Here is a 108888-nt window from a genome sequence, read left to right on the forward strand (position 1 = left end):
GTCGCCTTGGATTGGGTGGGCATGTCGGTCCTTGGTGGACCGCACTGCCCCGGTAGGTGTGCACGCCGTTTATAGGCGGATGTCTAAGTCTTGATCAAGGGGGGTTGCGTTCCGATTCGGCCCGATAATGCGGCCGGCCGTCGCAACAACCGCAAGCCGCTAGGCACATCGAGAACATGCACCACCAAAAGGCCTACGAAGCCACGACAGCAATCAGAAACGAGCTTCCTATAGCGGTGAGACAGGCGGTGCGCACTCTCTTGGAGAAGAAGCATCTTTATCAGTCTCAAGCTGTCGACATAGCGGGCGTAGTCAAGCGGCATACGGTTCCCTCGGGCCCCCACGAACTAGTTCTCGCGGACGCTATCCGTGATGTGGACACGTGGCCATGGGTCGTCAATGACGACAATCCACTGACGGTGATGGCGTCAGCAGTTAAAGCCAGCAATGACTCCCAGAAGAGCGTCCTGTGGGTGGCGCCGGACATTAAGACTTACTGTCCGCAGTGCGACAGAGTGGAACCTTTCAACTCCGTTTCAGCGACCAATTTCCTGAACAGGGCGGATGCCTACGCAGGCGGGATTCGCGGGGTACAAGTTTTCGTCCTGTCTTACCTTTGCCAATCGTGCAAATCCATCCCCCAGGTGTTCCTGATTCGCAAAAATGGCACCAAGCTGACCCTGTGTGGACGAGCGCCTATGGAGCACGTTGATACGCCCAAGACAATTCCGGACTCAGTTGCGAAGTACTACTCTGGCGCGATGATCGCCTTTCAGTCAGGGCAGACCCTTGCGGCACTGTTTCTTCTCAGAACACTTTGCGAGCAATGGGCTTTGCTGCACGCCCAGCCCGGCGACTTTGCCGACGCTGCCATTGAAGCGTACATGGCGACACTGCCACTTAACTTCAAAGGCAGCTTTCCTTCGATCAAGGCCCTGTATTCGGACCTCAGCGAAGCGTTGCACGCAGCACGTGCGGACGATCAATTGTTCGCCGCGAGCGCAGAAGTCATCCGAGACCACTTTGAAGCGCGCAAGCTATTTAAGCTCGCTCTTCCCGTCACGGTCGTCGAGCCCAGCAAAATATGATGTAAGCAGCAGCAGCCATGGCCGCGGTCACACGCCAGTCCACCGTCGCCACCATCAGGATGCCAAGCACCACGCTCGCTGCTGCCATCAGTTCGTCCCTTCCTGAAGCTGCCGTTTCACTTCCTGCCGGATGGCCTTGGGGGCTGCTTGAGCAACCCGCGAGGCGCGGTCCTGGCGCATAGCCATCACACGGCGGCGGACGCCGGCCATATCGATGGTCATCGGTGAGTGGGGGTTTTTGCGGTTCCACTCGCGCACTGCATCGCGCACCGCTTTCTGCTGCTCGGCGTCCTTCTCGTACACGGCTTTTGCCATGTCCGCGGCTAAGTCCTGCTTGGCAAGCCGATTCTGCGCCACCATGGCCTGCGTCGTAAAGCTGCGCTCTGCCTCGCGCGCGACGTCGGCCGGCTGGAAGCCGATCGCCTTCACCAGCCCGTCGATCGGCGATGCATCCATCACCTTGCGGCCCTTGGTGTCCTTGTATTCGCCGGTGAGCATGACCTCGATGCCCTTGCGCAGGTTTTCGGCTGCCTTCGGCGCCATCATCGTGCCGCCCTGCACCACGTCGCCGTCCAGCACCTTGCCGGCGCCCTCGTAGCCGCGCTGCACCAGATCCGCGGCCGGGCCCAGGAGCTCGGCAACGTCCCGGGCGTGGTCCGCCTTCTTCACCAGCAGGCCGGTGCCGGGCAGCATGTTGTCCATGCCGAGCCGGCCAGCCACGTCGATGGGCACGCCCGGGAAGCCGGAGATTCCGCGCTCCGCGAAGTTGGCACCGCCCTCGCCCAGCGTGTTGATGAGGAACTGGCGCCGCGCCTGCTTCGTCGAGAAGGCGTAGCCCAGGCGCTGCATGATTCCGTCGATCACGTCCTCGGCGTCCGACATGAAGGGGATGCCACCGGCCCCGGACAACAGGAACAGCATCGCCAGAGCGAAGAGCGCGGCTTTCTTGCCCTCGGGCCCGCCCTGGGTCGCCATCCGGTGCAGGAGCTCGGCGTAGCTGATGCTGTACTGCTTGAACGTGAAGATCACAGAGCCGACGGCGCCCCGCGCCCATTGAGGCTTGTTGCCCTTGTTGTAGACGAACTGGGTATCGGCGATCGCCTTCTCGGCGAACTTCACCGGGTTCGCGATGCCCTGCTCCACCGCCGTGCGGTAGGCCGCGATGAAGGTCACGCGACGGTTGAACTGCTCGGCCAGGCTGAAGGGCTTGCCCCACGCCACCATGATCTTCGCGCCGGCGTTTTGCGCGGCCGCCCAGGTGTTGCCCAGCTTCGTGCCGTCGCCAGTCTTCAGCGCGGCCTTGCCGCGGGCCTGGGCGATGAGCTGGTGCACTTCCTGCGGCGCCACGATGCCCTCGGCCTCGGCGTGCTTCAGCGCGGCATCGAGCTTTGCGTCCCCGGTGGTCGACTTCATCACGTCGGCCACGGCCTGCTTCATGCGAGCTGCCGACTTGGCGATGCCGCCGTACTGGCTCAGGTAGGGCATGGTCACAGCGAAGGGCTGCGTCATGTTCACCATCGCCGAAGCGATCGAACCGCCGATGTATTGCGCGAACAGCAGGCCGCGGATCTGCTGCGCCTCTTCCTGCGGGTTGCGCACGTAGTCGGCCATCTTGATCGCCATGTCCTTGAGCTCGCCGTCCTCCTTCGGGATGTCCTGGGTGGCGCGGGCGATATCGCCGGCGTGCAGGTTCTGCGCGGTCAGTCGGGCATTCGAGTAGACGAAGCCGGCCAGGACGCGGCCCGGGTCTTCGCTGTAGCCGGCGATGCCCTTGCGCTGAATCAGGCGCTTCATGGCGCTGCGATTGCTCTTGGCCAGCTTGAGGTACTGCTGGAACATCTGGTTCTTCGCCTCGTCGCCGTCGGCCTCGAGGCCCACCATTTCGCCAAACAGCTCGAGCGTCTCGGGCGTGATGCCGTTGAAGAGCTTGTAGGCCTGTTGGCTGACCGTGCCTTGGGTGATGGTGGCGCCGGGGAACTGCTCGCGCAGGCGCCGCGCGGCCGCGCCGCGATCCAGGCGCGACTCGTAGAGCCCGAAGTGCACGCGCTCGCCGTCGGCGTCCACCACGTCGACCGTGTAGGAGCCGTAGCGCGAGAGCGGTGCGTAGCCATGCTCGATCAAGCTCTTGATCTTGTCGCCCTTCTCGATCATGGTGTTGGCGCTGTCGATCAGCACGGCAGCGCGCGACGGGTCGTCCTCGGCCATCTGCAACAGGTGATCGCGCAGCAGCACCGCAGCGTCATCGGCCGTCGCCGCGTCGAGCACCATCTGGCGCAGCGCCTCGGTGTCCTTGCCGCCGAAGCGCAGCATTTCGGCCTTGCCCAGGTTGTTCAGGCTCTTGTCAACGGCAGCCCGGAATTCGCGGTAGAGGTCGATCTGGTCGGGGTTCAGGCCGAAGGTCGTCTTGAGCTCCGCGTCCGTGAACACCACGCCTGCCTTCAGAAATTCGGCCTCGAAGCGGTTGCGCACGGCGCCCTCGTACACGTCGAGTTTGGAGGCCTGCCAGCGCTGGAGCTGCTCGGGCGTCACAAGGCGCTTGCGCAGCAGCATCTGAGCCTTGGCCTCGGTTGGCAGCGCGGCGTAGCGCGCCTCGAGCTCTTCCATCTTGATGAGCCGGCCGTCTTGGTCGCGGGCATAGGTCAGCGTGCCCTCGAAAACCGGCGCGGCCAGCGCCTTGGTGTCGGCCAGGGACATCGCCCCCTTCTTCAGATCCGCGAACGTCTCGAGCTTCGGCAGGATGTTGGGCGCGAGGTCAGCCGCTTCGGTTGCGTAGAGGCTCACGTCCTGCAGGAAGGTTTGCACCGCGTCGTAAACGCGCTTGAAGGCCGGCCGGCGCTGCGCGAGGTCGTGCATGGTGCCGACGGTCTTGTGCCACCAGCCCACTACGCCCTGCGACTTGAACAGGTCGCCCACCACATCGGAGGCCTTCGCACGCCACTCGCGCACGTCGTTCAGGCCCTCCACCGGCGCATCCGGAGTGCGCACCACGCGGCCCTGCACGCGCTCGAAAGCGCGTTGGCCGGGCTTGTCCGGCTGCACGACGCCCGCGGTGCGCAGCGTCATGCCCGATTCGCCCAGCGCATCCTCAACGATGCCGCCCTTGACGGCTGCCCGGACCGGCGCAGAGCCCATGTCCTCGTCGGAGCCGACGAGGAAGACGCGCGTGGCGCCAGAGTTGCGCAGCGTGCGCCGCACCAGCCCGGCGAGATACGGCGCGTTGCGCGTCAGGATCGAACTGGGCGCCTCGGTGACCACGCGCACGTTGTTCGATGCGTCCGTGCCGATCAGCGTGATCCATCCGGGCTTCTGAGCGCTCTTGCCGATCACCGCAAGGTCGGCCAGGGCGGCAATGGTCTTGCCAAGCAGAGGGTTCGGCTTGGAGGCCTGGAGCACCTTGTCGGGCCCGAAGTCCTTGGTGTGCACCGACGGCTGCGCGAGGCCCGTGCGAGACGACAGTTCAATGGTCGCGTACTTGCCGCTGTTGATGATGACGTGGGCGCGCAGGCCTCCAACCTCATTGCCCAGGGCATCGGTCAGCTTCAGGTCGTCGCGGCTCGGCGTCGGGTCGCCGTTCGGGTGGTTGTGCAGCAGGTAGTAGCCATCGGCGCCGGTGCGCTGCATCTCTTGATAGAACCACTCGTAGTACTGCTCGGTGTTCATGCCGGGCGGCATCATCGGCGCGTAGCCAGGCATGCGCGCGCTGACGCCAGTCGAATGCACGATGGCATCGCCCTTCATGAAGAAGACGCGGAACGTCTCGTACTTGGGGTTGCGGTAGACCTGAGCGAGCTCGGCGAGCTCTTCGGCGCTGCCGGCCGTGCGGCCTACGAGCGCGGTGGCACCAGCTTCTTCCAGCTGGGCGGTAATTCCGAGGCCGGTGACACTGGCCCGGCGTTGTACGGCTGCTGAATCCCCCCGCACGCCCGCAGTTCCGGCTCCGGCTTGGCTGCCGGCGTCGGCTTGGGAGGCTGCTTGGTCAGGGTTTCCATCGCCGGCATCGTACTCGGCCTGATTGGAGCGAGCAACCACCTCCGCAGAGGCCTTGTCGCCCTTTCCGGCGAGGCGCTGCAGCACGTCCTTGTGCTTGAGACGGGCCTGCTCGAGCTTGCCCTGGTCGGGCCATGCGCCAGTTTCTTCGGTCGCGTCGAGGTCGGCTTTCTCCTTCTGCGCACGGGCAAGCTGGCTCTTCAGGAAGTCCTGCTCGCCCGGGATGCTGTGCAGCATCGCGTCGACCAGCGCAACGACTCGTTCCGGCGCCTTGCCGGTGTCCTGCACGTAGAAGTCGCGGCTGGCCACCACCTTGCCGTCCTGGCGCAGCACCACGTCCATCATGACGGTGCCGGCCTTGTCCAACGAGCCTTCCACGGTCACGTCGTAGCCGCCAATGGTGCCCACGGGCTTCTCGACTTGATCCGCGATGGAGTCAATGACCGCCTGCTTGATGGCGCTGCCCACGCGCGTCCGGCGGCGGTAGTCCTGGCCACCGACGTGCCACACGATTGGGTCCACGTCGCCGCGCAGATCCGAAAAGGCTTCGGCCATTGCGGCGCGCGCGGTGTAGCGCTCGCCGTTGATTTCGACGTCAATCGGCGCAGCGCGCTCGGTTTCCTTGCCGTCCTTGACGGTCTTGACCGTGGTTTCGTCGATGGCGCGCAGGTAGGCCTGGGCCTCGCGCCAGTCGGTGTATTCCTTGCCGTCGATGGTCGCCTTGAAGCCGGAGAGCCGGGCCTGTGCGTCGGCCGTGTAGGCATTCACCTTGGCGGCGCCGGCCTCGCCCGCCTTGATCTTGGGCGGCAGATCCGCCAGGCGCTCGGCGTTGCGCCGGCGGCGCGACTCGAGCTCGTTCTTGTTGGCGTCGAAGGAGCGCTTGCGCTGCTCGAGCTTCTTGACGTCGGCGCGCAGTTGAATCTCGTGCAGCAGGTCGATATTGCCGGTGGCGGCCGCCTGCATCTCGCCGGCCGAAAGCTCGAGGTCTTCAAAGGCGTTGTCGATTTCGCGGCCCACCTTGCGAGTGCGAAGCTGGTTGATCATCTTCAGCTTCGTCTCTTGGACCTGCCACATGCGCATGTCCAGCGTGTCCTTGGTCACATAGGCCAGGATCTCGACCTCGAATTCGGCCACCTCGTTCATCAGCGCATTGCCCTGGCGAATGATGCGGCCCTCGCGCTGCTCCACGTCCGACGGGCGCCACGGCACGTCCAGATGGTGCAGCGCCACGAGGCGCTCCTGCACGTTGGTGCCGGCGCCCATCTTTGGCGTCGAGCCCACCACCACGCGAATCTCGCCGGCGTTGACCTTGCGGAACAGACTGGCCTTCTGGTCGTCGGTGTTGTAGTCGTGGATGAAGGCGATTTCCGCGGCCGGGATTCCCTTCTCGATGAGCGCGGCGCGCAGGTCGTCGTAGACGCTGAAACCGCGCTCCGCGGCCTTCACCGCGTCGAGCCAGTCCGGGCCCCGTGCGTCGAGCTCTTCCTGAGCTGCTTCGGCGTCTTCCACGATGGCGAGCGCGGCCTCGTTGCCGAGCACCGCGGATGCCTGGATGTCTTCGCTGGCGGCAGCCACGCGCTCCTGCAGCGCCTGATATTCCTTGAGCTCGGCCTTGGCGTGCTTCACTGGCGTGCCCAGGTCGGAGAACACCAGTTGCGTGCCCATGACCGCGGCGTACTGCTGGTAGCGCGCCAGGATCTCATCGGAGGCGCGGTCCACGCGCCCGCCCTTCTCGCGGTCGATCACCTTCGGATCCACCAGCCGGATGTCCATGGCAGCCTTGCGGCCGTCGCCCATGATGACCAGCACGTTGTCGTCGCCCTTCTTCGGCGGGCCCTTGCGTGCCTCAACGATCTTCGCTCGCTGGGCGAGTTCTTCCATGTAGGCCACTTGCGCCGGCGTCTTGTCGAGCGACACCGGCGCGCGGCGGTCGCCCTTGAGCTTCGGCAGTGGGAACTCGGCTCCGTCGTTCTCTTCGCGATAGGCGGTCTTGATGTCCTCCATCGTCACCGTGTCGCACACCTGATCGAACATCTTCAGGAGCTCGGGGGTGTTCACGAAGTTGGACATGCGGCTCGAGGCCTTGAAGCCGTCGCCGCTGGGCTTCTGCATCCAGACCTGCTCGACGCTCGCGAAGGTGTTGGCCCAGGCATCGAACGACTCGAAGCCCAGCTCCTTCATGGCGGTTGGCATCAGGTACCGCATCATGTGGTACATCTCGGCCAGCGAGTTGGACACCGGCGTGCCGGTGGCGGCGACGAAGCCCTGGTCCCGGCCGTTCTTCGCGAAGATCTGGTTGATCTTCACGTACATGTCATAGGCGCGCTGGCTGCCGGTCGAGTCGCCCAGGCCCTGCACGTTCTGCATCTTCGTGCTGAACATCAGGTTCTTGAACATGTGGAACTCGTCGACGGCGAGCTGGTCCACGCCGAGCTGCTCGAAGTCCAGCAGGTCGTCCATGGGCTTGTCGCGCAGCGCCTTGATGCGGTTTTCCAGCTTCTCCTTCAGCGCCTCGAGCTGCTTCACCGTGCGCTTCTTCTGCGGCTTGTCGCCATCGCCGTCCTCCACCGCCTTGATGGTCGCCACGATGTTCGCGACCTCTGCCTGGTTGAAGGCAGCCTCGAATTCCGGCGCGGGCTTGATGAAGCCGAAAGACGAGTGCGCGATCACCACAGCGTCCCAGTCGCCGGTGGCAATCTTCGCCAGGAATTTGCGGCGGTTGGCCCGCTCGAAGTCCTTCTTAGTCGCAGTCAGGATGTTGGCGCCCGGGTAGAGGCGATAGAAGTCCGCGGCCCACTGCTTCACCAGATGGTTCGGCACCGCCACCATCGGCTTGTTGGCGAGGCCCGTGCGCTTGAGCTCCATCGTGCCGGCCACCACCGTGAAGGTTTTGCCGGCGCCCACTACGTGGTCGAACAGGGTGGTGCGGTCCTGCACCATGCGCGCGATCGCGTTGCGCTGGTGGCGGCGGAACTTGATGACCTCATCGGGCACCTTGCCCGGGAACTCCATCATCGAGCCGTCGTAGACGCGCGTGACGTAGTTGTTGTTGGTGTCGTTGTACGCGCGCACCAGCTTCTCGGAGCGGTCGGCATCGGCGAAGAGCCAGTCCCCGAAGGCCTCGCGGATTTCCTGCGCCTTGGTGTTGGCCTGCTCGGTCGCCTCGGCGTCGGTATGGGTCTTGCCCTCGCTGTCCCGATACGTGACCTTCACCGCACGGTTGTTCAGCAGCGCGGTCAGGAGCTCCCCGCCATTCATCTTCGGCGTGCCCCAGGTCGTGCGCCACGCCACGTCGTTCGCCGGCGTGATGTCGACCTGATAGCTGCTGTTGAGCTTCATGTAGCGCACGCGCGCCTTGGTGCCGTCGCCGAAGAGCTTGACCGCGAAGTCCTCGTAGGCCTGCTCGGGCACCCAGGGCGAGCCCACGCGCGCCACGATCTGGCTGGCGCCCACATCCTCGGGCTGCACTTCCTCCAGGGCGCGGGCGTTGGCCGACAGGCCGGCAGCGCGGGCCTGCGCCAGCTTCGCGCGCACGTTGCCCGAGAGGTAGGCGTCCCGCAGCACGAACTCGTCCGTTGCCGGATCGCGGAACAGGAGCGGCTTGTCGCCGGTCGAGAGCTCGCGCAGCACGTCATCCGGGTCGCGCTTCAGGATCTTGCCGATGTAGGCCGCGTCCAGCTTGCCGCGCTCGGCCATCGAAACGGCCAGGGCGTCGGCGGCGGAATCCACGCGGCGCACCTGGGTGCGCGCTGCGACCACGCGCCGCTCGAAGATCGGCGCCTTCTTCGCGGTCGACTTCGTGGGCTTGATGCCCTGGCGCTTCGCCGCGGCCGGGCCGATGCCGGGCGTGTAGTTGTGCTCGAGCGAGGCCAGCAAGGGGAAGTCCGGGTCATCGTCGAAGACGCGCAGCGTGCTCGGGTCGTTGATGAGCCCGTGCTCCTTGCGGTAGGCGTCGTACTGCTGGTTGAGCGTGCTGCGGAGCTGCCCCATGCCCTTGTCGTCGTCGGCCATCTCCGCGGCGATCAGGCCGCGCAGCGTCGAGCGCATGCCGGCCAGCGCCTTGATGCGCGCGAATCCGGCCTCGCCCAAGGTGGTTTTCTCGGTCCACTGGGTCGCCGGCGTGACTTCGGTACCGCGCGCCTCGCCGCCCAGGTCGGGCAGCCGCTGCATGAGCTTGTCGCCATCGAGGAAGAAGCCGCCCTCCTGCACGGTCGGGTTCTTCAGCGCGACGATCGCGGCCTTGGTCTTGTCGGCCGTGCCGGTGTCGGCGATCGACTGATAGACGCCCTCGGGCAGCTTGCCGACGGCTTCCTTCAGCATCGCGAGCGTGTCCTGGCCAGCGCGCGCGACGAGCGCCGGCTGGTCGGGCCCGTACATGGTGCCGAAGGCGCCGAAGTCGCCGAGCATCATGTGCGGGTTGTCGATGAAGTACTGGTTGAGCGCTACCTGCTTGCCCTGGCGGTCAGAGTAGCTGCCGGTGTTCAGCCAGCGCTTGGCGTCCTGCTTCGCGGCCTTGCCGCCGATGTCGGCATCCGATCGCTTCTGCAGGAAGATGATGTCCGTGGTGACCTCGGTGTTCGCGTTCTTCGCGAAGGCGCTGTTCGGCAGCCGGATCGCGCCGAGGAACACCGTGCGGTCGCTGATGTACTTCCGGGCACTGTCGGTCTTGGCGTCGAGGAAAGAATTGGTGACCACCTGGGCCATCACGCCGCCCTCGCGCAGCATGTCGACCGCCTTGGCGAAGAAGTAGTTGTGCAGGCTCAGGCCGGACAGGTGCTTGCGGCCGCTGCGGTCGGTCTGCGTGTCGCTGGCGAAGGGAGGGTTGCCCACCGCGGCGTCGAAGTAGGCGTCATTGCCCTTGAACTCGGTGAAGTCCGCGCGCTGCACGATCTGGCGCGGGTACAGATGCTTGGCGATGGCGCTCGAGAACGGCTCGCGCTCGATGGCGGTGAAGCGGCCGGCGCTGCGCATGTCGGCAGGCATGAGGCCGATGAAGTTGCCCACACCGGCGCCGGCCTCGAGCGTCTTGCCGCCCGTGAAGCCGAAGCGGCGCAGCGCCGCGTAGATCCCGTCCACGATGATCGGGCGGCTGGTGTAGTGCGCGTAGCGCGTCGAGCGGCGCGCGTCGGCCAGATCCTGCTCGGACAGAAGGCCCGTGAGCTCCGCGTGCTCCTTGGCCCAGTCGGCATTCTTCGGGTCGAAGGCCTGCGGCAGCCCGCCCCAGCCGACGTATTGCGCCAGGACGCGCTGCTCGGCCGGCGTAGCCAAGCGCGCGCTCGCCTCGAGCTCGTTCAGCAGCCGGATGGCCGCGACGTTGTTCTTGAACTTGGTCTTCTGGCCACCTTCACCCAGGCCGAGGTCATCCTCGATGGTGAAGTCTTCGGCCTTGATCTGCGGCGCCGCGATCGGGGGCGCGTTGGGGGCCTCGTTGGGCCCGCCCTCGGGGATCAGTCCCGACTGTTGGGGTCGAAATCCGTCAGGCCGCGCATTAGGTCGCGGTGGGCGCGATACCCTTGGCTTTTTGGCATCTTGGGCTCCTGGCCCGGTTCCTCGGGCGGGAACAGGTACGTCTCCCGCACTTGCTCCCACGCTTCCTGCCACGTCGCGCCCTGAGTCGTCAGGACGCGAATCCCCGCTGCCGTCGCGTCCGCGGCTTCCGTCAGCGCCTGCTCGAGCTTGCCCGCCTTCTCCAGCGTGGCGTACATCTTCGGCAGATGCTCCTTCCAGTGCGCCCTCGCTTGGGCTATCCAGTTCGCGTGCTGCATTTCCATCTTTCGGTGCTCCAGTATCTGCGGCCGGGGCCGCGGGTGCAATGCTGTCCAAATCTGCAGCTTCGACCGCTGCAGCTGTGTCCAGGCCTTCGATGGCCGTGGCGCGCGGGTCGAACTTCAGCGCCATGTAGAGCTGCTTGAGGTACGGGCGGATGCCCTCGCCCATGTCCTCGAGCATGGCCTTGGCGTAGGCCGCGAACGAGCGCGCGCCCTTCTCGATGTGGTAGCCGGCCAGGGTGATGCCGTCCTGCAGGAGCTCGGGGTCGATGCCCGAGCTCACGCGGCCCAGCTTCGCCTTCATGCGGGCGCGCGCGGCGGCCGCCGCATCCTCGGTGAAGATCTTGTTGGCGCCGACGGCCGGCGCGGGCGCGGGAGCCTTCGCCTCCTTGCGCGGCTTGGCGCCGAAGTCCTTCAGCACGCGGATGGTTTCGGCCTCGAGGTTCGCCGGCTCGTACTTGCCCGACTGCTTCTCGTCGCCCACCACGAACCAGCGCCCATTGCCGTCGAAGGCGATGTTCTTTTCCTTCGATGCGATGTAGTAGCGGCCGTCTGCATAGTCGCGCCCGAAGTTGACGAAGCCGTCGACCTCGCCGATCGCGGTGGCATCAACCTCCATCCCGTCGAAAGCCTGCTTAACGCGGGTGACAACCTGATTGGACGGAAATCCGTAGCCGCTCCGGCCCGGGGTGCGCAGATCCTTGGCAGGGTCAGCGCGCGGCGCCGGCGCGGACTCGGGGGCGGCTTCGCGCGCCGGTGCTGGTGCGCTGGGCTTATCCGCCTTGCCCTTCGGTGCCGCGGCGGTGGTCACCGCGGCCGGAGTTGCGGGCGCCGGAGCGTCCGCCTGTGCATTCTTCAGCGGGGGCAGCTTCTCGATGTGGGCCTCGCGGATGAAGTAGCCCTTGGCCTTCACGTTCCACGTGGACGGATCGACGGCCTCTGCCTGCTCCTTCGTCAGGTCGGCGCGCCACACGCCGCGCAGCACGCGGCCGCGCCCGGTGGTGTGCTCAACGACTTCGCCGCGATCGGCTGGCGCTACTGCCGGCGCGGCAGCCGCATCACCGGCTGGTCGAAGTGCTGCAGCACCGCCGCCTGGCGCAGCATCTGCTCCACTACCTTCTTCTGGTGCGGCTTCAGCAGCAGCACGCGCGGGCTCGGCTGCGGGTTGGGGTTCGACTTTCGCACTGGTGACCTCCGGTTGGACGGCCGACTTGCGCACAACGAAGCCGCTTTTGACGGGCACGACTTCATGGCCGGGGCCGGCCTTCTTCGCTGCGTTGCTGGCCGGCAGTTTGATGGTGAAGGGCAGGCCCTTCGAGTTGGTGATGTCGCCGTCGATCACGCCGGCGTCGGCGCGCTCCTTGGCGAGGCGGCGCTCGTCGCGCAGCTTCTCGCCCTGGGCGAACTCGGGATCGTTCTTCGTCGCGAGGCGGAAGCCGCCCTCGGTGGGCACCGGCAGGCCGGTGATGCTGGATCCGCTCGACTTCTGCGCCTTGCGGTAGGCGTCGGCCTCTTCGTAGGTGGCGAAGCTCTGCGGGCCCTGCGGCTCGGCCGCTACGGCTGCAGCGGGAGCGGCGTCGATGCCGGCAGGTTCAGCAGCTTGGTCAGGGACGACGGGCGCCCCTTCTGCCAGCACGCTATCCGCCATGCCGCCAGCCATGCCGGGTTCTGCAGCCGCGGCAGCAGCGTCCGGTAGCTGCGCTCCACTCTGACCGGGAAGCTGTTCGCCGACTTCATCAGCCGGCGCTTGATCGCTCGCACTTTCACTGGGGACTCCTTCGGGGTTGATCGATGCCGCGGCCTTCGCGAGTGCGCCGACGGGCTTGGGCTCCACGTCGATGACTTCGCCGTTCGCAGTCTGTGCAGCTCGAGACAGCGGGCCCTTCTCCACGATGCCGCCAGCGCGCGCGGCGCGATCGGCCAGCACGTCATTGCGCTGCTCGGTGGTGGTGGCGGCGCCGTCCGGGCCGACGTTGATGGTCGGCGCCGGCAGCGCCAGCGGATCGTTCGCGGCAGGTACGGCGGTGTCGCTCGGGTCGTTGGCGGCAGGCTGCTGCGCCGGCGCCACCACCTTCGGGCTGTGCAGCGCGTTCGCGCCGCCGCCCATTGCGGCGCCCGTGAGCATGCCGAGTACTGCGGCTTGGTCCACGCCCTCTTCCAGCGGCTTGCCGAGCGCGGCGTTCTGGAGCACTTGCTCCTGAATGGACTGCGGCAGCTCTTCGAGCACGCCCTCGGCCACCGCGCCCTCAAGCACGCGGCGCACAATACCCTTGGCCTTCGCGGTGCTCTGCACGGCACCCACCAGCATGGTGTCGACGTCGGCGATGCCCAGCGACTTCGCGACCTTGTTGCCCAGCAGCCCGAAGGCGCCGGTGCCGACACCGGAGGCGATCGCCGCAGCAGACTGCCCCTTGGACAGCAGGCCGTCGTCGGTTTCCTGGCGGATCTGTTCGGCCTGGCTGCCAGCGCCCATGATGCCTTCGCCGGCAGCCGCGGCGATGGCGCCGCCCACCTTCGGAGCGCCGGCCATGATGGCGCGGCCCACACCGGCGCCACCGATCATGCTCGGAGCCGATTCGACGGCTGCGTGACCGATGACGGAAGGGTTCTCCAGGGCCGCGACGAACTTGCCGCCGAAGCCCGGCGCATCGCTCACGTTCTTGAAGGCCTGCTTCTGCTGGTCCGAATAGAGGTCGTCCAGCATGGCCTTGGCCTCTTTCGGCCGGTAGCCCACCGCCTCCATGCCCTTGCCCGCGTAGCCGCCAGTCGCGAGGTCGGCCACGCCCACCAGCGCCTCGCCTGCGCCGATCACGCCCTTGGTGGCGCTGATGCCCACGTCGCCGGCCACGCGCGCCCACGAGCGCGGCTCTACCGGCGCCTCGGGGGTTTTCGCCCCGATGGCCTTCGCGATGTCCTCCGGAGCCATGTCCGGGTAGTGGACCTCGTGCAGCACGCGCACGATTTGCTGGTCATCGAGGTTCGCCCAGTCGGGCTCTTTCGCGCGGATCTCGTTGATGTTCATGAGGGGTGGTGCTGGATTGATCGGTGGGGTCAGGACGTGCGGCTCGCCGCGGCGAGCTCCTTGGACTTGCGCTGTTCCTTCAGCTTTTCTTGCTGCAGGAAGGCCTGTTGCGCGGCGTTGAAGCGCTGCTCGCCCTCCTTCTGCGCGGCGCCGTCGGAGCGCTGCTTCCACGCGGCCACGTCCGGAGAAAGCTCGGTGCGCGTGCCGCGGTTGAGCTCCGCGACCTGCTTCTTGTAGACCTGGGCCATGGGGTCTTGCGCAGCGAGCGCGGCGGAGGTCCGCGAGGCGTAGCCGCGGTTCTCGCTGGTCTTGTTCGTGCCCTTCTCGGCGGTGGGACCACCGTTGAAGCCGGCCATAGCCTTGTCCCACGAGCCGGTGCGGTCGTAGCTTTCCTTCAGGTGGTACGCCGCGGCGAGCGCCTGCTCTTCGGGGTCTTTGCTGTAGGCGTCGACGCCGTACTTCTTCAGAAACAGGTCGCGCGTAGCCGGCATGAACTGGTACACGCCCTTCGCGCCCTTGGGCGAAACCTGATCGCCGTTGCTGCGCTCGCCCACCGTGCGGATGATCCGCATGACTTCGGTGGGCACGCCCGTCTTCTTCGAGGCCTCCACTTCGGCGCCGTCCCACACTGGATCTTTGTAGCTGTTGGGGGTGTTGCCGCGGCCTGCGCCGCCGCCCTGGCCACCGTTCGCGCCGGCGTTGGTGCCCTGAGGCCGCTTCAGGCCGAACGGGTCCGGGGTGCCTGCATCGCGCTCGATGAACGGCGTGAGCGTCTTGGTGATGCGCGCATTGACGATGGCTTGCCGCTCGAGCAGCGCCTTGGCGTTCGGGTTGTTCACGTCCCACGTGCCATCGGCCTGCGCCTTGATGACCGCCGTGTTGATCGTGTCCGCCTCCTTGCGCAGGCCTTCGACCTGCATCTTCACGGCTGCCGGGATCTTGGCGTTGCGCTCGGCGTCCTTCAGCGCGAGCTCGGCCGTGCGGATCTGCGTTTCGGCGAGCCGGCCCTGGCGATCCTCGGAGCGGTCAGCGCGCGCGGACGTGGTGGTGAAGTGCCGTTCGCTCTGGTCGTAGCTGCGATCGCTGTTCTTCTGCGCGCGCTCGCGCTGGTCCTGCTGGTCGTAGTGCGCCAGGCGCGCCGACGGGTCAATCGTGCGGTCCAGCATCCACGCTGCCTGCACCAGCCCGCGCTCGTCGTTGCTGAATTGCGGCAGGCCGGGGATCGGCGCCGCCTTGCCGTCCTTGTCGAGCGCGGCGTACGTGACGCTCTTGCCGTCCTCGCTGACGATCGGCTGCACCTTCAGGCCGGCCATCGGGCCCGCCTCGGAGTTGGTCGCGAGCTCCGCAAGGCCTGCGTGCCCCTTGCGCATCGCCGCTCCCAGGTCGCGCTTCCAGCGCTGGTCGGCCAACTGCATCTTCTGCAGTTCGCCCTGGCGGTCGCCGCTTTCGATCGCCATCGCCTTCTCAACCTGCCCGGCGCCGCGGTAGGCCTGCGCAACACGCTGGGTCTGCGCCTCGGGCGAGTTCTGCCGGGCGAGCTCGGCCTCTGCCTCCGCTCGGTTCGTGAAGTCCTTGCCTCCCACGCGCAGCGCCAGCGGAGGCGGCGCGGCAGCGGGGACGGTGGCCGTGGCGCCCTGCATGATGCGTGTGGATGCGTCGTCCTGCGCTGCCTGCTGCTGGTCGACCGCGTTGGAGGCCTTCGCAGCCATGGACTGCTCGAGGCGCGCACCCTCCCGGCTGGTCGCCTGCACCGCGGCCTGCGCGCGATCGGACTCGCCTTCTGCCGCCGAGCCCATCGCGCCGGAGAACGCCGAAGCGCCACCCGCAGCCGCGTCGCCGGCCGTCGCCGGCTGCTTCAGCGCCTTCTCGCCGGCCTGCCCGACATCACGGTTGTCCATGTAGTCGGGCTTGAGCACGCCGCCCGCGCCTTCCTCGAGCGCGACCGGGCGCGAGGCGTTCTTCAGCGACGACTTGAGGTCATCCTCTTCGGCCCATGCCTTGCGCTGGCGCGAGCGGCTTTCGTTGCGCCACTTCTTGTTCTCTTCGTCCTCTTCCTGATCGCGCACGATACGCTTGCCGCGGAGATAACCATCGACACCCGCTGCAAGAGCGTTACCCCATCCACCAGCCATATCAGGCCTCCGTTTCGGTGTTCAGCCAGGACATCGAGCGATCGATTTCGCGTCGGATGTCGGCCATGCGTTGAATGAAAACCTTGTGCTCGTTCGGGTGGCGATCGCGCATGTAGGCGGCCCGGCCCTCGTCCCACCAAGCGGTGCAGCCCATGCACTCCGGCGCGCGGCGCGCGCCCGCGGCGTAGAACGGAGCCACCGGCAAGCCCATCTCGGCGATGAACGTGTCCACGTTGTCGGCGCGCCAGTCCTGAAGCGGGTAGAGAACCTCGAAGCCGTCCAGCACGTCCCCGCTGCGCGTCGGCGCCGTGGCGTATTCGTCGTCGCGTTGGCCCCGAATCAGCAGCGTCATGCCGTCAAGCTGCATGCGCTCGTGCAGCGGGTTCATGAGGTTGGCGGCGCAGCAGTCGTAGCGGCCCTGGAGCCGCAGCGGCGCGCCCGACACCATCTGGCCCAGTGCGGTGTTGTCCACGGGCAGGAGGTCGGTGGGGTAGCCCGCCTCCTGGCGGTTGCCCTGCACGTCGGTGACGATGCGCACCAGCTCCACGCCCGCCTCGGCCAGCGCCTGCTCCAGCTGGGCCACGACAGCGCGCGTCTCGGGGAACTGGTCACCGGTGTCGACGTGGTAGACGCGGATCTGCGGCCAGAACTCGCGCAGCGCGTAGAGCGCCGCGGTGCTGTCGCGTCCGCCGCTGAACTGGAAAGCGGCTCGGCCCTTGTGGCGGTGCAGGGTGCGTTGATGGCCGGCGAACGACTCGAAGCGCCAGATGGTCGGAACGAGGCCGGCCATGAGCTCGTCCGCCAGCGCGTCGTCCTGCATCAGCGCGCGCATGCGGTCGACCTTGACCTCCGGCGCGATGGCGAAGTCCAGGTGAAAGCCGGCCTCGGTTGCCCAGGCCTCGAGTTGCTCCGGCGTGTGCGCGTGCGCACCGAGGATCTGCTCGAATCGCGAGTTGTCGCCGTCCAGGCGCGCCATGTCGTTGACGAAGAGCTTGCCGCCCGGCTTGAGCACCCGGAATGCCTCGCGCAGCACGCGCGGCCAGTCGCCGGACTGGCAGATGGCGTAGCTGAAGATCACCACATCGGCCACGCCGTCGAGCACGGGGAGCTCGTGGAAGTCGGCGTGCAGGCGGTCGAAGTCCTCCGGGCAGTGCTCGAGCTGCACCGTGCTGGTGTTCACCAGCAGGAATTGCAGATCCGGCCGAGCCTCGTGCATCAGCCGCGCCATCTCGCCCACCCCGCAGCCCGCATCCAGCACCATCGCGCCCTCGGGCGGGTCGAGCGCCTCGAGCAGCACGGCCACGTGCTCGGCCTCGTTGTCGCCGAACAGGGCTCCATTGAAGACTCGCACGCAGCTTTCCAGCACGCGCGCGGTGGTTTCGTCCACGAGGGACTGGTCAATGAGGTTCATCAGATGACGACTGCGATGGTTGCGACGGCGCCGACACCGGCCGCGGTGGTCGCGTTCTTGGAAGCGGCTGCCGCGCCCTGCTGGCCTGCGACTGCGCCGAACGAGTTGGCCGAGCCGGCGAGGCCCTGCTGGGCGCCCGCATAGCCGGCGTTCATGTTGGCGTTGCCGGCTTGACCGGCTGCCAAGATGCTTTGCTGCGCGGCCATGGCGCCGGCGCCTGCTTGCTGCGCGAGCGCTGCCGTGGTGCCTTGCGAGCTCGCGATGTTGCGGCCCAGGTTCGCGGCGTCCATGCGGCGCGCGTAGCCGATCTGCTCCACGGCCTTCGACGCGGTGTTCGCGGCGCCGGCCTTTATCTTCGCGGCGCCCAGGTCCATCGAACCCTGCATCGCGATGGTCTTGCCGCTGGCCGGGTTGACGCCAGCGCGCTCCATCTCGCGCATGGTCGCGCCACGCTGCGCGGCGATGCTGCGCTCGACGTCGGAACTCGCGGTGGCCGCCGCCGCTGCGCGCTTCTCAGGCGTGTCGTAGGCCTTTGCGTCAGCGACAAGCTCCTGCTCGAGCGGCCGGTAGGTGTTGCGGTAGTCGTCGTTGGCCTGCCGCGTCAGCTCCGTCTGCTGGCGCATCTGCTCGATCTGCGCGTTCGACACTTCGGAGCCGATGCGCTGCGCCTCCGCACGGTCGGGCGCCTCATTGGAATAGACCTGCTTGGCCCAGTCCAACTGCTCGCGCGAGAGCCGGGCTTGCTCCATCGCGGTGTAGATCTGCGCCTGTTGCGAGGCGCCGCCGCCCCCGCCACCGCCCATAGGCGTCAGGCGCATGCCGGCAGAGTGCCGCTGCTCAAACGAGAGAATCATGGGTAGACCCCTTGTGCCGCGTGGGCACGTCGGCGAACGAATCGCCGGCGTGGGTCTTCGTAACCCTGGTGGAAACCGGCACGTAGCCGAGGTAGCGCGCCATGCGGTCTGCCCCGTTTTCAAGCCGGAAGTGGAAGGTTGCCGAGCGCACGCCCAGCGCGAAGATGCAGCGCTCGCCGTACTGCACCAGCCGCAGGCCCAGCAGCCCGCTGCGATGGTTCGGATCCACGTACAGCAGGTCGTCGGTCACGCTGTAGACCCCGCTGTCGAGGTCGCGACCGACGAAAAGCCACAGGCTGCCGACGATGGCGCCGGTTTGGCGGTAGCGCGCGGTGTAGATGACGTGCAGGCCGAGCCGCTGCAGCTCGGTCAGGCGGTCCCAGTCGGTAAGGTCGTTCCGCTGGCCGGGTCGCGTCTCCGCGAGGTAGCGCGCTCGCTGGCCCTCGAGCTCTTCGCGGGCGCTGTTCAGGCGCTCGCACTGGAAGGTGTAGTCGCCGAACTCGCCGCGAGCCCACAGCAAGGGTGAGAGCGGGCTCGCCGGCGATGCCTCGCGCGCAATCGCGGTCGCAAGCTCCACAGTGAGCTGTTCGCCCACGTGCTTTGCCAGGACCAGCGAAAGAAGGTTCATCCGAGGATTTGGCCCAACGGAAAACCGGAAATAAAGGGGGGTCGATCTGGCGCTTACGCGCCCCATACGATGGCCTCGAGGGCTGCGCCGGTCGAGGCCTCAATGCGATCGCGCAGCCGTCGGCTGATCGAGTGCGCGAAGTTGGCGTGAGTCAGAACCCGCATTGCGACCCGGCGAAACTCGTCCTTTGTCAGGCTCACAGCGCTGTTGTCGAGGCGCGTCCACTGGATGGTCCAGTCATCGGGCATATCGTCGAGCACCGCGTAGGTCGCGGTGATATTCAGCGCGGCCGCGGCGTCTGCGTCGAACTGGCCCAGGCCTGGCAGCGTCACGCCGGCAGCGATGAAGGCCTCCCGCGCAGCCTTTATTTCCCTCCACTTGTCGGCTCGGTGCATCTCCGTCGTGCGCTGGCTGACCCACTGGTGCGTGGGCCAGTCGAACGTGTGATAGGGCGTCGGCTGCGCACCGATGGGCACGAATGCAGAGCTCGAAGCGTTCCACCAGTGCGCCGGCGGCGCGAGCTGCTCGATCACGTCGCCGGGAATGAGCTGCACATCGGTGGTGGTGCCGCTGTTGAGCACCTCGCCGTGGTCGCCGATGACGCTGTAGGGGAAGGTTTGCATGGTGTCAGCGCTTGAAGATGAAGGCCATCAGGTTCACGGTGGTGTTGAAGGCATATACCGTGTAGGCGCAATTGGCCTGGAGGTGATGCGTGCCGGGGCCGAGAACGAGCTGCGCGAAGAGGTTGGAGCCGCCTGTGTACTGATAGCCGAAGGTGATTTGCTGCACGTTCTGAAAGTCGGCGACGGCGGAAGCGGTCAGGGTCAGGGTCCGCGTTGCGGCGTTGATGTCGCCCACTTGGCCCACCGCCACGACGTTGCTTGCGCTGTAGGAGGCGAACAGCGCAATGTTCCACACCTCGCCGGCCGGGATGCCGAAGATGATGTTGGCTTGGTTGTTGCCTGCGTTCTGAAGCGCGAACGTGACGGCGCCCTGCTGGATGTTGCCCGTGCTGATGACGTTGGGCTGCACGATGCTCATGACGCCGTTCACGACATTGAAGCCTGGCGCATAGACGTTGCCGGCCGAGTCGACCTGAAAGTAGCGCCCGGTGTTCGCATTGCCCAGCAGCAGCCCTGGCGGGCCGAGGTAGAAGCCGCCGCCGCCATCGGTCGGCCATGCGTAGCCCGCGAAGCTGCCGCCTCGCAGTGATCCCGCGTAGCAGTCGCCCAGGATGGCATTCAGAGCCGCGAGACTCGGCGTGGTGATGCCCTGGGGCGTCACGCGCGTGCCGATGCCACTAGGGCTGTAGTCGCTGAAAGCGGTCTGAGAGGCCCGCGCCGCGCCGACGAAGGGCGCCACGATCATTCCGTATGAGTCCGCCGAAGAGAGCGTCGTCTCTTTGACGATGCGCAGGCGCCCGGACGCGGCGTTGAGGGGCGCGGTGCCGAAGTGGCCGATGCGCTTGAAGACGTCGAGGCGCTGCCCGCCGACGGCTTCCTGATTGTTCGTGACGCGACCCGCAGCGTCGGCCGTGCGGCTGATGACGTTGTTGCTGGCGTCTCGCCACTCGAAGTCGGTGTAGATCTGGCAGCGGTGCGCGCCTGAGTAGACGCTCGCCTCGTAGCGTCGGCCGGGGAAGACGGCAAACGGAGCCTGGATCAGCATGTAGCCGTTCAGGGTTGCGCCGCCGCTGTTGAAGCCGATGCCTTCCATACTGGGAGGCACCCACGTGGGCAGGTTCGCGGTCAGTCGATAGATGCGCTGCACGCTCTCGTTCGAACCATATTCCCAGCCCGCGGGGACCGAGATAGTGCCGCCCGACTGGTCCACCATGGTCGAATTTGCCAGCAGGTTCGCGCCGGCGCCGACGTTGAGCTGCTGCGCGCTGACCGAGCCGCCCGGCAGATCCAGCGTGCCGTCGGCGCCGAGCCGGAATCCATTGCCGTTACCGTCGTAGTTGGACGACTGCACCGCCGTGGCGGTGACCAATATGCCGCCCACCGATCCGTTGCCGATGAAGGCCTGCCCGCGGAAGATGGCGTTGTTGAACTCGACGTTGCCCAGGCCATTGATGCGCCAGCCGCTCACGGCCGCGACGTAGCCGGTCGACTGCACGTATTGCCCGACGGCGATGGAGCCGGCAATGAGCTTGTCCGCGCTCACGTTGGCAATCTTCAGGTTGTCGATCGCGCCGTTCGCCACCTTCAGGTTGGTGATGGTCCCGTTCTGAATCCAGCCGTCGGAGAAGTAGACGCCCGCGGGCACCACCACACCGCCCACGGTGATCGGCGCCGAGACGACGCTGAAGAGCGGCGTGCCGTCGGGCGCGGCATCGTTGGTCACGTAGAACATGCCGGCGCGCACCGCAAACTTGGTGTATTGCGCGGCCGAATTCGTCGCAGCCTGGGTCAGCGCGTTGATGAGCGTCCGCACGTCCTGGCCCGTGGTGGCCACCAGCCCGTTTGTGCCTCCCTGAGCCGCATCTGACTCGACGCCATCCTTCGTCTGCCACTTGATCCATAGGTGGTAGGTGGTCGCCGGGTCCGTCGGGTAGGCGTGCACCGTGCCGGCGAAGCTGGTCAGCAGCACCGCGTCGGAGAAGACGGGTACGGCCGGGCCGGTGCGCTTCACACCGTAGACATTGGTCACGCTATGGCCGTGGCCCTGCGTGTAGGTCTGCGGCGCGCACTCGATGAAGATGCTGCTGAGTGCGGCGCTGACCGCAAAACCGCTGGGCGTCGGAGGCGGCGTCAGGTCCGGCTCGTAGGTGACGCCGGGAATGATGACGGTGCCGCCGCTGCCGGGGCTCGTGATGATGGTGTTGATCCCCCCGATGGGGTTGCGGCTCTGCCCCATCAGGTAGGTTTTGCTGACATCGATCAGGCCGGCAGCCGCCAGATCCCGGACGGTCACGCCGCGGTCGAGCTTGTCCCCCTGCAGGCCCATGTAGGTCTGCACCGCCTCGCGGATGCTGGCGACGATATTGGCCGACGTGCCGGTCGGCAGGCTCTTGCGGGTGTCGGGCTTCATGCGTCGGCGAGCTCCCCGTAGCTTGTGGCGACGACAACCGACTGGACCGCGTTCACGCTCGACACCTCGAGTTGCCAGTCCGTGGCCAGGACATCGCCCGGCAGCCGGAAGGCTTTGCGGTTCTGGACGGTCTTCGTGTAGCGCAGCGTGGTCGCGGCGGGCGCGGTGAACACGCCAGGGCGCGCGGCCATGCGCGCCACCACAACCGCCGGGTCGAGGTTCTGCGCCTCCCAGTGCAGGGTCACCGGGAAAGCGTCGGCCAGCACGCGCGCGCCGGCGAAGCTCGCATCGCGCGTGCGCCACACCTTCGAGCGGAAGGTGGCGGTCAGGAGCTCGCCCGCGTCCCACTTCTTCACGCTGGTGCCGTCGACCACGTAGAGCGCGTCTTGCAGCTCATCGAAGAAGAGCGCGTCGTAGCCCTGCTCAAGCCAGTAGATGCCGCTCGGTTGCACGGGGTCGATCACGAAGCCCTTGCGCACGCCGCCATGCGTGTAGAAGCCGATATAGAAGCCCTCGTAGCTCCCGCCCACCAGCGTCTCGGGGTTGATCGCCTGCCAGTCGTCGCGGGTCATGATGCCCGCGGTGATGATCTTGGGCCCGCCGCCGCCGAAGTAGGCGAGCCCGTCCTCGCAGGCCCAAACGACACCGTGGCCCAGGCTCGCGACTGATCGCGGCGCGATGCAGGCCTCCGCGAACTCGAGCGGTTCCTCGGTGAGGGCATCGGGCGAAGATCCGGACACCAACACCGGGCGCGCGGTGGTCAGCACGAGCAGCGATTGCCCGAAGCGGCCCAGCGCCACGGCCTGGGCGTCGGGAGGCATCGTTTCGTAGGGGACGGGCCACGCATAGGGCTTGTAGGCCACGCAGTAGCGCACCGAGCCCTTCACGATGCCTGCGGCCATGCCGTTCCACATCGGCGTCAGATAGGTCATGTCCGGGTCGGGCGGCAGCCAGCCGTCGGTCGCCATCACTTCGCCCAGCGCGCGGCCGTCGTCGGTCGTCGTGTCAAGCGTGCTCACGATTTCCCGCAGGAAGAAGAACTCGGTGTCGCCGGCCTGGCCGGTCTGCGTCCGATAGATCCGGATGCGGTTGATGCCGTAGGGCCCGGCCGGTGGCGGGCCCAGGTCATCGATGGTCCAGGTGGCATCGGTCTTGCCGCTCACGGGCAGCGAAGGCGGCGCCGGCGCGCTCTCTTCGCCCTTGTCGGTCACATAGGTGTACGTGTAGTAGCGAATCTCGGTGTCTTCGGCCACGCCGGCGGTCAGTGCCACGAGCGTGGGAGGCGCCACGGGCACGGGCACGCCGAGCGCGCGCCACGCATTCGGATAAGGCGTGCCGGCGAGCGCGATGGTGTTGTCGGTCTGCTTCGGGAAGCCGTCGCCCGTGTAGAAGGTGCGCTCCGTGGTGTCCTCGGTGATGAAGCCGCGCATGGCGTGCACAACACCAGTCCACGAAAGCCAGTAGTTCGCATCGCTCGCCACGTCGCGGCCCATGCGGTAGATGGTCTGCCGATCTGCGGGGATAGTCGCTACGCTCGCCGGCGCACGCCACGGGCGCAGGTCACCGCGGCCGGGCTTCTGGTTCAGGGACTGCACGCCCAAGGTGTCGGGCAGCAGCTTCGGATGCACCGCCTGGTTGGCGCCGGTGAAGCCTGCGAGGGTGAGCTGCATCGCTCAGTCCTCCTTGATCTTGAGGATGAATTCGTCCTCGAGCTGGCGCCCGCCCTCGGTGGTCGCGAAAACCGTCACCTTGTAGTCGTGCTTGTCGGTGCCGCCCGCGAGCCACACCTTCGAGCTCAGATCCGTGGAGGTCACAGCGCCCTTGATGAGCGCGGTGTTCGTCGGGTCGGTGATGCACGCGACTGATGCGCTGGCAGCAATGACGCGATCACCCACGGGCATGTCGTCCGAGTAGTTCACGTCGTAGTCCCAGGTTTCGCCGGGTTGCTTGCGCTGCTTGCCGAGAATTGCCATGTGCTCTCTCCTTAGCCGGTGCGGCGCATCACGCGCGAGGCTGCCGGCCGATTCATCGTTCGATTGGTGGCCGGGCGCCGCATGATTCGCAGCAGCGCGGCCGGCGTGAGTGCGCCGCCAGATCCGGGCTGATCGATCCCTTGGCCATCGGCTCCGAAGATCAGCTCGAGCACAGCCGTGGCGACACCGGACAGAACCAGCGTGCCGAGGGCTTCGGTGTCGGCGGCCGCCTCCATGTCGAAGGCAGCCGATACGATGGCGCTGGACGTGGCATCGAGGTCCGCGCCGGCGTCGATAGCACCCACGGCCGACGCCACCGCGCCGCCGTCGAAGAGTGCTTCAGCGGCCGCTTGGACAGTGAAATCCGCCTCTGAGCTCGCGATGGCGTTTGACTCGAAGGAGGCTTGAAGGTCGGCAGCCGCAGCCCACACCGCGGAGCGGATGGTGTTGCCCACGAACGCGGTCGACGCGCCACCGCTGACCGCGGCCACAGCGCTAGCGACGGCCGTGGCGATGAAATCGCCGGTGAGCTGGCCCGACGACGCGGTGAGGTCGCTGCCCAAGATCTTGGCGCCGTCTCCGGTCAGCGTGCCGTCGGCGCTGATGGCGCCCACACTGCCCAGTATCTTGGCGCTCTCCATCGCCTCGCTGACGGCAGCGGTAATGGTCGCGTCCGCTTCAACGATGTTGCCGCCTGCCGACGATTTGATGACGATGATGAGCAGCCCGGTCTGCATGCCGGGGTTGGGCCGCTCGAAGGAGACGGTGACTGGCGTATCGGCCGACGTGTTGCGCGCAGCAACAGCCAGCGGCCACCAGCTTCCGGTGTTCGGCTCCTGGTCCACGATCGTGAACGGGGAGCCGACCGTCGCCGCAGTGGTGCCGCTCGCGTTGTGCGTGAATGCCCCGATCACGAGGTTATCGGTCTGCGCCAAGTTGGCGCCGCTGGTCGTCAGCGCGTAGGGCGTGGCGTCGTCGGGGCCCTGGTTGTAGGCGCCGGTATCGTGTGCGCCGGTGGTCAGCGCGCCCGAAATCTCCATCAGCACCATCACTGGGTAGCTGTTGCCCGACATTGTGGCCGACGCGGTGTGACCGGCGCCGCCAGTGCCGTTGACGCAGATCCACCCGCGCAGCAAGTTGCCCGCGTTGCTGTTGCCGCTGCCGCAAGCCGTGTAGGTGTTGCCCTTGTTGTCCGTGGGCGTGGACATCAACCCCGTGTCGCTCGAAATGATGAGGAACGTGCGACCACTCGCAACGGTATTCATCGCTGCGGTGGTTACGGTGGTTCCGCCGCTGGTCCGCCCAACGCTGGATTGCGCGACCGAAGCGACCATGCCCCAGGCCTTACGAGGTCAGGACCGTGATGACGCTGGTCGACTTCACGCGCGGCGTCACGCCGTTGGCAACCACGATGTTGGGCGTGAGCGTGCCGCGCAGCAGGATCTTGGTCGCACCGCTCGAGGCGATGCCGACCGACACGTGCGTGACGGTGCCGCCTGCGCCGGCGGTCATCTCGCCGAAGTCGATGTTGGCGGCCGGGCTCGCGGTGTTGTTGGTCACCGACCAGCCCACGGCCGTGCGCACGATTGCCACGCGCGCATAGCCCGTGTAGGCAATTTCGTTAGTGCTCTGCGTGCCAGCGGCGCCGGGGTCAGCGGTGTGCAGCGCGAGGTACAGCGAAGTCAGCGGCGAAGTGACCGCGTTGTCCGCGATGTTGGCGATGGCAACCGCCTGAAGGACGAGCTTCAGAAGGTCGTTCGCGAAGGTGGCATTGAAGGACATGGGCTCTCCCTTGGGTGGTGGTCAGAAAAGGTTTGCTCGAGCGCGCGGGCGGATGGCCGCGCTGCCGCGCCACAGATCCGTCTTGATGCGGGCCATGCGGTTCTCGAAGTCGCCGCGCTTGGCCGGGTCGCTGGTGAGCTCTGCCACCGCGCCGAGCGCGATGGTCTTCACGTAGCGCGCGAAGATCACGTCATCGATCCCGGTGGCGGTTTCGCCTGGCTTGATGGCGCAGCGGATGACCAGCGGCAGACCGGCGCCCACGCCCTCCGAGAAGGCGATGGCGCGGCCGTCAGGCGTGTAGACGTAGCGGCCGCACGGGGTCGCTTCACCCGGTCGCCACGCGGGGTAATCCTGGCCGTTGAACTTGGCGCTCTCGATGCGCACGAGCTCGACGCCCTGGTCCAGCTCGAGGTCGTAGGTCAGCACGCCCTCCTGCGTGATGGTGGGGTCCAGTTCCACGATCCAGGCGCGCGTCTCGTGGCAGAACTCCTGCGCGGCGCGCAGTACTGCGTGCTCGGCGATCGGCTCGGGCGTGCCTGGCGCGGAGAGGCGCACGTCACGAAGGAAGTTGCTCCAGGGCTTCATTTGCGTGCGGGCCGCGTGGCCTTGTCGGATTCGGACTTGCCGGTGAGCGCGTGCATGAACGTGGCGATGGCGTTTGCTGCGCGTTCGGCGTCCGGTGCCACGTCGCCGTCCTTCGCCCATGCGCGGTAGCACACGAAGTCGATCAGCGCGCTCTCGAAGAGCTCGGCGCTGACCAGATCCACGTCGGAATCGAGCGTTGCGCAGTCGGTGGGCAAGAGGGACTGCAGCAGGCGCACCTTCATGCCGGCCGATGCGGGCGGGTAGACCTCGAAGGCCTTGGGCGCGTTGGCGTCGAAGGTGTAGTGCTTGATCGCGGTGCCGGCACGCGCGCTGTACCAGTCCGGATCGAACTCGTTGAGCTGGTCACGGGGCACGAGCGTGATGGTGCGGCCGCCGACGTTGCGAATGACGTCGAGCACGCGCAGGCCGGTGGCGCCGAGGGTCTGCTCCACGCCCGCGACCAGCGTGTGGTCGACGGTCGAGGATTTCGCATCGGGCCGGACGGCCACGATCTGAAGCTGGCCTCCGTTCAGCCAGCCCAGCAACTCGGCGTCCGTCCACCGCACCTTGTCGGGGTCGTTCAGCAGGACTCGAGCCTGGGTGATGACGCGGGAGGCCTTCATCGCATCAGGCCGCGGCGGTGAGGGCCTTCGCGACCAGCAGGCGCAGCTCGCCCACCTTCACGCTGTTGCCCTTGGGGAGCTCGATGCCGTTGGCTTCGGCGAACTCGCGCACCTTCGGGCCGCTCATGGCGCCCAGGTCCAGCGTGTCGCCCTTGTCGTTGGTGATGACCAGCGGGTTGGCTTCGGGCTGCGGCGCCGGTGCCGGCGCGGGGGCAGGAGCCGGCGCAGTAGCGGCCGCGGTTTCGGCCTTGGCCTTCGCTTCCTCGGCTGCCAGGATGAGCTTGGTGACCTCGCCCTCGATGAGGGCCTCGCGGTCGTCCTCGTCGTTGAGGTTCCACTCTTCGCGGTTCATGCCGCTGCGGGCGAAGGCGAGCTCCACCACCTGGGCCTGCGTGAACTCGGTACCCAGCACGTCGAAGGTCGGCGGCAGCGTGTCCGAGCCGATCAGAACCTTGTCGAATTCCTTGTCGGCGTCGTCGTCATCGTCGTTGCCGCCACCAGGCGGAACAGCGGGCGCGGCAGCCGCCACGGGCGCGGCGACGGGCGATGCAGGAGCGGGTGCAGGTACGCCCTCGCCGGTGTACTTGGTGTAGGCCTCGCCGATGCCGAGCAGGCGCTCGACGGCGCGCTCATCGGTGACTTCTGCGACCACATGGCCGGCAGAGTTAGGGACGAAGTGGAGGTCAGCGCCGAAGAGGTTGACGACGGCCTTGTCGTTGCGGCGGTAGGCGTGGATTTGCATCTTGCAGTCCTGGGTTGGGGGTTGAGGTCAAGAAAAAGGGGGCCACACCGCTGCGGCCCCCTTGCACACGAACCGGGGCGGTGCGGGTTATCCGCGCACGTGCAGGACGGCGGTCACCGTCTTGCCGGCGCCGGCATAGGTCGCAAAGCCCGTGGTCACCTTCAGAGCGAGGCGACGGGTCGTGGTCTTGTCCGCGGCTTGGTGCGCGCCGGTGGCGGCGCGGGACACCGAACCGTTGGCAGTGCGGCCGAACGTCAGGCCGGCCTCGTAGACCACGCCCAGGTCGGTGCCGCCCGCGTTCTCGCTACCGAGCGAGAAAGCAGCCGTGGGTGCGCCGTTGCTGTCGATCTGCGGCGAGAAGATGTCGTAGTCGACGAGCTCCACACCGGGCGGCAGGTCGAGCAGCTCGAGCAGATCGCCGACGACGGGTGCAGCGGCCGGGAGGACGAGGGTCACCGGGATCTGCATCACGGTGGCGTCGACGGGTTGCGGAACCGACTTCTTGCCGGTCATCACTTCGGAAAGGACTTTTGCCATTTCGGGCTCCTGAGATTGGGTGGTGTGTGGCGATCGCGCCGATGCGACACCCCCGCTTGCGCGGGGGCGTCAGGTCATCAGGCGTTGGGATCGACGATGGCGGTGTCCATGGCGATGACACCGAAGTCGCGGACGGTCACGCCGTCCTTGGACTTGTAGGTAGCCTTCTTCACACCCATGATCGAGTGCGTGCCGATGGCGACGGAGTTGCCGTGGTCCTTGGTTTCCTCGGTCCAGCGATAACGGGTGCCCGTCTCGTTGTCACCGAACGCCACCATGGCAGCCTGGGAGCCCAGGAACAGCGCGCGGGCTGCGGCGATGTTGGTGCCTGCGCCGTAGTCGCTGAAGCGGATCACGTTGCGGTGCTTGTGCAGCACGACGTCGTTGTACATACCCAAGGCACCCGAGAAGATCGGGTTCTTGTTGCCTTCGGCAGCCGCTGCGGCCTTCTGGATGTCCAGCCAGCCACCGGTACCAGCGTCCTGGCGCATCGCGTCCGCTTGGAACGTGTGCATCAGCGAGATGTAGTGGTCACCACCCTCGATGGACACAGGGATCATCGAGAGCTCGTCGGAGCCGTCGCCACCCATCGTTTCGGCCTTGGCCACGGCCTTGTCGATCAGGCGCAGCTTGAAGGTGTCACCGATAACCAGCGAGGCCTTCGACGTGGCCGCGCCACCGTACATCTGGTGCTGGGCGTCCGGCGCGGTCAGCGGGTTGACGTTGAAGATGGGGTTGCCGGCGCTCCACACCATGCCGCCGCCCGAGCCACGCGAGCCCGAGAGGTAGATGAAGTAGAGCTCGTCCTGCAGCCGCTTCCACCAGTCGGTGGACACGCGCTTCGCATCCTGGCGCAGGTTGCGCAGGGTGCGCTTCTTGGTCATGCGCGAACCGAGGTCGGCACCACCGCGAACTTGGTCGATGCGCAGGCGGTCGGTGAAGTACTTCAGCGCCTGCTCTTTGCCGTCGAGGGTTTCGTCACCCACCAACGGCTCCATGTTCATGGGCATGAGCAGGTCGACCGTGACCTCATCACCCGCGCCGGACTCGAGGTCGTCAATGCGCTGGATGGGGAGGCGGGCGTCCTTGCCTTCGCCGATAAATTTCTTGGACCAGTAGGACGCTTTGTTGATGGCAACAGCCATCAACGAGGCCCACTTTTTGACTGCTTGAGGGTCGTTGACCCCGATCAAGGTACGCACTTGACACGCTCCTTGCCGACTCTGCGGCGTAGGTAGCGCGTCTTGCGCATAAACCTGGGACAACCCCCAGTGGCTGGGCCTGCTCCCGACTCAATGCGTCTGCGGGCCCGACATCGAGAAGCCTATAACAGACTCTTCGAAAAGCAACACCCCTCGAACTTACAAACTACCAGCCACGCGCTTCTTTGATAGCTGCTTGCACTCTTGAAAGCGCTGCGGCAGCACGCTCCATGGTCTCGATAGTCTGCTGGCGCAACTTCGCACTGCTGCCCTCGAGACCGAGCTCAAGCCTGGCCAGGTAAAGGAATTCTTCTGCCATCGCGAACAGCTTGTGGGTTTCTGGCACGTGGTAGGCGATGAATGCATCCTGTAGCTCCGAAAGCTTCCGCCTTTTCTGATCCAGCGCTGAACTTGCTTGGTGCACTGCACGGTCAATTCGCGCCTGGTCCTCCGGGGCGGCTGTTGCTCTATCGACCTTGCCGGTATGGAGAACTCTTTCTGCATTCTCCACATCCGTTTTGGCTGCCCCGATCGCCAACATGCGCTCCAACAACGCAAAGAACAGCTCGTTGACCTCAGAGTGCAGTTCGCGAGCCTGATAGGCAGTGTCAACTTCGCTCAGCAGCCATGTCTTCTGCACATCGCCTGCGAGGTCATGAAGCGGCTTCATACCTGCCACACCGTCGGGCACACCCTTCCGCGGCATCTCAGCAAACATTGCCTGGGTCTTGATGTAGTTCTCCACCAAGCTGGCGTACACGTCCTTTCGCGCCGCCATCAGGCGCGCGCGCTGGGCTTCGTCGCTGGCGTGCTGGCGATCGATCTTTGCCTGCTCGGCGGCGTTTTCCCGCTCGATCTTTGCTTGCGCCCTGCTGTTCTCTCGTTCGTCGTTTGCGAGCTCGCGAGAATGATCGCGCTCACCCTTCACTATCTTGGCTGCCTGCCTGAGTTCAATGAAGCGGATGAGGGACGTGACCAGCACCGTGACCGCAACACCCCCGAAAGCCACCGTGGCAGCGAGGAACGTGGGATTGTCGAGCAGTGGCTGCTCAACTTTTGGTTCCGGGGTGAGCTGGATTGTCAGCGCTGTGGTCTGCGGCATCGTGGCCGTGGCCGACGATTGCGCTGCCACCGCTGATGGCGGCGACGATGGGACGGAAGCAGGTTGAGCGGGCGCCGAAGCACCCTGCGCCGGACTGGCGACTTGAGCGATCGCCACGGGCTACACGCAGCGGAATTGAATCTCTGCGGATGCGTAGGTGCCGATGCCGGCGCCTTGCGACGTCGAGCTGACCGGATCCACCTTCTTGCCCTGCTTGCCGCAGAACTCGGCGGCTTCGCGGAAGAGGTCGGCTTTGACCTCGCCGCCGTTGTAAGTGAGCATGCCGCCGAGCTTCGAGCTCATGTACACGCCGTTGCCGATGGGCTGTACGCCGGTGGTGCCGCAGCCGGTGAGCACGGCCGCTGCGAGCGCGACCATTGCGATTGCTTTCATGGGACTCTCCTGTGATGTTGTGTGCGCGCCCTCCTGGCGCCCGCGGATTATGGCGGCCACCGTTGAGGCCATGCACTCACTTCGAGAGCCCTCTGTTGTCTACGCACGAGGCGTCGTTGATGAGTGACATACACTCCCGCCGATGGACAGGAACACCCTCATCGCAGAGCTGGCTAAGGCCGGCGCTTGGCCAGCAGTGGCCTTATTGGCACTCCTGCTTTTCAGAAGGAAGCTTCGAGATCTCGTTGATCAGATGTCAGAGTTCGAAGTATTCGGAGCAAAGGCTAAGTTCAACCGAAAGGTTGAACTGGCCGCGGACGAGACCATGCAGCTAGCGGTGGAAGAGAAAATCCCACTTGCGCCAGAACATGAAGCTCCAGCCGCCGAAGAAAGGGTGCGAGAGCAACAGATCGTCAACGAGCTGCTGATGGTAGGAAGTCCCGCAGCGGCATTCGGGATTGCAAGAAGCCATCTCGAGCGGACGTTGATCAACAGTTTCACCAAGGCCACAGGTCAGGCGCCGGGTCTACTCGTACCCATAGATGACGTGATCGCCAGGCTTGAAGTTGACCGCTACATCACTGCGCGCATGCGCCGAAACATCAGAAATCTGCTGGAACTCGGTGGCAAGGCGATGCATGAATCGTTCAAGCCGTCTGTTGAAAGCGCCCGGGAGTACGTCACCGCTGTTCAGGCGATGACGACACTGATCGAGAACCGGGCACTGCTGAAGTGAACGAGATCGCGACCCCTTAACGCCCTGCTTATCAGACCCAATCTTGCGTAGGCGGTGGTGCTATGCCTTCGGCGATTGCCGCCGTTGAGTCATTAGCTGCAGTTCGCGGCTTGTCGACCACCACGTCCTGCGCCAGCGTGAGGCGCAGGCGTGCGGTCTTCGGCGAGTTGCCGTCCAGGCCGAGCACAATGCGCCCGTTGTCGAAGGACAGGCGCTCGCCGATGCGCAGGTTGCGGATGAGGGTCGACGTGCGGCTCATGCGTCGAGGTACCGCTCTTGTTGCTGCGGCGTCATCTTCGCGAGCTCGCGCTCGAGGTCCGCGGGGTTGTCGATGCCCTCGAGGTGCGCGAACTCGCTGGTGATGCGCGCGTCGGAGGCAACAGGCACGCCGGCCAGGGTCGGCGGGATCTTCGAGCGATCGGCGGGCGGACGCGGGCCCGCTGCCGTCGTGGTGGTCGACTTCGGCGCGACGGGTGCCGGCGCAGGCGCTGCAGCGGCCTTGCCGTGGCGGCGCAACATCAGGGCCTTGGCCTCGTCCAGCGCGCGCTTGCTGGCCGCGAGGTTCCCGGGCACGTCGGACAGGCCATCCTCTTCTGCCTCCTGGGCGAACAGGCGCACGGCGCGGTCGAACTCGCTCTTGAGCTTCTCGTCGCCCTTGCAGTCGAGGCCTGCTGCCTTGAGCTCCTTCTGCGTGTCGCGCAGATCCGCGTTGTAGTCGCGCATCATGCCGGCGCGCTCGATGCTCACGGCGGCTTGGTCGGACGCTTCGGCACGCAGCAGGGCGTCGAGCTTGTCCTGCACCCGGTCTTCGACCGCCTGATACTCGGCCTGGGTCGTCTCGCCATCGAGCAGCTTCTGCATGGCCTCTGCCTTCTCGGCGCGCAGGGCCTTGCGCTGGTCGTCGATGTCAGCCGGCGTCGAGCGATGCGGGGGTGCATCGGGCTCGGCCTCTTCCTCGGCAGCAGCAGCGCCCTCGGCGCCAGCGCCCTCGCCTTCCTTCGGCGCGGCCGGTGCGGCAGCGGGCGCCGGAGCAGCGGCAGCAGCCGCGGCGGCCGCCTCTTCATCCGGATCTTCCTCGCCGTCGCCCGGCACTTCCTTCGCGGCCTTGGCGGGCGGTGCGTCGTCGCGCGGCGCAGGCTGGCCGAGCTCGCGCGCAATGTCGCCGTCGGTGTCGTCGGCCTCGGCAGCCAGCAGGGTTTCACGTTCAACGGCGCTCAGGCCGCGGAGGTCATCTTCAGAAATTGCCATCTTGGGCTCCTATGGTGATTGGGGAACGGGGCACCGCGACCTATGCGCGGGCTCCCTTGCGTTCGGCCTTGCGGCGCTCGACATCGGCGTTCCACTGCGCGATGTCGGCGTTGTTCGGCTTGTGGCGCTGCACCGGATCGATGCGACGCCGGGTCGTGTGCGAGCCACGGGTGAAGCCAGCCGAGGGCTGCATGCTCGAGGTAGCAACGGCAGCAATCGCAGCCATGGCCAGGATGGCGGACATGCGGCTCGACTTCATCCCTTGTCCTCGGCTTTCATTGCGAACTCGAGGCCCACCAGCGCAAGCGCGATGGGGCCGGCCGGCTCGTACTTCGCGACTACCGCGCGGAGCTCCGCAGCGGCAGCGCCGACAGCTTGCTGGGCCTCTGCGGGCATCTGCCCGACCGCGCCCAGCAGCATCAAGTGATTCGCCATCACCGCGGTCACTGCCGGTCTTCGTACTGGCTTGCGGCGATGTCCACGCGCGCTTGGTCGGAGATGGCCTGCTCGTGCAGGCGCTGCTTCAGGAGGTAGCCCTCCAGATCCCAAATCTTCGCCTTGGCGTTGGCGTATGCCAGCCGCTGACCGATGGCCGGGTCGAAGTTCGCCGGGCTGGCGCACGCGCTCTGCCCGGTGACGGTGAAGCCGTTCTTCAGCACCAGCACGCAGAACGTCAGCAGCCCGAGCGGGCCGCGCGGCTCGGGGGTCGACACCGATTCGCTGTTGAGAACCTCGCGACCGTAGACGCCCTCATCGGCCGTGAAGTAGTGCGTGGAGGCGATCACGGCATCCAGGCCTGGGACAGTCACGCGCGGCGCGACGGCCTTGCCTGCGAGCTCCTGCTCTGTCACGGGCTGCGGGGCATGCACGAGGTCGTAGGTGACGGCGAAGATGTCGGGCTTGCACGGGTACATCTCGCCCTTCACGCCCGTGATGATGAAGTCGCCAGGGCAGACGATGTGCCCGCCCTCCAGCGTGTCGATCCAGCCGTGCTCGTGCATGCGAACGCCACAGTGCTTGCAAGCGCTCTCGCCGTCGACATCAGGGTGGCGGAAGTAGCGCACCACCGAGCCCTCCCAGCCGTTGGCCTTGCGATCGGCGCCGGTGAAGGTGCGCAGTTCGCCTCCTTCGAGCCCTTGCTCGTCCTTGGCATAGTCCTCGGGGTGGTCGCCGTTCTTGAACCACTGTGCCGCCTCGATGACGACGGGCTTTTTGCGATACGCGCTCATTGCACCACCACCCAGTCTTCAGCCAGGCAGTCGTTGATGCTCGGCACCCAGGTGCTGACCGAGCCCTCCACCGTCTTGAGCGCGAGGTAGGCGTTGTAGGGGACCATCGCGCCCTCGCCGAAGTGCTCCTTGGCGGCGCCGGTCTGCGCTGGATAGGACGCGGGCGGCACGAGGTACACGAACATGCCCTTGCCGTTCCAGCCCACGCGAGCGACCTTGACGCCCTCCTTCAGCAGAGAGAGCGCAACACCGAACTTCAGCAGCGCCTTCGGCTTGTCGAGAGCCTTGGCCGTCGCGGCTTGGTCGAGCGCGTCCATGTGCTCGACCCACTCGGCGCGGCCCTGCGGCGGGTTGCGCGCGACCTCGATGGCGCCGGGCTTCAGCAGCTCGGCGAGCGCGGTGGCCACCAGCGCCTTGATGTCGTCCGGCTTCGCGGCTTGGCCCTTCTGGAAGGGCATCCACTCGCAGTAGGCGCCGTTGGGGCGATCGCAGTCGCCTTGCCAGAGCTCCACGCTGGTGAACGCATGGTGATTGCCGGCGTGGTCCGTCACGTCGAGGTTGACGCAGCGGTCGCCCCACACGTACACGATGCCCGCGTCCATCGGCGCAGCCGGGTTGTGGCACACGAAACCCGACAACGCGGTGCGAGGGTCGGGGGTGAACCAGACTCGCCGGCCGATGGTGGGAATGATGACCTTGTTTTCGCTCATGGCGTCTTGCCTTTCAGGGGGAATCACTGCGGGGGAAGCGCGGCCGGGTCAATGGCTGCGGGTGGGGGCGCGTTGTCGGCACCGGTCAGCGTCTCCATGCCGCCCTGCGCGCCTTCGGGCGGGCTGGGGGCAAGGGACTCGGGGGGTGCGCCTTCGGTCGGCGCGGGGAGCTGCGGCTGCGGCGGGGTGATGGCCTGCGCCATGGACTCGGAAGCAGGGATGCCGCCCGGGTTCTTGTCCTCGAGGCCTGCGCTCTTCGAGATTTCGTCGGCTGCCGGGACCACGCCGGGCACCTGGGCCACGATCTGAGCGGCCTGCAGCGCGCTGTACATGGACTCGACGCGCTTGAGCACGCTCTCCACGTCCATCTTCGCCATCTGCGAGCGCACGAGGTCGATGTCCGCCTGGATCTTGCCCAGCGTGGCCTTGGCCGTATCGGTGGCGAGCTGCTCCTGCTCCTGCTGCTTGGCGATCGTGGCCTCTTCGACGGCCTTCTCTTCGGGCGTCGGCGGCTTGCTCGGGTCGCGCTGGCCATTGAGCTTGCGAATGCGCGCCACCCACTCGTCTTTGTCCTTCAGATCCGCCGTTTCGACGATCAGGTCCAGCACGTTGAGCACCACCTGGGGCGCGAACTGGGCGATCTTTCCGAGCAGGTCAAACATCTGCTCGAGCGCAGCCTGCGCCATGGATGCGCGGTAGTCCTGCGTGTCGATGTGGAAGTCCGCCTCGCGCGCGGTCACGTCGTCGAGGATCTGGCCCGTGCCTGGGTCGAAGCGGTTGATGGTCAGCCACTCGATGGGCTTGCGCGTGCCCACGATCCGGATGGCCTTCTCTTCGGTGTAGAACTGCTCGATGTGCGAGAGGCGCAGCCGGCCGGCCTGGCGCTTTGCGAGCAGGTAGTTGTCGAAGAGCTCGCCGGTGGTGAGGCTGCCCTGGTCCTGCTTCAGGCCGATGGCCTTGCCGGACTGCGCATTGGTGTCCTGGCCCAGGTTCTCGTTGGTCACGCCGCCCACGTTGCGCAGGAGCAGGCTGTCCTGCGCCGCCAGCTCGAGATTGCCCTGGTAGTCGCCCACCGGCTTCTCGAATTTCAGATCCTTGCCGACGTTCTTCACGATGATGCCGTCGGGGCGCGCCGCCTCCACGCGCACGTCCTCGATGTCGTCCACCGCGCCGTGGTCCATGACGATGCGGTTGGAGCTCAGGGCATACAGCGCCTTCGAGCGGCGCTTGTTCAGGTCGTCCTGAATGTCGCGCATGCCGCGCATCGGCCCGTAGGCGAGGCCATCGCGCGCGCGGCGGTAGGCATACACGGGCACCAGCAGGAAGCGGCCATGGCGGAAGGGGCTCGCCATGTCGATCATGGGCGCCGCCTTCGTGGCGATCATCACGCGCATGCGCATCTTGACCGCTTCGTAGATCTGCGTGCCGGCCTGCAGCGCCTCGGCGTGCACCGGGTCGTCCGGGTTCACCACCTTGCCCTGCAGCTTCGACTGGGCGAACACCTTCACGCGCTGGGGCACCTTGTACCAGCACTCCAGCAGCTCGACGCTGCGCCGGCGCGCGTAGTCGAAGTAGCCGTTGCGCGCCATGTAGGCCGCGCGATCGCCAAAGCCGTTCAGGTTCTCCCCTGCCCACTCCGTCTCGCTGGCGCCGGTGAGCTTTCGGCCCAAGTACCAGATGTCGTCGCCTTCCTGGTCCTCGTCCATGCGCCCGGCCATGGCGCGGAGGTGCGCCTCGTGCTTCGGCAGCAGCGCGATCGCATAGTCGAGGTCAATGACGCGGCGCCGGAACAGGTAGCGCGCATCCACGTTCATGTCGATGTTGCGGCTGTGGCTGTCGCGGTAGACGTTGCGCCAGTCCTCCATGCCCGAATAGATGATTTCCTGCTCGGGGTCCGGGTTGATGCCCTCTTCCATCCACGACAGGCCAGCAGTGGAGGCCTGCTTGAAGCACTTCGAGTGGTGCCACTGGGTGAGGTTGGCGTCGTCGGTGAACTTGATGAGCTTGGTCTTCAGCTCGGCACCCTGCTCGTCGTCCTGCTCGCGCGGCAGCACCTTGTAGTCCTTGCGCATGCGCTTCTCGGTGCCGCTGATCCAGTCGATGGTCTGCCGGCTCTCGTTGAACACGAGCGGCGCCTGACCGCGGTCCATGAGCGCGCGCGCGTCCTCCGGGCGCCACTGCAGATGGTCGTAGTAGTCCTCATCGATCTGCATCTGGATGCGCTCTTCGGCCTGGCGCTCCGCCTCGTACTCCAGCAGGTCCATGAGCACGTGGTGGCGGTGCTGCGTGCCGGCGTCGGGCGTGCCGTCCTGCGGGCTCGCGGCTTTGATCGACTGGGTGAGGCTGTCGCCCTCGCCACGGGCTTGGCCTTCGGCCGGGGGAGCGGAGACGGTGCTGGAAAGATCGTCAAACATCAGATGACCTCGCTGTGCAGCGTCTTGCCGTTGTTGCGCGCCGTGACCTCGATACCGAGGCGGTGGCGCTTGATTTCGAGCGCGGGGGGCTGCTCGAGCGGCATGAAGATCAGGTCAGGCATGGCCTCGATAACCAGATCCATCATTCGGTGCTGCGCGGCCTTGTCGTTCTTGTCGAAGCCGAGCGTCTCGCAGGCATCACAGACGCCGCGGAAGAAGTGGAAGGTGGGCTTTCCCTCGCGCGCGCCGTACAGGTAGGCGTAGCGCTGCGGGATCACGTGCGCGCCCACCTCGAGGCGCCGGAAGGCGTGGTGCAGCACCATGCAGGGGATGGGCCCGTCCTCGGGGAAGTTGGGGTCATGGGCCTGCAGGTCGAGCCATTGCAGGCTGCACACCATGTCGCCCTTCTTGAACTCGCGCCACGCGCGCGCACCGCTCAGGTCGACATAGGGCGTGCCGCTGGGGCCAAGTAGGGATACGTCGCTCATCCGGTGGGCTCCTTAGTGGTGGTCGACAGGCAGTGCCCATCCAGGGAAGAGGCGGTTGTGGGTCAGCTTCCACGCGAGCTCATCGCTGCGGCGCTGCTCCTGCTCGCTGGCCTCGAGCAGCCGTTGCTCTGCGTCCTGCGGAAGGGGCGGCATGGGCAGGCGCAGCACGACAGGCCGGTCGAAGGCCGACGGGGGCACGGCTGGGGTGCCGCGTAGGTGTTGCTCGAAGTAGGTCACGGTCATTTCATCGGCTTCCTGGTCACGCCGTCCTCCATGAGCCCGAGCGCGTGGCATCACGCTGGCGCGGCTTCACGCGGGCGAGCTGCACGCCGGTCTTCACGAGGTAGCGGGTTGCGTCCATCAAGTGGTCGCGCTCTTTGACGATCCGGCCCTTGTCGTCGCGGCGGTAGATCCGGTATTCGTCGATCCAATTGCGGCAGCTCTGGAACACCTTCAGGCGCCCGGTCGACATGCGCTCCCACACGTCGTAGAGGCCTGACTCCACGCCGTTGTCGGCCATGGCGATGTTCAAGCCCAGGTCGGTGTACGACTGGAAGAGCTGCTCGCCGTCCTTCTGCTGCCGGCCACGGCTGGCGGGGTCGATCGCGCCATGAATCCAGTCGCCGCGGGCCTTGATGCCGGCCACGTGCACACTGGGCTCGGCGTGGGCGCGGTAGTGCTCGCTGTAGAGGTACAGCACGTCCGCTTCGCGGTTGAGCGCACCCCAAATGGCTGCCGTGCGGTTCCAGCCCACGTCGAAGCCATAGGCTCGAGGCCAGTAGTCCGGCAGCGCCATGTCCGGAATCACGATGTCGGACTCGGGCACCGGGTAGATGGCGCCAGATCCGAGCGCGGGAATGCCCTTCGTGCGCGCGTCCCGCTGGTGGGGCATGAGCTTCGACAGCAGCTTGGCCTTCGCTACCTCCGAAAGGTGGGGCACGTCGTCCCACCCGCACTGGATCACGTCGCGGCTGATGGCCGGCTTGTCGGGGTCGTTGCTGGTCAGAGCCTGAACGAGCGTCGTGAGCCCGTTCAGCGGCGTGAAGGTCAGCATGGAGATGCCGCCCGTGGTCAACAGGCGGACCTGCCCCTCTTCGTACACGTCCTCGGGGCACTCTTCGTCCGGCCAAAAGACGTCGAGCTCGAAGCCCTGGAAGATCTTGCGGCCCTGCACGTAGCTGCGCAGCCAGAGCTCGCTGTTCTCGCCGCTGACGTGCTTGACGGTGATCTTCTCGACGGCGCCAGGCACGCCCATGCGCTTCGTCCAGCCGACGATGCAATCCCCGGGGATCAGGCCGGTGCCGTACAGCGTCTCGTCGGTCGTGCCGCCGAGCATCTTGTCCTGAATGATGTCCCGCGTGGTGTCGTGCGTGTCGCCGCTGGCCAGGGCGCGGATGGCCCGGTTGAAGCGGCGGCCGCGCCACCAGTGCGGATACTTGCCCGTCAGGTGGTAGGAGAGCTCGGTGCCGGCCGCGACGGTCTTCCCGACGCGGTTGCCCGCCATGAACACCCGTTCGTCGTTGATCGCGCCCGACAGGAAGAACTCGAGGTGTCGCGGATAGAGCTCGCGGCGAAGCGGGCCCGTGTCCGGGAAGATCGATTCAATCAGGCGCGTCTTGCGCCGGCGCTCGAGCTCATCGATCAGGCCGGTGAGCTGCAGGCGCTGGTCGGGCGTCAGCGTCGTGAGGTCGAATACGCCGCGCTGCGGCGTCGGTGCGGCCAGGCTAAGCATCGTCGCTCGGCCCCTGCTGCTGCGGCGTGACGCTGCCCACGTGCACACCGAACGCGGCCAGACGCTCGATGAGCTGCTCGTCGCTCATGGTCTTGTGATTGACCGTGCCGCCCAGCTCGATCTTGTCCCCGTAGGTGCGCGGCTTGAGCTTCGAGGCGGTCCATTTCCGGGCATCCACGCGCAGCTTGTTGCGGGCCACGGCGGTCGCATCGAGCACGAGCTCTATGCGGTTCCCCTTCATCACCGCGACCACTTCCGCCTCATCCGCGATCGCCACGATTTCGTCAGCAATCACGTCCGCCCGAGCCTCGCGTGCGTGCGCGTACATCTCAGAACGGGGCGGGTCGCCGTTCACGAACCCCAAAAGCGTCGTGTAGTTGATCCCCCTCTCGTCGCAGAAAGCGGCCATGTGCCCGCCCTTGACGATGAAGGTGATGAAGTCGTCGTAGCTGGCCGGCATGTCAGCCTTGAACTGCGCCCACGGCGACAGCGGCTCGGGCTGCGGAATGACCATCAGAGCCCGCCCTGGTTCCGGCTTTCCTGGAACTTCGGGGGTCTGCTGCGGCTCCGCAGAGGCTGCTGGCTGTGGGGACGCCACTCGCCACTTCGTGGCTGGTGGCGTGGCTGGTGCCGGTGCTGGTGCCTTGGCTTTGCGGCTCTTCTTGGCGGGGGTGACAGGCTTCTTGGGGGATGGCTTGCCCTTCGGCTGGGGCAGTGCCTTTTTCTCGGTTTGAGCGGGGGACGGTTTCTTCTGTGGCAAAGAAAGCCCACCGGGGATTAGCCGGTGGGTGAAGGTGATGCCCGGTCGGCCGGCACATCACAGGAGACAACTCGCAAAACGCAGGCTGATTGCAGCAATCGGCGATGCGGGTTGCAAGGGGGGTCGGGGTACAGTGCGCGCCACCTACCAGATGCAAGGAAGACGACGATGCTCCCGCCCGTGCTCCACTACAAACGATGCCGCGAGAAGTTGCACGCGGCGCTTTACCGCCTCGCCGTTGGGGAAGGAGACGTTCGCGATCGCCTGCGCGGCGCGCACCGGTATCTGCGCATGCTGTCCGAAGACGAGGTGCCGCCCAGCATTCGCGAAGAGTGGTCGGGGATACTTCTCGCCCTGACTAGGCGCGGTCCAATGTTCGGCCCCAATGGGGATGTGTGGAAGCCAGCGCTGGACAACACCCTGGACAGGATCAGGAACAGCACGGGACGGCGGATCGCCGAGCGGATCTACGCGATGGTGGGTGACTTCAACGAGGCGGTGAACGACAGACGCCCCCGAAGGGGCGTCTGGTCAGGCCGCATTCCAGGCAACAGTCGGCAGCATGCCAATGCCGGGGCGGGCAAATAAGAAGCCTTGGAACAGCCTCACGCCGAGCCCGCGAAGCACCTGGACCTCTTCCGGAGTTTCCACGCCTTCTGCGATCACCTTGATCCGAAGCTCGTCGCATATCGCAACGACCCCCTTCACGATGGTGAACCGCACGGCGCTGAGATGGATGTCTCGAACAAAGCTCCTATCAAGCTTGACGATGTCCGGTTGAAGAGCAGCCAGCAGTTCAAAGCTTGCATAAGCAGCACCGAAGTCATCGATGGCAGAGGCGAACCCGAAGTTTTGGAAAGCTCGGAAAGTCGCGGCCAGCGCGGGCAGATCGGCGACGGGTTCGCCTTCAGTGAGCTCAAGTATCAGGCGATCGATGGGAAAGCGGACCCGCTCGGCCGTGCGAATGGCGGTATGAAAACACTCCGTGGGCCCCGCAACGTCGTTGGGAGCAACGTTGAGGCTCAGCCTGGATTGCATGCCGAGCATCGACGCCATTTCGATTGCCTTCACGCGGCATGCCTCGTGGAAGGCAAACCGATGACGCGCCTCTACACTGCCGAGCACCTGGAGCGCTCCTTCGCCGTGAACACCTCGCACGAGCGCCTCATGCGCGAATACTTCCCGCCGCTCGACGTCCACGATCGGCTGGAATGCCATCGTGAAGGCCGGCCCGACGCCGTCAACGGCGACGTCGTTAATGCTTTCCGATTTCACCGGGCACCGGACTCTTGGCGTGGCCGCGAAGAGCGGCGCGGGGTTTCGGACCTCGGCATAGCCTATGTGCCATTAGGGGACGCACCACCTTGACCCCCGGGGCCCTCATTCGCAGCAGGATCTGAAAGAACGAGCGCCGCGCGGTAGGCGGTGCGACCTGCCGTCTTGGCATCAGAGGCCAGCTGCTTCCACCGCCGTTCGCGTTCGCGCGGCGACTGGGTCGGTGGTTGCTCGATCAGTGACTGGCAAATGGCAAGCATTGCCATGGATGAGGTCAGGCAGAAATGGATGGCCGACAGCGTGGGCCGTGTCCGATAGCTTGCCTCCTCCTTGCTGCGGATGCGCTCTGCTTCATTCGGGCTAAGAGAAAGCAGATCGGTCGATGCAGTGAACGGTACATCGGGCTCGCTGTCCAAAATATCGTGGGCCGCCTGCTCAATGGTATCTACCGCCTTTGCCAACAAATTGAGCGAGCTCGAGGATGTGGCCATGAGTTCCTTACCCTTGTTCGTCAAGGGAGTCGCGAGCCGTTGATCGGGTCCACGGCAACCGCTAGTACTCCCAGGATTCTGCGAAGCGCCCCTTCAGGGCCTCTTGGGCCTTATCGTACGGCTGTGATGGGCGGCGCATCTGCATTGGGGGTTCGGTCCTACAACGAAAACGTGGGTTTTTGGCGAAGTCAGCCATGGTCAGCGCGCATGCTGGTAGGGCCGCATGCCGACATGAAGTCCAAAGTCTTCAGATCGCCCCGACTCCCGCAGAGGCGGGTCATCGAGCGGCTCAAGCCGTAGGTTGAGCTGAGTAGAGAAGCCTGCAGAATGAGTTTCCTGAGCATCAGAGGAGCTCTGCCGACCATGACCGTCACGAGTGATGAAATCACGGCTCTGAGAGCTGACTTCAAGCGGTCGCACCGCCGGCCAGCACGAGCGTTGGCCGAACTCCTGCTGCTCGGGAATGTCATCCTCGAAGATCATGAGATGCTCGAAGGCGAGTTGGGAAATGCTTTCGAGCGGTTTGTCTTGGAGTCCTTAAGCCAGCAAGGCGTCGAGGCAGGCGAGTTTGCAGCGGCGGTGCAGGGGCTCGGCAAGCTTCGTGCGACCCTTGCCGAGCTTCAGAGCATTCCCGACTAAGTACAGCCATGGCCATCCTCGTCGGCACAGCATCCTGGACCGACAAGACGCTGATCGACTGCGGGCGCTTCTACCCGAAGGAGCCAAGCGCGAGGCGCGGCTACGCTATTACTCCTCGATCTTCCGTTGGTCGAGGTCGATTCGAGCTACGACGGTATTCCGCCCAGAGGAATCGGCCCTGGTGCAGCCGACGCGCGAACAGCCAGATGCCGATGCCATCTTGCACGAGGACCTTCATGCGATTGGCCCGGCGATTGGCAAACAGGTAAGCGTGGTGCGGGTGCGCAGCGCCAAACACCTTCACGACACGCGCCAGCGCGCGACACCGTGGACGGATACCACGGCAGCGGCCGGATCTAGCCGGGAACTCGTGGCGGTCGGGGGGTCGAACGGTGGTATGCCAGGGTGTGCTTGCCATAGATGAGCGCCTGGTCTCTACGCCAAATTCATGGTGACCACTTTGGCGCGGCATCGTTGGCCGCGTCCATCAGGCGCCGGATGGTCACCGCCAGGGCGTCGGTTTCGTCCATCTTCATGATGAGCCACATGTGCCGGCGCCCATGCAGGCCGTTGTGGTCGCCGCGGTGGCAGTCGGGGCAGAGACCGATGCTGGTGAACCACTGGCCCTGCTTGACCTCGTGCGCCTCGCTCGGCGGCGGGGCATCGCACAGCGAGCACGGCAGGCGCTTCACGCGCTCGATGTGGAGCTTCTCGGCGACGGCGGGAGCCTTCTTGTTCTTCGACTGCATCAGCGCTCCGGCCGCTGGCCCCAGGCCTTCGGCGTCGACCAGCGCACGTCATGCTCCGCGCCGAAGGCATACAGCCACTCGATGAAGGCGCTGCCCAGCGGCATGGTGAAGCGGCGGCTTTGCTCCCCCACCGCCACATAGCCATCGTTGTTGAGCGCCGGCAGCAGCTCGAGGTCATCACCGAACTTCAGCCAGTGCTCGCGCAGGTCGTCGTCGTCCCGGGTGTCGTGCTTGAAGGCGTTGATGAGCAGGCGCTTCCACGAGCCGGCCAGCAGAACCCGGCCGTTAATGCGGACCTGCATGGCGATGTCGCCGATCATGGCGTGGTACTTCTCTTCCTGCAGCCGGCTCTTCGTGTCGCGGCGCCGCTTGACGGTCAGCTCGACCTTGCCGCCGTCGCGGGTCTCTTCGATGACCGAAGGCAGCAGCGATCGAGCCAGATCCTCGAATTGCCGGCCGTGGGTGATGGTGAACGTTCTCATCGTGCTTTCCGTTTTGCGTTGGCGGCGCGCCTGCGCGCCTGGTTCACCTTGGCGGCGGTGTAGGCGCCCAGGAAGAGCGCCCCGTAGAGGCAACAGAACACCAGCGCCTTCATGGCAGGGGCACCACGTGAAGCTCCATCCCCCACTCCCCTTCCCGCTGGCCGTACTCCCATGTGATGCTCGGGTCCGCATCGTCGCGGCCGAGCCACTGCGCCACTTGGTCGACCGGCGCCTTCATGGATGCGCGCAGGTTGTCGTGTGCGTCCAGGCCCTTCCAGCCGGTGGCCGACGGCGGCGACACACGCACGAGCAGCACGCGCACCGGTCCGCGGGGCGGTGTCTTGCCGTTGAGCTGCCACTGCACGGCATCGCGCTCGGCCTTCACGCGGCGGTGCCGCGCGCGGAAGTGCTCGCGATCGTTCTGCCCGTTGCCGAGCTTGAGGGGGACCGAAAGGTGCAGGGTCATAGGGCGTCGTGGAAGAAGCGGTGCTTGGGCAGCCCGCGCGGGCCCTTCGGCAGCGCGGGCAACTTGGAGCGGGGGTCGACGTAGGCGCCGGGGATGCGCACGCCCCTGGCGCCCAGCTCCGCGTCGAGCGCGTCAGGCAGTGCGGCGAACCACTCCGGATCGCTCATCGACATCTGCCGGGCGCGCCAGCGCGCATAGGCGGCGTCGAGCTCGGCGAAGCGCACCAGGTGCTGCAGCGTGGCGGCGTAGTGCGCACGCTGGTCGGGCGCCGGCGCCCCCGGGAACATCTGCAGGTTCCCGTGTGCGTCCTTCGGGTGGTTCTCGATCATCTGGCGAGCGCGAAGACGGAGTTGGGCACCGTGCGCATCGCGTGCTGCACGGTGGTGGTGGGCACGTAGGCCTCGAGCGCCGGCGCCCGGTTGCGCAGGTAGCGCGCCGGATAGCTCGGCGGGATCTGACGGCGCACGCGGCCGGCAGTGAGCAGGCGCTGGATGGCCTTCTGTGCGGCGTCCGGAGGCAAGCCGGCCAGGGTTGCGGCCTCGCGCGCGGTGATGCCGTTGTCGCCCTCTGGCACCACGGCGGCAATGCGGTCGTCCTGCTTCATGCGGCCACCGCGGAGAGAAGGTGCTGGAAGTGGTGCCAGTTCACATGGCTCGTCTTGAGCAGCCCGTGCAGCTTGTAGGCCTCCTTCACCACGCTGTCGTAGTCGAGCTCGCGCAGCAGCCGCTCGCACGCCATCAGGCCCGACACGATTGACGCGCGGCGCTCCTGCGGGATGAGCGTCTCGCCGGCCTGGTCGTACATCGCATTGCAGGCGCCGCGCAAGATCCGGATGTCGGGCAGGTCGGCGTCCAGGCCATCGGCGATCGCGGCGCCCAGCACCACGAAGAAGATGCGCCCGGCCTTGTTGACCATCTCCTTGCTGTTGTCGCCGGCCAGCGCGTGGAACTGCGCCGACGTGAACGTTGCGCGGACCTCCTTCTCGATCACAGCGCGCTCGATCAGGCTGATGCCTCGTTGCTGTCGCTTCATGCCGTCCGCCCGTAGTTGGCGTAGCGGCGCTGCTGCGGCGTGAACGGCTTGGAGGCCTCGGGCGGCAGGTCGCCGGTCGCGCGGAGACAGTGGTCGACCATGATGCGCGAGACGTACTTGCCGCGCGTCATGCCGTCGAGGATCTGGTGCGCGCGCTCGCGGTTGAGCTGCACCGGTACCCGCTTCACGCGGGGGAAGTGGGCTAGGACTTCGATGGTCATGGTGATGGCGGCTCATCGTTGGCCGCGGGGTGATAGTCGACGAAGGCAGCGAAGTTGCCGGCGAGCTCGCGGGCCTCCGCGCGGATGTCCTCGATCTGCTTGAGCACGGGTCGATAGGTGGCGAAGCCGCGCTGATGCAACTCGCGCTCCGCGCATGCGGCCATGTGGGTGAGGCGCTGCGAGTGCAGCAACTGCGCGGCAAGGAGGGCCATGGTCACGCCGGCTCCCCTGCCCTGGCTTCGACGGCAGTGCGCACGCGCGCCGTGTAGGCCAGGAACGTCTCGCGGTTCGCGCTCAGGTCGTGCTCGTCCCACTTGCCCAGGCCGAGCTCAACGCCCTTGGCCTCGATCGTCGAGCGGTTCTCGTCCCACGGCTTCTCGGGCATGCCGACGCCGGAGGCGATCGCGGCTGCCTCGCCGAGCTGGCGCTTGACGATGCCCAACAGGTAGGCCATGCCCTTCGGCGGCTTGGCATCGATGCAGGTCTGCGCCGCGGCCTCGAAGACCTCAAGGGGAACGCCCTGGGCGATGTAGGCCAGCAAGGTCGGGTTGGACGGGTTCACGTCGGCAACGCCCTTGGCCTTGATGGCGCGGCAGATGGCTCCCGCTTTCGTCGGGCTTTGCCCGTCAACCCCCACCAGCTCCGCGCGAACATCTGGTGGGGGGGTATCTACTTGGGTACTGGTTCCGGTTCCGGTTCCGGTGCTGGATTCAGGGTGGAGTCCCTTGCCTGTCCCGTGGGACAACGGCGGGACTCCGGCTGGATTGGCGGGGGAATCCGAGAGAGTCTTTGCACGGGCCAGCGCCTTGCGGTCGGACTCCTTGCGGCGGCGCGTCATCATGTCGACCACGAAGCTGATGATGGTGTCGTGATAGAGCCTGCCGTCCTCGGCAAGCCACCAGCCACGGCGCAGCACGGCGCGGTTCTTCTGGAAGGCCTTGAGCGGCATCCCGATGCGCGCGGCGATCAGGTCATCGCCGTCGGGCAGCGAGCCGCACGGGCTCTGCTTCCACGCGGTCAGCCACAGCATCAGCAGCCACGGCCGCAGCTCGGGAGGCGCGAGCGCCCACGTGTCCGACTGCTCGATGCGCTCGTGGTCGAGCTCGAAGCGCCAGCCCTTGGCGCGCACGTCTGCGGGATATGGAACTGGCTGGGTCACGCAACCGCCCTTTCCTGCCCGAGCTCGCGATAGTTCGCCGCCACGATCGCCGCGGCCAGCGGCGGGCACACGCTGTTCCCGCACATGCGCACCTGGGCCGTCTTCGAGAGCCGCTTCATGAACTTTTCGCCCAGCAGCAGCGACTTCAGTCGGTCCTCGACCTCGATGTCGATGATGTAGCTGTCGTCGAAGCCTTGGGCCCGGTAGAGCTCACGCGGCGTCAGCATGCGCAGGCCGATGTCGACGATCGCGTACTCCTCGCCGTGCACGGTCACCAGCGCAAAGCGGTCCTTCGTTGTGACGGTGTGCATCGGCTCGTCGAGCCGCGGATCCTGGTCGGTGCCGAAGTACTTCAGCAGGAAGGCGCGCACCTCGGCAAAGTGCGTGCCCTGAGCGCTGATCGTGTGCAGTGGCTCGTAGACGCCTTGCGCCGTGCTGGTGCCGCGCAGCTTCACAAGGTTGCTGGTCACGAGCGTCTGCTGCGCGCCTTTGGCCGTGATGGTGCTGATCGGAGCGGTCGCGGGCCGGCCGTCACTCGGCACCACGCCGCGGTGGTTGTTGTGCTGTGCCAGAAACGCAGAGACGAGCGCGAAGTGGCCGCCCTTCACCTGTGCGCACTGGGTGCGCAGCGGCTCGTCGGCGGCAAAGGTGCGTTGATTCGATGCGTTCGCGTGCTCGGTCAGGAATGGGACCAGCGTCGGCACGATCAGCGCCTTCTCGCCGCGCTGGGCGCCGGTAACCGTGCGCAGCGGCTCGCGGATGTCCTCGGTGCGGTCGCCGCCCTGGTGCGTCAGCGGCACGATGAAGGGATCGGCTGCCTCCACAACGTAGCGCATCACGCCCTTGGCAATTCGGCGCAGCGTGGCCTCTGCCAGCGGACGCTTGCGGTCAAAGATTGACGGGCACGGGAGGTCCCAATCGATGCACTCGGCCGCGGTGCGCCAGGGCTTCAGCTTCTTCGCGCGCACCGGCAGGCTGTCGGGCTTCGCGCTGGTCGGCTCGGGCCAGACGATCGGCTCGCCGTCGAACCGGATGATGATGAGCAGGCGCTTCCGGATGGTCGGCACCCGGTACTCGCTCGCGCGCAGCTCGCGGCACTCGACTACGCCGCCCAGTTGCTCCATCGCGCGGACCCACGCCCGGAACGTCTCGCCCTTGCGCTTCGGGCACGGCATGCCGTCCTCGGTCAGCGGGCCCCAGGTCTGGAACTCTTCGACGTTCTCAAGGAAGATCATCCGCGGCCGCACAGCCTTCGCCCACTTCACGACTACCCAGGCCAGGCTGCGGATCTTCTTGCTCACGGGCTTGCCGCCCTTGGCCTTGCTGAAGTGCTTACAGTCCGGGCTGGCCCACAGGAGGCCCACCGGCCGGCCTTCGGTCACCTGCAGCGGGTCGACCTCGAACACATCGCTGACGTAGTGCCGGGTCTGAGGGTGGTTCGCCTGGTGCAGCGCGATGGCCTCCGGGTCGTGGTTGATCGCGATGTCGACGTGGCGGCCGATGGCCTGCTCGATGCCGGTCGACGCGCCGCCACCACCGGCGAACAGATCCACGACCAGCTCCGCGGCCAGGCCGAGTTGGAACTGAGGGGTCAGCATGCGGAGCCTCCTGCGGAGGTGTGCATGTGGTCGGCGTTGGCGGCTTCACGCCGGCGCACCGCCTTCGCCTCGCGGAACTCGAAGAGGTCACGGTGAGCCGGGTTCGCGAGCGCGAACAGGCGCGCCAGGTACGGGGTGTGCCAGTCGTTGAGCTTCCACGGCCCGCCCACTTCGGCGAGCGCAGCGTGGTGCCGCAGCACTTCGATGATGGTGCGCGCGCTGTAGTGTTGGAAGCCCTTCGCGACGACGCGGAAGGCCTCGCGCTCAAAGGCCTCGTAGACGTGCAGGTTCTCCGGCAGGTAGGCCAGAAACTCGGGCGTAAAGCGATCGGCGTTCTCGCGCGCGATCGCGAGCGGGCGCCATCCGCCATTGATGTTGGTCATCCTCATCCCTTGACCTTCTGACCGTGGTTCACAAGAAAGCGAAGGGTCAGGACGTACTCGCCGGGCGCCATTTCGCCGTTCTCGTTGACGTTGCGCACCGTGACCTCGGGGTTGTGCTGGCCGGCGATGCGGCGCAGTTCCACGACCTGGCCGGAGGGCAGCTTCCACCACTGGTAGAGGCTGACCTGGGGACGCGGGCCCGGCGCGGGCTGGTCGACCTTGATGGCCCGCTCTGCGGGCTTCCCCTCGCTCATTCCTCCACGTCCCAAATCAGATGGGGCGCGCGCTCCATGATTCGCGCGTGGCTGCGCGTCAGAAACTCGTAGGTCGAGGGGTCGACGCACTTGTGGTCGGCCGGGACCACCTTCTGGCCGAGCTGCGCGAGGACGGCTGCGAAGTTGTCCAGGTGATCGTTCAACAGGCGGTTTACGGTCGCTTCGCTCACTCCCATTGCAGTGGCGAGCGCCTTCTGGCTTTCAGCGCCTTGCACCGCCTGACGGATGTGCGTCACGATCTTTCTGGCCCTTTCAGGCGTGCTCAATGAGTATTCAGGCATGAGTACTTTCGTCTTCGACGATGACAACGAGGGGTTAGAGCGCGGCGTGCGGCCGCAGCTCGAGGGCGCGCTGGACGTAGGCGCGGGTGAAGGCACGCCGCTGGAGCGTCCCCCGGGGAAATGGATTCACGTCTTTGATGCGCTCCCCGCGTTCAGCCGCTTGGCGCGCGAGGTCGACGACCTCGAGGCTGGTAAGGGAGGCAATGGGCTTGATCTGCACCTACGCGCTCTCCCTGGAGAGGTCGCTGTGAGCCAGCTCGGGAGTGCGCGCCTCGACGAGTTCCTCCAGCGACACGCCGCCACCAGTGAAATCGCGGACGCTCAGCATGAATTTCGTCGGGCATCCGTTGTCGGCCATCTGGCTCACGCGGCCGACAGAAACACCAAGGTGAGCAGCTAGGGCCGTATAGCGCCCTCGCTCTTCGTCAAGCCAAGTTTTGAGGTTCATGACCAGCAGTTTAGCTTTGCCTAAACCCGGCCGTCAAGACTTTCCTAAACCATGAATGTTTATGCTTTGCTCAACATGGACGACATGACACTCCACCGTAAGCGGCGCCTGCGCGAGCTCATTTCGGCCAAGCCATACCTGGGGAATCAACAAGCATTTGCGGCGGCGGCCGGCTTGTCCAAGGGCCGCGTCACCCAGTTGCTGGACCCGCAGGACTCCTTCGGGGAGCTTTCAGCGAAGCGCATCGCGATCAAGCTGGAACTTGGCGATCCTCGGTATTTCGAGCTGGGGTTCACGAGTGACAGCGCAGCGCCCGTGAAGCTCGTAGGCCTACCCAGCATCGCTAAGAACTCAAGTGACCTCGTGATACCTCAATTCGACGCCGGTGGCGGGATGGGCGGCGGCAAGCTGCTACTTGACGACCAGCCTGGCGTAATCAAAAGCTGGCATGTAGACCATGAGTGGCTACGCCAGAATGTCCGGCACCACACAGGGCCGCAAAACCTCTGCATCGTCACGGGCTTCGGCCCATCGATGCGGCCGATGTTCAACCCTGGCGACCCTCTGTTGGTCGACCGCGGCGTGACCGTCTGCGAAACCGACGCCGTGTATTTTTTCCGCGTCGGCAAGCATGGGTTTATCAAGACGCTCCAGCGCATTCCGACCGCCAGCGGCTTGGTCGTACGGGCGAAATCAAAGAACCCCGATTACGACCCCTTCGACATCACCGCAGACATGGACTTTGCCGTGCTGGGCAAGGTGCTCACTGTCTGGAAGAGCGAGCAGTTCTGAGCGGGTGCAGGCCGATACCAAACACCTCTGAGCAACACACGATCAAAAACCCGCCGCGAGCGGGCTTTTTTTTGCCCATCTTGCGGCTGGGTTTTTCTCTTGCTTCAATTGTTTAGGTTTTGCTTGACCTCTCTGTTTAGCTTGTTCTAAACTGCACTCCGACGCCGCATCCCGTGGCGCAGTAAGGAGTGAACGATGGCAATTCCGTTCCGCCGCATCCCGCGCGGCGCGCGCGCCCGGGCTGCTGGATCAGTGCCAACAACCGGACCGTGCGCCGCGTTGGTGTCGACCGAAGATGAACTTCTCGCGATCGACCGCGCCGTCAACGAAGCCAAGAACAACGGCATCCATGACCGCGTGTGCACCGACGCTGCGATGCGCTTGGATGCCCAGCACGGAATCGGCCTGCTGTGAGCGCCGCTCTTTGCACGGCGCTGCAGCGGCTGATGGCTGTCGCGGTATGGGACGAAGACACCGACCGTGTTGAGTTCGACGGGCGCCCCGTGAGAGCCGCCCTCGAAGCCATAGCCACCCAGGTCGTGAACGTCTGCCTCGCCATCCTCTTCCTCGCGATTTGGCTCGGCCTTGGCGCCTACCTCGACGCAACCCCCTCCGAAACCGATGCCGCGCAGGCGTCCGCACAAGCCGCCGCCGATGCCCTCGACGACGCGCGTAGCCGCGCCCGACTGGAGCGCATCGAGCACACCCATTTCGCAACCACTGAGAGCCAACCATGAACGCCCAAAGCAAACCTCTCGAGCTACAGCCCATCGAGGGCGCGGTGCCGTCCTTCCAGCACAGCGAAGGCGAGTTCGTCTTCGTAGCCGTCAACCACCGCGCAGCGAACGAGCCACGCCTCGACATTCAGCGCTACCGCGAGTTCGCGAGCGACGGGCGCACCGACTGGAACGTGGCGATGTTCCTGTGCACTGCCGTGCTCCTGATTGGCCTCGCCGCCCTTCTCGCAAGCATCGCCATCCTGGCCGGCGCCTATGTCGACCCCATCGTTGCCTTCATGTACGACGTGCCCGCCGCTCGCGGCTACGGCCTGGCCGGCGCGCTGGTGACGGTGCTCGGCGCCGCCATGGTGCTGCGCCTTCGTCGCATCGCTCCGGGAGCACTGGCATGACTCTCGCCACCCAGGAATACGACGACGGCGAAGTGGTCTACGACTCCACGACTGCGCGCCCGGCCGAAGATCCGCCCTTCGACGTCGACCCGCCTGCTGCTGCGGCAGACGAACCGGCCGTTCCAGTGGAAGCAAAGCCCACAGCGACCGCCCTGGCGCTCGTCGAGGTCAACAAGAACATCGCCGAGTTCGATTCCGTCGAGGCCGGCCTGCAAGCGCTCGAGAAGAAATATCGCGGCGTCATCTTCGGCGACATCCAGACCTCCAAGGGCCTCAAGGCTGCCAAGGAGGCGCGCGCCGAAGTGCGCAAGCCGCGTTATGCAGCACAGAACGCGATCACCAACGCCAAGGGCCCGCTGAACACGCTGAAGGCAGCCATCGCACTTCGCGGCGAGGCAATCATCGCGCGCATTGCAGCGGTCGAAGACCCGATTGACTCCCAGGTGAAGGCGGAAGAAAAGCGCCTCGTCGAGGAAAAGGAGCGGCTCGAGCGCGAGGCAGCCGAGCGCAACAAGGCCATCGATGAGGCCCTGGCCGACATCACCAGCCGCATCGAAGCGTGCACCGAGCAGCCGGCCTCGTTCATCGGCGAAACCATCGCGTGGCTGGACAACACCGAACTGACCGAAGAGGACTTCGGGGCCCGGCTCGCAGAGGCACGCACCGCATGGCAGAGCACGCGCGACCGGCTGGTGCGCATGCAGGCCTCGGCCGAAGCCAACGAGCTCGCCGCCGCCAACGCGAAGATCCTAGCCGACCAGTTGAAGGCCCAGCAGGAAGAGCTTGACCGTCGTGCCGCGGCCCTGGCGAAGCGGGAGGGCATCGCCAACCGGATCGACGCGCTGCGCGCGCTGCCGCTCACGCACGTGGAGAGCAGCGCGGCCGTGCTGCGCGAGGTCATCGACGGGCTGAACAAGCTGCAGGCCGACGACTACGGGGACCGCATCAGCGAGGCCTACGGCATCACCGCCCAGGTGCTGCCCGATCTGCAGGATCTGTTCACCGCCGCGGTGGAAGAGGAAAGCGAGGCCGAGCAGCAGCTCGAGCCGGTGCCCACGATCACCGGGCCCAGCAGCCTCGAGGCCCTGCTGGACGAGGACGAAGTGCAAGAGCGCGCCCCCGCCGTCGTGGAAGCGCCTGCACCGGCTCCCGCCCCTGCGCCCGCGATCGCGCCGCGCTCCTTCGGCGGCTACACGCCGCTGCGCCCGTCGGCCGCGCCGCGCCGCGAGTTCCGCCCCACCGACGACCAGCTCATCGAAGTCCTGTCGCTGCACTACCGCGTGCACGAAAGCAAGGTCATCGAGTGGCTGCTGACCCTGGACCTGATCGCCGCGGGCAACCGCCTCGTCGCCGCCGAAGCGGGCGACCCGCTCCCCTTCTGACCCTTCCCCCATCACAGGAGATTCCAAAAATGACAACCGCAACCGCCCAGCGCGTGGATCTGTCCGCAGTGCTGAACCCCGCTCCCTCCTTCCCTGCGCCGGCGCGCGTGAACAGCGGTATCTCGCTGATCGACAGCACGGCCATGGATGCCATGTACCGCTTCGCCGAAATGATGGCGTCGGGTCGCGCGACAGTGCCGAAGCATCTGCAAGGCAACATCGCCGACTGCATGGCCGTCGCGCTCCAGGCCCAGCGCTGGGGCATGTCGCCCTTCGTCGTGGCAAAGAAGACCTACGTGGTCGACGGCAACCTGGGCTACGAGGCGCAGCTCGTCGCCGCCGTGGTCAACACCAGCAGCCTGCTGCAGGGGCGCCTGAAGTACCAGTGGTTCGGCCCGTGGGAAAAGATCATCGGCCGCTTCAAGCAGGTCGAGAGCCGCACGAAGAAAGACGACTTCGGCAACCCGAAGAAGTACATGGTGCCGGACTGGCGCCTCGAGGACGAGCAGGGCCTGGGCGTCACCGTGAGCGGCCTCGTGCGCGGCGAGGAAGAGTGGCGTGAGCTCACCATCCTGATGACGCAGGCGCGCACGCGCAACTCGACGCTGTGGGCCGAAGACCCGCGGCAGCAGATTGCCTACCTCTGCACCAACCGCTGGGCCCGCCTGCACACCCCCGAGTTGATCCTGGGCGTCTACACGCCGGACGAGCTTTCGTCGTCGGTGTTCATGGGCCCGGCCGACGTGGTGCCGCCGCAGACCGAGCCGCCCAAGGATCTGGTCGACGACGCGCGCGCTGCCGCAGACAAGGGCCGCGATGCCTTCGCCGACTTCTGGAAGGGCCTGCTGCCCGTGGCGCGCCGCGCGCTCGAGCGCGAAGTCAACGACCTGCAGAAGCGCTGCGCCGAGGCCGATGCGAAGCGCACCGTCGAGAACCCCACCGAGACGCCGGCAGCCACGGCACCCGCCGCTGCGCCGGCCACCGCCGCGCCCGCGACCAACGATGCGCCCGCGAAGCCCACCGGCCGCACGCGGCCGCCAGCGCCAGCACCGAAGCCCACCGCGGCGCCGGCGCCCAGCCAGGCCGCGGCCGCGCCCACCGGCGCGCCCGTCTTCACCGCCGCAACGGTCGAGCAGCGCCTGAAGGACGCACCGGATCTGGACGCGCTCTACATCGCCGCCGACCTCATCAACCACGTGCAGGACGCCAACGCGGTGCCCGCCCTGGAAGCCCTCTTCGAGCAGCGCCAAGCCGTGCTCGGCGGCTGATCCCCATCAACTTCAGGAGAACAACATGAGTTTCCGCGTCATCCCCTGCGAGCAGGGTTCAGAGGACTGGCACAAGGCCCGCGCCGGCGTCATCACCGCCAGCAACTTCAAGATTGCCCGCCAGCGCGTCAACGGGCTGGACGAGCGCCAGCAGAAGTATGTCGACGCCATCCGCAAGGGCGTGTCCGAGCTAGAAGCGCGCGTCATCGCCGGATACAAGGCCGCGCCGACTTCGGAGACGGTCAAGCGCGCGCTCGACGGCGAGAAGGTGGGCGAGATTTCCGACACCGCGAAGAACTACGCCTTCCGCGTGGCCTTCGAGCGCATCAGCGGCGAGCCGATGGACGAAGGCTACGAGACGTGGCAGATGTCGCGCGGCCACGAGCTCGAGCCCGAGGCGCGCGCCGAGCACCAGATCCTCGAGGGCGTGCTGGTCGAGCGCGCCGGGTTCGTGGTCACCGAGGACAACGTATTCGGCGCCAGCGCCGACGGCCTGATCGGCCCCAAGGGCGGCAGCGAATACAAGTGCTTCGTCTCGCCGGCCAGCCTGCGCCCGGTCCTGCTGCTGAACAACATCGATGAGGTCTTGGACCAAGTGCAGGGCTGCATGTGGGTGACCGGCCGCGACTGGTGGCACCTGGGCTTCTATTGCCCCGCGCTGCGCGCGATCGGCTACCCGCTGCATCTGCTTCGCATCAGGCGCGACGACAACTACATCGCCGCCATGGAAGCCGACCTCCTTGAGTTCAAGGCCGAGGTCGACAGCCAGGAGCGTGCGCTGCGCGCACTCGCCGCCGCCAACAACCCCCAGTTCGCGCACGCGGCCTGACCCCCTTTCCAACCCAGCTCTACGAAGGAGTGTTTTTCATGTTCGGTTCGATCAATTCCCGCGCCGGCGCCGGCCGCGACACCACGCGCCTCTCGGCTGCGCTGCTGATGGCCCTGCTGGGACCGCCGCCCAGCGCCGAGGCAACCGCGGCCTTCAACAAGGCCAACCCGCTGTGCGATGACCCGCTGTGCGATGCCTGCAACCTGCGCCGCGAGCTCGTCGGCGAGAAGCCGCTCCAGGGCGCCGCGGCGTCGAGCGTTCCGCCTGCCGACGACAAGGTGAACGCGGTTCCTGGCAGCACGTACGACGCGGGCGGCAGCTGCCGCCCGGACCTCGAGCGCAGCGCGCGCGACCTCGTGAACCAGCGCCATGACGACGCCGGTACCACGCTGCACATCAAGCGCGCAGCCGCCGCCCTGGTGCTGGAAATCAAGAAGGTGCGCGAACAGCACAAGCCCGGCAGCGCCGCGTGGATGGCCACCGATGCCGCGCTCGAGCACGCCATCGCGGCCAACACATGGGCGCTGCGCGCCGCCAACAAATAACAACGCCCCCGAATCCCTTTTGCTGTCACGCATCCCAACCAACCCAAGGAAACCATGAAGTGAAGTCCTACTCCCTTTTCATCAACGAGTTGAACGAAGGCAGCACCCATGCCGCGCTCACTGCCGACCTGAAGGAGCTCCTTCAGACCGTGCAGAACACCGGCCGAGCCGGCGCACTGACCCTGAAGATCAAGGTCACCCCTGCCGTCAAGGGCAGCCAGGGCGGCGTCGACAAGGTGACCATCACCGCCGAGCGGAAGCTCGAGCTGCCCAAGCCCGAACAGCCGGCCGATTTCTTCTGGCTGACCGACGACGGCGAAACCACCCGCCAGCACCCGCGCCAGCACAGCCTCGAGCTGCGCGACGTTGCCTCCCAACCCCCCGTTTCCTTCAAGACCGCCACCTGACCATGACCGAAGCACTCAACCAAGCCACTGCGCAGCACATCGCCGCCCTCGCCGTCGCCGGCCTGAAGCCCACCAAGGTCGAGAAGACCCACCACGTCGTCGTGCCCAACGGCTACAACCGCGTCGACCTGACCGCGGAGGTCGAGAAGGCCGAAGCCGCGCCCTACCGCAAGAAGGGCACGGTGGTGCTCGGCGATGTGCCGAGCTTCCTGACCTACGCCAAGGACCAGGGCGCGGAGAAAACCGGCTACATCTACGCCGACGTGGACTCGCGCACGCTGACGGCCGTCTTCAACGACGCCAAGGCTGGCCCCGGCTGGCGCGACCACAAGGCGACGTTCAAGGCCGAGCTCACGCCCGAAGCCACGAAGTGGCTCTCGTCCAACACCGTGCAGATGGACCAGACCACGTTTGCGACCTTCATCGAGGACAACTTCGCGGATCTGCAAGGCGAAGACGCCGCCAACCTGCTGACGGTGGCCACCACCATCCAGGCCACGAGCGGCATCAACTTCTCGGCCGCCAAGCGCCTGCAGGACGGTCAGACGCAGCTCGTCTACAACGAGACGATTGACGCCACGGCTGGCGCCAGCGGGGAATTCAAGATCCCGAAGACCTTCACGCTGGGCCTGCGCCTCTTCAAGAACGGTGACGGCTTCAAGCTGACCGCCCGCCTGAAGTACCGCCTGCACTCTGCCAGCGTGAAGTTCTGGTTTGAGCTGGAGCGCCACGAGCAGGCCATCGAAGCCGCGTTCAAGGAGTACGTCGCGAAGGTCACCGCCGAGAGCGGCTACACGGTCCTGACCGGCAAGGCCTAAGCGTGCCACGCAGCAGCGCCAACGAAAACCGCAAGCCCGCGCGGCGGCTGGCGCTGCTGCGCCGCCGCGCCGAGCACCTCGAGCGGCGCATCGCCGACGACACCGACCGACAGGCCCACCACGACCGCGCCGAGCTCGGGGCGCTGCGCTGGGCCATCGGCGAGCTCGAGCAAGCAGAACAACAGAAAGGACCGGGCGCATGACCCACTACGAGACCCTGGGCGTCGAGCCGACGGCCAGCGAGGACCAGATCCGCAAGGCCTACCGGAAGCTCGCGCGCAAGTACCACCCCGACGTCAGCAAGGAGCCCGATCGCGAGGCCCGCATGCGTGCCATCAACGAGGCCAAGGACGTGCTGCTGGACCGGGAGGCGCGCAAGCGCTACGACGCCACCGGCAGCGCCGCCGATGGCGCGCAGCAGAAGAAAGCCGAGGCTGTGGGCATGCTGGTGCGCTTCTTCCGCGCCGGGCTGGACGAGCCGAGCCCGATCTTGCCTTTCGTCGCCGACTGCATCGACAGGCTGAAGCGCGAGGCGGCGCTCGCCATTTCCGAGTACCGCGAGCGCCAGAAGAAGCTCTCGCGGCGCCTACGCAGCGTGAAGTGCAAAGGCGAGGACAACCTCTTCGCCTCGCTCATCAAGGAGCAGTCCGACGGCCTGGTGCAGCAGGTTGCCCAAGCCGAAACCCTCATCGAGGTCGCGGCGCTGGCCCGCCAGATGCTGGACGACTATGAAATGGTCTACGAAGAGGCGCCGAGCTTTGCCGGTCTGTTCATCGGCCAGCAGCAGCACCAGCAGGCCTACCGACCCTTCACCCTCGGAGGCATCTGATGGAGAAGCGTCACAAGGACATGCTCACGCTCCTGACCGCCGCAGGCCTGGAGCCCGGAAAGATCTACTCGCACCGCGGCCGCATCTGCGGCGAGGGCATGGCGCCCAACGGTCGCGAGCAGACCTTCAGTCTGTCGAATGGCAGCACGAGCGACGTGCGCGGCGACCTCAACGAGAGTTCGCGCATGAAGCGCTTCGCCAAGGCCAACCCCAAGGTCGAGCCGCCGAAAACAGCCCTGGGCCTCGCCCTGACCCAAGCCAAGGTCATCGAGTCGCCGCGTGTGCGCCGGCGAATCACGATCGACCTCGAGCCCCCGCCGCCGCCGCCGCAGCTCGAGCTGACGGCGCCGCCGCCCGCCCCCGTCCAACCTCCACCAGTACCAGCACCCATGACCGCACCAGCCAAGACCATCAACAAGATCAGCCAAATCTCGTTCTTCAAGCTCTGCACCTGGCTGCAGACCGCTGACCTGAAGGAAGCGCATTCCTATCAGTGGATCGCCGATCGCGCGAGCCCCGTGGTGGGCGTGACCGTCTCGCCCAGCACCGTGCGCGAGGCCTACACCGCCACCGGCGTCGAGCTCCCCGAGCGCCTGCGCGCGCCGGCCGTCGAGCCGCACGTCTACGTGGCCCGCGAGCTCGCCGCCTTCATGCGCAAGCTGGGCGAGAACCCGTCGGAAGAACTGATGGCGATCGCCGGGAAGTTGGAGCGGGTATGACCGGCGCCCGCAAGATGCCCCCGGGCAAGGCCGTCGTCAAGGCTCGCATCCGTGCCTCGAGCATCAGCATCGAGTACGAGGGCAGCCTGTCCGAGGACGTGGCGCTGCAGATCTACCGGATGCTCGTGTCCGGCGAAATGAACCCGACCGTCGCGCCGGGCATTGATGAGCCTGACACGCCGCAGCAGGGAGGCCCCCTGTGAAGGAGCGCTCCATTGCCTTCAGCGCGCCGATGGCGTGCGCCACCCTGGCCGGCATCAAGACGCAGACCCGGCGCGCGCTGCGCGTGCAGCCGCCCGCGGAGACGAAGAGCTTTTGCACATACCACCATCCCGACCCGCGCGTGCACCACTGGGCCTTCGACGGCGCCTCGCTGCTCGACTTCGCGGTGCCCTGCCCCTACGGCGAGCCCGGCGACCTGCTGTGGGGCCGCGAGCACTACCGTCTGCTGCCCGAGTTCGATGGCGTGCCGCCGCGCGAGGCGCCCCGCGGACTGGTGCGCTACGAGGCCGACGGCGGAATCGAGTCCCTGGGCGAAGACATCTCGCTGGCCGACTTCGCAGACATCATCGGCAAGGGCTTGGGGAAGTTCCGGCCGGGCATGTTCATGTGCCGCTGGATGAGCCGCATTGAGCTCGAGGTCACGCGCGTGCGCATCGAGCGCCTGCAGGACATCACCCCCGCGGACGCCATCGCCGAAGGCTTGCGGGCGGTCACCAAGGACGGGCACATCTTCAAGTACGGCATCGCCGACTCCGACGGCCTGCCCGGCACCGATGACACCGGCTGGCCCTGGCACGAGTGGCGCCAGAGCCCGGTGGACACCTACCGGCGCCTGTGGGAGAAGATCAACGGCGCCGGCACCTGGGACACCAACCCGTGGGTGTGGGCGATCGACTTCAAGCTGGTGACGCCGTGAGCACCGAAGACGACGACGGCATGGTCGACGGCTTCCGAGCCATCCGCGAGGAATCGAAGGAGCGCCGGGCAGCCCACCGCGAGCACGCGCCCCAGGTGCTGGCCGAGGCCGGCGTCAAGCACACCATCCACAACAACGGCGCCCACATCCGCATCGGCCGCGAGGTCGCGGACTTCTGGCCCGGCACCGGCAAGTGGAAGGACCGCAAGCGCGGCATCGAGGGGCGCGGGGTCGCGAACCTCATCGCCCACCTGAAGCGCTGCTACCCGCGGCCGGAGCCGGCGCATACCTGCCACTGGCCCGGATGCCCGACGGAGGTTCCCCCTGCCATGTGGGGGTGCCGCAAGCACTGGTTCACCCTGCCGAAGGCCCTGCGCGACGACATCTGGCGGACCTACGTGCCCGGCCAGGAAGTGACGAAGACGCCCAGCCGGGCATACATCGAAGCCGCGGAAGCGGTGCAAGCCTGGATCAAAGAGAAGGAGAGCAACACGTGACCTACCAACCGAACAACACGCCCGAGCCGCTGGCCTCCAACGGCCCCATGCACCCGGCCCTGCTGCCGATCGTGGTGGCGATCGCGAACTTCCACGAGGCCGTGTGGGAAGCAGCCAAGGCGAGCAGGGTCACTCCCGACGAGGCCGGCGCCGCGCAGGCCAAGGCGCTGATCGACGTGATCGGCGCTGCTCTTTCCCCTTCTGCCCCGGCAGCACCTACCGAGCCACCGTCCCTGACCCGCGAGCATCGCCACCTGATTCGATGCGCCATCGCGCTTCTGATGCAGGGCGGTCTCATCCAAGTCGCGGGCCAGAGTCGATCAATGGTCGCGCACCAACTTCAGGTCATGCTCGCCGCTTCCTGGCCCGACGAGCAGGCAGCACCGAGGGCCTTGCCGACGCATACGACGCAGCCGGCCGAGAGCCTGATGGGCATCGCCTTGCGCCAGTTGAAGGACGAGAGCCGCTGGACGGAAATTCGCGACCTCAATGCGTCCAACTTCCCCGACATGGGCCCTCACGACTACTACCCCGTCGGCACCGTGCTCAAGCTGCCAACCGAGCGCGCCAAGGGCACGGGAGCGCCGAAGTTCCCGACCATGCTGCGCAAGATGTGGTCCGGCCCCGAGGTCCAAGTGTGGATCGACGAGCACTGGCGACCGCCCACCGCGACGGCGCTGCCCGAGCTCGATTCGCTTGAAACGGGTGAACGCGATGCCCACTGAGCCCTTGACCCTCTCCAAGGAGGAAATCGAGGCCATGACCGGCCTGCGTCAGTACACGGCCCAGGCGCGCGCGCTCACGCGGCTGAAGATCCCGCACCAGCGGCGCACCATCGACGGCTCCCTGATCGTCGGCCGCGAGGCGGCGCGCGCGGCGCTCGCCGGCGTGCCCACCCAGCGCGACCCGGCCATGCCGGCTGCCAACGACGATGACGAAGGCTTCAACTGGAGCGTCAGAGCATGAGACACCGCGACCGACAATCACAGATGGGCCTGCTGCCGCGCATGGAGGCGCGCCCCCGCAAGGCGGGCGGCTTCAGCTACCGGTACCACCCGCCCGGCGCCAAGCCGATCCCGCTTGGCCAGGACAAGGACGAGGCCATCCGCAAGGTGCTCGACATGACCGGCCAGGGACGCGACGAGGGCACCATCGGGCATCTGTGGCGCCTCTATCAGGAGACTCGACCGTTCAAGCGCCTTGCGGACAGCACCAAAGGGCAGTACCGCGACAACTGGGAAGAGCTCGCGAAGGTGTTCGCCAAGAAGCACGTGCTCGGGCTCCGGCCGAAGCACGTGGCGCGCTACCTGCGCGTCGAGCGCGAGGCCGCGCCGGTGGTGGCCAACCGCGAGGTCGCGCTCCTGTCCAACCTTTGCAAGCTGGCGGTGGAGCGCGGCGACATCGACCGCAACCCGTGCAAGGAAGTCAGCCGCAACCCGGAGACGCCGCGCGACCGCCTGGTGGAGAAGAAGGAGCTCGAGGGCTTCGTGACCTGGGCGCTGAAGCAGGGCAAGAGCGCGGTGGTGCTGGTGTCGATGGCGCAATTTGCCGCCCTGGCAGGCAACCGCCGCGCGGAATTCCTGAAATTGCACTGGCCCCAGGTCGATGAGGACGTTGTGCGGCTGCAACGCGCGAAGCAGCGCACGGGCAAGAACAAGCGCGAATTGGTGGGCGTGAGCGAGGCCCTTAAGGAGGTTTTAGACCGGATGCGCGCGCTGCCAGGCTATTCGCCAATGGGTGCCGTATTCCGCGCACCGAAGACCGGCAATCCATATTCGGAGTCCGGTTTCAAAGCGATGTGGGCGCGGCTGATGGCAAAAGCAATTGCCGAAAAGATCGTTGAAGAGCGATTTACTTTTCACGATCTGCGCGGCCACTACACGACCTACTTCAAATTGAAGTTCGGCGATCTGCCCGAATTGCATGCTGACCCGAAGACCACGGCAGGCGTCTATGAACGTAGCCGGGAGGTCCGCCGCGCGGCGCTGTGAGATTCCCAATTTGGGAATTTTGGGCCTCTGGCGCTATGCTTTTTGTAGCGGGAGAGGCCCGAATCTATTGGGGTGGCTGATGGGACTCGAACCCACGACGACCAGAATCACAATCTGGGACTCTACCAGCTGAGCTACAGCCACCACAGAGCCTGCAATTGTAGCGGCAAAAAACTAGCGCCCGCCGACAACGATCGGATCCACCGGTTTCGGCACCAGGATCTGCGCCTTGAACCTGCTCTTCAGCATGTCGTAGTACGCCGCATTCTCCGCCGCGGCCACGGCCTGGGCGACCTGCTGCGTCTCCTGCTGCGCCGCCTCGGGTGCGGACGGCGTCCGCGGCACCGTCTTGTTGACGCGCACAACGGCATAGCCCTGTGCGCCGAGATCGACACCAACCAGTGAAGGAAGCTTGGCCGGATCGGCCCGCAATGCGCTCTCGATGACAGGCGCCGGCTGCGACTGGGTCTCGAGCCGCGAAACCGTCACCGGCCCACCAAGGCTCGCGTCGGCCGGCTTGGCTTGCCACGCCGCGAGCTTGGCTTCGCCCTCGGCCTTGGCGAGCGCGGCTGCGCGCTCGGCGACAAGCTGCGTGCGAACCTTGTCCTTGACCTCTTCGAAAGGCAACGCCCGAGCAGGGCTGTATTGCGTCACGCGCCCCGATGCGAGCTGGTTGGGCCCGATCTCGATCGCCTCGGTGTTGTGCTTGCGCTCAAGCGAATCGGCGGCAAACAGCGCGTTCAGGAAGTTGCGGCTTGCCAGCGCGCCCGCGGCGCCCGGCGCCGGCATGCGGCCGATCTTGCTCGCGGTCTGGATGGTGAGCTTCAACTTGTCGGCGGCCGGCTTCAGGCTGTCGGGCTGCTGGTAGACGATGTCGGTAAAACTCTCGGCCGCCTTGGCGAACTCCTGCGTGGCCTGCTGGCCGCGCACTTCGTTCTCGATGGCGGCGCGCGCCTGCTCGAAGGGCTGTATCACCGCGGGCTTGATGTCGTTGAGCTGGATGATGTGATAGCCGAACTCGGTTTCGACGACATCGCTGACCTCGCCTTTCTTGAGCGCGAACATCGCATCCTCGAAAGGCTTGACCATGGCGCCGCGCGTCACGAAATCGAGGTCGCCGCCCTTTTCCGCCGATCCGGGATCTTGCGAATTCTTGCGCGCGAGGTCGGCGAAAGTGCCAGGCGCCTTCTTGACTTCGGCCAGCAGCTGCTGCGCCTTCGCACGCGCCTTCTCGCGCTCGGCAGCGGGCGCACTCGCGGGCGCACTGATCAGGATGTGGCTGGCACGGCGTTCTTCCTTGGTACCGAAGCGCGCGGCGTTCTGATCGTAATAGCTGCGCAGATCGGCCTCGTTGATCGCGATGTTCTTCTTCGCCGCTTCGAGGTCGAGCACCAGGTATTCGATGCTCGCCTGTTCGGGCACCTGGAATAGCGCGACATGCTGCTTGTAATAGGCCTCGAGGTCGGCATCGCTCACGCTGACCTTTGCTGCGAAGTCCCCCGGGTTGAAGCGTGCGACCTGCACTTCGCGGCGGTCATAGAACGCATTGAGCGTGGCCGCTGCCTGGGCGGGCGTGGCGAATGCCGTTCCCGAAATGCCCAGCAGCACCTGCTGCGTTGCCAGATCGGCGCGCACCGAGGCTTCGTACTGCTCGGGTGTGCGGCCCGTCGCACGCATGAAGCGCTCGCGATCGAACTTGCCGTCGGCCGTACGGAAAGAAGCCAGGCCCGTATCTTCGGCGAACAAGCGCGCGAGCCGCTCTTCGGACACCGTCATGTTCGATTTGGAAGCGGCTGCCGCGAGCACGCGGTCGCGCACCATCCGCTCCAGGGTCGCGTAGCGGGCAGCGTCCGAATCGAGCAAGCCCGGTTCGATGTTGGGTGCTTGCTGCCGGATCCTGTCGACTTCGTTGCGGTGCTGCGCATCCCATTCCGGCCGCGTGATGTCGGTGCCGTCCACGCGTGCAACCTTCTCCCCTTGGCCGCCGCCCTGGTAGCGATCCACGCCGAACAGCACAAAGGACGGAATGATCAGCAAGAACAAGAGCACCATGATGACCTTGTTGTACTTGCGGAAGGAATCAAACATGCTTGGACACTCTCTGCGGGATGAACGAAACAGCAAACAAAAAAGGCGAACTGAGTGTTCGCCTTTGCATCGGGTGGTGGGTGCTGAGGGGTTCGAACCCCCGACCTACGCCTTGTAAGGGCGCCGCTCTACCAGCTGAGCTAAGCACCCCACCGGGAACCAGTGTCTCAGTTCAGCGCGTCTTTGAGCGCCTTGCCGGGACGGAACTTCGGGATCTTGGCGGCCTTGATTTTAATCGCGTCGCCGGTGCGCGGATTGCGGCCCGTGCGCGCAGCGCGTTTGCCGACTGCAAAGGTGCCGAAACCGACGAGCGATACGGAACCGCCCTTTTTGAGCGTGGTACGAATGGCGCCGATGGTCGATTCAAGTGCGCGCGTGGCAGCGGCTTTGGAGATATCGGCGTTTTTTGCGATGTGCTCAATCAGTTCGGTTTTGTTCACAAGGACCCCTTGCAGGAAAAAATTGTTGATCAGGTAACGTCAGAAACAATGCCGGCCCCATGACGGTGCCATGGGGTGTGATGAATGAAAAAGGATGGCAGTTCTGACGCGCCGGCAGCGCACTGCCGACAAGGATTACAACCACTGGTCCACGGGGTGTCAATACGACACTCAGCCGCGCAATCCAGCGAGGACCGCGATTTTAGTGGTGTTTTGCGCCGGCTCTTTTCAGAGCGCTTGTGCGACCGCACGACCCAGGTCAGTCGTGCCCGCGCTGCCGCCGATGTCAGGCGTACGCGGTGCGCCGCTCGCCGGCGCCAGTACTTTCTCGATCGCTGCCAGGATGGCGTCATGCGCAGCCTTGTGGCCCAGGAACTCCAGCATCATCGCGCCGCACCAGATCTGCCCGATCGGATTGGCGATGCCCGTGCCGGCGATGTCCGGCGCCGAGCCGTGCACCGGCTCGAACAGCGAGGGCGTGGTGCGATCCGGATTGAGGTTCGCGCTCGGCGCGATGCCGATCGTGCCGGTGCATGCAGGTCCGAGGTCGGACAGGATGTCGCCGAACAGATTGCTCGCCACCACGACATCGAAGAAGTCGGGACGCTGCACGAAGTGCGCCGTCAGGATGTCGATGTGGAACTTGTCGAGCTTGACGCCCGGATAGCTCTTCGCCATCGCGGCGACGCGCTCGTCCCAGTACGGCATGGTGATCGAGATGCCGTTGGATTTGGTCGCGCTGGTGAGGTGCTTCTTCGGTCGCGATTGCGCGAGCTCGAAGGCGAACTTGAGCACACGGTCCACGCCGACGCGCGACATCACGGTCTCCTGGACGACGATCTCGCGCGCCGTTCCCTCGTACATGCGCCCGCCGATGCTCGAGTACTCGCCCTCGGTGTTCTCGCGCACGATGTACATGTCGATCTCGCCGGGCTGCCGCGGCGTACCGTCCCGCCGGACCACCGGCGCCACGATGCCCGGCATCAGGCGCGCGGGACGCAGGTTGACGTACTGGTCGAACTCGCGGCGAAACAGCAGCAGGGAGCCCCAGAGCGAGACATGGTCCGGAATCTTCTCGGGCCAGCCGACCGCGCCGAAGTAGATGGCGTCGTGCCCGCCGATCTGATCCTTCCAGTCGTCGGGCAGCATCTTGCCGTGCTTCTCGCAGTAGTCCCAGCTCGAAAAATCGAAATGGTCGAAATGAAGATCGATGCCGAACTTGCGTGCCGCGGCATCGAGCACACGCAGTCCTTCGGGCATCGTTTCCTTGCCGATGCCGTCGCCGGCGATGACTGCGATTCGTTGGGTGCTCATGTCTCAGATCCTTGGAGTGGTGTTGAAGAAAGACAGCGCCTCGGCCAGCAGCTCGCGCGGCGCCTCCTCAGGAATGTAGTGACCGCAAGGCAAGGTCGCGCCCGACACGTCGACGGCGCGTTCGCGCCACAGCGAGAGCACGTCGAACCAGCGGCCCACCGCGCCATGCTCGCCCCACAGCACGCGCAGCGGCTGGGTCAGCTTGAGGCCGGCGGCGATGTCCGCGCGATCGTGTTCGAGATCGATCGTGGCCGAGGCCCGGTAGTCCTCGCAGATACCTCGCGCGGTGCCCTCGATCGCCGCACACCGCTCGTACTCGGCCAAGGCCTCGGGTGCAAAGGGCGCGAGACCGGCATGACGGCTGCCCATGACGCTGCGAACGTAGCGCACCGGATCGGACTCGATCAGCGCTTCAGGCAAGGGCGGCGGCTGGATCAGGAAGAACCAGTGCCAGTAGGCGCGCGCAAAGGCCTCCGAGGTGTTCTGGTACATCGCGAGGGTCGGTGCGATGTCGAGCAGCATGAGCCGTTCGACCGCCTGCGCATGATCCGCCGCGAGCCGGTGCGCCACTCGAGCGCCGCGGTCGTGCGCCAGCACGCCGAAGCGTGAGAAGCCGTGCTGCTGCATGGCATACAGCGCATCGAGCGCCATCTCGCGCTTGCTGTAGTGCGCGTGGTCCGCATCCGCCGCAGGGCGGCCCGAATCGCCGTAGCCGCGCAGATCGACCATGACGACCGTGAACTGCTCCACCAGCGCCGGGGCCGTGCGATGCCAGATCGCATGCGTCTGCGGATGGCCATGAAGCAGCAGCAGCGGCGCGCCGTGTCCGCCGATGCGGCCGTGCAATCGCACGCCGTTGCGCGACAGGTCGAAGGTGGAGAACGAGGTGAACACGGGCCGATTGTGCGTTGCGTGCCGCACAGCATCAAGCAACAATCAGCCAATTGATACTTTCCAAAATGGCAGTAATGGACCGTGGAGACCTGGAACTGGTGATCGCCATCCGCGATCGCGGCAGCCTCGCGGGCGCGGCGGCGGCGCTGGACGTCGTGCCCTCCGTCGTCACCAAGCGGCTCGGCGCGCTCGAGGCACGGCTCGGCCAGCGCCTGTTCGATCGCACCACGCGCCGGCTCAACCTCACCGCCGAAGGCGAAGCCGTGTGCCTGCATGCCAAGAGCCTGCTGGCCGGCTTTGCGGCGCTCGAGAACGAGCTCGGCGAGCGCCAAAACGAGCTGGCCGGCACGATCCGCCTTGTTGCGACTTTCGGTTTCGGCCGGCGCTGGCTCGGCCCCGCGCTCGCGGCTTTTCGCGAGCAGCACCCCGCGCTGCAGTTCCAGTTGCAGCTGATGGAGCAACTCCCCGACCTCGGCGCCGAAGGCCACGACGGCGCGCTCTGGCTGTGGCCGGTGCAGCGTCGCCACGCCGGCGACTGGGTCACACGCAGGATCGCGCGCAATCAGCGCGTGCTGGCCGCAGCGCCGAGCTACCTCGAGCGGCGTGACAAGCCCGCGGATCTCGCCGCGCTGGCCGCGCACGACTGCCTGGTGGCGCGGGAGAACGGCGACGGCAGCGAACGGGAGGCCGCGCTCTGGACGCTGCGTCACGTCAGGGACGGCAGCACGGCGCGTGTGCGCGTGCGCGGCCCGCTGTCGAGCAATTCGGGCGAGATGGTGCGCGACTGGTGCCTCGCCGGCCAGGGCATCATGCTGCGCAGCCTGTGGGACATCGCCCCGCAGCTCGCATCGGGCGAACTGGTGCAACTGCTGCCGCAGTTCGCGATGCCGGACGCCGACATCCAGTGGATCGCACCCTGGCGCCCGAAGACACCAAAACGAGTGCGCGTCCTGGTCGACTTCCTGATCGAACGCTTTCGCGGCGAGCCGTGGAAACCCGAGGGCAAGCGTTCGCGCTGAGTCAGGCCGACGCCGGGCCGCCCCAAGGCGGCCTGCGGCCCCCTCGGGGGGGGCAGCGAGTACACGCAGTGACGGAGCGTGGGAGCCGGTTTACCTTTCCCCGCGCACGACCAGGCTCACGCCGATGGCCGTCATCGCAATGCCTGCCAAGGTCATCGCCGTGATCGGCTCCGCGAAGAGAAGCCATGCCATTACCGCGGTGCACGGTGGCACGAGATAGAGCAGGCTCGTGACCGCCGTCGCCGTGCCGCGCTGGATCAACATGTAGAGCAGCGAGCTGCCGCCCAGCGACAGCGCCAGCACCGACCAGGCCATCGCGCCGCCCGAGTACAGGTTCCACTGGATGCTGTCGGATTCCAACGCCGCGAAGGGCATCGTGACGATCAGGGCGGCGGCGAGCTGGATGGCGCCCGCGCACCGCACGTCGCAAGGTGCGACAAAGCGCTTCTGGTACAGCGTGCCGGCCGTGATGGAGAACAGCGCCATCAGCGCCAGGCCCATGGTCATCGCACTCACCTCCCCGCCCTCGCCGAACTTGCGCGACACCACCAGCACCAGGCCCGCGAAGCCCAGGGCCAGTCCGGCCCACTGGCGGCGCGTGATCGAGCCGCCCCACATGGACAACCAGACGGCGGTGAGCACCGGCTGAATGCCGACCAGCAAGGCGACGAGCCCCGAGCCCATGCCGGCCCGGACCGCGGCCCAGACGCCGCCGAGGTAGCCCGCCTGCATCAGCACGCCGGTGACCACGAGGTGCCGCCACTGCGTGCGCTGTTCCGGCCAGTTCGCGCGCGCGAGCCGCACCCAGATGAGGAAGCAGAACACCGACAGCGCATATCGCACCGCCAGAAACTTGAGCGGCGGGGCATAGGGCATGCCATAGCGCGCGACGATGAAGCCGGTGCTCCAGATGAGCACGAAGACCGTGGGCATGGCGCGCAGCCAACCCGACGGCTGGGCTGTGCCCGTCATTTCGCGCGGGCCCGGATCTCGGGAATGGCCTTCTGCAGGTAATACACCATCGACCAGACCGTGAGCACGGCCGAGATCCAGATCAGCCATTGCCCCCAGGCCCCGGTGTCGATCAGGCCGAACAAGGTGCCGTTGAAAAGCAGGAAAGGGATCGCGACCATCTGCACCACGGTCTTGATCTTGCCGATCATGTGGACCGCCACGCTCTTGCCGGCGCCGATCTGCGCCATCCATTCGCGCAAGGCGGAAATGGCGATCTCGCGGCCGATGATGATCAGCGCCACGAACACGTCGGCGCGGTTCAGATGCACCAGCACGAGCAGCGAGGCGCACACGAGGAACTTGTCGGCCACCGGATCGAGGAAGGCACCGAAGGCCGAGGTCTGGTTGAGCCTGCGCGCCAGAAAGCCGTCGAGCCAGTCGGTCGCGGCGAACACGATGAACATCACCGTGGCGATGAGGTTGCGCATCGGCTCTGCCAGCGGCAGGTAGAACACGCCCACGATCAGCGGAATCGCGACGATGCGCGTCCAGGTCATGATCGTTGGGAGCGTCCAGAACATTGCAGCGATTGTGTCACGGGGCAGGTATGCCTTCGAGTCGACGGTCAATGCAGCGCGCGATAGATCTCTTCGGCCAGATCGAACGCGATGCCGTCGACCGAGGCGATGTCTTCCACGCTGGCCGCCGCCACCCCGCGAATGCCGCCAAAGCGCTGCAGCAGGCGCGCGCGCCGCTTGGGGCCGATGCCCGGGATGTCTTCCAGCTGGCTGCCGCCCACCCGCACCTTGGCCCGCTTGGCGCGCATGCCGGTGATCGCGAAGCGGTGCGCCTCGTCGCGGATCTGCGCGACCAGCATCAGCGCCGCCGAATCGCGACCGAGGTAGACCTTCTCGCGGCCGTCGGCGAACACCAGCTCTTCGAGCCCGACCTTGCGGCCCTCGCCCTTCTCCACGCCGACGATCAGCGACAGCGGCAGACCCAGCTCGCCGAAGACCTCGCGCGCCATTGACACCTGGCCCTTGCCGCCGTCGACCAGCACCAGGTCGGGCATGCGCGCCGCCCGCGTGCCCGGCCGCGCATCGGTGCCGACGCCGCCTGCGTCGCCGGCAGGTGGCGCGTCCGTCTCCGCTGCCATCGCCTCGGCCAGCTTGCCGTAGCGGCGATGCAGCACCTGGCGCATCGCCGCATAGTCGTCGCCGGGCGTGATGCCCTCGATGTTGTAGCGGCGGTACTCGCGGTTCTGCATCGTGTGGTGCTCGAACACCACGCACGAGGCCTGGGTCGCCTCGCCGGCGGTGTGCGAGATGTCGAAGCATTCGACGCGGAAGTTGTCGAGCTCGTCTGGCGCGAGTTCCAGCGCATCGACCAGCGCGCGCGTGCGCGCCTGCTGCGAGCCCTCCTCGGCGAGCAGGCGTGCGAGCTGGAGGCCGGCATTGGTCTGCGCCATTTCGAGCCAGTGCCGGCGCTGCTCGCGCGGCTGGAACACCGCCGTGACGCGGGTGCCGGCCTGCTGGGCGACCGCCTCGATCAGCTCGCGGCTCACGAGCTCGCTCAACACCAGCGTTGGCGGCACCGGCACATCGATGTAGTGCTGCGCGATGAAGGCCTCGAGCACCTGCACCTCGACCGATTCGGCGGGCGGCGCGGCCTCCTCGCCTTCCATGGCGCTCTCGCCATGCTGGATCTGCGTCGCGTCTTCGACGTGCACCGGGAAGTAAGCGCGATCGCCCAGGTGCCGGCCGCCGCGCACCATCGCGAGGTTGACGCAGGCCTTGCCGCCTTGCACCTTGACCGCCAGGATGTCGACGTCCTTGTCGGAGGCGATCTCGACCGATTGCTGGTGCAGCACGCGCGACAGCGCCGACATCTGGTTGCGCAGCTCGGCCGCCTGCTCGAATTCCAGCTTTTCGGCGTGCGCCATCATGCGTGCCTCGAGCTGGGTGAGCACGGCCTGCGTGTCGCCCATCAGGAAGGCCTCGGCGTTGGCCACGTCCTGCGCATAGGCCTCGGGCGTGATGTAGCCCACGCAGGGGCCGGTGCAGCGCTTGATCTGGTAGAGCAGGCAGGGCCGCGTGCGGTTGGCGTAGACGGTGTCTTCGCAAGTGCGCAGCTTGAACACCTTCTGCAGCAGCTGGATCGACTCCTTCACCGCCCAGGCGCTCGGGTACGGGCCGAAGTAGCGATGCTTGCGATCGACCGCGCCGCGGTAGTAGGCCAGGCGCGGGAAGGTGTGCGATGCGATCTTGAGATAGGGGTAGCTCTTGTCGTCGCGAAACAGGATGTTGTAGCGCGGCTTGAGCGTCTTGATCAGGTTGTTCTCGAGCAGCAGCGCCTCGGCCTCGGAGCGCACCACCGTGGTCTCCATGCGGGCGATCTTCGAGATCATGTGGCCGATGCGCGTGCCGGCGTGGTTCTTCTGAAAGTAGTTGGCGACGCGCTTCTTGAGATTGCGCGCCTTGCCCACGTACAGCACGGCGCCTGCCGCGTCGAAGTAGCGGTAGACGCCCGGCAGTTGCGGCAGTGCCGCCACCTCGCTGAGCAGTTGATCGGAATGCGTCTCGGACATCTGTAGAGTATCTCGCGATGCGCTGGGACATCTTCTGCAAGGTCATCGACAACCACGGCGACGCCGGCGTCTGCTGGCGGCTGGCCCGCGGACTCGCCGCCGGGGGCGAAACGGTGCGGCTCTGGATCGACGACCCGTCGGCGCTGGCCTGGATGGCGCCGGGGGGATGCAAGGGCGTCGAAATCGTCACCTGGAACAGGAGGGATGCCGCGCAACGGGCCGCCGCCGGCCCACCGCCGGATGTGCTGATCGAGGCCTTCGGCTGCGATCCCGAGCCCGAGCTGATCGCGCGTTTTGCCGAGCCCGTGCGCCCGGGCGGCGCACGCCGCGTGTGGATCAATCTCGAATACCTTTCGGCCGAACCCTATGTCGAGCGCCTGCACGGCCTGCCCTCCCCCGTGTTCAAGGGGCCAGGTACCAGCCTGACCAAGCACTTCTTCTACCCCGGCTTCACGCCCGCGACCGGCGGGCTGCTGCGCGAAGGGGACCTGCTCGAACGCCGCCAGCGCTTCGACCGCGCCGCCTGGCTCGCGCAGCAGGGCATCGCATGGCACGGCGAGCGCCTTGTCTGCCTGTTCTGCTACGAGCCACCGGCCCTCGATGCACTGCTCGCGCAGTTCGAGAGCGCCGGCGAGCCCACGCATCTGCTGGTGACCGCCGGCCGCGCGGCCCGTGCCCTGCCGCCGGGCCCGGCCCGGCGCGGCGCGCTTTCCATCACCTGGCTGCCGCATCTGCCGCAGACCGACTTCGACCACCTGCTCTGGGCCTGCGACCTGAATTTCGTGCGCGGCGAAGACTCGCTGGTGCGGGCTCTCTGGGCCGGGTCGCCCTTCGTCTGGCAGATCTATGCGCAGGACGACGACGCCCACCACACCAAGCTGGGCGCCTTCCTCGACTGGCTGGAAGCCCCGCCTTCGTTGCGCCGCTTCCACCACCTGTGGAACGGGATGGCCGAGGGCGAACTGCCGGCGCTGGACGATGCGGCGCTGGCTTCCTGGGGCGCCGCCTGCGCCGCCGCGCGCGCGTGCCTGCTCGCGCAGGATGATCTTCTGACCCGCTTGCTGCGCTTCGTCGCCCAAAAAAGCTAAAATTGCGGGCTTTGCGGATTTCCGGCCGGGGTCAGCCCCGTTTGCCGCACCTTCCGCTGAACCCGCCGCGGTGAATGTGTCAAAGGGATATACGAACCCGATGGCACACCGAGCGGCCAACATCCAGAGACCCTGATTATGAAAATCGCTCAAGAAATCCGCGCCGGCAACGTGATCATGCACGGCAAGGACCCGATGGTCGTCCTCAAGACCGAATACAGCCGCGGCGGCCGCAACTCCGCAACCGTGCGCATGAAGCTCAAGAGCCTGATCGCCAACTTCAACACCGAAGTCGTGTTCAAGGCCGACGACAAGATGGAGCAGATCGTGCTCGACAAGAAGGAGTGCACCTACTCCTACTTCGCCGACCCGATGTACGTCTGCATGGACACCGAGTACAACCAGTATGAAGTCGAAGCCGAGAACATGGGCGACTCGCTCAACTACCTCGAAGACGGTATGCCGGTCGAAGTGGTGTTCTACGACGGCAAGGCGATCTCGGTCGAACTGCCGACCAGCGTCGAGCGCGAAATCACCTGGACCGAACCGGCCGTCAAGGGCGACACCTCGGGCAAGGTCATGAAGCCGGCCAAGATCGCAACCGGTTTCGAGATCGGCGTGCCGCTGTTCGTTGCCCAGGGCGACCGCATCGAAATCGACACCCGCACCGGCGAATACCGCAAACGCGTCTAAACGCCTGCTGCGCCGACAAGGAAGGCTCCCGAGGGAGCCTTTTTTGCGTACGCTTCGTGCCATGAGCGCAGCTTCTGTTCGCACCGAGATCGACGGCCCCGTCAGCACCATCGTCATGAGCCGCCCGCGGCAGCGCAATGCGGTGGACCGTGAGATGGCAAGGCAGCTGCGCGAGGCCTTCGAGCGCTTCGAGGCCGACGACAGCCAACGCGTGGCGGTGCTCTGGGGCGATCACGGCGTGTTCTGCGCCGGCGCCGACCTGAGCGCGGTGAACGACCCGGCGCGCCGCAACGAGGTGGATCCCGAAGGCGGCGGCACCGGACCGATGGGGCCGACGCGCATGGCACTGGCCAAACCGCTCGTCGCCGCCATCAGCGGCCATGCCGTGGCCGGCGGCCTCGAACTCGCCCTGCTGGCCGACCTGCGCGTGGCCGAAGACAGCGCCGTGCTCGGCGTGTTCTGCCGCCGCTGGGGCGTGCCGCTGATCGACGGCGGCACCGTGCGGCTGCCGCGCATCGTCGGCATGGGGCGGGCGCTGGACCTGATCCTTACCGGCCGGGCCGTGGCCGCCAGCGAAGCGCTCGCCATGGGCCTGGTCAATCGCGTGGTGCCCGACGGCGGCGCGCGGCAGACGGCTGAACAGCTTGCGCGCGAACTGGCGGCCTTTCCGCAGCAATGCATGCTGGCCGACCGCGCATCCGCCTATGCCCAGTGGGACTTGCCCCTGGCCCAAGCCTTGCAGCAGGAAGGCCGACTGGGCGCACCGATCGTCGCCACCGAGGGTGCGGCCGGCGCGGCCCGCTTCGTCGGCGGCGCGGGCCGGCACGGCCGGTTCTGAGCAACCGCGCGCACAATCCAAGAAAAACCCTTCGCCAGACCATGCACAACAGCACGCACGACCTCCACGACAAACGCCTCGCCGACGCCTGGGCCACCCTTCAGTCCCACGCCGACAAGGGCCTTCCCCTCCATTCCGATCCTTCGCGCCTCGCCTTTGCCGACCCCGAGTTCCTGCTGCGCCGCGAAACGCGCGGGCTGCGCATGCAGCTCGAGCTGATGAAACCCGACCTCGAGATGCGCGCGCACGGCATCGAGAACACGGTGGTGGTGTTCGGCAGCGCCCGCTTTCGCAGCGAGGAGGAATCCGGTGCCCTGATCGCCCAGGCCGATGCCGCCGGCGACGCGGTGGCGGCGGCCCGCTGGCGCAGGCTGGCGCGCAGCTCCCATTACTACGAGAAGGCGCGCGCCTTCGGCAAGCTGGTCGCACAGTACAGCGACGACAAGGATCCGGCGGACAAGCTCTTCGTCTGCACCGGCGGCGGCCCCGGCATCATGCAGGCCGCCAACCGTGGCGCCTACGAAGGCGGCGGGCTCTCGGTCGGTCTTGCGATCGCATTGCCAATGGAAGAGGAAGCCAATCCCTACGTCACGCCGGCGCTCAGCTTCAAGTTCCATTACTTCGCGATCCGCAAGATGCATTTCATGATGCGGGCGAAGGCGCTGGTCGCGTTTCCGGGCGGTTTCGGCACCCTGGACGAACTGTTCGAGGTGATCACGCTGGTGCAGACGCGCAAGGCCAAGCCGGTGCCGATCGTGCTCTTCGGCTCGGACTACTGGAAGCAGCTGATCAATTTCGACTTCCTGGCCGAGGAGGGCGTGATCTCGCCCGAGGACGTGAAGCTGATCGAGTACGTGGACGCGCCGCAGGACGCCTGGGACGCGATCAAGCGCTTCTACAAGCTCTGATCGTGCCGGGGCAGCTGCAAGCCCCACACCGCTCGCGCGCCCAGGGCCACTGCCCCGCCGACCAGCCAGAACACGCCCGCGACGCCGATCAGCGCACCGACCGAGCCGAACAGCATCGGCATCGCGACGCTCGAGGCATTGATGGCCATGAGCCGCAGCCCGAGCGCTTCGCCGTGGCGTGCGTGCGGGGTGATCTGGTGCAGCATGCTCATCACCATCGGCTGCACGGCGCCGAGCGCGAAGCCCAGTACCACCGAGCACACGCCCATCGCCAGCGCCGACGACAACAGCGGATAGACCGCGAACACCAGCGCGGTGACGACCGTCGACGCGGCAATCACGCTGCGCTCCGACGCACGCGAGGCCACGAGCGGCAGCACGATCCGTATCACCGCGGCCGCGATCGCGAAGGCGCCGAGGATCGAGCCGATCACCGAAGCGCCCAGCCCGCGCTCGTGGCCGAGGATGGGCAGCACGAAAGCATGCACGTCCCAGGCCGAAGACTGCAGCCAGTTCACGAACAGCAGGCGCCGGAACATCGACTCGCGCAACAGATCCCAGGCGCGCGGCCTGGCGCCGCCGGCCGGCAAGGACACGCGCGGCAGCTCGGGGGTCTTGCGCGCAAAGAACCAGCCCGCAAGCGGCAAGAGCGCCAGCGCCGCGAATGCGATGCGAAAGCCTTGCAGGTCGGCCGGGGTTCGGCCTGCATGATCGATCAGCAATCCGGCGCAGAAGGGCCCCACGAAGTTGGCCACGGCCGGCGCGATCGCGAGCCAGCTGAACACCTTCTTGAGCTGCACCGGATCGGCCGCGGCCCGTCCGACATGGCGCTGCAGCGCGATGACGGCCGCACCGGTGGCGCCGCCGGTCATCAGCGCCGCGAGGCACATCACCGAAAACCACGGAACGACGGCCACGAGCGCCGTACCCACGGAGGCGGCGATCACCGACAGCATCAGCGGCCGCTTGAGCCCATGCCGGTCGGCAAAGCGACCGGCCGGGAGCGCCAGAAAAACCTGCGTGAGCGCGAACAGCGCGATCAGCAGGCCCACCGCCGCCGCGCTGTAGCCCTGCTGGAGCGCGAGCAAGGGGCCCGCCAAGCGCAGGCCGGTCATTGCCGCATGCAAACAGATCTGGGCCGCGATGAGCTTCAGCAGCTCCGGGGTCATGCAGTCTTGGGGCTCACGGGGCTCCGTCGTCGGTGTCCTCGGGCGATGGCAGCAAGGCCTGCGACTGCGCCTCGGGCAGCGCCTCCACCTTGCGCAGCGCCAGGCGCATCTGCTTGGCGCGCGTGTCGGCCTTGTCGAGCGTGTCGGAGGCCTTGGCCACCTGCTCCTTGATGCGCGCGACCCATTCGCCATAGCGCTCGAACTCGGTCTTGACCGCGCCGAGCACCTTCCACACTTCGGAAGCCTGCTGCTCCAGCGCCAGCGTGCGGAAGCCCATGTGCAGGCTGTTGAGCATGGCCAGCAGCGTGGTCGGGCCGGCCAGCGTCACGCGGTGCTGGCGCTGGATCGCGTCCATCAATCCGGGGCGGCGCAGCACCTCGGCATACAGGCTCTCCACCGGCAGGAACAGGATCGCGAAGTCGGTGGTGTGCGGCGCGGCCAGGTAGTTCTCGGCGATCGATCGCGCCTCGCTGCGGATGCGCGCCTCCAGCGCCTTGGCCGCGAGATCGGCGGCGCCAGGGTCGACGCGCTCGTGGGCATCGAGCAGCCGCTCGTAGTCGTCGCGCGGGAACTTGGCATCGATCGGCAGCCAGACCGGCGCGCCGTCGCCGCCGCGGCCCGGAAAGCGGATCGCGAAGTCCACGCGCTGCCCGCTGCGCGGCTTGGTCTCGACCTGCTTCGCATACTGGTCGGGCGTGAGCACCTGCTCGAGCAGGGCCTCGAGCTGCACTTCGCCGAACACGCCGCGCGTCTTCACGTTGGTCAGCACGCGCTGCAGGCTGCCGACGCCGACCGCGAGGGTCTGCATCTCGCCCAGGCCCTTGTGCACCTGTTCGAGCCGCTCGGCCACCTGCTTGAAGCTCTCGCCCAGGCGCGCCTCGAGCGTGCTTTGCAGCTTCTCGTCGACTGTCTTGCGCATCTCGTCGAGCTTGGCGGTGTTGCTCTGCTGGAGTTGCGCGAGCTGGGTTTCCATGGTGGCGCGGACTTCGGCAAGCCGCCGTGCATTCGACTCGGAAAGGCCCTGCAGCTGGGTATTGAGCGTGTCAGCCAAGCTCTTCTGCAGCAGCGTGAGTTGCTGCGCGAAGGCATCGATCTGGGCGTTCTGTGTGCGCGTGGCTTCGGCGCTCTGCTGCACCAGCGCCTGCTGAAAGGTCGCGAAGGACTGGGCAGTCTCCTGCCGCGCGCCGCGCGAGGACTCGCCGATCTCGTGGCGCAGCTCGCGTTCGATGCGTTCGTTGGCCGCGCCCAGCGTGGCGATCAGCGTGCTGTGGTCGAGCGCCGGCGGCTTGCGCAGCAGCAGCCAGACGACGAGGATGAAAGTCAGGGCCGCGAGGGCCAGGAGGATCCAGGGTTCCAACGGGGGCATTGCGTCTACTTGCTCGCAAGCACTGCAGGGTTGAGCGGCGTCACCGGCTTGTTGTGGACCAGGAAGCCGATCAGGTTGTCCACCGCCAGATCGGCCATCGCGCGCCGCGTCGGCACGGTGGCGCTCGCGATATGCGGCGTGAGCACGACGTTCGGAACCTGGAGCAGTTCGGGATGCACCTTGGGTTCGCCCTCGAACACGTCGAGTCCCGCCGCGGCGATGCGCTTGTCGCGCAAGGCAGCGGCGAGCGCCGCGTCGTCGACGATGCCGCCGCGCGCGATGTTCACCAGCGTGGCCGTCGGCTTCATCAGCGCGAGCTCGGCGGCGCCGATGGTGTGGTGCGAGGCCGGCGTGTAGGGCACCACCAGCACGACGTGGTCGGCGGTCTTGAGCAGCTCTTCCTTGCTCACGTAGCTGGCCTTGCATTCGGCTTCGAGCTTCGCATCGAGCCGCGAACGGTTGTGATAGATCACCTTCATGCCGAAGCCCAAGGCACCGCGACGCGCGATGCCCTGCCCGATGCGCCCCATGCCCACGATGCCGAGCGTGGCGCCGTGGATGTCGGAGCCGGCGAACATGTCGTAGCTCCACTTCTCCCACTTGCCTGCGCGCAGGAAATGTTCGCTCTCGGTGATGCGGCGCGCGGTGGCCATCAGCAGCGCGAAGCCGAAGTCGGCCGTGGTCTCGGTCAGCACGTCCGGCGCGTTGGTGGCGAGCACGCCGCACGCGGTCATCGCATCGACGTCGAAGTTGTTGTAGCCCACCGCCATGTTGGCGCAGATCTTCAGCTCGGGGCAGGCCGCAAGCACCTCGGCATCGATGCGCTCGCTGCCGGTGGTGAAAGCGCCCTGCTTGCCCCTGAGCTTGTCGATCAGCTGGGTCTTGCTCCAGCTCTGGTCGCCCTGGTTGGACTCGACCTCGAAGTGTTCTTCGAGGCGTGCGATGGTCTCGGGAAAGATCGAACGTGCAACAAGGATTTTGGGTTTGCTCATGATCAACGGAAGAAGATGAAGGTGGAGACGACGAACAGCGGCACCAGGATGGCACCCGACCACAGCATGTAGCCGAAGAAGCTCGGCATGCGCACGCCGCGGCTTTCCGCGATGGCCTTGACCATCAGGTTGGGCGCGTTGCCGATGTAGGTGTTGGCGCCCATGAACACGGCGCCCGCCGAGATGGCGGCCAGCGTGGTGGCGTAGGTGGTCATCAGCGCCTGCGGATCGCCGCCGGCGGTATTGAAGAACACCAGGTAGGTGGGTGCATTGTCCAGGAAAGAGCTCAGCACGCCGGTGCCCCAGAAGTACATCGCCGGATCGGGCTGGCCGTCGGGGCGGGTCACGGCGGAGACGACTGCGCCGAAGGGTCCATTCACGCCCGCCTTGAGCATCGCGATCACCGGGATGATGGTCAGGAAGATGCCGGCGAACAGCTTGGCTACCTCGGCCATCGGCTCCCAGGCGAACTGGTTGGCGGCGTGCACCTGGGGCGCCGTGATCTTCAGCGAGAGCAGCGTGATCGCGATCAGGCCCGCATCGCGCACGAGGCCCGGCAGGCCGACCTCGGTGCCGTGGACGTCGAAGCTGACGGGCGACTTCCAGAAGCCGCTGAGCAGCACGAAGAAGATCACGCCCGCCAACAGCCAGAAGTTGACCGCGCCGTCGAAGCCGATCTTGCGCGTGTCGGGCGTGGGGTCGATCGTCAACACGCCTTCCTTGCGGTAGTACCAGGTGTCGATCGCATAGAACAACGCGAGCAGGATGCCGACGATGAACAGCGTGTCGGCAAGGATGTTCTGTGCGGTCCAGAAGAAGTCCACGCCCTTGAGAAAACCCAGGAACAGCGGCGGATCGCCCAGCGGCGTCAGCGAGCCGCCGACGTTCGACACGATGAAGATGAAGAACACGATCACATGAGCCCTGTGCAGGCGGTTGTCGTTGGCGCGGATCAGGGGGCGGATCAGCAGCATGGAGGCGCCGGTCGTGCCCATGAGGCTCGCAAGCACCGCGCCGATGGCGAGGATCGCCGTGTTCAGCCCCGGCGCACCGTGCAGGTTGCCGCGCACATGGATGCCGCCGGCCACGGCGAACAGCGCAGTGAGCAGGATGACGAACGGGATGTACTCGGCCAGCAGCGCATGGACGAACTGCGCCCCCGCCAGCGCGACGCCGTAGATCACGGCAAAAGGCAGCAGGAAGGCCAGCGCCCAGCCGGCAGAAACCTTGCCGTAGTGGTGGTGCCAGAACGACGGCGCCAGCAGCGGCATCAGCGCGATCGACAGCAGGATGCCGGCGAAAGGCAGGCCCCACAGGGGCGACAGCACGCTGCCGTCGAAATCGGCAGCGAAGCTCGTTGCGGGGGCCAGCGCCAGCAGCGCGATGGCCATCGGCCGGCGCAGAACGCCTCTCATCGCGCCGAGCCAGGCCGCTCGGCAGGCTGGGCAATCTCGAACACCTGCCGCAGATAGGCCAGGTACCTCTCGTCGTCGCACATGTTCTTGGAAGGCGTGTCGGACAGCTTGGCCACCGGCTGGTCGTTGCAGCGGACCATCTTGATCACGATCTGCAGCGGCTCGTAGCCCAGGTCGTTGGTGAGGTTGGTGCCGATGCCGAAGGCCAGCTGGCAGCGGCCCCGGAACTGCTGGTAGAGCTCGATGGTTCGCGGCACGGTGAGGCTGTCGCTGAAGATCAGGGTTTTGGTGCGCGGATCGACGCGATTCGCAATGTAGTGGGCCAGCATGCGCTCGCCCCACTGGAAGGGGTCGCCGCTGTCATGGCGCGCGCCGTCGAACAGCTTGCAGAAGTACAGGTCGAAGTCGCGCAGGAACGCGCTCATGCCGTAGACGTCCGACAGCGCGATGCCGAGGTCGCCGCGGTATTCGCGCGCCCACGACTCGAAACCGAAGACCTGGCTGTCGCGCAGCCGGGTCCCGAGCGCCTGGCAGGCCTGGAGGTACTCGTGCGCCATGGTGCCCAGCGGGATCAGGCCGAGCTTCATGGCGTACAGCACGTTGCTGGTGCCGGCGAACTGCGGCAGCTTGGCGGCCCGCTGGGGCGGCGAACTCACGGCGCCGAGCCTGGCGCTCAAGGTGCGCAGCACCTCCTCGTGCCAGTCCTTGGAGAAACGCCGGCGCGTGCCGTAGTCGGCGATCTTGAGGTCCTCCAGCCCTTCACCCTGCAACTGCGCGATCTTGGTTTCGAGGCGCCGGCGCCCTTCGGCAATGTCCGGCTTCGGTTGCGTGTTGCGGAAGTAGACCTCGTTGACGATCGCCAGCACCGGGATCTCGAACAGAATGGTGTGCAGCCACGGCCCCTCGATGCGGATGTCGAGCTCGCCCGAGGCCTGCGGGATGATCTTGATGTACTTCTCGTTCAGGCGGAACAGGCCGAGAAAGTCGACGAAGTCGCTCTTGATGAAGCGCATGGAGCGCAGGTAGCTCAGTTCGGGATCCCTGAACTGGAGCGAGCAGAGATCGCGGACCTCTTCGCGGATCTGTGCCGCGAACTGCGCCAGGTCGACGCCGGGGTTGCGGCACTTGAAGCGGTACTCGACGCGGGCGCCCGGAAAGTGATGCAGCACGACCTGCATCATCGTGAACTTGTAGAGGTCGGTGTCGAGCAGGCTTTGAATGATCATGGTGCGGCGCGCTGGTGTCCGGGTTCGGCGTGCGGTCGATTATCACGGGCCGCGTCGGCATGTGCCTACGGCCCCTTCCCCGAGCGTCCTACCGTTCGATCCACCCCCCCACGCCAGAGTCATTTCACGCCGGCCACAAGCATTCGGGCAGGCGACAAAACCCGCTTATCTGAAGGAGATACGTCGATGAACAAGGACACCGTCGAAGGCAACTGGAAACAGCTCAAAGGCAAGGTGAAGGAGCAGTGGGGCAAGCTCACCGACGATGACTTCGACGTCATCGCCGGCAAGCGCGACCAGCTGCTGGGGCGCATTCAGGAGCGGCACGGCATCAGCAGGGAAGAGGCCGAGAAGCAAGTTAGCGAATGGGAGACGCGCGATGGCCGCAAGCCCGCTGCGCTGTGGTTCGAGAAGTATTGAGTTCGATAACGCCAAAGGAGTACATCCCATGAAAAAACATCTGCTCATGCTCGCGATCGCATCCTCCTGCCTTGTTGCAACGCAAGCCGGTGCGATGAGCCAGGACGAGTACAAGGTCGCCAAGGAAAAGATCGAAGCCGACTACAAGGTCGACAAGACCAAGTGCGATGCCATGAAGGACAACGCCAAGGACGTCTGCGGGAAGGAAGCCAAGGGCAAGCAGAACGTTGCCAAGGCGGAACTCGAACAGCAGTTCAAGCCCAGCGAGAGCAATTCCCGCAAGGTAGCTGAAGAGAAGGTGAAGGCCCGCTACGAAGTCGCGAAGGAAAAGTGCGACGACCAGAAGGGCGACGCCAAGAACGCTTGCGAGAAGGAAGCCAAGGCCGAGGAAGCCAAGGGCAAGGCCGACATTCGCGCGATGGCGAAGCCCGCCAAGATGCAATAAGCTTTCAAGCCGGTTGCCGGGCCGAGCGGCGTCTGCGGACGCCGCTTTTCTTTGGGCGACTCAGACGCGCAGTTCGTCGACCACAGCCAGCAGCGCCGCCGGCAGCTTGACCGGACGTTGCGTCGCCCGGTCGACGTACACGTGGATGAAGTGGCCCTGCGCTGCCGCGGTCTCGGCCCCCTCGGCGAACAACGCGATTTCGTAGCGCACGCTGGAGCCGCCCGCATGCGCCACCCTGACGCCCGCCTCCACCGTCTGCGGGAACGCGAGCGGCGCAAAGTAGTTGCACTGGGTTTCGACCACGAAACCGATGGTGTCGCCACCATGGATGTCGAGCGCGCCGCGCTCGATCAGGAGCGCATTGACGGCGGTGTCGAACCAGCCGTAGTAGACGACGTTGTTGACATGGCCGTACATGTCGTTGTCGGCCCAGCGCGTCGGGATGCTGCGAAAAGCGCGGTAGCTGCTGCGGTGGTGGGGCGTGGGTCTGGCGCTCATGGGTGCGATCTCGGCGCGGCATTCTGCCACCGCCGCCAGTAGTCGAAGGCCACGCGGAAGGTGCCGAGCTGCACCTGAACGGTCTCCGCAATGTCGCTCGCATAGCCGCCAGCCATCGCGAACGCGAGCGGAATCCGGCGCTGCCAGGCAAAGTCGAACACGCGCCGGTCGCGCGCCTCCAGGCCATCGAAGCTCAGCTTGAGGCGTCCCAGCCGGTCGCGCTCGAAGGGATCGGCGCCCGCGAGGTAGATCACGAGGCCGGGCGAGAAGCGCCGGTCGAGTTCGTCGAGCGCGTGCTCGAGCGCTGCCAGGTACTCGGCATCGCCACAACCGTCGGGCAGTTCGACGTCGAGATCGCTCGCCTCCTTGCGGAACGGGAAATTCTTCTGCCCATGCATCGACAGCGTGAACACGCTCGGATCCTCTCGGAAGATGCGCGCGGTGCCGTTGCCCTGGTGCACGTCGAGGTCGATCACCGCCACCTGGAAAGGCAGGCGCCCCCGCCTGCCGTGCTCCGCCTGCATGAGCCGCGCGGAGACCGCCGCATCGTTGAAGACGCAGAAACCCCCGCCCCTGTCCGCGCTCGCATGGTGGGTACCGCCGGCCATGTTGGCCGAGATGCCTTCCGCCAGGGCCGCCCGGCAGGCGGCGATGGTGGCGCCGGCCGATCGGCGCGAGCGCTCTGCCATCGCCTCGCTCCATGGAAAACCGATTTCGCGCATGGCCTGCGGATCGACACTGCCGTCGCTGATGGCGGCAATCCATTGCGGCGTGTGGGCCAGCGCCAGTTCGCCGTCGCTGGCGCGCGGTGCCTCGAACATCTGCACTGCGGGCAAATGCTGCTGGAGCCGCTCGCGCAGCAGCGCGTACTTCCCCATCGGAAACCGGTGGCCGCTGGGAAGCGGCAGCACGAAATGGCCTGAGTAAAACGCACGCATCGGAACATTGTCGGCGGCGCCTCTGCCTTTTAGAAAGCGCGTTCTAAATTGCTGCATGGCAACAAATTTTCACTTGATCGAAACGCTTGGCTGCCTATACTTCAGGCCATGCTGCACCGCAACAAAATAAAGAGGGGCAGCTCATCCGCGACCGACCTCTTTCATTCATCAACTGGAGCATCCACATGGCACTGACCGCTGACCAACTCATCGCTTCCCACAAAGCCAACCTCGAAACCCTGTTCGGCCTGACCACCAAGGCCTTCGAAGGCGTCGAGAAGCTGGTCGAACTGAACGTGACCGCCTCCAAGGCTGCGCTGGTCGAAGCCGCCGGCACCACGCAAGCGATTCTCAGCGTCAAGGACGCGCAAGAGCTGCTCGCCCTGCAAGCCGGCCTGTTCCAGCCCCTCGCCGAGAAGACCGCTGCCTACAGCCGTCACCTGTATGACATCGCCCAAGGCACCGGCGCCGAGTTCACCAAGGCTTTCGAAGCGAAGACTGCTGAAGCCCAGCAAGCCTTCGTCGGCCTGGTCGACAGTGCTGCCAAGAACGCCCCCGCCGGTTCGGAAACCGCCGTCGCCGTGATGAAGAGCGCCGTGGCTGCTGCCAACAACGCTTTCGAATCGGTCCAGAAGGCCGTCAAGCAAGCGTCCGACGTCGCCGAAGCCAACTTCCAGGCCGTTTCGACCACGGCCGTGAATGCTGCCAAGAGCACCGCTCAAACCGCTTCCCGCAAGCGCTGATTGTCTCCTTGGGTCCTTCGGGATCCAATTCAGGGCCCTGTTCTCGGACGGGGCTTTTTTTTTGCGCTCTATGATCGCCGGCAACGTTTTTTCAGGAGACATCCCATGCAGATCGACGGCAAGGTTTTCATCGTCACCGGCGGCGCTTCGGGCCTCGGCGAAGGCACCGCACGCATGCTGGCGGCGAACGGCGCCAAGGTGGTCATCGCCGACATGCAGGCCGACAAGGGCGAAGCGGTCGCCAAGGAAATCGGCGGCACTTTCGTCAAGTGCGACGTGAGCCAGGAGGCCGACGGCCAGGCCGTGGTGGCTGCCGCCCAGAAGCTGGGCAAGCTGATGGGGCTGGTCAACTGCGCAGGCATCGCGCCGGCCGAAAAAACCGTCGGCAAGAGCGGTCCGCACGCGCTCGCCGTATTCAGCAAGACCGTCACGGTCAACCTGATCGGCAGCTTCAACATGATCCGGCTGGCGGCCGACGCCATGAGCAAGAACGAGCCCGAGGCCACCGGCGAGCGCGGCGTGCTGATCTCGACCGCCTCGGTCGCGGCCTACGACGGCCAGATCGGCCAGGCCGCCTACAGCGCCTCCAAGGGCGGCGTGGTCGGAATGACGCTGCCGATCGCACGCGACCTGGCGCGCAACGGCATCCGCAACATGACGATCGCACCCGGCATCTTCGGCACGCCGATGCTGTTCGGGATGCCGAAGGAGGTGCAGGACGCGCTGGCCGCCAGCGTGCCCTTCCCTTCGCGCCTCGGCACGCCCGAGGACTACGCGAAGCTCGCCAAGCACATCATCGAGAACGACATGCTCAACGGCGAGGTGATCCGGCTCGACGGGGCGATTCGGCTGGCGCCGCGCTGACCTTCGAGATCTCGGCCGGCAGCGGAGTCGCGTTGCCGGTGCGCTCCAGCCGCTCGTACTGCGCGATCACCTGGGCACCGAACAGCACCAGCGTGGCGGCGATCTCCAGGCTCAGCAGCACCACGATCGCGGTGGTCAGCGAGCCGTAGACCACGTTCACCTGCGACAGCGTGGCGAAGTAGAGCACCAGCACGCGGCGCGTGATCTCCCACAGCAGCGCCGCAGTCACGCCGCCCAGCAGCGCGTGCCGCAGCCGCAGCCGCCCCACCGGCATCACCAGGTAAAGGGAGGTCAGCATGAAGATCTCGCCGCCCAGCCCAAGCAGGTACAGCAGCACCCCCGACACGCCCGACAGCGACCAGCTGCGGCCGAAAAGCTCGACGCTTTCCTGCCCGATCACCTGCAGCGCGCCGGACACCAGCGTCACCAGCAGCAGCCCGACGCACAGGCACAGGATGTAGATGTAGGGCATCACCGCCGAGATCAGGAAGTGGCGGGAATGGTCGGCCTTGCGGTGGTGGAAGATCACCGCCATGGCACTTTCCAGCACGGTGAAGGCGAGCGAGCTAAAGAAGATCATCGTCACCAGCAGCACCGGCCCCAGCACGTCCCGATGGGCCAGGAAGTTCGACAGCTCGGCGACGATGGCCCGCGACTGGCCCGGCAACAGCCACTCCAGATAGCGTCCGACCGCGCTCAGCAGTTCTCCCTGGTCGATGAAATGCGACAGCGCGATCACGCTCACGATCAGGAGCGGCACGATCGACAGCAGCGCGTAGTAGGCGACCGCGCCGGCCAGCAGCAGGCCCTGGTTGGCCCGGAAGGCCTTGAGCGCCTCCCAGGCGAACCGGAGGGGATGGCGCAGCAAGGGCACTGCGTGGCGGACGGTGTGGCGAATCATGCGGATGCGGCGCGGGATTCGAAGCGACCAGTATGCCGCCGGCCCGCGGTGGCATGAGGTCTTGCGTATGATTTGCCGCTCTCCGCCTACATGACCATCCCCGCCTCTTTCATCCAGGAACTGATCGCGCGCGCCGACGTGGTGGAAATCGTCGGCCGCTATGTCCAGTTGAAGAAGGCCGGCGCCAACTTCATGGGCCTGTGCCCGTTCCATGGCGAGAAATCGCCTTCGTTCTCGGTCAGCCCCACCAAGCAGTTCTATCACTGCTTCGGCTGCGGAGTGCACGGCAACGCCATCGGCTTCCTGATGGAGCACGCCGGCATGGGCTTCGTCGAGGCGGTGCACGACCTGGCCGGCCAGTACGGCCTGCAGGTGCCCGAGGACGACGCCTCGCCCGAGGAGCGCGCCCGCGCTGCCGGCCAGCGCCAGAAGCAGGCCACCCTGTCCGAGGTGCTCGAGAAGGCCGGCGACGCCTACAAGAAGCAGCTGCGCCAGTCGCCCGCGGCCATCGACTACCTCAAAGGTCGCGGCGTCTCGGGCGAGATCGCCCGGCAGTTCGGCATCGGCTACGCCCCCGCGGGCTGGCGCACGCTGGCCGGCGTGTTCCCCGACTACGACGATCCGCTGCTCGCCGAGAGCGGGCTGGTGATCGCCGGCGAGCCGGACGACAACGGCGACGGCAAGCGCTACGACCGCTTCCGCGACCGCGTGATGTTCCCGATCCGCAACGTCAAGGGCGAGTGCATCGGCTTTGGCGGGCGAGTGCTCGGCGACGAGAAGCCCAAATACCTCAACTCGCCCGAGACCCCGGTGTTCAGCAAGGGCCGCGAGCTCTACGGCCTCTACGAAGCCCGCGGCGCCTTCCGCGAACGCGGCTACGCGCTCGTGACCGAGGGCTACATGGACGTGGTGGCGCTGGCGCAGCTGGGCTTTCCGAACGCGGTCGCGACGCTGGGCACCGCCTGTACGCCGGAACACGTTCAAAAGCTGTTCCGCTTCACCGAATCGGTCGTGTTCAGCTTCGACGGCGACGCGGCCGGGCGGCGCGCCGCCCGCAAGGCGCTCGACGGCGCCCTGCCCTATGCCAGCGACGTGCGCAGCGTCAAGTTCTTGTTTCTGCCGGCCGAGCACGACCCCGACAGCTTCATCCGCGAGTTCGGCGCCGATGCCTTCGCGCGCTTCGTGAACGAAGCCACGCCGCTGAGCCGCTTCATGCTCGAAGCCGCGCGCGAAGGCTGCGACCTCGGGACGGCCGAGGGGCGCGCCCACATGGCCAGCAATGCGCGGCCGCTCTGGAGCGCGTTGCCGGAAGGCGCGCTCAAGCGCCAGCTGCTCGGGGAGATCGCCGAGATGGTCCAGTTGAGCACCCAGGAGCTGTCTGAACTGTGGACGCCGGCGGCTGCCGCACGCGCCCCGGCCTCCTCGCCTCGCGAGCGGGGCGAAAGCGAGGGCTATGGCCGGCCGCGGGAGGGCCGCCGCGCTTCCGCCCCCCGGCGGCCCTCCCGCGGCCGCACGCTGCCGCCCGGCCGGGCGGATGTGGCCGCGCGGCTGCTGCTGTCGAACATGGCCGAATGGGAGGGGCTTTCCCATGAGCTGCACGGCCTGCTGTGCGACCTGCCGGGCGAGCACGGGCAGCTCTTCGCCTGGCTCGACAGCCAGTTGCACGAGCACGGCGTGCAGCCCTGGGCCGCGCTGCGCGAAGGCATGCGGGGCACGGCCTTCGAGGCCTTGGCCGAGCGCGTCATGACCAGCCCCGACGGAGGGCCCATCGGCGAGGCGGAGGGCGAACAGGCAGCCGATGCCGCCCGGGAACTGCGCAACGTGCTCGACTTCATGCTGGACGACCTGCTCAAGGCTCAGCAAAGCGAGGCCATTGGCGCCGTAGGGAGCGATCCGCGTGCCCTGCAGCGGTACAAGGCGTTGGAGGCGCGCCGCCTGGAGCTGCGCGCACGGCTCCAGGCCGGATCGAACCTTGCTTGAAAAATGCGCAACGCGCTATAATTTGAGGCTTCGCTATACGCGAAACGGCAAGAGCGACAGCAGCACCTCCGGGCCGACCCTCCAGCGCAACGCACTTCCCCACGGGAAAAAGGGTCAATACACCGCAAGGACTGCACACCAAATGTTCGCCCGACATCTTGCCTTTTTGAAGCGTGCTTGAGGATTTGCCTCCTCTTCGCTCCATTGTTTGTGCTCCCGCCCGCGCCGGCTTGTTGGCGCCTGTGATTCCGCTTGTTCATTCTTGTTGTACCGAGGTTGTATGCCCAGTTCAAAGAAGCCTGCCGTGTCCGCCGCCAAGAAGCCCATTGCAGAAAAACCGTTGAAAGCGGCCGCCCTGGCGGCAACTAAGTCAGGTGCCGCCGCGTCCAAGGCGACAGCCGCAACGAAAGTGAAAACCGTGCCCACGAAATCGACCCCCATCGCCGAAGCCCCGAAACCCGCCGCCAAGAAGGTCGGTCGTCCTCCCAAGGCCGCCGGCGCGCCCGCCGCTGCAGGCGGCGCCAAGCGCGGCCGCAAGCCCAAGGCCGGCAACGAGGCGCCGGCGAGCGACGTCGACCTGTCCGACATCGAAGACGAGTTGATCGGCGACGAACCGGCAGCGACGACCGAAGAAAAGGTCAAGCCGCTGCGCATGAAGATCAGCAAGGCGAAGGAACGCGCCTTGATGAAGGAGTTCGGCCTCGACGAGACCGTGCTCTCCGAGGAAGACCTGGCCAAGCGCCGCTCGCGCCTGAAAACCCTGATCACGCTGGGCAAGACGCGCGGCTACCTGACGCACGGCGAAATCTCCGACCACCTGCCCGACAAGCTGGTCGACGCCGAGACCATGGAAGTCGTGGTCACCATGCTCAACGACATGGGCGTGGCCGTCTACGAGCAGACGCCGGACGCCGAAACCCTGCTGCTGAACAACACCGCGCCGACGGCGACCACGGTCGAGGAAGCCGAGGAAGAAGCCGAAGCGGCCCTCTCGACCGTCGACAGCGAATTCGGCCGCACCACCGACCCCGTGCGCATGTACATGCGCGAGATGGGCACGGTCGAGCTGCTGACGCGCGAAGGCGAAATCGAGATCGCCAAGCGCATCGAGGGCGGCCTGATGGCCATGATGGAAGCCATTTCGGCTTCGCCCGCGACCATCGCCGAGATCCTGCGCCTGGGCCAGGAGATCCGTGACGGCAAGGTCGTCATCTCGACCATCGTCGACGGCTTCTCGAACCCGAACGAGGCCGACGACTACGTGGCCGAAGAAGACTTCGACGAGTTCGACGAGGAAGACGACGACGACGGCAAGGGCGGCTCCAAGGCGCTGACCAAGAAGCTCGAGGAACTCAAGCGCGACGCGCTGGAGCGCTTCGATCGCATCGCCGCGCTGTTCGAGAAGGTCCACAAGATCTACGACAAGGAAGGCTACGGCACGCCGGCCTACCAGAAGGCGCAGCATTCGCTGTCCGAAGAGCTGATGACCATTCGCTTCACGGCCCGCACGATCGAGAAGCTGTGCGACCTGGTGCGCACGCAGGTCGACGACGTCCGCAAGAAGGAGCGCGAGCTGCGCCGCATCATCGTGGACAAGTGCGGCTTCCCGCAGGAAGAGTTCATCCGCGACTTCAGCGGCTACGACAAGAACGGCAACCGCGTGGCCTCCAACCTGCTCAACCTCAAGTGGGTCGAGAAGCAGGCGGCCGCCGGCAAGCCCTGGAGCACGGTGCTGGCACGCAACATCCCGCCGGTGCAGGAGCTGCAACAGAAGCTGGCCGACATCCAGTCGCGCGTGGTGGTGCCACTGGCCGAGCTCAAGGACATCAACAAGCGCATGAACGAAGGCGAATCGTCCTCGCGCGATGCCAAGAAGGAAATGATCGAGGCCAACCTGCGCCTCGTGATCTCGATCGCCAAGAAGTACACCAACCGCGGCCTGCAGTTCCTCGACCTGATCCAGGAAGGCAACATCGGCCTGATGAAGGCGGTCGACAAGTTCGAATACCGCCGCGGCTACAAGTTCTCGACCTACGCGACCTGGTGGATCCGCCAGGCGATCACGCGCTCGATCGCCGACCAGGCGCGCACCATCCGCATCCCGGTGCACATGATCGAGACCATCAACAAGATGAACCGCATCAGCCGCCAGCACCTGCAGGAGTTCGGCTTCGAGCCCGACGCCGGCATCCTGGCCGCGAAGATGGAGATCCCGGAAGACAAGATCCGCAAGATCATGAAGATCGCCAAGGAGCCGATCTCGATGGAAACCCCCATCGGCGACGACGACGATTCGCACCTGGGCGACTTCATCGAGGACAGCAGCAACACGGCGCCCATCGAGGCCGCGATGCAGGCCGGCCTGCGCGACGTGGTCAAGGACATCCTCGACAGCCTGACGCCGCGCGAAGCCAAGGTGCTGCGCATGCGCTTCGGCATCGAGATGTCGACCGACCACACGCTGGAAGAAGTCGGCAAGCAGTTCGACGTGACGCGCGAGCGCATCCGCCAGATCGAAGCCAAGGCGCTGCGCAAGCTGAAGCATCCGAGCCGTTCCGACAAGCTGCGCAGCTTTATTGATACGCTCTGATCCTTCAGCGGATCTTCGAGCCCGAACGCCCGCTTTGCCTTCACCGGCGGCGGGCGTTTTCTATTCCCGCGCACAACAAGCAAGAACGGAGACCTCTCGCATGAACCCCGACGCAGACAAACTCTGGCACGCCCCGCGCTGGGCGCTCGCCGTGCTGCTGGCGGTGCTGGGCATGCTCGGTCCGTTCTCGATCGACACCTACATCCCGGCCTTCTCGGGCATCGCCAGCAGCATCGGCGCGACGCCGGCCCAGATGCAGCAGACGCTGTCGGCCTACCTGTTCGGCTTCGCCTTCATGAACCTGTTCCACGGCGCGCTGTCGGACAGCTTCGGCCGCCGGCCCGTGGTGCTGTGGGGCCTGGCCGTGTTCACCATCGCCTCGCTGGGCTGCGCGCTCGCGCAGACCATCGGCCAGCTGGTGTTCTTCCGCGCGCTGCAGGGCCTGTCGACCGGCGCCGGCATCGTGGTCTCGCGCGCCGTGATCCGCGACATGTTCCCGCCGGCCGAAGCGCAGCGGGTGATGAGCCAGGTCACGATCTATTTCGGCATCGCGCCCGCGATCGCGCCGATCGTGGGCGGCTTCCTGTTCGTGCACCTGGGCTGGCACAGCGTGTTCTGGTTCCTGGTGGCGGTGGGCGTGGTGCTGTTCGCCGCCAATTGGAAGCTGCTGCCCGAAACGCTGCACCAGAGCCAGCGCCAACCCTTCGAGGTGCGGCACCTGATGCGCGGCTACTGGGACCTGTGCTCCGATCCGCGCTTCCTGCTGCTGGCGCTCGCGAGCGGCGTGCCTTTCAACGGCATGTTCCTCTACGTGCTGGCCGCGCCCGCCTTTCTCGGCGACCACCTGGCGCTCGCGCCCACCCAGTTCTTCTGGTTCTTCCTGCTGACCATCGGCGGCATCATGGCCGGCGCCTGGGCCAGCGGACGCATGGCAGGCAAGGTCGCGCCCAAGCGGCAGATCCGCGACGGCTTCGTGATCATGCTGGCGACCTCGCTGCTCAACGTCGTAGCCAATGCCTTGTTCGCGCCGCACCCGGCCTGGGCGCTGTGGCCCATCGCGGTGTTCGCCTTCGGCTGGGCGCTGATGGTGCCGGTGGTGACGCTGCTGGTACTCGACCTGCATCCCGAGCGCCGCGGCATGGCCTCCTCGCTGCAGGCGGTGATCGGCTCGACCGCCAATGGCATCGTGGCCGGCGTGATTGCGCCGCTGGTGATGCATTCGACGCTGGCGCTGGCGTTGACCTCGCTCCTCATGATGAGCGTGGGCCTGGTTGCCTGGGTCTGGCTGCACGGGCGCTGGCCCGAGATCGGGCGCAGGGTCGCCGGCGAGGTGGCCTGACGACGATGCGCTGGGACGATTTGCGGACTTTCGCGCGCGCCTGGCTGCCGGCGCGCACCAACGTCAACGCACGCGAAAGGCTGCGCGCCGTCGCCGGCGCGGGGCTGGGGCTTCTGCTCACGGCGCTGCTCTCCCAGATGACAGGCTCTTCCATCGACAGCCGCTGGCTGGTCGCCCCGCTGGGCGCCAGCGCAGTGCTGGTGTTCGCGCTGCCGGCCAGTCCGCTGGCCCAACCCTGGTCCGTGATCGCCGGCAACACGTTCTCGGCGCTCGTCGGCGTGGCCTGCGCACGCTGGATGCCGGACCCGGTGTGGGCCAGCGCACTCGCGCCCGCGCTGGCCATCGCGCTGATGTTCGCGATGCGCTGCCTGCACCCGCCCGGCGGCGCGGTGGCGCTGTTCGCCGTGCTGAGCCACACGACGCATTTCCCTTTCTCGCTCTATCCGGTGCTGGCCAACTCCGTGCTGCTGGTGCTCGCCGGCGTGCTCTACAACAGCCTGACCGGCCGGCGCTACCCGCATGTGCAGCTCGCGCCGCGCGAACCCAAGGCCGATGCGCGCTTCAGCTCGGCCGACATCGATGCGGTGCTCGCGCGCTACAACCAGGTGCTCGACATCAGCCGCGACGACCTCGAATCGCTGATCCGGCAGACCGAGCTCGAGTCGTACAAGCGCCGCCTCGGCACCGTGCGCTGCGCCGACATCATGTCGCGCGACCCAGTGATCGCCGAGTTCGGCACGCCGCTGCAGGAGGCATGGTCCTTGATGCAGCAGCGGCGCATCAAGGCGCTGCCGGTGATCGACCGCACGCGCCGCGTGGTCGGCATCGTGACGCAGGCCGACTTCTTCCGCCACATCGACCTGGAGCATCACGAGGGGCTGGGCGGACGGCTGCGCGATTTCGTCCGCGCGACGCGAACCGTGATGTCGAGCAAGCCCGAGGTGGTCGGCCAGATCATGACGCGGCAGGTGCGCGTGGCGAGCGAGGAGCGGCCGATGGTCGAACTGGTGCCGCTCTTCTCCGAGGGCGGCCACCACCATATCCCGATCATTGATGGTGAAAGGCGGCTCACCGGCATGATCACGCAGTCCGATTTCGTGCGCGCGCTGTACCGCGCCGTCGGCCCGGAAAGCTGAGCCGGCTACTCCAGCGTCACGTTGGCCTTCTTCACGAGCGCAGCGTACCTGGCGGCCTCGCTGCGGAAGTACTTCGCGGCCTCTTCCGGCGTGCTCGGCTTGATGATGTTGCCCTGCTTGGCCATCGCCTCCTGCACCTCGGCGCTGGAGAATGCGGCCACCACCGCATCGTGCGCGCGCTTCACTTCCGCCGCCGGCAGCTTGGCCGGTCCGATCAGCGCGAACCAGCCTTCGACGCTGTAGTTGGGCAGCCCCTGCTCGGCAATCGTCGGGATGTCAGGCGCGGCCGGCGAGCGCGCGGGCCCGCACAGGCCGATCGCGCGCAAGGCGCCGCTCTTGATGTGCTGCTGCACCGCCGGCAGCGCGACCACGCCGATCTCGACCTGGCCCGCGATCATGTCGGTCACCATCGGGCCGGTGCCCTTGTAGGGGATGTGACGCGCCTTGACGCCGGCCTCGTCCATGAACATCTCGCCGGCCAGGTGAATGATGGTGCCGTTGCCCGAGGACGCGTAGTTGTAGCCGTCGGGCTTGGCCTTGAGCAGCGCGACCAGTTCCCTCACGTTCTTCGCCGGCACCTTCGGGTTCACCAGCAGCACCAGCGGCGTCGCGCCGACCACGCTGATGGGCGTGATGTCGTTGATGGCGTCGAAGGGCATCTTCTTGTAGACGCTCGGGTTGATCACGTGGTTGTTCGACACCATGCCGAGCGTCTGGCCATCGGGCGCGGCCTTGACGACGACCGAGGCGCCGGTGATGCCGCCGGCGCCCGGCAGGTTCTCGATCACCACCGGCTGGCCGAAGGCCTTGCCGAGCGCCGGTGCGGCGGCGCGCGCAATGGTGTCCACGCCCGAGCCGGCGCTGATCGGCAGGATGATGCGCACCGGCTTGTCGGCGCCTTGGGCGAATGCGGGAAGCGCCGCGGCCGCCAGCGCGGAAGCGCCAAGGCCGAGCACCGTGCGGCGCGAAAGGGTGGGGTTCATCTTTTGTCTCCTTGGTCTCGAAAACCTATGTCAGGCAGCTTCGCGTGCCGCCAGTTGCGACAGCACCTCCTCAGTGTGCTCGCCCACGCGCGCCAGCGCTTGCCGCACGCCGGGGCGCCGGCCGCCCATCAGGAGCGGCAGCAACACCACCTCGGTCATGCCGCCATCGTCGCACTCCATCGGCACCAGGCCGCCGCTGGCCTTGAGGTGCGGATCGTCCATCAGCTGGTCGGGCCGCACGATCGGCGCGTAGGGAATGCCGGCTTCCTCGAGCTTGGGCGCCAGTTCCTCGACGCGATGCCGCGCGAGGATCTCGCCCAGCCGCTTCAGGAGCGCCGGCCGCACCGCGACGCGCAACGCGTTGTTGGCCAGTGCCGGATCTTGCGCCAGTTCAGGCGCATCGATCACGCGGCACAAGGTCAGGAACTGCTTGTCGCTCACCGCGCCGATGAAGAGCTGTTCGCCTTCGGCCAGCGTGAAGACGTCATAGACGCTCCAGGCCGACACGCGCGAGGGCATCGGCGGCGGCGGCTCGCCGGTCATCGCGAACTGCTGCATGTGCTGCGAGGAGAGGAACACGCAGTTCTCGAACAGGGCGCTCTGCACCTCCTGCCCCCTGCCGGTGCGCTCGCGCTCGCGCAGCGCGGCCAGCACGCCGATCGCGCCGAACATCCCGCCCATGATGTCGTTGACCGAGGTGCCGGCGCGCAGCGGCCGGCCTTCGGGGCCGGTCATGTAGGAGAGTCCGCCCATCATCTGCACCACCTCGTCGAGCGCCAGGCGGTTCTCGTAAGGCCCGGGCAGGAAGCCCTTGTGCGTGACGTAGATCAGGCGCGGGCATTTCGCCGAGAGCGTCTGGTAGTCCAGGCCGAGCTTGCTCATCAGCCCCGGGCGGAAGTTCTCCAGCACCACGTCGCATTGGCCGATCAGCTCGGTTGCGGTCGCCCGGCCTTCTTCCGTCGTGATGTCGAGCACCACGCTCTTCTTGTTGCGATTGAAGGAGCGGAAGAAGCCGATGCCCAGACCCGGCAGCTTGCGCGTCTTGTCGCCGCCGGGTGGCTCGATCTTGATCACCTCGGCGCCGAGGTCGGCCAGGATCATGCCGCAGGTCGGGCCCATCACCATGTGCGTGAACTCGACGACGCGGACGCCGGCGAGCGGGAGCTTGTTGTCTTCAGCGTTCATGAGGGGCTTTCGGTCAGGCGAGCGCGGTTTCGGTGGCAAAGGTCTTGGGCAGACCGGCGCGCCAGAGCGTGCCGTGCAGCGTCTCGCCGCCGAGCCACTCGGCCACGCGCTGGCGCAGCGCGAGCAGCTCGTCGATGTCGACCCCGGTGGCGATGCCCATGCTGCCCAGCATGTAGGCCAGGTCCTCGGTCGAAACATTGCCGCTGGCGCCCGGCGCATGCGGGCAGCCGCCGATGCCGGCCAGGCAGGCATCGAAGCGCGCGACGCCGACTTCGAGCGCCGCATAGACGTTGGCCAGGCCCAGGCCGCGCGTGTCGTGGAAGTGGCCGCACCAGAAGCGATCGCCCGCGATCTTCAAGGCCTCCTCGAACAGCTCGCGCACCATGGCCGGATCGGCATAGCCGACCGTGTCGGCCAGGCTCACGCGGTCGGCCCCGGCATCGAGCAGGGCCTGCATGAGGCGCAGCACCTCGCGCTTCTCGACCAGGCCCTGGATCGTGCAGCCGAAGGCCGTGCCTACGCCGCCTTCGATCAGCGTCTTCGAGCCGGCCGCGTCGCGCGCCGCGCGGATGCGGGCGACTTCCGCCACCACTTCGTCGGGCGTCTTGCGCAGGTTGGCAAGGCTGTGGGCATGGCTGGCCGACAGCGGCACGATCATCAGGTCGGCCTGGCCGGCAATGGCGCCCTCGGCGCCGCGCAGGTTGGGCACCAGCACCGAGACGAAGAGGCCCGGCAGCGTCTTCGCGAACGCGAGCAGTTCGGCCGTGTCGGCCAGTTGCGGCAGGAGCCTCGCCGGCACGAAGGAGCCGACCTCGATCTCGCGCTGGCCGGCGGCATGCGCCGCGCGGATCCATTCGCGCTTGTGCTCGGTGGGCAGGATGGTCGCGATGCTCTGCAGGCCGTCGCGCAGGCCGACTTCGCGAATGACGGCGGCGCGCGGCAGCCGCGGGTTGGGCATTGGCATGAGTTCTTGTCTCCAGGCGCATCGGCACGGGCGCCGATGTGATGCGTGGACTTTAGACATTCCGTATTGCTTGCAAAAGCGGTAATCTGGAACGCCCAACATTCCGAACTGGAACTTCATGCGCGACCTGGACCTCACCAGCCTGCGCCTCTTCGTCGCGGTCTGCGAAACCCGCAACATCGCCCGCGCCGGCGAGCAGCAGCACATCGTGGCCTCGGCGATCAGCAAGCGCCTGGCGCAGCTCGAGGACGTCGTGGGCGAGACGCTCTTCGAGCGCCGCCGCCGCGGCGTGACGCCGACCGCCGCCGGCGAGATCCTGCTGGAACACGCGCGTGCCATGCTCGCGAGCGCCGACCGGGTGGCGCGCGACATGGCCGACCATGGCCGCGGCGTGAAGGGACAGGTGCGCCTGCTGGCCAGCATGTCCTCGATCGCCGAGTTCCTGCCCGACGACATCGCGGACTTCCTCCAGACGCCGGCGCACCACGACATCCGCGTCGACATCGAAGAAGCCTTGAGCCGCGACTTGGTGCGCGCGTTGCGCGAAGGCTCGGCGCCGGTGGGCGTGTGCTGGGATGCGGCGGATCTCGAAGGGCTGCAGGCCTGGCCCTACCGGCGCGACCGGCTGGCCATCGTTGCGCATCCTTCGCACGCCATCGCGCGCCGGCGGCGCTGCAGCTTCGAAGAGACGCTGGCGTTCGATCACGTGGGCCTGCCCGCCTCCACCGCGGTCCACACCATGCTGGCGCGGGCGGCCGCGATCATCGGCCGGCCGCTCAGCTACCGCGCGGCGGTGTCGACCTTCGACGCGGCGCTGCGCTGCGTGCGCGCGAACCTCGGCATCGCCGTGGTGCCGCGCGAGGTGATCGATCCGCTCGCGGCCAGCTTCGGCCTGCGCGTGGTGCCGCTCTCCGACGCCTGGGCCGAGCGCCGCTTCGCGATCTGCTTTCGCAGCGAGGCCAACCTGTCGCCCGCCGCCAAGCTGCTGGTTGCGCATCTGCGCGACCGCGCCGCGGCGTCTGCGCTCAACGCTTCTTCCTGAGCATCGCGCCCGCGGCCGGCGGCCAGTAGCGCGCGTCGGCAAAGCGCGCCGCCAGAAAGTCGAGCATCGCGCGCAGCGCGGCCGGCATCTGGCGGCGTGAGCTGTAGACGCCGTAGACCCCCATCGTCTGGGGCCGCCAGTCGGGCAGGAGCGCGACCAGCCGGCCGCTTGCGATCAGCGGCGCGGCCGAGTACTCCGGCTGCATCGCGATGCCCGCGCCTTCGAGCACCGCCGTCAGCAGCACCGACGATTCGTTGGCGCTGAGATTGCCGCCCACCGGCACCGCGATCTGCCGGCCCTTGTGCTCGAACTGCCACAGGCTCTTGCCGAAGTACGAATAGGTCAGGCAGTTGTGAAGGGCAAGCTCCTGCGGCGCGCGCGGCGTGCCGTGCTCGGCAAGGTAGGCCGGCGTCGCGCACACCACCGAGCCGCAGCTTCCCAGCGGCCGCGCGATCAGGTTGGGATCGAGGTCGTTCGTGATGCGGATCGCGAGGTCGATGCGCTCTTCCACCAGGTTGACGGTGCGGTCGCTGATGTGCAGGTCGATGGCTGTTTGCGGATGGCGGCGCAGGAAGTCCGCCACGGCCGCGGCCAGCACGTCCTGCGCGATCGACTGGGCGCAGGTCAGGCGCAGCAGGCCTTGCGGCACATCGGCCTGCGCATCCACGGCAACCTGCATCTGCTCGGCGACCTCGAGCATCTGCCGGCAACGCGACAGGGTCTGCTCGCCTGCGGAAGTGAGGCTGATCCGCCGCGTCGTGCGATGCAGAAGGCGCGCGCCAGCCCATGTTTCCATGTGCGCGAGGTAGCGCGTGACCATGGCGCGCGACATGTCGAGCGCCTCGGCCGTGGCCGTCATGCTGGCGCGCTCGGCGACGTTCACGAACACTTTGGCGGCGGTGATGCGGTCCATGATTTGATCGATTCAAGCAACAAACATTTGCATCGTATGCGGTTTTTTGATCGGATTAAGAAACATAAGATTTCGTCCATTCCCACCCATCAGGCGCCACATGATTCGCAGAACCCTCCTCGCCGCAGGCATGGCCTCGCTCGCAGCCGTTCACACCCTGCCGGCCTCGGCCGCCGAAGCTGCATTGCAGCTCGAGGTCTACAACCCGGGCGACAAGGCCATCTTCCCGGTGTCCTCGGAAATCGTGAGCGGCCGCAACGAGGCCGTGCTGATCGACGCGCAGTTCCAGCGCAACGACGCCGAAGCCCTGGTGCAGAAGATCAAGGCCGGCGGCAAGAAGCTCAGCACCGTCTACATCAGCCACAGCGACCCCGACTTCTACTTCGGCCTGGACGTGATCAAGGCCGCCTTTCCCGACGCGAAGATCGTGGCCACGCCGCAAACGGTGGCGGCGATCAAGGCCTCGATGGACGGCAAGCTCGCGTACTGGACGCCGATCCTCAAGGACAACGCGCCCAAGGCGCTGGTGCTGCCCGAGCCGCTGGAAAGCGACACCATCCTGCTCGAAGGCCGCAAGCTCGAAGTGAAGGGCCTCCAGGGCCCGAGCCCGGCGCGCAGCTACGTCTGGATTCCTTCGCAGAAGACCGTGGCCGGCGGCGTGCCCGTGTTCCACAACACCCATGTGTGGGTGGCCGACACGCAGACGCCGGCCTCGCGCCAGGCCTGGCGCAAGACGCTCGACAGCATTGCAGCGCTCAAGCCCGTGACCGTGGTGCCGGGCCACTACCTGGGCGATGCGCCGAAGGGGCTGCAGGCCGTGAAGTTCACCGCCGGCTACCTGGAGACCTTCGAGCGCGAAGCCGCGAAGGCCAAGGATTCGGCAGAGCTCATCGCCGCCATGAAGAAGCACTACCCCGGCCTGGGTCAGCAGTCGTCGCTCGAGCTGAGCGCCAAGGTCATCAAGGGCGAGATGAAGTGGCCGGCGCAATGAGCCGCCGGGCCGTTCCCAAGGCGAATACCGTAGCGCGCAGCGCTTCGGGCCGCTTCAAAAACCAAGAGGTTGCCTTATGAGCGACAGCCCCATCCTGCACTACCTGTTCGACCCGCTGTGCGGCTGGTGCTACGCGGCCGCGCCGATGGTCCAAGCGGCACGCACGGTGCCGGGCCTCGCGATCGCGCTGCACGGCGGCGGCATGATGACCGGCGCCAACCGCCGGCCGATCACGCCCCAGTGGCGCGACTACGTGATGCCGCACGACCGGCGCATCGCGCAACTCACGGGCCAGCCCTTCGGCGAGGCCTACTTCGAAGGGCTGCTGCGCGACACCACGGCGGTGATGGATTCCGAACCGCCGACCACAGCCATCCTCGCGGCCGAAGCGCTCGGCGGCCGCGGGCTCGATCTGCTCCAGCGCCTGCAGCGTGCCCACTACGTCGAGGGGCGCCGCATCGCCGACACGGCGGTGCTGCATGAACTCGCGATCGACATCGAGCTCGACGGCGACGCGTTTGCGGCCCTGTTCGCACAACAGGCGGGCGAAGGCACCCGGCAACACATCGCCGACAGCCGTGCGCTGCTGGCACGCGTCGCCGGCGGCGGCTTTCCGACCTTCGCGCTGGCGCGCGGCGACGGCCGCCTCGAACGCATCGACGCCAGCGCGTGGCTGGGCCGGCCCGAGGCCTGGCGAGAGCAGCTGGCGCAGATGACGCAGCAAGCAGCCTGAGCCCTCGACTTTTTCCGTTTTCGTTCAACCAGGAGTCATTTCATGAGCAACATCGCCATCCTCGGCATCACGGGCCGCGCCGGCTCGCGCATCGCTACCGAACTGCTGCAACGCGACCACACCGTCACCGGCATCGCGCGCAACACCGCGAAGGCCGAAGCCAAAGCGGGCCTCAGCCTCCAGCAGGCCGACGCCACGCAGCTCGACGCGCTAGTGCCGCTGCTGCGCGGCCACGACGCCGTGATCAGCTCAACCCACTTTGCGGGCGGCATCGATGCAGCAAGCGCCATCGCTGCCGCGAAGAAGGCCGGCGTGCCGCGCCTGCTGGTGGTCGGCGGCGCCGGCAGCCTCGAAGTAGCGCCCGGCAAGGCGCTGGTGGACACGCCCGAATTTCCCGCCATCTACAAGACGGAAGCGCTGGCGGGCCGTGCGTTTCTCGAGGCACTGCGCGCCGAAAAGGAGCTGGACTGGACCTTCATCTCGCCCTCCGCGTTCTTCGAGCCCGGCGAGCGCACCGGCAGCTACCGCCTCGGCGGCAACCAGTTGCTGGCCGACGCCAACGGCAAGAGCTGGATCTCGATGGAGGACTACGCGATCGCGATGGCCGACGAGATCGAAAATCCGGAGCATCCGCGTCAGCGGTTCACCGTGGGGTATTGACTAACCCCCAGGCTTGCTCGCTTCGCGTAGCCGCCAACCCCCTTCCAGGGGGCGCCGCCTGCGGCCCGGCGAAGCCGGTTCCGCGGCGGCTCCCGATGGGAGCGCGCCGCTAAGCCTCCAGCGTCATCTTCATGACGCGCATGCCCTCGTCGATCATCGCGCCGATCGCGCCTGCCGCCTCGTGCGGCAGCAGATCGGCGATCCAGACCATCCGGCTGCGCTGGTCGCCCTCGGCGAACACCTGCATCGATGCGTTGTAGTGCGTGAGCTGGCCGCCGGTCGCCGACCACGCCAGCCGGCGCGCGGCATCGTCGAGATCGACGATCGCCTCCCGCACCACCAGGCCGTTGCCGAAGGTGACGATGCGGGCCTCGCCCTTGCTCTCGAGCCGGCAGTCGGTCACGAAGCCCGGCACCAGGCGGTGGTGAATTTCGCCGATGTCGCGCACGACTTCCCAGATCTGCTCGGCGCTCGCCGCGACCTGTATTTCGCGTCGAATGGATGCCATGGACGTTCTCCTTTCAGTTGCATGCGAAGGATGTCTCATTCCAGAAACACCGCGGAACCGGCTCCGCCGGGCCGCTGGTGTTGCCCCCGGTGAGGGGGGTTGGCGGCCACACGAAGTGGGCAAGCCTGGGGGTGAGCCTCACCTCAGCAGTTGATCGACCAGGCGCTGGTCTTCGTCGTAGATCCAGCACTCGGCGAGCCGACCGTCGCGCACGCTGTATCGCAGCAGCCGCTCCAGCACATGCGTCGCGCCGTCGCGCTCGAACTGCTCGACCGCGACGATCACCCCGAAGTGCTCGCCCGCGAGCACGTCGCGGATGGACACAAGCCGCCGGTTCGTCTTCTCCTTCACCTGCTTGAGCAAGGCCAGGCAGGCCGCCTTGCCCTGGTGAACGCCAGCCAGCGGCCCGCCGCCGAAATAGTGGAAGACCACCTCGTCGTGGTAGCAGTCGAATATGGTCTTCAGATCGTTGGCCGCCCAGGCGTCTGCGTAGCGCCTGACAACCTCGCGCACCGCGCTTTCGGATGACGAGCTCATGAATCCTCCAGACGGATGAACCGATCCTAGGCGTGCAGGGCCAGGCGTTCTTGGAAAATCTTGCGGTCGCCGCGCGCCGCCTGCCTGAAGCGCCGCGGCGACACGCCGGCCGCGCGATGAAAGCTGCGCACGAAGTTCGAGAGATCGCTGAAGCCGACGTCGAGCGCCACCTCCGTGACCGGCCGCGCGCCCGTTGCCAGAAGTTGCGCGGCATGCCGAAGGCGCGTGCGCACCAGGTACTGGTGCGGCGTGACGCCGAGCACGCGCGAGAACAGGCGCAGGAAATGGAAGGAACTGAGGCCGACCTGCTGCGCTGCCTGGTCGAGATCGATCGCTTCGTGCGAGCGGGCCTCCAGCCAGAGCGCCGCCTCGACCGCCCGGCGCCGGTCGAGGGCAGTCACTTGAATCGCGCCGGGCTCGCGTTCACCGGCGAGTGCGACGAAGCGCGCGGTGAACAGCAGCGCGACCTCGTCGAGCCCGAGGTCGTTGCCGCCCTCGATCGCCGCCTGCGCCAGCTCTCCCAGCACCATCAGTTCAGGCAGCGGCGGCAAGCCGACGGTGCGCCAGATGCCGCGGCGTGAACCGATCTCGTCCATCAATTCCGGCGACAGATGAAAGGACAGGCACTCGTCGCCGCGCTGGTGGTGCTCGTGGGTGCAGACGTACTCGTCGCCCGAGCGGCCGACCAGCACCGAGCCGGCGACCATGTCGAACAAGCGGCCGCCGCAGCGGTAGCCGAAGCTGCCCTTGCGCACATACGAGACCGAGTTGTTGCAATGCAGTTCGGCAAACACCAGGTCGGATGGACCCGCGTCGCAGCGGTAGTCGATGACCGAGATCGAACCTTGGTGAAGCGCCTTCGTCGTGACCATGATCGAGCCAGTGTAGGCCCGATCATTGTTCAGCGCGCGACGCCCAGCAGCCGCTCCAGCACCTCGGGCTGCGTTCGCAGCGTGGCCGCGCGATCGGCATGCACCACCGTGCCGTGGTCGAGCACCACCGCCTCGTCGGAGATCGCGAGGATGGCCTGCGGATGCTGCTCGACGATGATCGCCGCCAGCCCTTCGTCCTGCGTGATGCGGCGGATCGCGCGCAGCAGCTCTTCGACGATGATCGGCGCCAGGCCTTCCAGGGGCTCGTCGAGCAGCAACAGCCGCGGGTTGACCACCAGCGCGCGCCCCACCGCCAGCATCTGCTGTTCGCCGCCCGACAGCTGCGTGCCGAGATTGCTCTTGCGCTCGGCCAGGCGCGGGAACATCTCGTAGACGCGTTGCGGGTTCCACTTGCCTGGTCGCTCGACTGCGCTCAGGTTCTCGTGCACCGTGAGCGACTTGAAGATATTGCGCTCCTGCGGCACCCAGCCGATGCCGGCCGCCGCGCGCTGGTGTGGCGAGAGCTTGTGCAGCGCCACGCCGCCGAGCGCGATGCTGCCGCCATGCTGGCGCGTCGCACCGGCCAGCGTATTGATCAGCGTGGTCTTGCCGGTGCCGTTGCGGCCCAGGAGCGCCAGGGTCTGGCCTTCGCCGAGGGTGAGCGCGATGTCGTGCAGGACCACGGCTTCGCCGTAGCCGGCACTGAGCTTCTCGATGCGCAGCAGCTCAGACATGGACAGCCCCCTGACCCAGATAGACCTCCTTGACCTTCGGATCGTTCGCGATCGTGTCGGGGTCACCCTCGGTGAGCAAGGCTCCGTTGACCAGCACCGTCATGCGGTCGGCAAAACTGAACACCAGGTCCATGTCGTGCTCGATCAGCAGCACCGACACGTCGGCCGGCAAGGCCGCCACGGTCTGCAGCAGCTCCTCGCGCTCGCCGGCCGGCACGCCGGCCACCGGCTCGTCGAGTAGCAGCACGCGCGGTTCGCAGGCCAGCGCGATCGCGATCTCGAGCAGGCGGCGCTTGCCGTAGGCCAGCTGCCGCGTCTGCTGCTGCGCAACGTCACCCAGATGAAACTGCTCCAGCAGCTGCGCAGCCCGCTCCGACACCCTGGACGAAGAGCCCAGCGGCCGCCACCACTGCGCGGCCAGCCCGGCCTGCTGCGAGATCACGAGCGCCAGCGTTTCCAGCGGCGTCATCGAGTCGAAGAGCTGGTTGATCTGGAAGGTGCGCACCATGCCGCGCGCCACGCGACGGTGCGGCGCCAGGCGCGTGATGTCCTCGCCCTCGAGCACGATGCGGCCGGCCGTGGGCGTGAGCACGCCCGTCAAGAGGTTGATCAGCGTGGTCTTGCCGGCGCCGTTGGGGCCAATCAGCGCGTGGCGCGCGCCGCGCTTCAGGTTCAGCGTCACGTTGTCGGTGGCCGTGATGCCGCCGAAGCGCATCACGAGGCCGGTGGCCGAGAGAACGATGTCGTTCATGGCTTGGCACTCCGGCGCGCGCCGAACCAGGTCCAGGGCTTCAACAAGCGGTCGCGTCCTACCAGCACCAGCAGCACCAGGATCAGCCCGATCCAGAACATCCAGTACTGCGGCGTCACCGCCGAGAGCCAGTTCTGCAGCAGCTTGAACACGATCGCACCCGTCACGCCGCCATAGAGCCAGCCGACGCCGCCGATCACCAGCATCAGCAGCACGTCGGCCGAGCGGTCGAAGGCCAGCACGTCGAGCGAGGCGAAGCCGGTGGTCTGCGCGAGCAGCGCACCCGCGGCGCCGGCGACCGCGGCGGCCACGGTATAGATCACCGCGATGCGCGAGATGACCGGAACGCCGATCGCCATCGCGCGCAGGCGGTTGTCGCGAATGGCCTTCAGCGTGGCACCGAAGGGCGAATGCACGATCCGCCGCATCAGCAGGAACAAGACCCCCATCACGGCCAGCGAGTACCAGGCCGCCGTGCGGCCGTAGAGATCGAACTCGAACAGTCCCAGCACCGGCCCCATCACCACGCCCTGCAGGCCGTCGGCGCCGCCGGTCAGCCAGTCGAGCTTGTTCGCAAGCTCGAGCAGCAGCAGCGCGGTGCCGAGCGTGACCATGAGCCGCGTGAGATCGCTGCCGCGCAAGATCGTGATGCTCGCCAGCGCGCCCAGCGCGGCGCAGAGCAGCACCGCAACGACCAGGCCCACCGTCGGATCGGGCATCACGAGCTTGGCGAACAGCGCGGCCGTGTAGGCGCCGAAACCGAAGAAGGCCGCATGCCCCAGCGAGACGATGCCGGTGTAGCCCAGGATCAGGTCGAGCGACATCGCGAACAACGCGACGATCGCGATCTCGTTGATCAGCAGCGCGTGCGACGGAAAAATACCCGGCAGCACGAAGGCCACGGCCCAGACCGCGAACTCCCACGGCCGCCAGCGCGCCTTCTGCACAAGAGACTTCTGGAAATCCATCACTTCCCTCCCCTGCGCGTGAACAGGCCCTGCGGCCGCCACATCAGGATCAGGATCATCAGCAGATAGACCGTGAAGGCGCCCATCTTCGGAATGAAATACTTGCCCGCCACGTCGGCAATGCCAAGCAGCAGCGCGGCCAGCAAGGGGCCAGTGATCGACGAGGTGCCGCCGACCGAGACCACGATCAGGAAATAGATCATGTACTTGAGCGGGAAGGTCGGGTCCATGCCGAGAATCTCGGCGCCGAGCGCGCCGCCCAGGCCCGCGAGCCCCGAGCCGACCGCGAAGGTCAAGAGGAACACCACGTTGACGTTGATGCCGAGCCCGGCCGCCACGCGCGGATCGTCCACCGCCGCGCGCAGCCGGCTGCCGAAGCGCGTCTTCGACAGGATGAGCTGCAGCACCACGGTGAGCACCGCGCACACGGCGATGATGAAGAGCCGGTAGTGCCCCATGCCCAGCAGCCACGGATCGGCCCCGATCTCGGTGCGGCCGCGCAGCCATTCGGGCAGGTGGATGTTCTGCTGCGAGGAGCCGACGAAGTAGTCGATGGCCGCCACCGCCATGAAGGCCAGGCCGATCGAAAACAGCACCTGGTCCAGGTGCGGCTTGCCGTACATCGGCCGGTAGAGCGTGCGTTCGAGCAGCGCGCCCGCCAGGCCGACGACGATGAAGGCAAGCGGCAGGCATGCCAGGAAGGGCAGGCCCAGCTTCTGCATCGCGAACACCGTGAGATAGCCGCCGGCCATCGCGAAGGCGCCGTGCGCGAGGTTGATGAAGTTCATCAGGCCCAGCGTCACGGCCAGGCCGACCGCGAGCACGAACAGCAGCATGCCGTAGGCGATGCCGTCGAAGAGGATGGTCAACATATCAAGCGGTCAAGCTGGGTAGCAACCGTTCGGGCTGAGCCTGTCGAAGCCTTCGACAAGCTCAGGCCGAACGGGGATCGGCCGAACGGTGGTGGACCGAACGGCGATTCATCACTTCGCCTTCCCTGGATCCTTCACCGCCTTGATCACGTCGAACTCCACGTTGTAGAGCTGTCCGTCCTTCTTCTCGACCTTGCGCAGATACACGTCCTGCACGATGTCGCGCGTCTGCGCGTCGATCAGCACCTGGCCGCGCGGGCTCTCGAAGATCTGGCCCTTCATCGCGGCGAGCAGCGCATCGCCGCCGCCCTGGCCCTTGGTGGTCTTGAGCGCCTCGTAGATCACGCGCATGCCGTCATAGCCGCCCATGGCCATGAAGTTGGGACGCATGTTCTTGTTGGCCTTCTGGAAGGCCTCGACGTACTTCTTGTTGAGCGCCGAGGGGTGCGCGGCCGAATAATGGTGCGTGGTGACCACGCCCAGCGCGCCCTCGCCCATGTCGTTGAGCTGGTCGTCGTCGGTCACGTCGCCGGTGGCGATCATCTTGATGCCGGCCTTGTCCATGCCGCGCTCGATGAACTGCTTCATCACCGCCGCGCCGGCACCCGAGGGCACGAAGACGAACAACGCATCGGGCTTGGCATCGCGCACCTTCTGCAGGAAAGGCGCGAAGTCGGGGTTGCGCAGCGGCACGCGCAGCGAATCGATCACCTTGCCGCCGTTGAGCTGGAAGCGCTCCTTGAAGTACTTCTCGGCGTCGTTGCCCGGGCCGTAGTCGGTGACCAGCGTGACGACCGACTTGATACCGTTCTTCGGTGCCCAGTCGCCCATCGCGACCGAGACCTGCGGCAGCGTGAAGCTGGTGCGCACGATGTAGGGCGAGGCCTCGGTGATGCTCGAGGTGGCCGCCGCCATCACCACCATCGGCGTCTTCGACTGGGTGGCGATGGGCGCGGTGGCCATGGCCGAGGGCGTGATGCCGAAGCCGGCCAGCACGTTGACCTTGTCGTTCACCACCAGTTCCTGCGCGAGGCGCTTGGTCACGTCGGGAAGGCTGGTGTCGTCCTTGACGATGAGCTCGATCTTCTTGCCCGCCACAGTGTCGCCGTTTTGCGCCATGTAGAGCCGGGCCGCGGCCTCGATCTGGCGGCCGGTGGTGGCCTGCTGGCCCGTCATCGGCAGCACCAGGCCGATCTTGAAAGTGTTGCCCTGGGCCTGGGCCAGCGGCATGGCCAGCGCAATGGCCGCAAGGCTCGCGGCCTGGACGAGGTGGCGACGTTGCATGGAAGTCTCCTTTTTGCTGAAAGCGGAATGCTGGCTATTGTGAACAAACGAAACTGCGATCGCGCCGAGGCAAACACCTAGCGCTGCGCTGGGGCTGCATGTTTCTGCGCGATTAGCCAACGGGGCGCGCGATGATCGCGCAAAGCCTTTCGGCGCTTCATGGACTTTCGGGACGCCATGCCGAATCGATGGTGATCGTTCCGACCGCGCGCGATACGCAGGCGCAGATGCGCTGGCCCTGCTCTTTCTCGTGCTCGCTCAGGAACACGTCGCGGTGGTCGATCTCGCCCTCGACCGCAAGCACGTCCATCGCGCACAGCCCGCATTCGCCGCGCCGGCAATCCCAGAGGGTCTGCACGCCGGCGGCTTCGAGCGCCTCGAGCAGGGTGCCGTCGGCCGGCACGGTGATCGCCAGGTCGTGGCGCGGAATGCGCACCTCGAAGGCCTGCGCCGCCAGCCGGCCGCTGCTGCCGAAGGTCTCGAAGCGCAAGTCGGCCGGCACGCGGCCGGCGGCGGCCCAGGCGCGCTTGACGGCTTCGAGCATCGGCACCGGCCCGCAGGTGTAGAGCTGGCCGCCGGCCGGCAGGGCCGCGATCTCGGCGGCGAAGTCGATCGGCGCGCTGCCGGTGTGGGCCTGCACGTTGGCGCCCAGCGCCTCCTGCAGCGTGGGCAGGTAGGCCAGTTCCTCGGCGCTGCGCGCCCCGTAGAGCATGCGCACACGCACGCCGTTGCGCTCGGCCAGCGCGCCCAGGCGCCGCGCCATGAAGACCAGCGGCGTGATGCCGATGCCGCCTGCCACCAGCAGGTAGCCCGGCGCCGTGGTGTCGAGGCCGAAGTGGCTCTGCGGCTCGGCGACGAGCAATCGGTCGCCGATCGCCAAGCGCCACATCGCGAGCGAACCGCCGCGGCCATCGTCCAGGCGCTTGACCGCGATGCGCCAGGAACGTTCGTCGGGCTCGCCGACGACCGAGTAGGAGCGCGTCTGCATGCGCCCCGAGCCCGGTGCGCCGACCAGCACCTGCACCTGCAGATGCGCGCCGGGCTCGTGCGTCGCGGCAATGCCCGACTCGGGCGTGATCTCGAACTCGCGCACGGTCGGCGTCAGGTCGCGCAGGGCAGTGATGCGCGCGGGCATCCAGTGGGTATCGCTTTTCATCAGGCTCTGCGGCGAATCAATTGCACGCCGGGCAAGGGGTGGTTCTGCGCGCCGTGCAGCGCCTCGCGCAGGTTGCGCTGCGCGAGGCGGCTGTGCTCGCGCATCAGCGCCTCGGCGCGCGAGCCTTCGCGGTTCTCGATCGCATCGAGCACCTGGCCGTGCTGGTCCTGCGCGATCAGCAGCATGTCGCGCGCGGCCGGCGAGTTCGCCTGCACCACCACGAAACCCGAGGGCGAAGCGAAAGGCAGGTTGATCACGCGTTCCAGCTGCTGCGCGATCAGCGGACTGCCCGCCATCTCGGACAGAAGCCGGTGGAACTGCTCGTTGAAAGTCACATAGCGCGAGAAGGCCGCATCGTCGAGCGCGGGCTCCTTCAGCAGTTCGTCGATGCGCTTCAGGCAGGCACGCGCCTCGCGCAGCACCACCGGCGCCGCGCCGCGCTCGGCCGCGAGCCGCGCCGACAGGCCTTCGAGCGTGCCGCGCAGCTCGATGGCGTCGGACACGTCGCGCTCGGAAAAAGTGCGCACCGCGTAGCCGCCGTTGGGCAGGGCTTCGAGCAGGCCTTCCTGCTCGAGCCGCATGAGCGCGCTGCGCACCGGCGTGCGCGACACCCCCAGCAGCTCGGAGATCGCCACCTCGGCGATGCGCGCGCCGCCGGGCAGCTCGCCGGCCAGCACCATCTCGCGCAGCCGCAACTGGGCCTTGACGGCTTGCGAGCTGCCGACTTCCGAAGGCTCGGTTGCGACGATGCTCACGTGCGCCCCCCCGCCGCTTCGGCCGCGGGCCGGATCGGAATGGCAGCTGTTCGCGGCCTTTCCTTCGCGATCATCTGGTCGATGAGCCGTCGCGCCCACATCGCGCCGGCGTCGATGTTGAGGTTGTAGAAGCTGTAGTCGGGCCGCTCGTCGATGGCGCGCTGCTGGGCTTCGAGCACCAGCTCGTCCTCGCGGAAGATGCCGGCCACGCCTTCGCGCAGCTCGTGCGTGAGGCGCTGCTCGCCGATGCAGTAGTTGCGCGCGAAAGCCCAGAAATAGAGGCAGCTCTTGTCGGTCTCGGGCGTGATGGTGTTGAGCACGTAGCCGTTGAC

At 66.7% G+C, this 108888-nt stretch carries 114 protein-coding genes, 2 tRNA genes and 3 pseudogenes (1 of these 119 only partly in view); 42 read left to right on the forward strand and 77 right to left on the reverse strand.

Annotated features, from left to right (window positions below):
* Nucleotides 1-176: 176 nt before the first annotated feature.
* Nucleotides 177-1088 carry a hypothetical protein gene (locus tag ACSQ86_RS18875; protein WP_436309404.1) on the forward strand — a complete coding sequence of 304 codons (912 nt, stop codon included), beginning with the start codon at nucleotides 177-179 and terminating at the stop codon, nucleotides 1086-1088.
* Between the two features lie 87 nt (nucleotides 1089-1175).
* Here the strand turns inward: ACSQ86_RS18875 and ACSQ86_RS18880 are convergent, their stop codons facing one another.
* From ACSQ86_RS18880 to ACSQ86_RS18965, 18 genes are all read right to left on the reverse strand, one after another.
* Nucleotides 1176-13865 carry a PLxRFG domain-containing protein gene (locus tag ACSQ86_RS18880; protein WP_436309405.1) on the reverse strand — a complete coding sequence of 4230 codons (12690 nt, stop codon included), beginning with the start codon at nucleotides 13863-13865 and terminating at the stop codon, nucleotides 1176-1178.
* A 29-nt stretch (nucleotides 13866-13894) separates the two neighbouring features.
* Nucleotides 13895-15931, reverse strand: a complete 2037-nt coding sequence (locus ACSQ86_RS18885) for a transglycosylase SLT domain-containing protein (protein WP_436309406.1) — start codon at nucleotides 15929-15931, stop codon at nucleotides 13895-13897.
* Nucleotides 15932-15998: 67 nt separating this feature from the next.
* Nucleotides 15999-17408 carry a methyltransferase domain-containing protein gene (locus tag ACSQ86_RS18890; RefSeq protein WP_436309407.1) on the reverse strand — a complete coding sequence of 470 codons (1410 nt, stop codon included), beginning with the start codon at nucleotides 17406-17408 and terminating at the stop codon, nucleotides 15999-16001.
* A complete protein-coding gene (locus ACSQ86_RS18895) occupies nucleotides 17408-18262 on the reverse strand; it encodes a hypothetical protein (RefSeq protein WP_436309408.1) in 855 nt (284 codons plus the stop codon). The genes ACSQ86_RS18890 and ACSQ86_RS18895 overlap by 1 nt, the downstream gene beginning before the upstream one ends.
* A complete protein-coding gene (locus tag ACSQ86_RS18900) occupies nucleotides 18246-18890 on the reverse strand; it encodes a hypothetical protein (protein WP_436309409.1) in 645 nt (214 codons plus the stop codon). The genes ACSQ86_RS18895 and ACSQ86_RS18900 overlap by 17 nt, the downstream gene beginning before the upstream one ends.
* Nucleotides 18891-18943: 53 nt before the next feature.
* Nucleotides 18944-19513 (reverse strand): DUF4376 domain-containing protein, encoded by a 570-nt coding sequence (locus ACSQ86_RS18905; protein WP_436309410.1) that lies wholly within the window; start codon nucleotides 19511-19513, stop codon nucleotides 18944-18946.
* A 4-nt stretch (nucleotides 19514-19517) separates the two neighbouring features.
* Nucleotides 19518-21923 carry a phage tail tip fiber protein gene (locus ACSQ86_RS18910; protein WP_436309411.1) on the reverse strand — a complete coding sequence of 802 codons (2406 nt, stop codon included), beginning with the start codon at nucleotides 21921-21923 and terminating at the stop codon, nucleotides 19518-19520.
* Nucleotides 21920-23593 carry a hypothetical protein gene (locus ACSQ86_RS18915; RefSeq protein WP_436309412.1) on the reverse strand — a complete coding sequence of 558 codons (1674 nt, stop codon included), beginning with the start codon at nucleotides 23591-23593 and terminating at the stop codon, nucleotides 21920-21922. Before ACSQ86_RS18915 ends, ACSQ86_RS18910 begins: the two co-directional genes overlap by 4 nt.
* A gap of 3 nt (nucleotides 23594-23596) precedes the next feature.
* Nucleotides 23597-23896: a phage fiber-tail adaptor protein gene (locus tag ACSQ86_RS18920; RefSeq protein WP_436309413.1), complete on the reverse strand. Its 300-nt coding sequence runs from the start codon at nucleotides 23894-23896 to the stop codon at nucleotides 23597-23599.
* Nucleotides 23897-23907: 11 nt separating this feature from the next.
* A complete protein-coding gene (locus tag ACSQ86_RS18925) occupies nucleotides 23908-25230 on the reverse strand; it encodes a hypothetical protein (protein WP_436309414.1) in 1323 nt (440 codons plus the stop codon).
* A 10-nt stretch (nucleotides 25231-25240) separates the two neighbouring features.
* On the reverse strand, nucleotides 25241-25678 hold the full coding sequence (locus tag ACSQ86_RS18930) for a phage tail fiber protein (RefSeq protein WP_436309415.1): 438 nt from the start codon (nucleotides 25676-25678) through the stop codon (nucleotides 25241-25243).
* A 21-nt stretch (nucleotides 25679-25699) separates the two neighbouring features.
* Complete coding sequence (locus tag ACSQ86_RS18935; protein WP_436309416.1) at nucleotides 25700-26263, reverse strand: hypothetical protein; 564 nt, start codon at nucleotides 26261-26263, stop codon at nucleotides 25700-25702.
* Complete coding sequence (locus tag ACSQ86_RS18940; protein WP_436309417.1) at nucleotides 26260-26886, reverse strand: phage adaptor protein; 627 nt, start codon at nucleotides 26884-26886, stop codon at nucleotides 26260-26262. The genes ACSQ86_RS18935 and ACSQ86_RS18940 overlap by 4 nt, the downstream gene beginning before the upstream one ends.
* Before the next feature lie 4 nt (nucleotides 26887-26890).
* Nucleotides 26891-27628: a hypothetical protein gene (locus ACSQ86_RS18945; protein ID WP_436309418.1), complete on the reverse strand. Its 738-nt coding sequence runs from the start codon at nucleotides 27626-27628 to the stop codon at nucleotides 26891-26893.
* An 87-nt stretch (nucleotides 27629-27715) separates the two neighbouring features.
* Nucleotides 27716-28165, reverse strand: coding sequence for a hypothetical protein (locus tag ACSQ86_RS18950; RefSeq protein WP_436309419.1), 450 nt, complete (start codon nucleotides 28163-28165; stop codon nucleotides 27716-27718).
* 77 nt (nucleotides 28166-28242) lie between these two features.
* On the reverse strand, nucleotides 28243-29367 hold the full coding sequence (locus ACSQ86_RS18955; protein WP_436309420.1) for a N4-gp56 family major capsid protein: 1125 nt from the start codon (nucleotides 29365-29367) through the stop codon (nucleotides 28243-28245).
* Nucleotides 29368-29533: 166 nt separating this feature from the next.
* Entirely contained in the window at nucleotides 29534-30469 is a 936-nt protein-coding gene (locus ACSQ86_RS18960; RefSeq protein ID WP_436309421.1) for a hypothetical protein, read from the reverse strand.
* A 120-nt stretch (nucleotides 30470-30589) separates the two neighbouring features.
* On the reverse strand, nucleotides 30590-30862 hold the full coding sequence (locus tag ACSQ86_RS18965; RefSeq protein ID WP_436309422.1) for a hypothetical protein: 273 nt from the start codon (nucleotides 30860-30862) through the stop codon (nucleotides 30590-30592).
* A gap of 142 nt (nucleotides 30863-31004) precedes the next feature.
* On the opposite strand from ACSQ86_RS18965, the gene ACSQ86_RS18970 reads away from it, so the two are divergent.
* A complete protein-coding gene (locus ACSQ86_RS18970; RefSeq protein WP_436309423.1) occupies nucleotides 31005-31598 on the forward strand; it encodes a hypothetical protein in 594 nt (197 codons plus the stop codon).
* 31 nt (nucleotides 31599-31629) lie between these two features.
* On the opposite strand, the gene ACSQ86_RS18975 is transcribed toward ACSQ86_RS18970, so the two are convergent.
* Genes ACSQ86_RS18975 through ACSQ86_RS19025 form a run of 11 tightly spaced genes read right to left on the reverse strand, consistent with a single transcriptional unit; the run spans nucleotide 31630 to nucleotide 39933 of the window.
* Nucleotides 31630-31857, reverse strand: a complete 228-nt coding sequence (locus ACSQ86_RS18975) for a hypothetical protein (RefSeq protein ID WP_436309424.1) — start codon at nucleotides 31855-31857, stop codon at nucleotides 31630-31632.
* Entirely contained in the window at nucleotides 31854-32846 is a 993-nt protein-coding gene (locus tag ACSQ86_RS18980; RefSeq protein WP_436309425.1) for a hypothetical protein, read from the reverse strand. Before ACSQ86_RS18980 ends, ACSQ86_RS18975 begins: the two co-directional genes overlap by 4 nt.
* 40 nt (nucleotides 32847-32886) lie before the next feature.
* A complete protein-coding gene (locus ACSQ86_RS18985; protein ID WP_436309426.1) occupies nucleotides 32887-33090 on the reverse strand; it encodes a hypothetical protein in 204 nt (67 codons plus the stop codon).
* An 11-nt stretch (nucleotides 33091-33101) separates the two neighbouring features.
* Entirely contained in the window at nucleotides 33102-33293 is a 192-nt protein-coding gene (locus ACSQ86_RS18990; RefSeq protein WP_436309427.1) for a hypothetical protein, read from the reverse strand.
* The gene (locus tag ACSQ86_RS18995; protein ID WP_436309428.1) at nucleotides 33290-34075 is read right to left on the reverse strand and encodes a Gp49 family protein; all 786 of its coding nucleotides are present in this window, start codon (nucleotides 34073-34075) and stop codon (nucleotides 33290-33292) included. The genes ACSQ86_RS18990 and ACSQ86_RS18995 overlap by 4 nt, the downstream gene beginning before the upstream one ends.
* Complete coding sequence (locus ACSQ86_RS19000) at nucleotides 34072-34785, reverse strand: DUF2829 domain-containing protein (RefSeq protein WP_436309429.1); 714 nt, start codon at nucleotides 34783-34785, stop codon at nucleotides 34072-34074. Before ACSQ86_RS19000 ends, ACSQ86_RS18995 begins: the two co-directional genes overlap by 4 nt.
* A 23-nt stretch (nucleotides 34786-34808) precedes the next feature.
* Complete coding sequence (locus ACSQ86_RS19005) at nucleotides 34809-37199, reverse strand: portal protein (protein ID WP_436309430.1); 2391 nt, start codon at nucleotides 37197-37199, stop codon at nucleotides 34809-34811.
* Nucleotides 37199-37687 carry a hypothetical protein gene (locus tag ACSQ86_RS19010; protein WP_436309431.1) on the reverse strand — a complete coding sequence of 163 codons (489 nt, stop codon included), beginning with the start codon at nucleotides 37685-37687 and terminating at the stop codon, nucleotides 37199-37201. The genes ACSQ86_RS19005 and ACSQ86_RS19010 overlap by 1 nt, the downstream gene beginning before the upstream one ends.
* A gap of 12 nt (nucleotides 37688-37699) precedes the next feature.
* Nucleotides 37700-37930, reverse strand: coding sequence for a hypothetical protein (locus ACSQ86_RS19015; protein ID WP_436309432.1), 231 nt, complete (start codon nucleotides 37928-37930; stop codon nucleotides 37700-37702).
* Nucleotides 37931-37946: 16 nt separating this feature from the next.
* Nucleotides 37947-39419 carry a terminase large subunit domain-containing protein gene (locus ACSQ86_RS19020; RefSeq protein WP_436309433.1) on the reverse strand — a complete coding sequence of 491 codons (1473 nt, stop codon included), beginning with the start codon at nucleotides 39417-39419 and terminating at the stop codon, nucleotides 37947-37949.
* Nucleotides 39412-39933 (reverse strand): hypothetical protein, encoded by a 522-nt coding sequence (locus ACSQ86_RS19025; RefSeq protein WP_436309434.1) that lies wholly within the window; start codon nucleotides 39931-39933, stop codon nucleotides 39412-39414. The genes ACSQ86_RS19020 and ACSQ86_RS19025 overlap by 8 nt, the downstream gene beginning before the upstream one ends.
* Nucleotides 39934-40347: 414 nt before the next feature.
* Here ACSQ86_RS19025 and ACSQ86_RS19030 point away from each other — a divergent pair, with 414 nt between their 5' ends.
* Nucleotides 40348-40767 (forward strand): hypothetical protein, encoded by a 420-nt coding sequence (locus ACSQ86_RS19030; RefSeq protein ID WP_436296246.1) that lies wholly within the window; start codon nucleotides 40348-40350, stop codon nucleotides 40765-40767.
* On the opposite strand, the gene ACSQ86_RS19035 is transcribed toward ACSQ86_RS19030, so the two are convergent.
* Nucleotides 40711-41454 (reverse strand): EAL domain-containing protein, encoded by a 744-nt coding sequence (locus ACSQ86_RS19035; protein ID WP_436296247.1) that lies wholly within the window; start codon nucleotides 41452-41454, stop codon nucleotides 40711-40713. The genes ACSQ86_RS19030 and ACSQ86_RS19035 overlap by 57 nt on opposite strands.
* Before the next feature lie 62 nt (nucleotides 41455-41516).
* Nucleotides 41517-41945, reverse strand: coding sequence for a hypothetical protein (locus ACSQ86_RS19040; RefSeq protein ID WP_436296248.1), 429 nt, complete (start codon nucleotides 41943-41945; stop codon nucleotides 41517-41519).
* A 327-nt stretch (nucleotides 41946-42272) separates the two neighbouring features.
* Between ACSQ86_RS19040 and ACSQ86_RS19045 the strand changes: the two genes are divergently transcribed.
* Nucleotides 42273-42584, forward strand: coding sequence for a hypothetical protein (locus tag ACSQ86_RS19045; protein ID WP_436296249.1), 312 nt, complete (start codon nucleotides 42273-42275; stop codon nucleotides 42582-42584).
* An 8-nt stretch (nucleotides 42585-42592) separates the two neighbouring features.
* Nucleotides 42593-42746, forward strand: a pseudogene (locus ACSQ86_RS19050) (DUF72 domain-containing protein); the annotation flags it as partial.
* A 49-nt stretch (nucleotides 42747-42795) separates the two neighbouring features.
* Here ACSQ86_RS19050 and ACSQ86_RS19055 read toward each other — a convergent pair.
* From ACSQ86_RS19055 to ACSQ86_RS19120, 14 genes and pseudogenes are all read right to left on the reverse strand, one after another.
* A pseudogene (locus tag ACSQ86_RS19055) lies at nucleotides 42796-43056 on the reverse strand (hypothetical protein); the annotation flags it as partial.
* Nucleotides 43031-43333 carry a hypothetical protein gene (locus ACSQ86_RS19060; RefSeq protein ID WP_436296250.1) on the reverse strand — a complete coding sequence of 101 codons (303 nt, stop codon included), beginning with the start codon at nucleotides 43331-43333 and terminating at the stop codon, nucleotides 43031-43033. The pseudogene ACSQ86_RS19055 and the gene ACSQ86_RS19060, both read right to left, overlap by 26 nt.
* On the reverse strand, nucleotides 43333-43815 hold the full coding sequence (locus ACSQ86_RS19065) for a recombination protein NinB (RefSeq protein WP_436296251.1): 483 nt from the start codon (nucleotides 43813-43815) through the stop codon (nucleotides 43333-43335). Before ACSQ86_RS19065 ends, ACSQ86_RS19060 begins: the two co-directional genes overlap by 1 nt.
* Nucleotides 43816-43924: 109 nt before the next feature.
* On the reverse strand, nucleotides 43925-44281 hold the full coding sequence (locus ACSQ86_RS19070; RefSeq protein WP_436296252.1) for a hypothetical protein: 357 nt from the start codon (nucleotides 44279-44281) through the stop codon (nucleotides 43925-43927).
* Nucleotides 44278-44610 (reverse strand): hypothetical protein, encoded by a 333-nt coding sequence (locus ACSQ86_RS19075; RefSeq protein WP_436296253.1) that lies wholly within the window; start codon nucleotides 44608-44610, stop codon nucleotides 44278-44280. Before ACSQ86_RS19075 ends, ACSQ86_RS19070 begins: the two co-directional genes overlap by 4 nt.
* Nucleotides 44607-44885 carry a hypothetical protein gene (locus tag ACSQ86_RS19080; RefSeq protein WP_436296254.1) on the reverse strand — a complete coding sequence of 93 codons (279 nt, stop codon included), beginning with the start codon at nucleotides 44883-44885 and terminating at the stop codon, nucleotides 44607-44609. Before ACSQ86_RS19080 ends, ACSQ86_RS19075 begins: the two co-directional genes overlap by 4 nt.
* Nucleotides 44882-45313, reverse strand: coding sequence for a hypothetical protein (locus ACSQ86_RS19085; protein WP_436296255.1), 432 nt, complete (start codon nucleotides 45311-45313; stop codon nucleotides 44882-44884). The genes ACSQ86_RS19080 and ACSQ86_RS19085 overlap by 4 nt, the downstream gene beginning before the upstream one ends.
* Complete coding sequence (locus ACSQ86_RS19090; protein WP_436296256.1) at nucleotides 45310-45534, reverse strand: hypothetical protein; 225 nt, start codon at nucleotides 45532-45534, stop codon at nucleotides 45310-45312. The genes ACSQ86_RS19085 and ACSQ86_RS19090 overlap by 4 nt, the downstream gene beginning before the upstream one ends.
* A complete protein-coding gene (locus ACSQ86_RS19095) occupies nucleotides 45531-45746 on the reverse strand; it encodes a hypothetical protein (protein WP_436296257.1) in 216 nt (71 codons plus the stop codon). Before ACSQ86_RS19095 ends, ACSQ86_RS19090 begins: the two co-directional genes overlap by 4 nt.
* Before the next feature lie 2 nt (nucleotides 45747-45748).
* Nucleotides 45749-46663, reverse strand: a complete 915-nt coding sequence (locus tag ACSQ86_RS19100) for a hypothetical protein (RefSeq protein WP_436296258.1) — start codon at nucleotides 46661-46663, stop codon at nucleotides 45749-45751.
* 26 nt (nucleotides 46664-46689) lie between these two features.
* Entirely contained in the window at nucleotides 46690-48291 is a 1602-nt protein-coding gene (locus ACSQ86_RS19105; RefSeq protein ID WP_436309435.1) for a DNA cytosine methyltransferase, read from the reverse strand.
* Nucleotides 48285-48680, reverse strand: a complete 396-nt coding sequence (locus ACSQ86_RS19110) for a hypothetical protein (RefSeq protein ID WP_436309436.1) — start codon at nucleotides 48678-48680, stop codon at nucleotides 48285-48287. Before ACSQ86_RS19110 ends, ACSQ86_RS19105 begins: the two co-directional genes overlap by 7 nt.
* Complete coding sequence (locus ACSQ86_RS19115) at nucleotides 48677-48928, reverse strand: hypothetical protein (protein ID WP_436296261.1); 252 nt, start codon at nucleotides 48926-48928, stop codon at nucleotides 48677-48679. The genes ACSQ86_RS19110 and ACSQ86_RS19115 overlap by 4 nt, the downstream gene beginning before the upstream one ends.
* Nucleotides 48925-49230 carry a hypothetical protein gene (locus ACSQ86_RS19120; protein WP_436296262.1) on the reverse strand — a complete coding sequence of 102 codons (306 nt, stop codon included), beginning with the start codon at nucleotides 49228-49230 and terminating at the stop codon, nucleotides 48925-48927. Before ACSQ86_RS19120 ends, ACSQ86_RS19115 begins: the two co-directional genes overlap by 4 nt.
* Between ACSQ86_RS19120 and ACSQ86_RS19125 the strand changes: the two genes are divergently transcribed.
* The 20 genes and pseudogenes from ACSQ86_RS19125 to ACSQ86_RS19220 all read left to right on the forward strand — a co-directional run bounded on the left by ACSQ86_RS19125 (nucleotide 49229) and on the right by ACSQ86_RS19220 (nucleotide 61803).
* Nucleotides 49229-49630 (forward strand): hypothetical protein, encoded by a 402-nt coding sequence (locus ACSQ86_RS19125; protein WP_436296263.1) that lies wholly within the window; start codon nucleotides 49229-49231, stop codon nucleotides 49628-49630. The two genes, ACSQ86_RS19120 and ACSQ86_RS19125, sit on opposite strands and share 2 nt — an antisense overlap.
* 123 nt (nucleotides 49631-49753) lie before the next feature.
* A complete protein-coding gene (locus ACSQ86_RS19130; protein WP_436309437.1) occupies nucleotides 49754-50470 on the forward strand; it encodes a S24 family peptidase in 717 nt (238 codons plus the stop codon).
* Between the two features lie 195 nt (nucleotides 50471-50665).
* Nucleotides 50666-50884 (forward strand): hypothetical protein, encoded by a 219-nt coding sequence (locus ACSQ86_RS19135; RefSeq protein ID WP_436309438.1) that lies wholly within the window; start codon nucleotides 50666-50668, stop codon nucleotides 50882-50884.
* Nucleotides 50881-51207: a hypothetical protein gene (locus ACSQ86_RS19140; protein WP_436296266.1), complete on the forward strand. Its 327-nt coding sequence runs from the start codon at nucleotides 50881-50883 to the stop codon at nucleotides 51205-51207. The genes ACSQ86_RS19135 and ACSQ86_RS19140 overlap by 4 nt, the downstream gene beginning before the upstream one ends.
* Nucleotides 51204-51599, forward strand: coding sequence for a hypothetical protein (locus ACSQ86_RS19145; protein WP_436296267.1), 396 nt, complete (start codon nucleotides 51204-51206; stop codon nucleotides 51597-51599). The genes ACSQ86_RS19140 and ACSQ86_RS19145 overlap by 4 nt, the downstream gene beginning before the upstream one ends.
* Complete coding sequence (locus ACSQ86_RS19150; protein WP_436296268.1) at nucleotides 51596-52981, forward strand: hypothetical protein; 1386 nt, start codon at nucleotides 51596-51598, stop codon at nucleotides 52979-52981. The genes ACSQ86_RS19145 and ACSQ86_RS19150 overlap by 4 nt, the downstream gene beginning before the upstream one ends.
* A 29-nt stretch (nucleotides 52982-53010) precedes the next feature.
* Nucleotides 53011-54249, forward strand: a complete 1239-nt coding sequence (locus tag ACSQ86_RS19155) for a RecT family recombinase (RefSeq protein ID WP_436296269.1) — start codon at nucleotides 53011-53013, stop codon at nucleotides 54247-54249.
* A gap of 25 nt (nucleotides 54250-54274) precedes the next feature.
* Nucleotides 54275-55078, forward strand: coding sequence for a lambda exonuclease family protein (locus ACSQ86_RS19160; RefSeq protein ID WP_436309439.1), 804 nt, complete (start codon nucleotides 54275-54277; stop codon nucleotides 55076-55078).
* A 38-nt stretch (nucleotides 55079-55116) separates the two neighbouring features.
* A complete protein-coding gene (locus ACSQ86_RS19165) occupies nucleotides 55117-55623 on the forward strand; it encodes a hypothetical protein (protein ID WP_436309440.1) in 507 nt (168 codons plus the stop codon).
* 59 nt (nucleotides 55624-55682) lie between these two features.
* Nucleotides 55683-56030, forward strand: a complete 348-nt coding sequence (locus ACSQ86_RS19170) for a hypothetical protein (protein ID WP_436309441.1) — start codon at nucleotides 55683-55685, stop codon at nucleotides 56028-56030.
* Between the two features lie 2 nt (nucleotides 56031-56032).
* Nucleotides 56033-56848 (forward strand): DUF2303 family protein, encoded by an 816-nt coding sequence (locus ACSQ86_RS19175; protein WP_436309442.1) that lies wholly within the window; start codon nucleotides 56033-56035, stop codon nucleotides 56846-56848.
* A 2-nt stretch (nucleotides 56849-56850) separates the two neighbouring features.
* The gene (locus tag ACSQ86_RS19180) at nucleotides 56851-57051 is read left to right on the forward strand and encodes a hypothetical protein (protein ID WP_436309443.1); all 201 of its coding nucleotides are present in this window, start codon (nucleotides 56851-56853) and stop codon (nucleotides 57049-57051) included.
* Nucleotides 57048-57266, forward strand: a pseudogene (locus ACSQ86_RS19185) (DnaJ domain-containing protein); the annotation flags it as partial. The gene ACSQ86_RS19180 and the pseudogene ACSQ86_RS19185, both read left to right, overlap by 4 nt.
* Before the next feature lie 410 nt (nucleotides 57267-57676).
* Nucleotides 57677-58396 (forward strand): hypothetical protein, encoded by a 720-nt coding sequence (locus tag ACSQ86_RS19190; protein ID WP_436309444.1) that lies wholly within the window; start codon nucleotides 57677-57679, stop codon nucleotides 58394-58396.
* Nucleotides 58393-58599, forward strand: a complete 207-nt coding sequence (locus ACSQ86_RS19195; protein WP_436309445.1) for a hypothetical protein — start codon at nucleotides 58393-58395, stop codon at nucleotides 58597-58599. The genes ACSQ86_RS19190 and ACSQ86_RS19195 overlap by 4 nt, the downstream gene beginning before the upstream one ends.
* Nucleotides 58596-59315, forward strand: a complete 720-nt coding sequence (locus tag ACSQ86_RS19200; protein ID WP_436309446.1) for a hypothetical protein — start codon at nucleotides 58596-58598, stop codon at nucleotides 59313-59315. The genes ACSQ86_RS19195 and ACSQ86_RS19200 overlap by 4 nt, the downstream gene beginning before the upstream one ends.
* The gene (locus ACSQ86_RS19205; protein WP_436309447.1) at nucleotides 59312-59812 is read left to right on the forward strand and encodes a hypothetical protein; all 501 of its coding nucleotides are present in this window, start codon (nucleotides 59312-59314) and stop codon (nucleotides 59810-59812) included. Before ACSQ86_RS19200 ends, ACSQ86_RS19205 begins: the two co-directional genes overlap by 4 nt.
* The gene (locus tag ACSQ86_RS19210; protein ID WP_436309448.1) at nucleotides 59809-60537 is read left to right on the forward strand and encodes a LysM peptidoglycan-binding domain-containing protein; all 729 of its coding nucleotides are present in this window, start codon (nucleotides 59809-59811) and stop codon (nucleotides 60535-60537) included. Before ACSQ86_RS19205 ends, ACSQ86_RS19210 begins: the two co-directional genes overlap by 4 nt.
* Nucleotides 60527-60778 carry a DUF4224 domain-containing protein gene (locus ACSQ86_RS19215; RefSeq protein WP_436309449.1) on the forward strand — a complete coding sequence of 84 codons (252 nt, stop codon included), beginning with the start codon at nucleotides 60527-60529 and terminating at the stop codon, nucleotides 60776-60778. The genes ACSQ86_RS19210 and ACSQ86_RS19215 overlap by 11 nt, the downstream gene beginning before the upstream one ends.
* On the forward strand, nucleotides 60775-61803 hold the full coding sequence (locus ACSQ86_RS19220) for a tyrosine-type recombinase/integrase (protein WP_436309450.1): 1029 nt from the start codon (nucleotides 60775-60777) through the stop codon (nucleotides 61801-61803). The genes ACSQ86_RS19215 and ACSQ86_RS19220 overlap by 4 nt, the downstream gene beginning before the upstream one ends.
* A gap of 68 nt (nucleotides 61804-61871) precedes the next feature.
* On the opposite strand, the gene ACSQ86_RS19225 is transcribed toward ACSQ86_RS19220, so the two are convergent.
* From ACSQ86_RS19225 to ACSQ86_RS19250, 6 genes are all read right to left on the reverse strand, one after another.
* Nucleotides 61872-61947: transfer RNA gene (locus ACSQ86_RS19225), tRNA-His, on the reverse strand.
* A gap of 30 nt (nucleotides 61948-61977) precedes the next feature.
* Complete coding sequence (locus ACSQ86_RS19230; protein WP_436304684.1) at nucleotides 61978-63891, reverse strand: SurA N-terminal domain-containing protein; 1914 nt, start codon at nucleotides 63889-63891, stop codon at nucleotides 61978-61980.
* A 74-nt stretch (nucleotides 63892-63965) separates the two neighbouring features.
* Nucleotides 63966-64041: transfer RNA gene (locus ACSQ86_RS19235), tRNA-Val, on the reverse strand.
* A gap of 17 nt (nucleotides 64042-64058) precedes the next feature.
* The gene (locus tag ACSQ86_RS19240) at nucleotides 64059-64331 is read right to left on the reverse strand and encodes an HU family DNA-binding protein (protein WP_007830705.1); all 273 of its coding nucleotides are present in this window, start codon (nucleotides 64329-64331) and stop codon (nucleotides 64059-64061) included.
* A gap of 228 nt (nucleotides 64332-64559) precedes the next feature.
* Nucleotides 64560-65645 carry a tartrate dehydrogenase gene (locus ACSQ86_RS19245; RefSeq protein WP_436309451.1) on the reverse strand — a complete coding sequence of 362 codons (1086 nt, stop codon included), beginning with the start codon at nucleotides 65643-65645 and terminating at the stop codon, nucleotides 64560-64562.
* 3 nt (nucleotides 65646-65648) lie between these two features.
* Complete coding sequence (locus tag ACSQ86_RS19250; protein WP_436296341.1) at nucleotides 65649-66539, reverse strand: alpha/beta fold hydrolase; 891 nt, start codon at nucleotides 66537-66539, stop codon at nucleotides 65649-65651.
* A 74-nt stretch (nucleotides 66540-66613) separates the two neighbouring features.
* On the opposite strand from ACSQ86_RS19250, the gene ACSQ86_RS19255 reads away from it, so the two are divergent.
* Complete coding sequence (locus tag ACSQ86_RS19255) at nucleotides 66614-67558, forward strand: LysR substrate-binding domain-containing protein (RefSeq protein ID WP_436291086.1); 945 nt, start codon at nucleotides 66614-66616, stop codon at nucleotides 67556-67558.
* A 90-nt stretch (nucleotides 67559-67648) separates the two neighbouring features.
* Here the strand turns inward: ACSQ86_RS19255 and ACSQ86_RS19260 are convergent, their stop codons facing one another.
* Genes ACSQ86_RS19260 through uvrC form a run of 3 tightly spaced genes read right to left on the reverse strand, consistent with a single transcriptional unit; the run spans nucleotide 67649 to nucleotide 71099 of the window.
* Entirely contained in the window at nucleotides 67649-68491 is an 843-nt protein-coding gene (locus ACSQ86_RS19260; protein WP_436309452.1) for a DMT family transporter, read from the reverse strand.
* 35 nt (nucleotides 68492-68526) lie between these two features.
* Nucleotides 68527-69093: a CDP-diacylglycerol--glycerol-3-phosphate 3-phosphatidyltransferase gene (gene pgsA / locus ACSQ86_RS19265; protein ID WP_093109863.1), complete on the reverse strand. Its 567-nt coding sequence runs from the start codon at nucleotides 69091-69093 to the stop codon at nucleotides 68527-68529.
* Nucleotides 69094-69137: 44 nt separating this feature from the next.
* Nucleotides 69138-71099 (reverse strand): excinuclease ABC subunit UvrC, encoded by a 1962-nt coding sequence (uvrC, locus tag ACSQ86_RS19270; RefSeq protein ID WP_093109864.1) that lies wholly within the window; start codon nucleotides 71097-71099, stop codon nucleotides 69138-69140.
* Between the two features lie 17 nt (nucleotides 71100-71116).
* Here uvrC and earP point away from each other — a divergent pair, with 17 nt between their 5' ends.
* The 4 genes from earP to ACSQ86_RS19290 all read left to right on the forward strand — a co-directional run bounded on the left by earP (nucleotide 71117) and on the right by ACSQ86_RS19290 (nucleotide 74626).
* Nucleotides 71117-72187, forward strand: a complete 1071-nt coding sequence (gene earP / locus ACSQ86_RS19275; protein WP_436309453.1) for an elongation factor P maturation arginine rhamnosyltransferase EarP — start codon at nucleotides 71117-71119, stop codon at nucleotides 72185-72187.
* 138 nt (nucleotides 72188-72325) lie between these two features.
* Entirely contained in the window at nucleotides 72326-72880 is a 555-nt protein-coding gene (efp, locus tag ACSQ86_RS19280) for an elongation factor P (protein ID WP_093109866.1), read from the forward strand.
* 61 nt (nucleotides 72881-72941) lie between these two features.
* Nucleotides 72942-73718: a crotonase/enoyl-CoA hydratase family protein gene (locus ACSQ86_RS19285; RefSeq protein ID WP_436309454.1), complete on the forward strand. Its 777-nt coding sequence runs from the start codon at nucleotides 72942-72944 to the stop codon at nucleotides 73716-73718.
* A 41-nt stretch (nucleotides 73719-73759) separates the two neighbouring features.
* A complete protein-coding gene (locus tag ACSQ86_RS19290; RefSeq protein ID WP_093109868.1) occupies nucleotides 73760-74626 on the forward strand; it encodes a TIGR00730 family Rossman fold protein in 867 nt (288 codons plus the stop codon).
* On the opposite strand, the gene ACSQ86_RS19295 is transcribed toward ACSQ86_RS19290, so the two are convergent.
* Genes ACSQ86_RS19295 through pncB form a run of 5 tightly spaced genes read right to left on the reverse strand, consistent with a single transcriptional unit; the run spans nucleotide 74614 to nucleotide 80794 of the window.
* On the reverse strand, nucleotides 74614-75795 hold the full coding sequence (locus ACSQ86_RS19295; protein WP_436309455.1) for an MFS transporter: 1182 nt from the start codon (nucleotides 75793-75795) through the stop codon (nucleotides 74614-74616). The two genes, ACSQ86_RS19290 and ACSQ86_RS19295, sit on opposite strands and share 13 nt — an antisense overlap.
* 13 nt (nucleotides 75796-75808) lie before the next feature.
* Nucleotides 75809-77161, reverse strand: a complete 1353-nt coding sequence (gene rmuC, locus ACSQ86_RS19300; protein ID WP_436304691.1) for a DNA recombination protein RmuC — start codon at nucleotides 77159-77161, stop codon at nucleotides 75809-75811.
* Nucleotides 77162-77166: 5 nt separating this feature from the next.
* Nucleotides 77167-78153 (reverse strand): 2-hydroxyacid dehydrogenase, encoded by a 987-nt coding sequence (locus ACSQ86_RS19305; RefSeq protein ID WP_436304692.1) that lies wholly within the window; start codon nucleotides 78151-78153, stop codon nucleotides 77167-77169.
* Nucleotides 78154-78155: 2 nt separating this feature from the next.
* Nucleotides 78156-79568, reverse strand: coding sequence for a sodium:proton antiporter (locus tag ACSQ86_RS19310; protein ID WP_436304693.1), 1413 nt, complete (start codon nucleotides 79566-79568; stop codon nucleotides 78156-78158).
* Nucleotides 79565-80794: a nicotinate phosphoribosyltransferase gene (pncB, locus tag ACSQ86_RS19315; RefSeq protein WP_436304694.1), complete on the reverse strand. Its 1230-nt coding sequence runs from the start codon at nucleotides 80792-80794 to the stop codon at nucleotides 79565-79567. Before pncB ends, ACSQ86_RS19310 begins: the two co-directional genes overlap by 4 nt.
* A 186-nt stretch (nucleotides 80795-80980) precedes the next feature.
* On the opposite strand from pncB, the gene ACSQ86_RS19320 reads away from it, so the two are divergent.
* Together ACSQ86_RS19320 and ACSQ86_RS19325 are read left to right on the forward strand one after the other, a co-directional pair.
* On the forward strand, nucleotides 80981-81214 hold the full coding sequence (locus ACSQ86_RS19320) for a CsbD family protein (RefSeq protein ID WP_436304695.1): 234 nt from the start codon (nucleotides 80981-80983) through the stop codon (nucleotides 81212-81214).
* Nucleotides 81215-81242: 28 nt separating this feature from the next.
* Entirely contained in the window at nucleotides 81243-81659 is a 417-nt protein-coding gene (locus ACSQ86_RS19325; protein ID WP_436304696.1) for a hypothetical protein, read from the forward strand.
* 60 nt (nucleotides 81660-81719) lie between these two features.
* Here ACSQ86_RS19325 and ACSQ86_RS19330 read toward each other — a convergent pair whose 3' ends face one another.
* Both ACSQ86_RS19330 and ACSQ86_RS19335 read right to left on the reverse strand, forming a co-directional pair.
* Nucleotides 81720-82157, reverse strand: coding sequence for an acyl-CoA thioesterase (locus tag ACSQ86_RS19330; RefSeq protein ID WP_436291077.1), 438 nt, complete (start codon nucleotides 82155-82157; stop codon nucleotides 81720-81722).
* A complete protein-coding gene (locus ACSQ86_RS19335) occupies nucleotides 82154-83095 on the reverse strand; it encodes a histone deacetylase family protein (protein ID WP_436304697.1) in 942 nt (313 codons plus the stop codon). Before ACSQ86_RS19335 ends, ACSQ86_RS19330 begins: the two co-directional genes overlap by 4 nt.
* Before the next feature lie 185 nt (nucleotides 83096-83280).
* Here ACSQ86_RS19335 and ACSQ86_RS19340 point away from each other — a divergent pair, with 185 nt between their 5' ends.
* Complete coding sequence (locus ACSQ86_RS19340) at nucleotides 83281-83838, forward strand: phasin family protein (protein WP_436304698.1); 558 nt, start codon at nucleotides 83281-83283, stop codon at nucleotides 83836-83838.
* A gap of 105 nt (nucleotides 83839-83943) precedes the next feature.
* Entirely contained in the window at nucleotides 83944-84702 is a 759-nt protein-coding gene (locus ACSQ86_RS19345) for a 3-hydroxyacyl-CoA dehydrogenase (protein WP_436304699.1), read from the forward strand.
* On the opposite strand, the gene ACSQ86_RS19350 is transcribed toward ACSQ86_RS19345, so the two are convergent.
* The gene (locus ACSQ86_RS19350) at nucleotides 84650-85603 is read right to left on the reverse strand and encodes a YihY/virulence factor BrkB family protein (protein WP_093109880.1); all 954 of its coding nucleotides are present in this window, start codon (nucleotides 85601-85603) and stop codon (nucleotides 84650-84652) included. The two genes, ACSQ86_RS19345 and ACSQ86_RS19350, sit on opposite strands and share 53 nt — an antisense overlap.
* Nucleotides 85604-85693: 90 nt before the next feature.
* Between ACSQ86_RS19350 and dnaG the strand changes: the two genes are divergently transcribed.
* The 4 genes from dnaG (at nucleotide 85694) to ACSQ86_RS19370 (ending at nucleotide 92648) form a co-directional block, all read left to right on the forward strand.
* Entirely contained in the window at nucleotides 85694-87583 is a 1890-nt protein-coding gene (gene dnaG / locus ACSQ86_RS19355; RefSeq protein WP_436309456.1) for a DNA primase, read from the forward strand.
* Nucleotides 87584-87863: 280 nt separating this feature from the next.
* Nucleotides 87864-90173, forward strand: a complete 2310-nt coding sequence (gene rpoD, locus ACSQ86_RS19360) for an RNA polymerase sigma factor RpoD (protein ID WP_436309457.1) — start codon at nucleotides 87864-87866, stop codon at nucleotides 90171-90173.
* A 100-nt stretch (nucleotides 90174-90273) separates the two neighbouring features.
* Nucleotides 90274-91512: a multidrug effflux MFS transporter gene (locus ACSQ86_RS19365; RefSeq protein WP_436304701.1), complete on the forward strand. Its 1239-nt coding sequence runs from the start codon at nucleotides 90274-90276 to the stop codon at nucleotides 91510-91512.
* 5 nt (nucleotides 91513-91517) lie between these two features.
* Complete coding sequence (locus ACSQ86_RS19370) at nucleotides 91518-92648, forward strand: HPP family protein (protein ID WP_093109883.1); 1131 nt, start codon at nucleotides 91518-91520, stop codon at nucleotides 92646-92648.
* A gap of 5 nt (nucleotides 92649-92653) precedes the next feature.
* Here ACSQ86_RS19370 and ACSQ86_RS19375 read toward each other — a convergent pair whose 3' ends face one another.
* The 3 genes from ACSQ86_RS19375 to ACSQ86_RS19385 are packed head-to-tail and all read right to left on the reverse strand — an operon-like array spanning nucleotide 92654 to nucleotide 95780.
* Nucleotides 92654-93631 carry a tripartite tricarboxylate transporter substrate binding protein gene (locus ACSQ86_RS19375; protein ID WP_436309458.1) on the reverse strand — a complete coding sequence of 326 codons (978 nt, stop codon included), beginning with the start codon at nucleotides 93629-93631 and terminating at the stop codon, nucleotides 92654-92656.
* A 30-nt stretch (nucleotides 93632-93661) separates the two neighbouring features.
* Nucleotides 93662-94816 carry a CaiB/BaiF CoA transferase family protein gene (locus tag ACSQ86_RS19380; protein ID WP_093109885.1) on the reverse strand — a complete coding sequence of 385 codons (1155 nt, stop codon included), beginning with the start codon at nucleotides 94814-94816 and terminating at the stop codon, nucleotides 93662-93664.
* 13 nt (nucleotides 94817-94829) lie between these two features.
* Entirely contained in the window at nucleotides 94830-95780 is a 951-nt protein-coding gene (locus ACSQ86_RS19385; RefSeq protein ID WP_093109886.1) for a hydroxymethylglutaryl-CoA lyase, read from the reverse strand.
* A gap of 118 nt (nucleotides 95781-95898) precedes the next feature.
* On the opposite strand from ACSQ86_RS19385, the gene ACSQ86_RS19390 reads away from it, so the two are divergent.
* Nucleotides 95899-96822 carry a LysR family transcriptional regulator gene (locus ACSQ86_RS19390; RefSeq protein WP_436304704.1) on the forward strand — a complete coding sequence of 308 codons (924 nt, stop codon included), beginning with the start codon at nucleotides 95899-95901 and terminating at the stop codon, nucleotides 96820-96822.
* Here ACSQ86_RS19390 and ACSQ86_RS19395 read toward each other — a convergent pair.
* Nucleotides 96806-97735, reverse strand: a complete 930-nt coding sequence (locus ACSQ86_RS19395; RefSeq protein ID WP_436304705.1) for a LysR family transcriptional regulator — start codon at nucleotides 97733-97735, stop codon at nucleotides 96806-96808. The two genes, ACSQ86_RS19390 and ACSQ86_RS19395, sit on opposite strands and share 17 nt — an antisense overlap.
* Before the next feature lie 100 nt (nucleotides 97736-97835).
* Here ACSQ86_RS19395 and ACSQ86_RS19400 point away from each other — a divergent pair, with 100 nt between their 5' ends.
* The 3 genes from ACSQ86_RS19400 to ACSQ86_RS19410 all read left to right on the forward strand — a co-directional run bounded on the left by ACSQ86_RS19400 (nucleotide 97836) and on the right by ACSQ86_RS19410 (nucleotide 100119).
* Nucleotides 97836-98726: an MBL fold metallo-hydrolase gene (locus ACSQ86_RS19400; RefSeq protein WP_436309459.1), complete on the forward strand. Its 891-nt coding sequence runs from the start codon at nucleotides 97836-97838 to the stop codon at nucleotides 98724-98726.
* A gap of 76 nt (nucleotides 98727-98802) precedes the next feature.
* A complete protein-coding gene (locus tag ACSQ86_RS19405; RefSeq protein ID WP_436309460.1) occupies nucleotides 98803-99459 on the forward strand; it encodes a DsbA family protein in 657 nt (218 codons plus the stop codon).
* 42 nt (nucleotides 99460-99501) lie between these two features.
* Nucleotides 99502-100119 carry an NAD(P)-dependent oxidoreductase gene (locus tag ACSQ86_RS19410; protein ID WP_436304708.1) on the forward strand — a complete coding sequence of 206 codons (618 nt, stop codon included), beginning with the start codon at nucleotides 99502-99504 and terminating at the stop codon, nucleotides 100117-100119.
* Nucleotides 100120-100228: 109 nt separating this feature from the next.
* On the opposite strand, the gene ACSQ86_RS19415 is transcribed toward ACSQ86_RS19410, so the two are convergent.
* The 11 genes from ACSQ86_RS19415 to ACSQ86_RS19465 all read right to left on the reverse strand — a co-directional run.
* Nucleotides 100229-100627, reverse strand: coding sequence for an SRPBCC family protein (locus ACSQ86_RS19415; protein ID WP_093109892.1), 399 nt, complete (start codon nucleotides 100625-100627; stop codon nucleotides 100229-100231).
* A gap of 138 nt (nucleotides 100628-100765) precedes the next feature.
* A complete protein-coding gene (locus ACSQ86_RS19420; RefSeq protein ID WP_436304709.1) occupies nucleotides 100766-101164 on the reverse strand; it encodes a nuclear transport factor 2 family protein in 399 nt (132 codons plus the stop codon).
* Nucleotides 101165-101190: 26 nt separating this feature from the next.
* The gene (locus ACSQ86_RS19425) at nucleotides 101191-102036 is read right to left on the reverse strand and encodes a helix-turn-helix domain-containing protein (protein WP_436291062.1); all 846 of its coding nucleotides are present in this window, start codon (nucleotides 102034-102036) and stop codon (nucleotides 101191-101193) included.
* A 29-nt stretch (nucleotides 102037-102065) separates the two neighbouring features.
* Nucleotides 102066-102770: an ABC transporter ATP-binding protein gene (locus ACSQ86_RS19430; protein WP_436291061.1), complete on the reverse strand. Its 705-nt coding sequence runs from the start codon at nucleotides 102768-102770 to the stop codon at nucleotides 102066-102068.
* Nucleotides 102763-103521 (reverse strand): ABC transporter ATP-binding protein, encoded by a 759-nt coding sequence (locus tag ACSQ86_RS19435; RefSeq protein WP_436304710.1) that lies wholly within the window; start codon nucleotides 103519-103521, stop codon nucleotides 102763-102765. The genes ACSQ86_RS19430 and ACSQ86_RS19435 overlap by 8 nt, the downstream gene beginning before the upstream one ends.
* Entirely contained in the window at nucleotides 103518-104489 is a 972-nt protein-coding gene (locus tag ACSQ86_RS19440; RefSeq protein ID WP_093109897.1) for a branched-chain amino acid ABC transporter permease, read from the reverse strand. The genes ACSQ86_RS19435 and ACSQ86_RS19440 overlap by 4 nt, the downstream gene beginning before the upstream one ends.
* Nucleotides 104489-105361: a branched-chain amino acid ABC transporter permease gene (locus ACSQ86_RS19445; RefSeq protein WP_093109898.1), complete on the reverse strand. Its 873-nt coding sequence runs from the start codon at nucleotides 105359-105361 to the stop codon at nucleotides 104489-104491. Before ACSQ86_RS19445 ends, ACSQ86_RS19440 begins: the two co-directional genes overlap by 1 nt.
* A 111-nt stretch (nucleotides 105362-105472) precedes the next feature.
* On the reverse strand, nucleotides 105473-106645 hold the full coding sequence (locus tag ACSQ86_RS19450) for an ABC transporter substrate-binding protein (RefSeq protein ID WP_436304711.1): 1173 nt from the start codon (nucleotides 106643-106645) through the stop codon (nucleotides 105473-105475).
* A gap of 157 nt (nucleotides 106646-106802) precedes the next feature.
* Nucleotides 106803-107801: a PDR/VanB family oxidoreductase gene (locus tag ACSQ86_RS19455; RefSeq protein ID WP_436304712.1), complete on the reverse strand. Its 999-nt coding sequence runs from the start codon at nucleotides 107799-107801 to the stop codon at nucleotides 106803-106805.
* A complete protein-coding gene (locus tag ACSQ86_RS19460) occupies nucleotides 107801-108556 on the reverse strand; it encodes a GntR family transcriptional regulator (RefSeq protein WP_093103233.1) in 756 nt (251 codons plus the stop codon). Before ACSQ86_RS19460 ends, ACSQ86_RS19455 begins: the two co-directional genes overlap by 1 nt.
* On the reverse strand, nucleotides 108553-108888 hold the end of the coding sequence (locus ACSQ86_RS19465; protein ID WP_436309461.1) for an aromatic ring-hydroxylating dioxygenase subunit alpha. It continues 780 nt past the right edge of the window; the window shows 336 of its 1116 coding nt (coding positions 781-1116); the start codon falls outside the window, past its right edge; its stop codon occupies nucleotides 108553-108555. The genes ACSQ86_RS19460 and ACSQ86_RS19465 overlap by 4 nt, the downstream gene beginning before the upstream one ends.

This window comes from Variovorax sp. LjRoot130 (assembly GCF_964253755.1).
In the GTDB taxonomy this organism is placed as follows: domain Bacteria; phylum Pseudomonadota; class Gammaproteobacteria; order Burkholderiales; family Burkholderiaceae_C; genus Variovorax.

Bases quoted from the DNA above. Each gene is read 5' to 3' on its own strand.
- ACSQ86_RS18960 (WP_436309421.1), bottom strand. From the start codon at position 30,469: ATGCCGCAGACCACAGCGCTGACAATCCAGCTCACCCCGGAACCAAAA.
- ACSQ86_RS19430 (WP_436291061.1), bottom strand. From the start codon at position 102,770: ATGTCTGAGCTGCTGCGCATCGAGAAGCTCAGTGCCGGCTACGGCGAA.
- ACSQ86_RS19390 (WP_436304704.1), top strand. From the start codon at position 95,899: ATGCGCGACCTGGACCTCACCAGCCTGCGCCTCTTCGTCGCGGTCTGC.
- ACSQ86_RS19080 (WP_436296254.1), bottom strand. From the start codon at position 44,885: ATGAAGCAGGACGACCGCATTGCCGCCGTGGTGCCAGAGGGCGACAAC.
- ACSQ86_RS19000 (WP_436309429.1), bottom strand. From the start codon at position 34,785: ATGAGCGAAAACAAGGTCATCATTCCCACCATCGGCCGGCGAGTCTGG.
- ACSQ86_RS19115 (WP_436296261.1), bottom strand. From the start codon at position 48,928: ATGAGCGAGGGGAAGCCCGCAGAGCGGGCCATCAAGGTCGACCAGCCC.
- rpoD (WP_436309457.1), top strand. From the start codon at position 87,864: ATGCCCAGTTCAAAGAAGCCTGCCGTGTCCGCCGCCAAGAAGCCCATT.
- ACSQ86_RS19005 (WP_436309430.1), bottom strand. From the start codon at position 37,199: ATGTTTGACGATCTTTCCAGCACCGTCTCCGCTCCCCCGGCCGAAGGC.
- ACSQ86_RS19375 (WP_436309458.1), bottom strand. From the start codon at position 93,631: ATGAACCCCACCCTTTCGCGCCGCACGGTGCTCGGCCTTGGCGCTTCC.
- ACSQ86_RS18975 (WP_436309424.1), bottom strand. From the start codon at position 31,857: ATGAGCCGCACGTCGACCCTCATCCGCAACCTGCGCATCGGCGAGCGC.
- ACSQ86_RS18915 (WP_436309412.1), bottom strand. From the start codon at position 23,593: ATGCAGCTCACCCTCGCAGGCTTCACCGGCGCCAACCAGGCGGTGCAT.
- ACSQ86_RS18930 (WP_436309415.1), bottom strand. From the start codon at position 25,678: ATGTCCTTCAATGCCACCTTCGCGAACGACCTTCTGAAGCTCGTCCTT.
- ACSQ86_RS19340 (WP_436304698.1), top strand. From the start codon at position 83,281: ATGGCACTGACCGCTGACCAACTCATCGCTTCCCACAAAGCCAACCTC.
- ACSQ86_RS18980 (WP_436309425.1), bottom strand. From the start codon at position 32,846: ATGGCAATTTCTGAAGATGACCTCCGCGGCCTGAGCGCCGTTGAACGT.
- ACSQ86_RS19070 (WP_436296252.1), bottom strand. From the start codon at position 44,281: ATGACCCTGCACCTTTCGGTCCCCCTCAAGCTCGGCAACGGGCAGAAC.
- ACSQ86_RS19335 (WP_436304697.1), bottom strand. From the start codon at position 83,095: ATGCGTGCGTTTTACTCAGGCCATTTCGTGCTGCCGCTTCCCAGCGGC.
- ACSQ86_RS19165 (WP_436309440.1), top strand. From the start codon at position 55,117: ATGTTCGGTTCGATCAATTCCCGCGCCGGCGCCGGCCGCGACACCACG.
- efp (WP_093109866.1), top strand. From the start codon at position 72,326: ATGAAAATCGCTCAAGAAATCCGCGCCGGCAACGTGATCATGCACGGC.
- ACSQ86_RS19445 (WP_093109898.1), bottom strand. From the start codon at position 105,361: ATGTTGACCATCCTCTTCGACGGCATCGCCTACGGCATGCTGCTGTTC.
- ACSQ86_RS19370 (WP_093109883.1), top strand. From the start codon at position 91,518: ATGCGCTGGGACGATTTGCGGACTTTCGCGCGCGCCTGGCTGCCGGCG.
- ACSQ86_RS18970 (WP_436309423.1), top strand. From the start codon at position 31,005: ATGGACAGGAACACCCTCATCGCAGAGCTGGCTAAGGCCGGCGCTTGG.
- ACSQ86_RS19145 (WP_436296267.1), top strand. From the start codon at position 51,204: ATGAACGCCCAAAGCAAACCTCTCGAGCTACAGCCCATCGAGGGCGCG.
- ACSQ86_RS19135 (WP_436309438.1), top strand. From the start codon at position 50,666: ATGGCAATTCCGTTCCGCCGCATCCCGCGCGGCGCGCGCGCCCGGGCT.
- ACSQ86_RS19060 (WP_436296250.1), bottom strand. From the start codon at position 43,333: ATGCAGTCGAAGAACAAGAAGGCTCCCGCCGTCGCCGAGAAGCTCCAC.
- ACSQ86_RS18875 (WP_436309404.1), top strand. From the start codon at position 177: ATGCACCACCAAAAGGCCTACGAAGCCACGACAGCAATCAGAAACGAG.
- ACSQ86_RS19020 (WP_436309433.1), bottom strand. From the start codon at position 39,419: ATGCTTAGCCTGGCCGCACCGACGCCGCAGCGCGGCGTATTCGACCTC.
- ACSQ86_RS19425 (WP_436291062.1), bottom strand. From the start codon at position 102,036: ATGGTCACGACGAAGGCGCTTCACCAAGGTTCGATCTCGGTCATCGAC.
- ACSQ86_RS19110 (WP_436309436.1), bottom strand. From the start codon at position 48,680: ATGAGGATGACCAACATCAATGGCGGATGGCGCCCGCTCGCGATCGCG.
- ACSQ86_RS19440 (WP_093109897.1), bottom strand. From the start codon at position 104,489: ATGGATTTCCAGAAGTCTCTTGTGCAGAAGGCGCGCTGGCGGCCGTGG.
- ACSQ86_RS19245 (WP_436309451.1), bottom strand. From the start codon at position 65,645: ATGAGCACCCAACGAATCGCAGTCATCGCCGGCGACGGCATCGGCAAG.
- ACSQ86_RS18925 (WP_436309414.1), bottom strand. From the start codon at position 25,230: ATGGTCGCTTCGGTCGCGCAATCCAGCGTTGGGCGGACCAGCGGCGGA.
- ACSQ86_RS19130 (WP_436309437.1), top strand. From the start codon at position 49,754: ATGGACGACATGACACTCCACCGTAAGCGGCGCCTGCGCGAGCTCATT.
- ACSQ86_RS19285 (WP_436309454.1), top strand. From the start codon at position 72,942: ATGAGCGCAGCTTCTGTTCGCACCGAGATCGACGGCCCCGTCAGCACC.
- ACSQ86_RS18880 (WP_436309405.1), bottom strand. From the start codon at position 13,865: ATGAACATCAACGAGATCCGCGCGAAAGAGCCCGACTGGGCGAACCTC.
- dnaG (WP_436309456.1), top strand. From the start codon at position 85,694: ATGACCATCCCCGCCTCTTTCATCCAGGAACTGATCGCGCGCGCCGAC.
- ACSQ86_RS18935 (WP_436309416.1), bottom strand. From the start codon at position 26,263: ATGAAGCCCTGGAGCAACTTCCTTCGTGACGTGCGCCTCTCCGCGCCA.
- ACSQ86_RS19025 (WP_436309434.1), bottom strand. From the start codon at position 39,933: ATGGTCATTCCGCAGCCCGAGCCGCTGTCGCCGTGGGCGCAGTTCAAG.
- ACSQ86_RS19420 (WP_436304709.1), bottom strand. From the start codon at position 101,164: ATGAGCTCGTCATCCGAAAGCGCGGTGCGCGAGGTTGTCAGGCGCTAC.
- ACSQ86_RS18895 (WP_436309408.1), bottom strand. From the start codon at position 18,262: ATGATTCTCTCGTTTGAGCAGCGGCACTCTGCCGGCATGCGCCTGACG.
- ACSQ86_RS19435 (WP_436304710.1), bottom strand. From the start codon at position 103,521: ATGAACGACATCGTTCTCTCGGCCACCGGCCTCGTGATGCGCTTCGGC.
- ACSQ86_RS19345 (WP_436304699.1), top strand. From the start codon at position 83,944: ATGCAGATCGACGGCAAGGTTTTCATCGTCACCGGCGGCGCTTCGGGC.
- ACSQ86_RS19400 (WP_436309459.1), top strand. From the start codon at position 97,836: ATGATTCGCAGAACCCTCCTCGCCGCAGGCATGGCCTCGCTCGCAGCC.
- ACSQ86_RS19120 (WP_436296262.1), bottom strand. From the start codon at position 49,230: ATGCCTGAATACTCATTGAGCACGCCTGAAAGGGCCAGAAAGATCGTG.
- rmuC (WP_436304691.1), bottom strand. From the start codon at position 77,161: ATGCCCCCGTTGGAACCCTGGATCCTCCTGGCCCTCGCGGCCCTGACT.
- ACSQ86_RS18965 (WP_436309422.1), bottom strand. From the start codon at position 30,862: ATGAAAGCAATCGCAATGGTCGCGCTCGCAGCGGCCGTGCTCACCGGC.
- ACSQ86_RS19310 (WP_436304693.1), bottom strand. From the start codon at position 79,568: ATGAGAGGCGTTCTGCGCCGGCCGATGGCCATCGCGCTGCTGGCGCTG.
- ACSQ86_RS19230 (WP_436304684.1), bottom strand. From the start codon at position 63,891: ATGTTTGATTCCTTCCGCAAGTACAACAAGGTCATCATGGTGCTCTTG.
- ACSQ86_RS19350 (WP_093109880.1), bottom strand. From the start codon at position 85,603: ATGATTCGCCACACCGTCCGCCACGCAGTGCCCTTGCTGCGCCATCCC.
- ACSQ86_RS19215 (WP_436309449.1), top strand. From the start codon at position 60,527: ATGCCCACTGAGCCCTTGACCCTCTCCAAGGAGGAAATCGAGGCCATG.
- ACSQ86_RS19045 (WP_436296249.1), top strand. From the start codon at position 42,273: ATGAGTTTCCTGAGCATCAGAGGAGCTCTGCCGACCATGACCGTCACG.
- ACSQ86_RS19255 (WP_436291086.1), top strand. From the start codon at position 66,614: ATGGACCGTGGAGACCTGGAACTGGTGATCGCCATCCGCGATCGCGGC.
- ACSQ86_RS18995 (WP_436309428.1), bottom strand. From the start codon at position 34,075: ATGAGCGCGTATCGCAAAAAGCCCGTCGTCATCGAGGCGGCACAGTGG.
- earP (WP_436309453.1), top strand. From the start codon at position 71,117: ATGCGCTGGGACATCTTCTGCAAGGTCATCGACAACCACGGCGACGCC.
- ACSQ86_RS19320 (WP_436304695.1), top strand. From the start codon at position 80,981: ATGAACAAGGACACCGTCGAAGGCAACTGGAAACAGCTCAAAGGCAAG.
- ACSQ86_RS19195 (WP_436309445.1), top strand. From the start codon at position 58,393: ATGACCGGCGCCCGCAAGATGCCCCCGGGCAAGGCCGTCGTCAAGGCT.
- ACSQ86_RS18920 (WP_436309413.1), bottom strand. From the start codon at position 23,896: ATGGCAATTCTCGGCAAGCAGCGCAAGCAACCCGGCGAAACCTGGGAC.
- ACSQ86_RS19160 (WP_436309439.1), top strand. From the start codon at position 54,275: ATGAGTTTCCGCGTCATCCCCTGCGAGCAGGGTTCAGAGGACTGGCAC.
- ACSQ86_RS19385 (WP_093109886.1), bottom strand. From the start codon at position 95,780: ATGCCAATGCCCAACCCGCGGCTGCCGCGCGCCGCCGTCATTCGCGAA.
- ACSQ86_RS19155 (WP_436296269.1), top strand. From the start codon at position 53,011: ATGACAACCGCAACCGCCCAGCGCGTGGATCTGTCCGCAGTGCTGAAC.
- ACSQ86_RS19325 (WP_436304696.1), top strand. From the start codon at position 81,243: ATGAAAAAACATCTGCTCATGCTCGCGATCGCATCCTCCTGCCTTGTT.
- ACSQ86_RS19395 (WP_436304705.1), bottom strand. From the start codon at position 97,735: ATGGACCGCATCACCGCCGCCAAAGTGTTCGTGAACGTCGCCGAGCGC.
- ACSQ86_RS19075 (WP_436296253.1), bottom strand. From the start codon at position 44,610: ATGATCGAGAACCACCCGAAGGACGCACACGGGAACCTGCAGATGTTC.
- ACSQ86_RS19305 (WP_436304692.1), bottom strand. From the start codon at position 78,153: ATGAGCAAACCCAAAATCCTTGTTGCACGTTCGATCTTTCCCGAGACC.
- ACSQ86_RS19365 (WP_436304701.1), top strand. From the start codon at position 90,274: ATGAACCCCGACGCAGACAAACTCTGGCACGCCCCGCGCTGGGCGCTC.
- ACSQ86_RS19015 (WP_436309432.1), bottom strand. From the start codon at position 37,930: ATGACCGTGACCTACTTCGAGCAACACCTACGCGGCACCCCAGCCGTG.
- ACSQ86_RS18985 (WP_436309426.1), bottom strand. From the start codon at position 33,090: ATGTCCGCCATCCTGGCCATGGCTGCGATTGCTGCCGTTGCTACCTCG.
- uvrC (WP_093109864.1), bottom strand. From the start codon at position 71,099: ATGTCCGAGACGCATTCCGATCAACTGCTCAGCGAGGTGGCGGCACTG.
- ACSQ86_RS19405 (WP_436309460.1), top strand. From the start codon at position 98,803: ATGAGCGACAGCCCCATCCTGCACTACCTGTTCGACCCGCTGTGCGGC.
- ACSQ86_RS19260 (WP_436309452.1), bottom strand. From the start codon at position 68,491: ATGCCCACGGTCTTCGTGCTCATCTGGAGCACCGGCTTCATCGTCGCG.
- ACSQ86_RS19380 (WP_093109885.1), bottom strand. From the start codon at position 94,816: ATGAACGCTGAAGACAACAAGCTCCCGCTCGCCGGCGTCCGCGTCGTC.
- ACSQ86_RS19125 (WP_436296263.1), top strand. From the start codon at position 49,229: ATGAGTACTTTCGTCTTCGACGATGACAACGAGGGGTTAGAGCGCGGC.
- ACSQ86_RS19150 (WP_436296268.1), top strand. From the start codon at position 51,596: ATGACTCTCGCCACCCAGGAATACGACGACGGCGAAGTGGTCTACGAC.
- ACSQ86_RS19190 (WP_436309444.1), top strand. From the start codon at position 57,677: ATGGAGAAGCGTCACAAGGACATGCTCACGCTCCTGACCGCCGCAGGC.
- pncB (WP_436304694.1), bottom strand. From the start codon at position 80,794: ATGATCATTCAAAGCCTGCTCGACACCGACCTCTACAAGTTCACGATG.
- ACSQ86_RS19085 (WP_436296255.1), bottom strand. From the start codon at position 45,313: ATGAAGCGACAGCAACGAGGCATCAGCCTGATCGAGCGCGCTGTGATC.
- ACSQ86_RS19010 (WP_436309431.1), bottom strand. From the start codon at position 37,687: ATGAGCGACGTATCCCTACTTGGCCCCAGCGGCACGCCCTATGTCGAC.
- ACSQ86_RS19330 (WP_436291077.1), bottom strand. From the start codon at position 82,157: ATGAGCGCCAGACCCACGCCCCACCACCGCAGCAGCTACCGCGCTTTT.
- ACSQ86_RS19040 (WP_436296248.1), bottom strand. From the start codon at position 41,945: ATGGCCACATCCTCGAGCTCGCTCAATTTGTTGGCAAAGGCGGTAGAT.
- ACSQ86_RS18905 (WP_436309410.1), bottom strand. From the start codon at position 19,513: ATGCAAACCTTCCCCTACAGCGTCATCGGCGACCACGGCGAGGTGCTC.
- ACSQ86_RS19090 (WP_436296256.1), bottom strand. From the start codon at position 45,534: ATGACCATCGAAGTCCTAGCCCACTTCCCCCGCGTGAAGCGGGTACCG.
- ACSQ86_RS18900 (WP_436309409.1), bottom strand. From the start codon at position 18,890: ATGAACCTTCTTTCGCTGGTCCTGGCAAAGCACGTGGGCGAACAGCTC.
- ACSQ86_RS19450 (WP_436304711.1), bottom strand. From the start codon at position 106,645: ATGCAACGTCGCCACCTCGTCCAGGCCGCGAGCCTTGCGGCCATTGCG.
- ACSQ86_RS19095 (WP_436296257.1), bottom strand. From the start codon at position 45,746: ATGGCCCTCCTTGCCGCGCAGTTGCTGCACTCGCAGCGCCTCACCCAC.
- ACSQ86_RS19105 (WP_436309435.1), bottom strand. From the start codon at position 48,291: ATGCTGACCCCTCAGTTCCAACTCGGCCTGGCCGCGGAGCTGGTCGTG.
- ACSQ86_RS19410 (WP_436304708.1), top strand. From the start codon at position 99,502: ATGAGCAACATCGCCATCCTCGGCATCACGGGCCGCGCCGGCTCGCGC.
- ACSQ86_RS18940 (WP_436309417.1), bottom strand. From the start codon at position 26,886: ATGAAGGCCTCCCGCGTCATCACCCAGGCTCGAGTCCTGCTGAACGAC.
- ACSQ86_RS19220 (WP_436309450.1), top strand. From the start codon at position 60,775: ATGAGACACCGCGACCGACAATCACAGATGGGCCTGCTGCCGCGCATG.
- ACSQ86_RS19455 (WP_436304712.1), bottom strand. From the start codon at position 107,801: ATGAAAAGCGATACCCACTGGATGCCCGCGCGCATCACTGCCCTGCGC.
- ACSQ86_RS19175 (WP_436309442.1), top strand. From the start codon at position 56,033: ATGACCGAAGCACTCAACCAAGCCACTGCGCAGCACATCGCCGCCCTC.
- pgsA (WP_093109863.1), bottom strand. From the start codon at position 69,093: ATGTTCTGGACGCTCCCAACGATCATGACCTGGACGCGCATCGTCGCG.
- ACSQ86_RS18910 (WP_436309411.1), bottom strand. From the start codon at position 21,923: ATGAAGCCCGACACCCGCAAGAGCCTGCCGACCGGCACGTCGGCCAAT.
- ACSQ86_RS19415 (WP_093109892.1), bottom strand. From the start codon at position 100,627: ATGGCATCCATTCGACGCGAAATACAGGTCGCGGCGAGCGCCGAGCAG.
- ACSQ86_RS18890 (WP_436309407.1), bottom strand. From the start codon at position 17,408: ATGAACCTCATTGACCAGTCCCTCGTGGACGAAACCACCGCGCGCGTG.
- ACSQ86_RS18950 (WP_436309419.1), bottom strand. From the start codon at position 28,165: ATGGCAAAAGTCCTTTCCGAAGTGATGACCGGCAAGAAGTCGGTTCCG.
- ACSQ86_RS19295 (WP_436309455.1), bottom strand. From the start codon at position 75,795: ATGACCCCGGAGCTGCTGAAGCTCATCGCGGCCCAGATCTGTTTGCAT.
- ACSQ86_RS19290 (WP_093109868.1), top strand. From the start codon at position 73,760: ATGCACAACAGCACGCACGACCTCCACGACAAACGCCTCGCCGACGCC.
- ACSQ86_RS19065 (WP_436296251.1), bottom strand. From the start codon at position 43,815: ATGAGAACGTTCACCATCACCCACGGCCGGCAATTCGAGGATCTGGCT.
- ACSQ86_RS19030 (WP_436296246.1), top strand. From the start codon at position 40,348: ATGCTCCCGCCCGTGCTCCACTACAAACGATGCCGCGAGAAGTTGCAC.
- ACSQ86_RS18945 (WP_436309418.1), bottom strand. From the start codon at position 27,628: ATGCAAATCCACGCCTACCGCCGCAACGACAAGGCCGTCGTCAACCTC.